We start from the raw sequence: 114,157 nt of genomic DNA on the forward strand, positions 1-114,157 counted from the left end.
CCGTGCGCGAGGCGATCCACACCGTTTTCCTCTACCACGCCATCAAGGCCGGCATGACCATGGGCATCGTCAATGCCGGCATGCTCGGCATCTACGACGATCTGGAGCCGGAACTGCGGCAGAAGGTCGAGGACGTGGTGCTCAACCGCAACCCGAACGCTGGTGAAGCGCTCGTCGACTTCGCCCAGACGGTGAAAGAAGGCAAGGCCAAGGACACCGGCCCCGACCTTTCATGGCGCGAGCAATCGGTCGAAAAGCGCCTTGAACACGCCTTGATCAAGGGCATCACCGAGTTCGTCGTGGCCGATACCGAAGAGGTGCGCGCCCAGCTCGAAGCCGCCGGCAAGCCGCCGCTCGCCGTCATCGAAGGCCCGCTGATGGCCGGCATGAACCACGTCGGCGACCTGTTCGGCGCCGGCAAGATGTTCCTGCCGCAAGTCGTCAAATCGGCCCGCGTCATGAAACAGGCGGTCGCCCATCTGCTGCCCTACATCGAAGCGGAAAAGACCCGCACCGGACTGGGCAGCAAGGGCAAGATCCTGATGGCCACGGTCAAGGGCGACGTGCACGATATCGGCAAGAACATTGTCGGCGTCGTGCTTGGCTGCAATGGCTACGATGTCGTCGACCTCGGCGTCATGGTCTCCTGCGACAACATCCTGAAAGCCGCGCTCGAACATCGCGTCGACATCATCGGCCTGTCCGGCCTGATCACGCCTTCGCTCGAAGAAATGGCCCACGTCGCCAGCGAAATGCAGCGCCTGAACATGAAGCAGCCGCTGTTGATCGGCGGCGCGACGACCAGCCGCGCCCACACGGCGATCAAGATCGCCCCGAATACCGATGGCGCCGTGGTTTACGTGCCGGACGCCTCGCGCGCCGTCGGCGTCGCCACCAAGCTGCTCTCGGTCGATCAGCGCGACGGCTACATGGCCGAGATCGTCGCCGAATACAAGGCCGTGCGCAGCGAACATGCCGGCCGCAAGGGCGCCACCATGGTCACGCTGGAAGAAGCCCGGGCCAACCGTTTCACCTGGAACCAGCCGTTCACGCCGACCATTCCGAAACAGCTCGGGCTGCAAACGCTCAACCCGAGTCTGGCCGATCTGGCGCTGCTCATCGACTGGACGCCGTTCTTCCAGAGCTGGGATCTGGCCGGCCGCTATCCGGCCATCCTCGAGAATGAGACGGTCGGCGAAACGGCCCGTCAGTTGTTCGCCGACGCCAAGGCCATGCTGGCCAAAATCGTCAGTGAAAACTGGCTGTCGGCCCGCGCCGTCTTCGGCCTCTACCCGGCCAGCGCCGAGAATGAAGACATCATCATCTACGCCGACGAGTCACGAACCACCGAACTGACCCGCTGGGTCGGCCTGCGCCAGCAACACAAGCAGCCGCCCGGCCGCTTCAATCTGGCCCTCGCTGACTATGTCGGCCAGCGCGACTACGTCGGCGCCTTTGCCGTCACCGCCGGCCACCGCATCGAAGAGCGCGTCGCCGCTTTCGAAGCCGCCAACGACGACTACTCGGCGATCATGCTCAAGTCGCTGGCCGACCGTCTGGCCGAAGCGGCCGCCGAGTGGCTGCATCTGCAAATCCGCACCCAATATTGGGGCTACGCCAACGACGAATCGCTCACCAACAACGAGCTGATCAACGAGCAATACACAGGCATCCGCCCCGCCCCCGGCTACCCGGCCTGCCCGGACCACACCGCCAAGCGCGAACTGTTCGCCCTGCTCGACGCCCCCGCCAACGCCGGCATGGAACTGACCGAGTCCTGCGCCATGACCCCGGCAGCGGCGGTGTCCGGGTTCTACATCGGGCATCCGGCGGCGGCGTACTTTGCCATTCCGAAGATCGGGCGCGATCAGCTGGAGGACTGGGCCAGGCGCAAGAATATGTCGATCAAGGATGCCGAATACTGGCTGGCCCCACTGCTCTGATCCTGCACCGGCGGACGGCGCCTATTGCGCGGCGTCGTCTGCCTTGAAGCTGTATGCCTCAGCCGCGTAGAACTGCCACCGCGTATCGCCAACCAGTTCCAGCACCTGCTTGTGGTATTTGAGGATGGCCGGACGGTGGGCAACGCTGACCAGCGTCGTCTTCATCTGCAGCAGTTGCTGGTAAAGCGCCGTCTCGTTGGCGCTGTCCAGAGCGCTGGTCGCTTCGTCGAGAATGGCGAAGCGGGGTTTGCTGAGCAGGATGCGGGCAAAGGCCAGGCGCTGCTGCTCGCCAACCGAGAGCACTTTTTGCCAGTCCATCTCGGTATCCAGTCCGCCAAAACGATTGGCCAGATCGGGCAGGTTCACCTTTTCCAGCACCTTGAGCAGCTCGGCGTCGGGAAACGAGCGTCCCTTGTACGGGTAGAGCAACTGGCTGCGCAGGGTGCCGAGCAGCATGTAGGGCTGCTGGGGCAGAAACAGGATGTCGTTGGGCTGCGGCCGGAAGATGGTGCCGCTGCCGGCGTACCAGAGGCCGGCGATGGCGCGCAGCAGCGAGCTTTTGCCGCTGCCGCTCTGGCCGACGATCATCAGGTTTTCACCGGGACGGATATCCAGCGAGAGGTTCTCGATCAGCGTTCGCTCGTAGTTCGGCGTTTGCAGGGTGACGTTTTCGAGGCTCAGGTGCGGGGCGTCGACTGACAGAATGGTGCTCGCATTGCACGCATTTCCGGCCGGATGACCCGGGAGAAAACGGGCCAGGGCATCGAGCCGGTCGACGCCGGCTGCGAAGCGGCTCAGGGTTTCGAAATTTTCAACAATCAGCGAGAAGGCAGCGAGCACGGCAGCAAAGGCGCCGGCTGCCTGAATCGCCCGGCCGACTTCAAGCTCACCCGAGAGCACCCGTGAAGCAATGATGGCGCTGGGCAGAACGATGGTCAGCAAACCGTAGGCATGCTGGAAGAAATTGAGCCCGAGCTGGCTGCGAATCAGGCGCTTGAAATTCTTGAAGGCGGCGGCGAAGCGTTGCCTGACCTGTTGCAGCTCCTGCGCCTCGCCGCGATACAGGGCAATCGATTCGGCGTTCTCGCGAATGCGCACCAGGCTGAAACGGAAATCGGCTTCGCGGCGTAGCTGGTAAAAGTTGAGGCTCATCAGCCGGTTGCCGAAGACAAAAATGGTGATCAGCGTCCCGGCCGTGGCGTAGAAGACCAGAAAATAGACCAGCTCCCGCGAAATCGACCAGAGCACGGTGCTGAAAGCGACCAGTTGCAGCACCGAGCCGATGAAAATGAGCAGGAAATAAAGCGAGCGCTGGGTGAAGGTGTTGATGTCTTCGGCGACCCGCTGATCGGGATTGTCGATGCCGGCGTTGGCATTCAGCTCGTAGAAATGCCGGTGGCTGAAATAGCTGTCGAGAAAACGATGGGTCAGCCAGCGCCGCCAGTGGATGCCGAGCGTGTCGCGGACAAAATAATACAGGGCGTAGATCGGTACGGCCGCGATCAGCAGCCCGAGGCAAAACTTGATCGACGCCCAGAAGCGCTCTTCATCACGGGCCGCCAGGGCCGAGGTGAACTCCCCGGTCTGCTCATTGAACAGCACGGCAAAGCGGGTCTGACCAAGCAGCAGCAGAACGAGCAGGGTGAGCAATCCCCAGGCCTTGAGCTTCTCGTCCTGACGCCAGTAAGGCGAGGCTATGGCCCAGAATCGTTGCCAGAGATGCCGGTCAGGAGGCTTCATCATTTGATCGCCGCAGTCTGTCCAGGCGGGCCGGAAATCGGTCCCCATCTGTTGATCCAGTTTTACTCTCAGGATCATGCCCAGGTCAAGCCGCCAGGCAAACGCCAAACAAGGCCCGAAATCGACGAAAATCCCGCCTATGAATTCCGCTCACAACGTCGACCTGGCTCCCTTCAACACCCTGGCCCTGCCCGGCAAGGCGGCCGCCTATCAAAAAATCACCGCCCCCGATCAGTTGGCGGCGCCGGAATTGGTCGGCCAGCGCCGCTTCATTCTCGGCGGTGGCAGCAATCTGGTCCTGACCGGCGATTTTGCGGGCCTCGTCCTGCACATGGCGATTCCCGGCAAGCGCTTGCTGAAGGAGGACGCCGAGGCTTTCTACATCGAAGCCGGGGCTGGCGAGAACTGGCATGATTTCGTGCAATGGACCTTGCAGCAGGGTTGGCCGGGGCTGGAAAATCTGAGCCTGATTCCCGGCACGGTGGGCGCCGCGCCGATCCAGAATATCGGCGCCTACGGGCTGGAAGTCGGCGAATGCTTCCATTCGCTGACGGCCTGGGACTTTGAAAAACAGGCTTTTTTTCCGGTTGACCGTGGCAACTGCCGGTTCGGCTACCGGGACAGCATTTTCAAGCAGGAAGGCTGGCATTTGAGCGGACGGATGGCGATCACCTCGGTCGTTTTCCGGCTGCCCAAGGCGTGGACGCCCAACCTGCGTTACGCCGACGTGAATCAGGAATTGGCGGCACAAAAGATCGCGACGCCAACACCGCAGGATGTCGCCAAGGCGATCATCGCCGTTCGTCAGCGCAAGTTGCCTAACCCGGCGATCATTCCGAACACCGGCAGCTTCTTCCACAACCCGGTCGTCGAAGCGGCACAGGCCGAGGCGCTGGCCGCCGATTTCCCGAACCTGCCGCGCTATGCGCAGCCGGATGGCCGGGTCAAGCTGGCCGCTGGCTGGCTGATCGAGCAGGCCGGCTGGAAGGGGAAGAACCTCGGCCCGGTCGGCATGTATGAAAAGCAGGCGCTGGTCCTGGTCAATCGCGGCGGGGCGACGGGTGACGACGTCAAGCGCACGATGGCGGCGGTGCAGGCTGACATCAGGGCACGCTTCGGTGTCGAACTGAGCCCCGAACCGATTTTTCTTTGAACGCCTTACTCGGCTGACGCCACCTTCGGCCTGACAAACAGGCAGGCGGCGATGCCGGTGGCCAGCGCATCGGCCATCCGGGCCTGGCGCTCGGGATCGGCCAGCTCCAGTTCCTCGTCGCGATGCTTGATGACGCCGGCCTCAAAGAGCACGGCGGGCAGGGTCGTCCGGTAAAGCACGACGAGGTTGTCGTAATACCAGACCCCGTTTTCGGCGTCGGCCGCCAGATGCTTTCGCCCGTGCCAGGTCGACGGGGCGAAACCGGCCCGGCGCATCATGGCGCCGATGCTGGAGGCACAGCGCAAGCTGGTTTCCGGATCCGGATTCTGCGCCGAAACAAAGATTCCGTAGCCGCGCTTGACCTCGGTGTAGGTCTGCTCGGCGCCCTCCCAGATCCAGGGCTTCAGCCATGATTCACCGATCGAGTCATGGTGGATGGAGATGAAAAAGTCGCTGCCCGCCGCCTGCACGGGCCGCGCGATCAGGCTGCCGATGTCGCCGGCAAAATTGATTTCGCGCACCGCCTGGCCACGCTCGCGCAGGACACCGGCGAGAATCCCGGCGAATTCCTGGTTGAAGGCGAACTCCGGACGCCCGCGCGCGCTCGTCGCCCCGCCATCGAGGCCGCCATGCCCGACATCGACGGCTATCAGCGGCGGCGCGGCGATTGCCACGGTCAACCGGAAAAACAGGGCGAAAATGAAAACATTCTTGAAAGTCATCGGCCAATTATCGCGCCAAGTCGCCAATCCGTGCGGGAAAGCCACGGTGACCATGGAACGCCCGGCAAGTTTTGCGCTATAGTTTCTGGCCAGCCAGGGAGCAAAACAATGAGTAAAGAGACCATCCATCCGCGCGGCACCAGCGCCCACACACCTGACCTTAACTGGAGTCAGGTTCGCGAGACCGTGCTGATGCTCGAACTCTCTGCCGTGCAGATCGAAACCGCCATGAAGGACAGCAACGCTTCAGTCGACGTGCTGACCAATTCCTTCACCAGCATGGCCAGCTACATGCGGATGATTTCCGACACCGTGCAGACCCTCCCCGACCAGGGCGAAGTCGGCGTCGCCAAGCAAAATTTGAGCGGTATCTCCGACCACGTTTCGGGCATGGTCCATCAGGCCATCATCGCCTTTCAGTTCTACGACAAGCTGGTCCAGCGGCTGGCGCACGTCGGCATCAGCCTGGGCGATCTCAGCGACCTGGTGGCCGATGGGCAACGCCTCTACAACCCCAGCGAATGGGTTTCCCTCCAGGAAAAAATCCGGGCCAAATACACGACGCGCGACGAAATCGCCATGTTCGAAGCCGTCATGCACGGCATGCCGGTGCACGAAGCCGTCGACAAGTTCATGGCCGAAATGAAAGAGAAGAACGACGACATCGAGCTTTTTTAAGCCAGGCCATTCGCGCCGCTCATTGAAGCCAAGCGCCAATGACGGTAACATCAAGGCCTCATAGCGATGATGCCGGGATACCCGAAATGAATGCTCTGGAAGCCACCAGCCGTTACCTGAGAGCACGTCCGTGAACGCCGGGGACGGACTACCCGACCTGCCCGGCATCGACAAGGCCGATGGCCTCAAGCGCATGCTCAACAAGCCGGCGCTCTATGAAAAAATCCTGCGCGACTTTCACGCCCGCCTGATCGATGCGCCTCAGGTCATTCGCGCCACCCTGGCCAGTGGCGACTTCGTCAGCGCCGAACGCCATGCCCACAGTGCCAAGGGGCTGGCCGGAACGATCGGCGCGCTGGACCTGCAAAATGCCGCCATGGCACTCGAAAAGGCCCTGCGCGAGGGGGAATTGCCATCCGAACCGGTCTTCGGCCAGTTCGAGCTGGCGTTGCGCACCGTTATCGACGGAATCGCTGTCGGCTTCGGTATCGAATCGGCCGACTGAGCACCCGCTCAGAAATCGGCCGACGCTTCCCAGACGATGTTGGCTTTCGGCCCGCCCTTGCTGGTCCGCTCCAGCATGTCGATCAACGGCCAGGCACGCTGGCTCATGGCGACGACCGGCTCCTTTTTTTTCCCCGTCTCGTCCCGTTCGTCCTCATCCGGCGGTGGCGGCGGCGCCTCGGCACGTTTCACCGCATCGCGCAAGGTCTGTGCGGCCGGCGCCATCTCGGCCAGCGTAAAGGTTCCTCGCGCCGTCGTTGCCTTGCCGAGGACCTGCAACAGCGGCCGGGCCGCCTCTGCGAACATCAGCAATTCCCCCGTTTCACTGGAATAAAAGCGGACTAACATTGTTTTTCCTTTCCCTGCATGGATTCCCGGTTGTCACACTGCCCCGCCTTGGGCACAATGAGCCGGAGGGAGGCAATGAGCATGACAGCAAATATTAACGCCAATCCGCTAGAGACAGGGGCTGACGAGCTTGAGCGCTATGCGCTCGAGGAGTGCGTCAAACGTCATCGTTTCGATAACCGCGTTTCGGTGCTGATCCTTCCCGACAAACGGTGCGAAATGTCGATCAAGTTCGCCCGCCTCGGTGCCCAGGTGGTCGTTGCCGACCATCCCGATCTGCAACAGGAAATCGAGGGGCGAATACTCGCCGCCGCCCTGCGCGACGAAATCCTGTTTGCTCCCTGCGCCATGCCCGAACTGCCCGAAGACCCCCAGGGCGAGCCATTCGACATCATCATCGTCCGGCGCGGCCTGTGCGCCATGCCCTACGAAGAGGCCCGCCGCATTGTCCGGCAACTGCTGCTCAAGCTGAAGATCGGCGGCAAGTTGTATATCTCCGTCCTCGGCCTGCATTCTGAATTGAGCGAAGGATATGCCGCCAGTGAATCGAGCGTTGACCAACGTTTTGCCGCACTTTCGCCGGCACTCGCCGAAAAATACGGGATTCACGAGCAGGTCTGCCTGTACACCGAACGCAACCTCTTCATGCTGCTGCTCGAGGCCGGCGCCAGCGTCCTGCGCACGCTGACGACCACCTACGGCAACGTCAAGGGCGTCGCCGTTCGCGTCTGATGCGCCTCGGGGTCGACCTCGGCGGGACCAAGACCGAGATCATCGCATTGGCCGACGACGGCCGAGAATTGCTGCGCCAGCGTATTCCGACACCACAAGGCGACTACATGGCGACGCTGAAAGCCATTGCCAGGCTGGTCGAAAGCGTCGAAAACAGCCTCGGACAACGGGGCACGGTCGGCATCGGCATCCCCGGTGCCGAATCGCTGGCCACCAGCCTGATCAAGAACGCCAATTCCACCTGCCTGATCGGCAAGCCACTGAAGCGCGACCTGCAGGCCCTGCTCCAGCGTGAAATCCGCTTGGCCAACGACGCCAACTGCTTTGCACTGTCCGAAGCGGTCGATGGCAGCGGGCAGGATGCCGGGATCGTTTTCGGCATCATTCTCGGGACCGGCGTCGGTGGCGGCATCGTCATCAACCGGCAGGTGCTGACCGGCGCCAATGCCATCGCCGGCGAATGGGGCCACAATCCGCTGCCCCTGCCGAGCGGCGACGACCTGCCCTTGCCGCCCTGCTACTGCGGCCGCGCCGGCTGCACCGAGGCCTATCTTTCCGGCCCGGCGCTGGCTGCCGACCATTGCCGCCACACCGGACAAACACTGAGCGCGAGCGAAATCGACCGCCTTGCAGCCGACGGAGACCTCGCCTGCGAAGCTTCGCTGCGCCGCTACGAAGATCGCCTCGGCCGCGCCCTGGCCGGCGTCATCAACCTTCTCGATCCGCAGGTCATCGTCATCGGTGGCGGCCTGTCGAAAATGCAGCGGCTTTACCGTCATTTGCCGGAATGCTGCGGTCGACACGTTTTTTCGGACGTTTTTAACACAAAGTTTCTGCCACCGATGCATGGGGATTCCTCGGGGGTACGCGGCGCAGCGTGGTTATGGGATTGATGGCAAAATCCGGCGACCATGGCACACGTATCCCTCTTCATCGGCGGCATTCGGCCGCTCCCTGAGTCCGGTCGCCCGACTGGCATGTACAAGCAGCCGGCGGTCGGCCGGCTCGAACTCGGCCCCGAAGGCTTCATCGGCGACGAGCAGGCTGACCGCCGCGTGCACGGCGGCCCGGAAAAAGCCGTCCACCTCTACCCGGCGCGCCATTATGCCAAGCTGGCCGAGCGCTTCCCGGAGGCCGCGCCGCAGCTCGTCATCGGCAGCCTCGGCGAAAACATGTCGACCGCCGAACTCGACGAAAACGACATCCGGATCGGCGACATCTGGCGCCTGGGCAGCGCCGAGCTGCAGGTTTGCCAGCCGCGCAATCCATGCTGGAAAATTGATGAACGCTTCGCCAGCGACGGCATGGCAGCCTTCATCGCCGAACATCGACTGACCGGCTGGTACTGGCGGGTTGTCAAACCCGGCCAAGTGGCGCCGGGCGATACGCTGGAGCTGCTGCAGGCGGCCGAAGGCAGCTTCACGCTGGCTGAAGCAATGCTGTGCTGGCAGGCTCACCGCCCCACCCTCGCCGATCTGGAAAAACTCGCCGCCAGCCCCGGAATCGCCAAAAATTGGCAACAAAAGATCGTTTCGCGTGTCGAATGGCTCCGAAAAAATCCAGAAAAAATATCGCCTACACCGGCGACGTTCCACGCAAAACCTGAAAACCAATGAACGATACCGACGCTCGCCGCCTGTGGATCAGGCTATTCCTGCCTTTTGCCGCCGGCTATTTCCTGTCCTATCTTTACCGAACGGCCAATGCCGTCATCGGGCCGGTTCTCGCCCGCGAACTCAATCTCGGCGACAACGCGCTCGGCCTGCTGACCAGCACCTATTTTCTTGCCTTCGGAGCCGCCCAGTTGCCGCTCGGCATGCTGCTCGACCGCTTCGGCCCGCGTCGCGTCGAGGCCGGCCTGCTGCTCATCGCCGCCGCTGGTGCTGCCGTTTTTGCCTTGTCCGATGCCCTCGGCGGCCTGGCCATTGGCCGCGCCATGATCGGGCTTGGCGTTTCGGCCTGCCTGATGGCTTCGTTCAAGGCCTTTGCCCAGTGGTTCCCGCCCGAACGGCAAGCCTCGCTGACCGGCTGGGTCATGGCCTCGGGCGGCCTCGGCGCGCTGGCCGCCTCGAAGCCGCTGGAAATGGCGCTCGGCTTTGCCACCTGGCAGGAAATAGCTTTCGGCCTGGCCGCCGCTACGCTGGCCGTCGCCGCGACACTTTGGTTCGTCGCGCCCGACAAGCCGGGCGAGGAAGGCGGCACGGGCTTCGCCGCCCAGATGGCCGGGGTAAAAAGCATTTTTTCCAGCCCGCACTTCTGGCGCTATGCACCGATGGGCTTCTGGTTTACCGGCGGTTTCATGGCCGTGCAGGGCCTGTGGGTAGCACGCTGGATGACGGTCATGGAAGGGCTCGAAGGCGCGGCGATTGCCGCTCGCCTGACCTGGATGAGCGGCGCCATGCTGGCCGGCTTCCTGTTCATGGGCTTCTTCGCCACCGGACTGGTGCGGCGCGGAATCAAGCTCGATACCATCTATCGCGCTGCGATGTTCCTCGCCATCGGCCTGCTCGCCCTGATTACCTGCCTGCCCACCTTCGCCGGCAACCTGCTGTGGCCTGTCCTCGGCGCCTGTTTTTCGCTCTCCAATGTTTCCTATTCGCTGGTCGCCCAGGCCTTCCCGTCGGCGCTCTCGGGACGGGCGAACACCGCGCTCAATCTACTGGTATTTGCCGGCGCCTTCGGCCTGCAATGGGGCATCGGCATACTCGTCGATGCCCTGCAGGCCCAAGGCTGGGCTGGCGATGCGGCTTTCCGCACCGCCTTCTTCACGCTCTTAGGCGGCCAGTTTCTGGCCCTGCTCTGGATGCTCAGACCCCGCCGGCAAGTCTGAGACAACGAGGTCGACCTGCTGCATGTGGCCGACCTCCCCCGCCTCGGAAAGGTAAAGCCCGGCCGCCCGAATCTGCCCGAGCAGTTCGTTGGATTTCGTTTTTAGCGAAAATTCCGCGTTGACCGTGGAAGTGAAGAGGGCCCCGACGCCCTGCTGCTTGAGCGAGCCGAAACCGTCGCCCGACCAGACGCCGAGCTGGCTGAAAGCGGCGTCGGCCTCATCGATCCAGCCGTTGTGGTCGTCGTCGAGTTTGGCCAGATCGGCGAAACCATTGCCGCTGGCCACGCCGAACAACTCACTGCCATCGTCGGCCTTGCCATTGCCGTTTCGGTCGAGAACCAGATAGCCACTACCCTTGCCGATGCCGGGAATCTGCTCGGCAGTGCCATCGGCGTTCAGATCGAAGCTGATGCAATCTTCGGTCAACTCGCAGGCCCTACCGTTGAAACTGAGCATCAACGGATCGCTCAGCTTGACCGTGCCGCTCTCTTCTTCGACCTTCGCGCTGGCGTAATTGCGCTCCATGGCCAGCGCGTAGTCGAACTTGATCACCTTGCCATCGCAAGTCGTTACCGAACCGTTGCCGCAAACTGTCGTCTTTTCTGACTCAGTGACGCTTTCCCGGATCGTACGCTGCCAGTCGATTTCCAGGCCACGTCTCGGCGCAGCCGACTCGGCCGACTTAGCCGGCATCGCGTCGCCGGCGGCAAACTTTTCCTCAACTTTTTTGCCATCCATTGCCGCCATGATGGCGTCGATCAGCGATTGTAAAAGCTTCTGGAAATTCTGCCGTTCTGTAGTCCGCGCCTCATCCGGGCTCAGCGCAAGATGACTGAAAATGCCGCGAAACTCTCGCTCCGTGGTTATCTCCAGCGAATGGCTGCGGCTGGCTTCATGCGTGGCCGACAGTTGAACGTTCGATTCCTGAATTTTCATGATGAACTCCTTGCACGGTTTGGAATGACTCCACTGCAAGGGACGTGCCGCAATCGTCGAAATCAATCAACTCAAAACTCGAGCGGATCAACCTCGATGTGCCAGCGCAGTTTCGACGGCGCCTTGATGCCTTCGATCGCCTCCCGCCAGCGCGGCAGGAAATTCTGCAAGGCCGGGCGCGAACAGGATTCGGCGAGCAACTGGCCACGCTCCAGATTGGCCAGCCGGGCCAGCTTCATCGGCACCGGGTCATAGATCATGACGTTTTCGTGCTCGCTGATCATCGGCAAAGCGGCAGCCGTGTTCAGGAAGGCAATGGAATCGGCCATTTCCGGCGCCTCGGCGCGCAACACGGCCTGGAAGGCGTAGGGCGGGAAGCCGGCCTGCTCGCGTTCCTTGAGCTGCTGGGCGGCGAATCCGGGGAAGTCGTGATCGGCCAACGCGGCAAACAGCGGGTGATCCGGATACTCGGTCTGAATCAGCACTTCGCCCTTCAGTTCAGCTCGCCCGGCCCGCCCGGCGACCTGCATAAGCTGGGCAAAGAGGCGTTCCGGTGCTCGCCAGTCAGCGGCGTAGAGGGCGGCATCGGCGCCGAGCGCACCGACCAGCGTCAGCTTGGGAAAATCGTGGCCCTTGGCCAGCATCTGGGTGCCGACCAGAATGTCGGCCTGACCGCCATGGATGAGCTCCAGCATGGCCTCCCACTGCTTGCGACTCTTCACCGAATCACGGTCGACGCGCAGGACGCGCGCTTCGGGAAACTGCTCCTGCAGCCACGCCTCAAGACGCTGCGTACCGCGCCCAAACGGGTGAATGTCCTGATTGCCGCAAGTCGGGCAGGCTTTCGGAACACGGTGCTCGCAACCGCAGTGATGGCAGCGCAGACGGCGGTCGGCGAGGTGCAAGACCATGTTGGCCGCACAGCGCGTACACCGCGAAATCCAGCCGCAAGCCGGGCAAGCCAGCACCGGCGCATAACCACGACGGTTGAGGAAGACAAGGCTCTGTTCGCCACGCGCCAGACGCTCCGTGATGGCGGCAATCAACGGCTCGCTGACCCCCTCCTTCAAAACCATTTTGCGCGTATTGATGATGTGCACTGCCGGCAGCGTTGCTTCCGGATTGGCTCGCTGATTCAGGGTCAGCAGGCCATAGCGCCCGCCCTGCGCATTCGCCCACGACTCGAGCGATGGCGTCGCCGAGCCAAGCAGAATGGGAATGCCCAGCTGATGCGCCCGGAAAACGCCAACATCGCGCGCCGAATAACGCATGCCGTCCTGCTGCTTGAATGATGGATCGTGCTCTTCGTCGATAACAATCAAACCAAGCCGGGGCATGGGCGTGAAGATCGACAGCCGGGTACCGAGAATGATGCTCGCCTCGCCGGCAAAAGCTGCCCGCCAGTTGCGCTCGCGCGCTGCCTCGGCTAGTTCGCTATGCAGGGAGACGACGCCGGCCTCAGGAAAGCGTGCGCGAACCCGGCCCTCCAGCTGTGGCGTCAGGTTGATTTCCGGGACCAGCAACAAGGCTTGCCGCCCAGCGGCCAAGGCTTGCTCGACAAGGCGTAGATAGACCTCTGTTTTGCCGCTGCCGGTCACGCCATGCAACAGATGGACGGAAAAACCGGCGGCCGGGTCGATGGCAGCCAAAGCCGTGGCTTGTTCTTCGGTCAGGGCTGGTGGCTGAATTGCCTCCGGCTTTCGCGTGGCGCGTCCGCTGCGGCGATCCGGTGGATCGAGACGCTTGAGCCCGACCGGCAAGGCCTGCAGAACGACCTCGCCATATGCGGCCTGATAGTAAGTACTTGCGAATTCGCAGAGCCGAAAGAAATCGGCCGGCAGTGGCGGCAAGTCGCGCAGAATTTCGACTGCCCGCTTCAGCTGATCCAGTGGCCAGTCGCTTTCGCCAACCACGTCAACGATAACGCCCAGTTTCTCGCCACGCCCGAATGGGACGCGAACCCGGTAGCCGATATCTGCGGTCGACGCCGTTTCAGCCAGATAATCAAAAAGGCGATGTAACGGCAAATCGAGGGCGACGCGTAAAACGGGCATGGATTTACCGGCCAAAGCCGTTATTTCTCCAAAAATTCGGATTTATTGCGACCCCAAACCGGGGTTTTTGAGTTGTCCACAAAAACTGTGGATAACTTTGTGGATTTCTTTTTGACTTTGGCGCCAGGTAACGGTTTGGTAAGGATTACGTCACTTTGCCGAAATATTGAGCAACATCATTATTCGTTTAAATTCAATAATTTAAATAAACAATGCTGAGTCAAGGGGTTTTTGGATTTTATTTTTGGCGAGAGGCAAAACTCTGTGCATAAGTCAAGCCTTGCCCCTCACTTATAGCTATTACTTACGTAATACTCGGCTGTATGAATGGACCGTCTCGACGAGTGCGGTAACGCTATCCGGCGGAGTGAATTGGGAAATGCCGTGCCCAAGGTTGAAAACGTGGCCGGTATTGGCCGGGCCGAAGCTGTCGAGCACTTTTTTCGCTTCGGCTGCGACGATTTCCGGCTGCGCAAACAGTACATTCGGATCGAGATTGCCCTGGAGCGCTACCTTGTCACCAACGCGACGGCGGGCATCGCCGATGTCGATGGTCCAATCGAGGCCGACCGCATCGCAGCCGATATCAGCTATTTTTTCGAGCCACAGGCCGCCATTCTTGGTGAACACGATGCTCGGAATGCGCTGACCGTCTTTTTCCTTTTTCAGGCCGGCAACGATGCGACGCATGTATTGCAGCGAGAATTCCTCGTAGGCCGCGTTGGACAACGAACCGCCCCAGGTGTCGAAGATCATCACGGCCTGGGCGCCGCAGTCGATCTGGGCATTCAGGTAGGCAATCACGGAATCAGCCGTCACTGACAGGATGCGGTGCAGCAGGTCCGGGCGGTTGTAGAGCATGCCCTTGATGTTACGGAAATCGCTTGAGCCCTCGCCTTCGACCATGTAGCAGGCCAGTGTATAGGGGCTGCCAGAGAAACCGATGAGGGGCACCGAGTTATCCAGGGCGCGGCGGATTTCCGAGACGGCGTCCATCACGTAGCCGAGATGCTCGTAGGGATCTGGCGCGGTCAGGTTATTGATGGCCCATTCTTCGCGCAGCGGGCGCTCGAACTTCGGCCCCTCGCCTTCGGCGAAGTAGAGGCCGAGGCCCATGGCGTCGGGCACGGTCAGGATGTCGGAGAACAGGATGGCGGCATCGAGATCATAGCGGGCCAGCGGTTGCAGCGTGACCTCGCAGGCCATGGCTGGCGACTTGCACAGGTTCAGGAAGTTACCGGCTCGTTTGCGGGTTTCGCAATATTCGGGAAGGTAACGGCCAGCCTGGCGCATCAGCCAGAGAGGCGTATATTCGGTCGGCTCTTTGAGAAGGGCGCGCAGGAAAGTATCGTTCTTGGGTCGGCTCACGTCGGACTCCGCCAGAAATTCGGAAAGGCGGAATTATCCGCCTTTCCGGGCGCCGGGTCACTTCCGCCAGAAGGCGGGGGTCAGAACAACGAGCAGGGTGAATATTTCAAGCCGGCCGAGCAGCATGGCGAAGATGCAAATCCAGGTCTGGAAGTCTTCAAGAACGGCATAGGTTGTCGACGGGCCAACTACGCCGAGGCCCGGTCCGGTGTTGTTGACGCTGGCGACGATGGCCGTGAAGGCCGATACGATATCGAGTCCGGTAAAGGCCATGAGCAAGGTCAGAGAAACGATACTGACCATGTACATGAAGGCGAATGAGAGAACCGCAAACAGGATAGGCTGCGCCGCCGTCTGGCCACCAATTCTGATGTTGTATACGGCATTCGGGTGCATCGCCCGCACCAGTTCGCGATAGACCTGCTTGTAAAGCAGGATCGCCCGCATCATCTTGATGCCGCCCCCGGTCGACCCCGCGCTGGTGGCAAAACTGGACAGGAACAGCATCCACAATGGCGCGAAGATCGGCCACAACGCAAAATCAACGCTGGCGTAACCAGTCGTTGTCGCAATCGAAATGACATTGAAGGCTGAATGACGAAACGCCGTGTCAAGATCAGCGTAGGCACCGTCTTTCCAGATATAGAGCGCGACAACGAGGATACTGGCAGCACAGACTCCGATGAACCAAGCGGCTTCCGGATCACGTAGATAGGGACGCAAGGAGCGTCCGCTAACGGCCAGAAACAGCGTCCCGAAATTCATGCCGGCAAAAAGCATGAAAACGATCGACACTAACTCGATAACTGGCGAGTTGAAATACCCGAAACTGGCGTCGTGCGTCGAGAAGCCGCCCAGCCCCATGGTTGAAAAACCGTGGCAAACGGCGTCGAACCAAGTCATGCCTGCCCACCGGTAGCCCAGAATGCAAGCCATCGAGACACCGAAGTAAACCAGCCACAATCCCTTGGCTGTCTCGGCAATGCGCGGCGTCATTTTTGAGTCCTTCATCGGACCCGGTGTTTCCGCCTTGAACATTTGCCGACCACCGATACCGAGCAAAGGCAGAATGGCGATGGCCAGCACGATCAGACCCATGCCACCAATCCAGACCAACTGGTGGCGCCACAGGTTGATCGACATGGGCAGCGTATCCAGATTGGACAATACCGTTGCCCCCGTGGTGGTCAACCCGGAGACCGTCTCGAAATAGGCGTCGGTATGGCTGATGCCAAGCTGCAGCATGAGCGGAATAGCCGCAAAAGCCGGCAAGACTGACCAGACCAGAACAACCATCAGGAAGCCGTCGCGGATGTTCAACTCCCGCTTGCAGCGACGGTAGCGATACCAGAGAAAGGCGCCACACAACATGGTCAGCGCGAAGGCTTCGTCGTAGGCCGTCTGCGCACCGTCGTTGGTGACATAGGACAGTATCAGCGGTGCCAGCATGGTCAGGCCGAAGAGCATGATGATCATGCCCAGTGCCCGATAAACAGGGGCAAAACGTGTCACGGTCTACCCCTTAAAAGAAGTGAAAACTGACCTGGAACAGCTTTTCGACCTTCTTGACGAGCTTCTTGCGGGTGCAGAAAACGATCACATGATCCTCCGCTTCAATCACCGTGTCGTGGTGCGCGATGACGACCTCGCCGTGACGGGTAATCGAAGTCCAGTCATCGGTCTGGCCAACGATCACAGCCCTGTCAAAATGCCGCACCAGCGCGGCAACCGTGACGCCATGCGGCCAGTCGATCTGGTCGATACGCTTGCCAATGATCTGCGAGGTTTTCGCATCGCCATGGGCAACCAGTTCCAAAGCTTCAGCCGCACCGCGTCGCAGCGAATGAACCTCGGCCACGTCGCCTTGCCGGACATGCGCCAACAGAGCACCAATCGAAACCTGGGCCGGCGAAATACCGATGTCGATCGGCCCGCCTTCTATCATCTCGGCATAGGCACGACGGTTGATCAGGGCAACCACGCGTTTGCTGCCCAGACGCTTGGCCAGGCTACCGGACATGATGTTGTCTTCATCGTCGTTGGTCACAGCAAGAAAGAGGTCCATCTCGGCGATGTTCTCCCGCTCCAGCAGCTCCTCGTCAGTCGCGTCGCCAAGCAGGACAAGGGTGTTGTCCAGTTCATTGGCGATCAATTCGGCGCGTTCCTTGCGGCCTTCAATCAGCTTGATTTCGTAGCGTTTCTCCAGCGACTTGGCCAGACGCAAGCCAATGTTGCCACCGCCGGCGATCATGATCCGCTCGACCGGCTTCATCATCCGCCTGAGCTGGCGGAGAACCGGCCGGATGTGCTCGGCGGCAGCCAGCAGAAAGACCTCGTCGCCGGCCTCAACAACCGTTTCGCCTTCGGGAAAAACAGCCTGGTCACGGCGAAAAATGGCGGCAATCCGGGCATCCATGTCGGGCGGCAGAAACTCGCGCATCTGCTTGATCTGCTTGCCGACCAGCAAGCCACCCTCGTAAGCGCGCACAGCCACCAGGCTGACCCGCCCCTTGGCAAAATTGAGCACCTGCAGTGCTTCGGGAAACTCGATCAGGCGACGAATATACTCGGTAATCACCTGTTCCGGGCAGAGCGCGAAATCCACCGCAAAATTTTCCGGCGACAGCAGGCTCTCGTCCTCGAGAAAGTCGCGCGAACGCAGACGGGCAATCCGCGTCGGCACATTGAAGACGCTGTGCGCCAGCTTGCACGCCACCAGATTGGACTGGTCACTTTGAGTCACCGCAATGACCATGTCGGCGTCTTCCGCCCCGGCTTCGCGCAGCGTCGACGGCGTCGCCGCGTTGCCGACCACCGTGCGCAGATCGAGCCGGTCCTGCAACTGGGCGAGCCGTGCAGCATCGTAGTCTACGATCGTAATGTCGTTTTCTTCTGAAACCAGACCTTCAGCGACACTGGCGCCAACCTGCCCGGCACCGAGAATGATGACTTTCATGTCTCCCCCCTTGTATCCGGGTAATTATTCTTCGCTGCGTTTGCCGAGCTTGACGTCCAGTTGTTTGAGTTTTCGGTACAAATGCGTGCGCTCAAGCCCGGAGCGATCAGCCAGCTTGGTCATGTTGCCACCTTCAAGACGCAGATGATGCTCGAAGTACATTTTTTCAAAAGCATCGCGTGCCTCGCGCAAGGGTTGATCGAAGAGCGGCAGCAACGAAAGCATCTCAGGGTTGCCACCAGCGTCTACCGGCATGACACGGGCAACGTCGTCGGCGCTGATTTCTTCTTCGAGGGAAGTGATCGCCAGATTGCGCACCAGCGCATAAAGGTCGTTCCAGCTTGATTCCGGGTTGGTTTTCCAGGACAAGGTGCGCAGTGCATTGAGCGCTCCGCTCGACAAACGACGCGCTTGCACCTCGCCGCGCTCGACGAAATTGGTCAGCAGAAGGCTGGCGATTTCCGGCAGCTCATCACCATGCCCGGCCAGCGACGGCATGGCTACCCAGATTTCGCCAAGACGGGCCAGCAGCTTGCTGTCCCAGCCCGCTTCGCTGAGTGCGCTGGCACTGCTCAGCGTGGCGGCGATCATTTGCAAATTGAGCTTTTCCAGCCGGTCGACCGCAAAAGCCATATTCATTTGCTGCATTTTGCCAAGCCCGGCCATATCCGGCACGAACAGGATGCCTCCGGACACTTTTTCGAGCATTTCCTGCGTCAGGGCACTGCTCACACCTGACAAATCAAGCCATGGTGCACGCGGCGGCTGCAGGGTCCGGGCGCAAATTTCGGCCATGCCGCCATTGGCCCCCTTGATCAGCAAAATGGGGGACTTTGCCGCCGCCTGCTCAAGGCGGCGCTTGAACTCCTTGACGAAGGAAAGACGACTGAACGCCTCCAATGTCAGCGCCGGGCGGGCCGGGGACTTGTCGTGCTTGAGGGCTTTCTGGACGGTAGAAAGCAGTTTTTGCAGGGCGATTGGCTTTTCGAGGAAATCGAAGGCGCCGAAGCGCGTCGCCTCAACCGCCGTATCGATCGTGCCGTGTCCGGACATCATCACCACCGGCATATTGAGATGCCCGGCCGCGTGCCACTCCTTGAGCAGCGTGATGCCATCGGTGTCGGGCATCCAGATGTCGAGCAGCACGAGGTCTGGACGCAATTCGCTGCGGATCAGGCGGGCAGCCGTGGCATTTTCGGCGACACGCACGTCGTAGCCTTCGTCGATCAGGATTTCCGACAATAGTTCGCGAATACCGACTTCGTCGTCAACGACCAGAATGATTGCCATTTTTGACTTCCTCCGCTTTCACCAGGGGCAGGCGAATATCGATCCGCGCGCCGCCCTCGGGTGCATTGCTTATTTCGATGGTACCCAGGTGTTCTTCGACAATTTTTTTGACAATGGGCAAGCCGAGGCCTGTGCCACGGGCCTTGGTGGTGACATAAGGTTCGAAGATGCGCGGCAACAGTTCGACCGGAAAACCGGGTCCGTTGTCGGCAATGGTCAGGCTGGCTTGACGGCCGACGGCTTCGGTCTGGATCAGGATGCGCGTCTCGTCACGGCCTTCCAGCGCGTCTTCGGCGTTGCGCAGCAGATTGTGGATGATCTGCCGCAATTGCGTGGCATCGCCGAGAATGGGTGGCAAATCGGCGGCCAGTCGCGTTTCGATGGTCGCCGATGAACTTTCGTAGAGTCCCAGCACTTCGCCGATCAGTTCGTTGAGGTCGAGCTCCGCCACTTCCGGTGCCGGCATCCGGGCGTAATCGCGGAAATCGTCGACCATGCGCTTCATGGCCTGGACCTGGTTGATGATTGTCTGCGTGCCGCGCGCCAGCATGTCGGCATCGCCGTTGGAAAGCTTGTCGGCCAGCTTGAATTGCAGGCGCTCGGCCGAAAGCTGGATCGGCGTCAGCGGATTCTTGATTTCATGTGCCAGACGACGCGCCACTTCGCCCCAGGCAGCGCTGCGCTGGGCCGCAATCAGGCGCGTGACGTCGTCAAAGACCACAACATCGCCACCACCGCTGGCTTCCGGCAGACGGGAACCGCGCAACAACAACACCTGCGGCATTCCGTTCGGCCGTTCCATTTCGAGCTGGGCTTGCCATTCGGCTTCTTCCGTACCTGAAAAATGTTCCCGGATAAAAGCACCAAGGGCCTGTTGACGCGGCCAATGATCAGCCGGCGACCCAACCAGGCCCATGAAATCGTCGTTCAGAATGGTCAGGGCCCCCTCGTTGACCGTGCGCAGGACGAAATGGCGGTCAAAAACCAGCACCCCGGTGGACAGATTGGCCAGGATCGATTCGAGATAGCCACGCGCCGATTCAAGTTCCGCCCGATGGCGCTCGGTTTCGCGTCGGGCATCATCAAGCTGGCGGGTCATCCGGTTGAAGGACTGGGTCAAAACACCCAGTTCGTCGCCGCTGTAGATGGCCTGGCGCGGCGAAAAGTCGCCTTGCGCCACAGCCTGCGTGCCTTCGGCCAGAATATAGAGCGGCGCGGCCAGCCGACGGGCCATCACATAAGCCAGCGCGAAGGCGCCGAAGAGGGCAACGAGCACGGTCAGCGTCAGCGTCAGGGCATAAATGCGGGTCAGACCTTCGCGGGCCAGATGCAATTCCTGATAATCGCGATAAACGCCCTGCACGGCATCGGCGTCATGGGCCAGTCCCGGCGGCACCGGTTGGGTCATTTGCAGGATGCGCGGCTCCTCGAACATACCGCGGGAGCTGACCGGCACGAGCACGCGCAGGTAAAGTTTGCCACCATCGCCTTCGATGGTACTCACCATCTGCGTGCTGCGCGCCTGTTTGAGCTGGGCCTGGCTGGGCAAATCGGGGAGCAGGCTGGACAGTTCGGTGGTGGCGCTCGACAGTAATTGGCCGCCGACTGAAAACAGCGCTACCGACTGAACGCCCTTCTCTTCGCGCAGGCGCAACAGGGCCGAGCGGCGCGACGATTCTTGAATGTCGGACAATTCTGCAGCGACACTGCGCGCCTTTTCGCCGAGATCGAGCAACAGCGAATCAAGTGCCGAGCGGCCGAGTTGCAGGCCGGATTCGAGGGCCTTCTCGACGCGCACATCGAACCAGCTTTCGATCGACCGGGTAACGAACTGCACCGACACGCCATAGACCAGCGCCCCGGGCAATACGGCGATGACGCCGAACATCAGCATCAGGCGCAGCTTGAGGCGGGCGCCGAAAACCTGGGCCTGATAATCACGCCACAGCGTGCGCAACTGCCAGCCGACCAGGCCGAGCATACCAAGCGCCAGCACGACATTAAGCGCGATGAGCAGCGGATAGTTGCGGGAGAAAAGCACGGTATCCGCTGCCGTGGACATCAACAGCAGGAACCACAGGATGCCGCCAACGGCTGCCGCAAATGCCCCGCCCGCTGCGACGATACGCTTCACTTGGCCTCCGCCGCGGGCAAGTTGGCCGGCCAGGTTTTCCAGTCGGACCCGAGGCTCCAGTCCTTGTTGCCAAGAGCGCTGATCTGGAAGGGACGCGGCAATTGGGTAACGTCGAGCCGCATGCGCAACGATGCTTCGTAAGGTTCGCCAGGACGGACCAGTTTTTCGTTCTTGTCGATGACCGTCCAGCTGCGCAGCCGGGCCAGCACCTGCATGGCCTCGGACAGGGTCTGGAACGACTGATGCAGACCACCAGTGGTCAGCCGGTATTGCCGGGTCAACGCGTGGTAGGACAGGCGATAGGTCTGGCTGCGGCTGACCAGTTTTTCATCGAGCCAATACCAGCGGGCTTTGCTCAACTCGAAATCGGCGACGAAATAGAGCACGACGCCCTTGGTCACCGCTTCTTCGAGGCGCGGATTCAATTCGAACTTGAAATCGGCAGAAAGAACATAGCCATCTTCGCTGGCTGAAAGCTGCGGATTGCTGATGTCGATTTCTGCGGTCCACGCCAAAACAGGCACCAATAGCAGCAACAGCAGCCATCGGCGCAGAGGATCAAGCACGCTTTTCGAGCAAGCAGTAGAAAAAGCCATCGTGTTCAGCACTCGGCAAGAGCTGTTCTTCATGACAACAGTGAGCCTGCGGCTGGCGCGCCAGGAAGCGCGAAATCTGCCCGCCATTTTCGGCCGGAAAAACCGAGCAGGTCACGTAGAGCAGTTTACCGCCCGGCCGCACGACCTGCCACAAGGCGTCGAGAATTCGCGCCTGTGTTGTGGCAAAACTGGCGATGTCGGCCTCGCGACGCAACCACTTGGCGTCCGGATTGCGACGCACGACGCCGCTGGCTGTGCATGGGACGTCAGCCAGTACCGCGTCGAAAAGGCGACCATCCCACCAGCTCGTCAATTTGGCGCAGTCGGCATCCTGAATCTCGGCGCTCAGGCCAAGGCGCGACAGCGTTTCGGCGACGCGCCGGCAGCGCGAAGGCTTCAGATCAAGCGCCAGCAGGTCGATTTCGCCGCGCTCGAGCAGGTGCGCCGTCTTGCCGCCCGGTGCGGCGCAGGCGTCGAGCACGCGACTGCCCGGCGCCGGATCGAGCAGCGTGGCAGCCATTTGTGCCCCGGGATCCTGCACCGATACGAGGCCATCGGCGAAACCGGGCAATGCGTCGACCGGCACCGGCTTGTCGAGGGCCAGTCCGCATTCGCCGACGGGTTTGGCGGGAATACCTTCGGCCGCCAGCTTCATGATGTAATCGTCGCGCGAAACGCGGCGGGTGTTGACGCGCAGACCCATCGGCGGTGGCGAATTGCCGGCGGCGACGATGGCCGGCCAGTCCTGCGGATAAGCAGCCTGCAACTGGGCCAGCCACCAGTCCGGGTGCATGGTCGAAGCAACGGGATCGGCGGCAAATTCGGCGGTCAGTGCCGCTTGCTGGCGCAAGAAATTGCGCAACACACCATTGACCAGCGCCTTGAAATTCCCGCCCGCTACCTCGGCGGCCGCCGAAACGGCCTGATCGACAACCGTATGCGCGGCATCCGGACGGGTTTCGAGGCGATAAATGGCGACCAGCAACAGGGCGCGCACTTCGTCGCTGGCCAGCGGTTTTTGCAGCAGCTTGGATAGATAGAAATCGCCGCGCCCGTAGGCGCGCAGGCTGCCATAGACGAGATCCTGCACGGCCGGACGGGCCTCCGGCTCGACCCGGCCCAGCAGGCCGTCGGCCAGACTCTGTCCGCCGAAAACGGCGGTATCGATACGGGACGCCTGCAACAGGGCGTAAGCGAGTGAATTGAGCGGCAAACTGGACATAGGCGGGCATTATCGCACGCGGCATAATGGCGGAATGCGGCAAATCCTCCTCGCCCTGCTTTTCTTTGCCGTAGCCGCTCCGGCCTGTGCCTGGAATGGGGCCGGCCACCGTCTGACCGCGGTCATTGCGTGGCAGCAACTATCGCCCGCGACGCAGACGGCGCTCAGCGAAGCACTGTCCCGACATCCCGACTACGAACGCTGGATGGAAAAGTCGCGCTCCATTGCTGGCATCGATATCTTCGCCGAAGCCTCGACCTGGCCAGACGACATTCGTAACGACCCGCGCTTTTACGACGAAGACCGCGACCCCGCCACACCCGCTCTCACCGGGCTTTCCGACACGGCACGTCACAAACGCTGGCACTACGTGGACCTCAATGCCGCCGGCCATACCAAATCCGGCGAACTGGACGCTCAAATCGAGCGCCTGAGCCGAGTTCTACGGTCAACCGGAAAAAAGGCCGAAATTTCAAATGTCCTGCCCTGGCTCATCCACCTCGTAGGCGACATCCACCAACCGCTGCACGTCGGCCGCCATGGCGACGAGGGTGGCAACGAGGTTGAGATCGAAAATCCGTTCAACAAACGCCTGCCGTTCAGCAGCCTGCATGTTTACTGGGACGATCTGCCCGGCCCGCCCTGGCTGCGCGGCAAGCGCCTGCAACAAAACGCAGCGCGCCTGCTGGAAAACCATCCGCCACCAGCGCAAGGCAATGTCGGGCTGTGGCGCAACGAAAGCCATCGCCTGTTGACCGAGGCGTACCCGGAGGCCAGCGGCAGCCTGCTACCGATCGTCACCGAGGATTTCCGCCGGCGCAGCCGGGAAATCGCTGACCGCCGCATCGTCGAAGCCGGCTACCGGCTGGGCGGACTGCTCGAAGCCATTTTCGGCCAGCGCATTTCACGTGAAACGCCATAAAATTGTCATATGAACGGCCTGCACCTGATCGCTGACCTCCACGACTGCCACTGCGCCCCCAGCTTTCTGCTCGACGCACCGGGGCTCGAAGCGTTCTGCGTCGACGCCTGCCAACGCCACGGCTTGACCGTCGTCGGCCGGCTGTTCCATACCTTCCACGACGCCGGTGGCCAATCGGCCGGCGTCACCGGCACCGTCGTCCTCGCCGAATCCCACCTTGCCGTGCACACCTGGCCCGAGATCGCCAGCGTCACGCTCGATGTTTACGTCTGCAACTTTAGCGGCGACAACAGTTCCAAGGCTAGTGCCCTGTTTGACGAAGTCATCGACCGATTTGCGCCGGAGGTCCGACAGTGCACGAGCGTCGGACGCGGCCGTCTGGCACCGGCAAAGTAGCAGCCGGCTGCTACCCGCCCGCCGGAAAATCCTCCGACAATGTTTTTGCCCGCCGACCATCTTGCCGGCGGCATGACAAAGGAGACAAACATGGCTGCCAAAAAAATTCTCATGCTGACCGGTGACTACACCGAAGATTACGAAACGATGGTGCCCTTTCAGGCACTGCTCATGGTCGGCCACACCGTCCATGCTGCCTGTCCGGGCAAAAAGGCCGGCGACTTCGTGCGCACTGCCATCCACGACTTCGAAGGCGACCAGACCTACAGCGAAAAGCCCGGCCACAACTTCACGCTGAACGCCAGCTTCGCCGACATCCGCGCTGAGGACTACGATGCACTGGTCGTTCCCGGCGGTCGCGCCCCCGAATACCTGCGCCTGAACCCCGAGGTCCTGGCCTTGGTTCGCCACTTTGCCGACACCGGAAAGCCGATTGCAGCGATCTGCCACGGCGCACAACTGCTGGCGGCAGCGGGGGTTCTGAATGGTCGTTCGTGCAGCGCCTATCCGGCCTGCGGCCCCGAAGTCCGCTTGGCCGGCGGGCAATATGCCGACATTCCGGTCGATCAGGCCCACGTCGATGGCAATCTGGTCACCGCCCCGGCCTGGCCCGCGCACCCGGCCTGGCTGGCCAAATTCCTGCCGTTGCTCGGCACCCGGATCACGCTTTGACCGATGGACCGGGCGACATCACCTTGGTGTTGCCCGATCCGACCAGGAGGCAACATGTGTGAAATCTACGTCAAGGCCGACCCGATGCTCTATGAGTCGCGGGCCCGCTCGCTGCGCATTCATGGCTTCGTCACCAAGATCAGGCTGGAAAACCTGTTCTGGGACATCCTGGCCGAACTGGCCGGCAACGAGGGAATGACGACCAACCAGTTGATCGCCAAGCTCTATGATGAAATCGAGGCCTACCGCGGCGAAGTCGAAAACTTCGCCTCCTTCCTGCGCGTCACCTGCCTGCGTTATCTGACACTGCGCCACCAGAAACCGGGCGAAAGGCCGAGTCTGGCCGTCGTCGGAACCCTGCCCCCAACCATTCGTGAACAGCCGATCCGCGTTGCAGCTGGCTGAAGCTGTTCAGCGGAAATCAGGCGGGAATATCGAAGCGGTCGCCAACCTTCAACGGATGCCCGGCCAGGAATTGCTGCACCGGCAAACGCTTGCCACCGGCCTTCTGCAATTCAGTAACGGCCAGCGCGCCTTCGCCACAGGCGATAACGACACTGCTACGGTCAACTGCCAAAATCGTGCCAATTTCACCCTCACCGGCCACCGGCGTCGCCAGCCACAATTTCACCGTTTGGCCGCCAAAGAGGGCTTGGGCCCCGGGGAAGGGGTTGAAGGCGCGGATATGGCGATCCAGTTCCGCCGCACTCTTCGACCAATCGATCAGCGCCTCGGCCTTCTCGATCTTGTGCGCGTAAGTCACCCCCGCAGCCGGTTGTGGCTCGGCCGGCAGCGGCAACTTGCCCAGCGCCTCGACGACCAGCTTCGCGCCCAGTTCGGCTAATCGGTCATGCAACGTAGCCGTGGTATCACTCGCCTCGATGGGGAACGCCCCACGCAGCAGTACCGGCCCGGTATCCAGACCGGCCTCCATCTGCATGATACAAACACCCGTCTCGGCATCGCCGGCCAACAGGGCCCGCTGGATCGGCGCCGCACCGCGCCAGCGCGGCAGCAGCGAGCCATGAATATTGATACAGCCGAAACGCGGCATGTCGAGGACGACCTGCGGCAGGATCAGACCGTAGGCCGCGACCACCATGACCTCGGCGCCAATCGCCGCAATCTTCGCCTGCGCCTCGGCGTCCCTCAATGTCAGCGGCTGGAAGACTTCGATGCCATGCTCCAGCGCCACCTTCTTGACCGCCGACGGCTGCAAACTCATGCCACGCCCGGCCGGCCGATCCGGTTGAGTCAGTACCAGCGCCACATCGTGCCCCGCCGCAACAATGGCCCGCAAAGCCTGCGCGGCAAATTCCGGCGTCCCGGCAAAAATCAGCTTCATGCCGTGACGCGCGCCTGTTTGGCCATCTTGTTCTTGATCCGAGTCTGTTTAAGTAGCGACAGGTGATCGACGAAGACCGTCCCGTTGAGATGGTCGATTTCGTGCTGGATGCACACCGCCAGCAGGCCCTCAGCCTCCAGCGTGTGCTGCTTGCCGTCGAGATCGAGATAGGTCACCGACACCCGTTCGGCACGCTCGACCTTGTCGTAGATGCCGGGCACCGACAGGCAACCCTCCTCGCCAATCTGCGAACCCTCGCACCGGCCAAGCGTCGGATTGATGAAAACCTGCAGTTCGCTCTTGTCTTCAGAAACATCGATCACGACGATACGCTTATGCACATCGACCTGAGTCGCCGCCAAGCCGATTCCCGGAGCCTCGTACATGGTTTCTGCCATGTCGGCGACCAGTTTTCGGGTGCTGTCATCGACCTTGGTAACAAGGGCTGCGACCTTTTTCAGACGCGGGTCGGGGAAACGCAAAATGGGTAAGAGGGCCATATGAAAATAGGAATAAAAGCTTGCTCGATTAGGTTATTACGTGCAGAATCTAAAGCAATTCCCGAGATATGGAACGCAAATTGATCGCCGCTGTATTGAGACTGCGACGACGGTAATGCGTTCCGCCGGCACATGAGGTTACGACTATGGTTCGCATTATATCCGCGCTCATCCTGGCCGTGACGGCCGCCTGCGCATCGGCCGCCGAGCCGCTAACGCTCGTCGATAACCCGCCCGACCGGCACATCGTCGTCAAAGGTGACACCCTGTGGGGCATTTCGGGCAAATTCCTCAAGCAACCTTGGCGCTGGCCGGAAATCTGGCAGATGAACAAGGAAGAAATCAAGAACCCGCACTGGATTTATCCCGGCGACATCATCCTGCTCGATACATCGAGCGGATCACCTCGCCTCAAAATGGCCAAACGCGTCACCGGCCAGGACGGCAAGGTCCAGCCAATGGTCTATAGCACCCCGGGCGAATTGGTCATCCCCAGCATTCCGTCGAACATCATTGAGCCATTCATTTCCCAGCCGTTGATTGTCGAATCAAGCGGCAGCAACAGCGAAGCAGTCATTGTTGCAGCCCAGGAAGACCGCATGCTGCTCGGCACCGGCGACTCCTTCTACGCCAAGGGCATCGCCGATGGCAGCATCGAAAAATGGCAACTTTTCCGCAAGGGCAAACCGCTGAAGGATCCGAAAACCGGAGAGGTCCTCGCTTACGAAGCCTTTTACCTCGGCAATGCCCGTCTGATCAAGCCAGGCGAACCCGCTACGCTGCGCGTCACGCTGGCCAAAGAAGAAATTGCGCGCGGCGACGAACTGATTCCGGCTCAGCCACCGGAAATCATCTCCTATGTTCCGCATCGTCCGGATCAGGCAATTGAAGCCAGCATCATGTCGATCTACGGCGGCGTTCAGGAAGGCGGAACAACATCCGTCGTATCTCTGACCCGCGGCAAAAACGACGGTCTGGAAGTCGGCCACGTCGTTGCGCTATTCCGCAATCGTGTTTCAACGAATATCGACGATAACGGCATTCGAACCGATACTCCAGTCCCCGAAGAACGCTACGGATTGGCCTTCGTCTTCCGAGTCTTCGACCGGGTAGCCTACGCTCTGGTCGTCAGCTCATCCAAATCCGTCATCGTCGGGGATTCGGCAAGAAATCCGTGATCATCTCCGAAGGCTTGGCCGCCTGGTTGCGGCTGACGCTTATCCCCGGTATCGGCGGCGAGTCGCAAAGAAAGCTACTCGCCGCTTTCGGTTTACCCGAGGCTGTTTTCTCAGCCGGGCGGCTCGCTGCACGTAGCGTTATCGGCGACCGCGCCGACCTGCTTTTTGATTTTGATCCGGCAGCAGAGGTTGACCGCAGCATCGAGTGGGCCAGTCAGCCGGGACAGCATATCCTGACCCTGGCCGACGACGCCTACCCGAAAGCGCTGCTCGAAATCGCCGATCCGCCCAGCCTGCTTTACGTTCGCGGCAATCCCACCATACTCAAGATGCGCTGCCTTGCAATGGTCGGCAGCCGAAATGCGACACCTCAAGGCCTGCAAACCGCTGAAAACTTTGCCAAGACGCTGGCGGCAAAAGGCCTCTGCATCGTCAGCGGCCTGGCCCTGGGGATTGACGCTGCCGCCCACCGCGGCGCGCTATCAGCCGGCGGCGACACGATTGCCGTCATCGGTACCGGCGCCGATCGCATCTACCCCGCCCGCAACAAGGAACTGGCGCTGGCCATTGTCGAACATGGCGCCATCATTTCCGAATTTCCGCTCGGCACCCCGTCCATTGCCGCCAATTTCCCGCGGCGCAACCGCATCATTTCCGGCCTGTCGTGCGGGGTGCTGGTCGTTGAGGCGGCGCCCGAAAGCGGTTCGCTGATCACGGCACGCCTGGCCGGCGAACAGGGACGAGAAGTTTTCGCCATCCCCGGCTCCATTCACTCACCCGTCGCCCGCGGCTGTCACAAACTGATCAAGCAAGGCGCCAAATTGGTCGAAACCGCGAACGATGTTCTCGAAGAGCTGGGTAACCTCACCTCTCCTGAAGAACCAGAACAAAGCACGTCTACTGACGACGAACACCCTGTTCTCGCCGCCCTCGGCCACAATCCATGTGGCCTGGACGACCTGGTCGAATACACCGGACAGAGCGCTGACCAATTGCTTCCCGAACTCCTGATGCTCGAACTCTCGGGCAAAATCGCCCCCCTGCCCGGCAACCGCTACCAGCGCCTGAGCTAGGTCCCCCATATATAGAGACGGCTTGCCAAGCCGCGCACCGGGCACTTATCATGCCCCGGACTCCACAGGCCCCAACATGACCAAAAAGCTGATAATTGCCGAGAAACCTTCCGTCGCTGCCGACATCGCCAAGGCGTTGGGGGGCTTTACCAAGCACGACGACTATTTCGAAAGTGACACCCACGTCATTTCCTCGGCTGTCGGTCACCTGCTGGAACTCGCCTGCCCCGAGGAATTCGAGGTCAAGCGCGGCAAATGGTCGTTTGCTCACCTGCCCGTCATCCCACCGCACTTTGCGCTGAAGCCGATCGAGAAGACCGAATCCCGACTCAAGGTGCTGGCCAAGCTGATCAAGCGCAAGGATGTCAGCGCCCTGATCAATGCCTGTGACGCGGGGCGCGAAGGTGAATTGATCTTCAACTACATCGCCCAGCACACCAAGTCCGGCAAACCGGTACAACGGCTGTGGCTGCAATCGATGACGCAAGGCGCCATCCGCGACGGTTTCTCGCGCCTGCGCAATGGCAACGAAATGCAGGGCCTCGGCGACGCCGCCGTCTGCCGCTCCGAATCCGACTGGCTGGTCGGCATCAATGGCACACGGGCGATGACCGCCTTCAATTCGAAGACCGGCGGCTTCCACCTAACCACCGTCGGCCGCGTTCAGACCCCGACGCTGGCCATCGTCGTCGAGCGCGAAAAACGCATCCGCGAGTTCAAGCCGCGCGACTATTGGGAAGTCGAAGCTGAATTCACCGCCAAAGCCGGCAGTTACAAAGGCAAGTGGTTCGACGAAGGCTTCAAGGGCAAGAACGAAGACGAACATGCCCGCGCAGATCGCCTGTGGGAACAAAACAAGGCCGACGCCATCCGCGCCGCCACCCTGGGCAAGCCGGGCGACGTAACCGAGGAAGCCAAGCCGGAAACCCGTTTGTCGCCGGCGCTCTTCGATTTGACCACCCTGCAGCGCGAAGCCAACAGCCGTTTCGGCTTCTCCGCAAAGACCACGCTGTCACTGGCCCAGGCGCTGTACGAAAAGCACAAGGTCCTGACCTACCCACGGACCGACTCGCGCTGCCTGCCGGAAGACTATCTACCCACCGTCAAGGAGACCCTCGCCGTGCTGACCGGCGAAGGTGCCGGCAAGGGTCACGACGAGGTGCTGCTCGCCCGCTATTCGCCGTTTGCCCACCAGATTTTGGCCCGCAACTGGGTGTTGCCGAACAAGCGCATCTTCAACAACGCCAAGATCAGCGATCACTTCGCCATCATTCCGACGCCGCAGGCCCCGAAAAGCCTCAACGAACTGGAACAGAAGCTCTACGACTTCGTCGTTCGCCGCTTTCTGTCCATCTTCTTCCCGGCCGCCGAATACATGGTGACCACCCGCATCACCCGCGTCGAAGGCCACCCCTTCAAGACCGAGGGCAAGGTGCTGGTCAATCCGGGCTGGCTTGCCGTGCATGGCAAGGAAGGTCAGGACGGCGATGAAGGCAATCTCGTTGCGGTCGACGCCAAGGAAAAGGTCAAAGCCGACGAAGTCACGGTCAAAGCCAACGCCACCAAGCCGCCGCCGCGCTACTCTGAAGCCACCCTGCTCTCCGCCATGGAAGGCGCCGGCAAGATGGTCGACGACGAGGAACTCAAGGCGGCCATGGCCGGCCGCGGCCTCGGCACGCCAGCGACACGCGCCCAGATCATCGAAAACCTCATCGGCGAGCAATACATGCACCGCGAAGGCCGCGAACTGATCCCGACGGCCAAGGCTTTCTCGCTGATGACGCTGCTCAACGGCCTCGGCATCAACGAACTGACCCAGCCGGAACTGACTGGCGACTGGGAATGGAAGCTCGGACGGATCGAAAAAGGCGAATTCACACGCGAGGAATTCATGCGCGAAATCGCCGAAATGACCCGCCACATGGTCGAACGCGCCAAGCACTACGAAGCCGATACGATTCCCGGCGATTTCGGCGTGTTGACCGCGAAATGCCCACGCTGCGGTGGCGAGATTCGTGAAACCTACAAGAAATTCCAGTGCGGTGGCTGCGACTATTCGCTATGGAAAATTGTCGCCGGCCGCCAGTTCGAACCGGCTGAAATCGACACCCTGATCAACGAAGGCACGATTGGCCCGCTAACCGGCTTCCGCAACAAGATGGGCCGCACTTTTGCTGCCGCCATCAAGCTCAATGACGACAAATTGCCGGAATTCGATTTCGGCCAGGACAAGGCCGACGCGGCCGATGCCGAGCCGGTCGACTTTTCGGCGCAGGAAAGCATCGGCAAATGCCCGAAATGCGCCAGCAACGTCTTCGATCACGGCAATTCCTACGTCTGCGAAAAATCGGTCGGGCCGGACAAGACCTGCGATTTCCGCTCCGGCAAGATCATTCTTCAGCAACCGATCGACCTCGGCCAGATGAAGAAATTACTGGCCGAAGGCAAGACTGACCTGCTCAAGGAGTTCGTCTCCAACCGAACCCGCCGCAAGTTCTCGGCCTATCTGGTGGCCAAGGACGGCAAGGTCGGCTTCGAGTTTGAGAAGAAAGTCGCCAAGCCCAAGGCGCCAGCCAAGAAGAAAACCGACGCGGCGACCTGATTCACCGCCAGCCACACAGCAAAAAGCCCTCCGCGAACGCCGAGGGCTTTTTTTCGCACTGCGAAATGAGCGCTATCAGACTTGCCGTTCCACGTGAAACCTCAACGAACTGCCAAAGCTCCCGGTAGCTGGCAGGAGAGCAGTGCGGCGCGCACGGCGTCGATGGCTTGCGGGCGCGGGAAGGTGATGCGCCAGACTAGGCCGACGGTGCGTTTGGGCTGGGTTCCGGCAAAGGGCAGCACCCTGACCATCGGTTCCTTGGTGATCAGCGGATCGGCAGCCGTGCTCGGCATCACCGCGACGCCGGCGCCGCTGGCCACCATGTAGCGGATGGTTTCGAGCGAGCTGCCTTCGAGCGAATGTTCGAGCGCATCCGGTGCGCTGAGGCGGGGGCAGGACTCGAGGACCTGATCGCGGAAGCAGTTGCCCTGGCCGAGCAGAAGCAGGTTCTGGCCATCCAGCTCATTGCCATTGACGTCCGAACGGGAAGCCCACGGATGGCTGGCCGGGACGACGACGCGGAAAGGCTCGTCGTACACCGGCTGGGCGACCAGACCGGGTTCGGCAAAGGGTAGCGCGATGACGATGACGTCGAGTTCGCCAGCCTTGAGCGCGGGAATCAGATTGGCCGTGAAATCTTCCTTGAGGAAGAGCGGCATATTTGGCGCCTGCTTGCTCAGCGCGGGAATCAACTGGGGCAGCAGGTAGGGCGCAATGGTGTAGATGATGCCGACGCGGAGTTGGCCGCTCAGCGGTTCGCCAGTCGCTTCGGCGATCTCTTCGAGCTTGACGGCTTCTTCGAGAACACGGGTGGCCTGGGCGACGATACGCTCACCGAGCGGCGTGATGCGGACGTCGCTGGCCCCGCGTTCAAAGAGCGGCGAGCCGAGCTGGCCTTCGACCTTCTTGAGTGCCACCGACAGGGTCGGCTGGCTGACGTGGCAGGCATCGGCTGCCTTGCCGAAATGCCGCTCGCGGGCCAGAGCCACGATGTAGCGCATTTCGGTCAGGGTCATTTGGAATATCCGAGTTTTTGCAGGTCGACCGCAGAAAGCCAACGCCACTCGCCGGGCTTGAGGTCTGGCGGTAACGTCAGTTCGCCAACAGCTTCGCGGTGCAGCGCCTCGACGCGATTGCTGACGGCAGCGACCATACGTTTGACCTGATGGTATTTGCCTTCGGTCAGGGTCAGACGCAGCAGCTTTTCGCCGACAATTTCGGCGGCGGCAGCGGCAATCGTTTCGTACTCGTCGGCGAGCAGGACACCGGCCAGTAGCTGATCGATCTGCGCCTGATCGAGCGGGTGTTTGGTCGTTGCCAGATAGACTTTCGGCACCTTGCGTTTGGCCGAGGATAGCTGGTGGTTCAACTGGCCGTCGTCGGTGATCAGCAGCAGTCCGGTAGTGTCTTCGTCGAGCCGGCCAATCGGCTGCACATCGCGTTCACGCAAGGGCACCGGCAGCAGTTCGAGGACGCTGGCGTGGTGTTTCGGTTTGCGTGAGCATTCGTAGCCGGCCGGCTTGTTGAGCATCAACGTGGCGAATTCGGCATAGGGCCAATCGACGCCATCGACGGTAAAAACCAGACCTTCGATGTCGAGTTCGACGAAAGGATCGTCGCAAACCTGGCCATTGATCGCGACACGTCCGCGGCGGATGAGGCCCCGGCATTCCCGACGGGAGCCAAAACCGTGTTTTTGGAGGATACGTTCTAGTTGCATGGCCGAGATGTTAACATCCGCCCCATGAATTTCGAACATCTCATACAAATCAACGACCCGGAAAATCCGCTGGTCGAAACCATGACCCGTGATCAGCTCTGGCAGGGCCTGCTCCATCGCGTTGAAAACGCCGTTCCTTTCCTGCCCGGACTGGAATCCTGCACCATTCTCGAGCGGCAGGCCGACACCCTGCTCCGCGAACTCGATTTCGGCCCGGCCGTGATTCATGACCGGGTGACGCTGCTCGCCATGGAATGGGTGCGTTTCGATATCCAGCCCTCCGAGGTCCATCCCGGCGGCAGCCTGATGATCACCATCGAGGAGCCGGAACCCGGTTTCCTGTTCCTGCGCTTCGCTTACCAGACAACGTTGGCAACCGATCCGAACTCCGAGGAACGAGCCTACATCGAGTACGTAAAATCGGCCTACAACCAGTCCGACATCGATTGTGTGCGGATCATCCGCACCCTGGCAGCCGGCGGCAAGATTCAATAAAAAAGGCCGAAAACGCGTTGCGTTTCGGCCTTCTGCGATCAAACCGGGCTTGCCACGGTCAACCGGAAAAATGGCTAAAAATCAAGTTTCGTTGAAAGCCTGAACGGCTCTCAACAAAGGTTTTACTCGACGCCCTGCGAAGCCAGGTAGTCTTCATAGCCGCCAAGGTAATCGATGATCCGGCCATCGCTCTTCACTTCCAGCACACGGGTGGACAGCGAGGAAACGAATTCGCGGTCGTGCGAGACGAAGACCAGCGTACCGGGGAATTTTTCCAGGCCGCTGTTGAGCGCTTCGATCGATTCCATGTCGAGGTGGTTGGTCGGTTCGTCCATGAGCAGCACGTTATGCTTCGACAGCATGAGCTTGCCGAACAGCATGCGGCCCTGTTCGCCACCGGAAATGACATTGACCGACTTCTTCACTTCGTCGCCGGAGAACAGCAAACGACCGAGCGTGCCGCGGATCAGCGTTTCGAGGTCGCCGCCCTCGTCGATGGTGGCGCGGGCGTAACCGGCAATCCATTCGGTCAGGCTCTCGGTGCCGGCGAACTGGGCGCTGTGGTCCTGCGCGTAATAGCCGGGATAGGCCTTTTCGGCCCATTTGATGGTGCCGAATTGCGGCGTAACTTCACCCATCAGCAGCTTCAGCAGCGTGGTTTTACCAACGCCGTTTTCACCGATGACGGCAATTTTCTCGCCGGCGTTGATGGTCAGCGTCAGGTTGTTGAAGATCTTGCGCTCGCCGCCTTCGTAGGTGAAGGAAACATTCTCGATCTCGACCGCCTGACGGTGCAATTTCTGCTTCTCGTCGTAATCAAAGCGAATCCACGGGTACTGGCGGGACGACGGCTTCATGTCTTCCGGCTTGAGTTTTTCGATCAGCTTGACGCGGCTGGTCGCCTGCTTGGCCTTGGAGGCGTTGGCCGAGAAGCGGCGGACGAAGGTCTGCAGTTCGGCGATGCGCTCCTTGGCCTTGGCATTGGCATTCTGCAGGCGCTCGCGGGCCTGCTGGGCGGCTTCCATGAAGTCGTCGTAGTTGCCGGCGTAGGTCGTGATCTTGCCGTAGTCGAGGTCGGCCATGTGGGTACAGACCTGATTCAGGAAGTGACGATCGTGGGAGATGATGATCATCGTCGAGTCGCGGGCATTCAGCGTGTCTTCAAGCCAGCGAATGGTGTTGATGTCGAGGTTGTTGGTCGGTTCGTCGAGCAACAGGATGTCCGGGTTGGCGAACAGCGCCTGGCAAAGCAGCACACGCAGCTTCCAGCCGGGCGCCACCTGACTCATCGGGCCGTTGTGCTGTTCGGTCGGAATGCCAACACCGAGCAGCAGTTCGCCGGCGCGGGACTCGGCCGTGTAGCCGTCGAACTCGCCAAATTGATGCTCGAGATCGGCAGCCTTCATGTAGTCGTCTTCGGTCGCTTCGGGATTGGCGTAGATGGCGTCGCGCTCGCTCATGCAGGCCCACATTTCCTCGTGGCCCATGAGCACGACGTCGAGGACGCGCATGTCTTCGTAAGCGAACTGGTCCTGCTTGAGGTAGGCCATGCGCTCGTGCTTGTCCTTCGAGACATTGCCGGCCGAAGGTTCGAGCGCGCCGCACAGGATCTTCATGAAAGTCGACTTGCCGGCGCCGTTGGCGCCGATCAGGCCGTAGCGATAGCCCTCGCCGAATTTGACATTGACGTTCTCGAACAAGGGTTTGACCCCGAACTGCATGGTGATGTTGGCGGCGACAAGCACTACGATTCCAATCTGAAATAACGGTAAAACGAAGGGCTGAATTTTACCTGTTTTCAGGGAGTTAACGGCAGCAAGGCAGCACTTTTGCTGCACTGCGGTGTAAGATTTGCAGCCAAAATAAAAACCCCTGGATTGAGACACAGCACATGGTTCCACACCTCACTACCGCCCTCACCGGCCCCCTGCTCGAGCTCGAGCGTCGCTTCCTCGCCGCCAGCCCGCAGATCGAACACTGGCTGCGCGGCCAATGGCTCGAGCACACGCCGCCGTTTTACTCGTCGTGCGACCTGCGCAATTCCGGCTTCAAGCTGGCGCCGGTCGACACCAACCTCTTCCCTGGCGGCTTCAACAATCTGAACCCCGCCTTCCTGCCGCTCTGCGTGCAGGCGGCGATGAGCGCCATCGAAAAATTCTGTCCGGAAGCGCGCAGCCTGCTGCTCATTCCCGAGAACCACACGCGCAACCAGTTCTACCTGCAGAACGTCGCGCAGATCGCCGCCATCCTCAAGCAGACGGGACTGAACGTGCGCCTCGGTTCGCTGAACCCGGACATCACCCAGCCGACGCCGGTCGACCTGCCGAACGGCCAGCAACTGCTCCTCGAACCGCTCGTGCGCACCCAGCACCGCCTCGGCCTGGATGGCTTCGATCCCTGCGCCATCCTGCTCAACAACGACCTGTCGGCCGGCATTCCTGCCATCCTGCAAGGTCTCAACGAGCAGGTCGTGCTGCCGCCGGTGCATGCCGGCTGGGCCGTGCGCCGCAAGTCCAACCACTTCGCCGCCTACGACCAGGTCGCCAACGATTTCGCCAAGGCCATCGGTATCGATCCGTGGCGCATCAACCCGGCCTTCTCGGTCTGCCGCAGCGTCAATTTCCATGAGCGGCAGGGTGAAGAGTGCCTGGCCGCCAACGTTTCGGCCGTGCTCGATATCGTCAAGGAAAAGTACCGCGAATACGACATCGAAGAGACACCCTACGTCGTCGTCAAGGCCGATGCCGGCACCTACGGCATGGGCATCATGACGGTGCGCAACGTCGATGAAGTCATCGCCCTGAACCGCAAGCAGCGCAACAAGATGAGCGTCGTCAAGGAAGGCCTTGAAGTCTCCGAAGTGCTCATCCAGGAAGGCGTCCATTCGTTCGAAACGCTCAACGAGGCGGTAGCCGAGCCGGTCATTTACATGATCGACCGTTATGTCGTCGGCGGCTTCTACCGCGTACACACCGGCCGCGGCAAGGACGAGAACCTCAACGCGCCGGGCATGCATTTCGAGCCACTGGCCTTCGAGACAGGCTGCAACATGCCTGACTACGGCTGCAACAACCCGGACGCCGCGCCGAACCGCTTCTACGCCTACGGCGTCGTTGGCCGGCTGGCCTGTCTGGCGGCTGCCATCGAACTCGAGCGCACGGCGCCAGAAAACGACTGAGCGCCGTGGCTCAGCAACTTCATTTCGAAAAACACCTGCTCGGCGGTAGCGCCCAGTCGTTGAAACTGGCCTTCATCGTCGATCCGCTCGAGCATCTCAAGGCGTGGAAGGATTCTTCCATCGCCATGATGCGCGCCGCCGAAAACCACGGCCACGATGTTTATGCCATCGACGCCGCGACGCTCGGCTGGCGCAAGCCGGAGGCCGGTCACCCCGGCGGCGTGGTCGGCGAGGCGACGCACCTGCTGCTGCGCCCGGACGACCACGACTGGTACCGCGAAACCGGCCGCGAATGGCTGCCGCTGACCGCCTTCGACGGGGTGATCATGCGCAAGGATCCGCCTTTCGATTTCGAATACCTGACGGCGACCTGGCTGCTCGAACGAGCCGAGGCCGATGGCGTCAAGGTTTTCAACCGGCCGCGGGCCCTGCGCGATCACTCGGAAAAGCTGGCGCTCATGGAGTTCGCCCACTTTGCCCCGACCACCGCGATCAGCCGCGACATGGCGCAGATCCATCATTTCATCGACGAGCAGCGCGACGTTATCCTCAAACCGCTCGATGGCATGGGCGGCAGCCAGATTTTCCGCGTCCATCGCAACGACCCGAACCGCAACGTCATCGTCGAAACGCTGACCCACGAAGGCGCCCGGACGATCATGGCGCAGCGCTACGTGCCCGAGATCAGCCACGGCGACAAGCGCATCCTGATCATCGCCGGCAAACCGGTGCCCTTTTGCCTGGCACGCATCCCCAAAGCCGGCGAAACGCGCGGCAACCTTGCCGTCGGCGGCACCGGCGTCGCCCAGGAACTGTCGGCCCGCGACCGCGAAATCGCCGAAACGCTCGGCCCCATCCTCTTCAAGCGCGGGCTGATGCTCGTCGGCATCGACGTCATCGGCGACCATCTCACCGAAATCAACGTGACCAGCCCGACCTGCATGGTCGAGATCCGCCAGCAATCCGGCTTCGATGCGGCCGGCGCTTTCATCACCGCCATCGAACACGCATGCGGCCTCAGCTGACACCTATCCTGAAGCTTTTCCTGACGGCCCTGACTGTCGTCTCCGCCCTGCTCCTCACCGCCTGCGGCCGTACGCCATTGCAGGAACAACAGGCCTACGTCTTCGGCACCCGGGTCGAAGTGCTGGTCGTCAGCGAAGACCCGGAACAGGGGCGCAAGGCCATCGCCGCCGTGCTGCGCGAGTTCGACCGCCTGCACCGGGCCTATCACGCCTGGCAGGACTCCGAACTGACGACTTTGAATTCGGCCATTTTTTCCGGTCGACCGTGGAAAGTCAGCCTGGAACTGGCCGAATTCATCCAGGAAGCCCAGTCGCTGTCAAAACAGGGCGACTACCTGTTCGATCCCGGCATTGGCCAGCTCATCAAGCTGTGGGGCTTTCAGGCCGATGAATTCAAGGCCGAACTACCCCCGCCGGCCGACATCAAGGCCTGGCTGGAGAACAAACCGTCAATCGCCGATATCAGCCTCGACGGCACCACCGTGCGCAGCCGCAACCGCAACGTCGCCCTCGATTTCGGCGGCTACCTCAAAGGCGTCGCCCTCGACCGCGCCGCCGCCATCCTGCGCACCCAGGGCATCAACAACGCGCTGATCAACATCGGTGGCAACGTCATGGCGCTCGGCAGCAAGCAAGGCAAGCCGTGGCGCGTCGGCATCCAGCATCCGCGCCAGCCCGGCCCGCTGGCCACCGTCACCCTGGCCGACGGCGAAGCCATCGGCACTTCGGGCGACTACCAGCGCTTCTTCGAAGTCGACGGCGAGCGCTACGCCCATCTGCTCGACCCGCGCACCGGCTATCCGGCCAACCACACGCAGGCCGTCACCGTGCTCATTCCAGCCGGGCCGCGCTCCGGCACCTTGTCGGATGCCACTTCCAAGCCGATCTTCATTGCCGGCCCGGACGGCTGGCGCGACATGGCGCGCCAGATGGAAATCGGCCTCGTTTTGCGCGTTGACCGCGACAACCGGATTTTCGTCACCGAAGCCCTGCGCCAGCGCCTCGAATTCATCGGGCAGACGCCTGAACTGACGGTGCTTCCCTGAGATAAATTCATTCTCCTGACATGTATACGCGCGATAGTGATTTCTCGTAACATTGCTGCTGAAACAAAAACAATAATTCATCGACAGGGGAACGTAGGCATTCACGAACAGGGGACAGAATGCTGCGGGGTGGTTTCTTCAACAAGCCGGGGTTTGCCAACAGTCTGGTACTGCGTATCGGCCTGCTTATCCTGCTTTCGCTCGCCGTCTTCGCTTTCGCCCTGTATCAGCTGATCGGCCGGCCCACCGTTGACCGATTGGCCGAATCGCAGATGCGGCTCGCCGCAGAACAACTCGAAGCCCGCGTCACCCACCTTTTCAAGACCGTCGAAGTAACCTTGCGCAGCAGCCATGGCTGGGGCGTCAACAACGATCTCGACCAAGCCGAGCTGCTGCGTTTCAACGAGTATTTCTTCCCCATCATCGCCAATCATGGCGAGATCACCTCAGTCATCTTCGCCCACGAATCGGGCCGTGAAATCCTGCTCCTGATGACCGACGACGGTCGGTGGACCAACCGCATCAGCAATCCGGCCGAATGGGGCAACCAGACCTACTGGATCACTTGGGACAAGAATCGCCGGATCGAAAATATCGACATGCGCGAGCGCAACTACGACGCCCGGGAACGTCCGTGGTTCAAGGGCGCCATGGCGCTGACCGACGCCCAGGCGGTGCACTGGACCGAACCGTACATCTTCTTCACCACCAAGGACCCCGGCATCACGGCCGCCATGCGGTGGACGGCCAGCGACGGCTCGACCTACGTCATTGCCCACGACGTCCGGCTCATCGACATCGCCGAATTCACCACCCGGATGACTTTCGGCTCGCAGGGCAAGGCGGCGCTTTTCCTCAAGGAAGGCAAGCTCATCGCGCCGCCCCGTGACGCCCGTTTCAACGACCGCCAGGCGATCAACCAAGCCTTGCTGAAAACATCCGAAGAGCTCGAATTGCCCGAGTTCTCAGAGGCTTTCCGCCGCTGGCAGGCGATGCCGGCGACCGTTCATGGCGTCCAGAAATACGATCGCCCCGACGGGCGCTGGGTCAGCCTGTTCCGCCCGCTCGAAGGCAACGCCAGCGGCATCCTGCTCAGCGTCATCGCCCCGGAAAACGACTTTGTCCCGATTTCCCGCGAAGATCTTCTGCTGCTCGCCCTCATCACCCTTTCCGCCTTGGCCCTGGGCATGGCCGTTGCCATCCACATCGCCCGCCGCTTTGGCGAGCCGCTGCATGCCCTGGCCGAGGACAGCGCGCGCATCGGCCGGCTCGAACTCGACCAGCCGGTGGCCACCAAGGCGCCGTGGCGCGAAGTCACCCAGCTCGCCGCCGCCCTCGAAGGCATGCGCCAGCACCTGCGCGGCGCCCGCCGGGAGCAGGAAGACGCCCAGATCGAGCTGGAACTCAAGGTGGCCAAACGTACCCAGGCCCTGCGCCAGAGCCAGGACATCCTGCAAAAGCGCGAAGCCTTCTTCCGGGCCATTTTCGACAACGCCGCGGTCGGCATTGTCAGCCTCAGCCCGGACCGCAAGCCGACGCTGGTCAACCCGGCCTTTGCCCGTTTTGTCGGCCAGCCAATCGATACCTTGCTGGCCCATCCGGAAAAGATCGTTTTTCCGGCCGAAATTCAGGCCCGGATGAACGAAGTCCTGCCCCAGATCGCCTCCGGGCAGAGCAAAAGCGTTCGCCAGGAATTCGAGTTCCTCGACTCGCATGGCAAGACCAGCTGGGGCGACGTCCAGATCGCCGCGATCCGCGACGAGGATGGCAAGCTCGACTCGCTGCTTGTCACCGTCCTTGACATCTCCGAGCGCCGCGAAATAGAAATCGAGCTGATTCGCCAGTTTGCCTTCCTGCAGGCCTTGCTCGACACCATTCCCAACGCCATTTTCTACAAGGGTGCCCACACCCGTTTCCTCGGTTGCAACCACGCCTACGAAGAGTTTTTCGGCGTCGATCGCCACCACTTCATCGGCAAGCGCGTGCTCGATCTCGACTATCTGCCGGAAGACGCCCGCCAGGCCTATCAGGCAGAAGACGAAAAGGTTATCGCCGAATGCAGCAGGGTTACCCGCGAAGTGCAGATGGCCGATGCCACCGGCAGGCTACGCGACACGCTGTACTCGATCAGCGGCTTCCGTTCGCCCGACGGCACGCCGGGCGGCCTGATCGGCATCATCGTCGACATCTCGCCGCTCAAGGAAGCCAAGCGCGAGGCGGAAAGGGCGCAGGCGGCTGCCGAATCGGCCGCGGCGGCGAAGGCCGACTTCCTGGCCAACATGAGCCACGAAATCCGGACGCCGATGAATGCCATCATCGGCATGACCCACCTTGCCCTGCAAACCGAACTGACGCCCCGCCAGAAAAATTACCTGAGCAAGGTCGACAACGCTGCCAAGGGCTTGCTCGGCATCATAAACGACATTCTCGACCTGTCGAAGATCGAGGCCGGCATGATGCATTTCGAGCAGGCGCCCTTCAGCCTCGACGCCAGCCTGCGCCACCTCGGCGACCTGTGTGCCCAGAAGGCCCGCGAACGTGGCCTCGAACTGCTCTACGACGTTGCAGCCGACGTTCCCGACCACCTGATCGGTGATTCGCTGCGCCTTGGTCAGGTCCTGCTCAATCTGGTTGGCAACGCCATCAAATTTACCGAAGCCGGCGAAATCACGGTGGTCGTGCACCGGCTGGCCAGCCACGACGAGAAGGTCGAACTGAGCTTCGAAGTGCGCGATACCGGAATCGGCATGAGCCCCGAGCAGCAGGCACAACTGTTCTCGGCCTTCACCCAGGCTGATACCTCGACGACCCGAAAATACGGCGGCACCGGCCTTGGCCTGTCGATCTGCAAGCGCATCGTCGACCTGCAGGGCGGCAGCATCAGCGTCACCAGCCGGCTTGGCGCCGGCAGTTGTTTCAGCTTCCAGCTTGGCTTCGGGATGGTCATCGGCGATGACGCCATGCCGCGACGCATCGGGCTGCCAAATGACCTGCGCGCCCTGGTTGTCGATGACAGCCCGGGCGCCTGCGAAATCTTCACGCAGATGCTGATGGCGCTGGGCATCGCCAGCCATGCCGTAGCCAGCGGCAGCGCGGCGCTGGACGAACTTGCCGCCGCCAGCCAGGCTGGACAATCCTACGGACTGCTCATTATCGACTGGAAGATGCCGGGCATGGATGGCGTCGAGCTGGTCAGGCGAATCGGCCAGTCGGCAGCGGCAGGCAAGGCAGCCATCGTGATGGCCACCGCCTTCGATCACGAAGAGCTGCAGGCGGCGCTCGGCAGCCTGACAGTGGGTGCCATCCTGAGCAAGCCGGCGACGCCGTCGTCGTTGTTCGACAGCATCATGGTCGCGCTGCATCGTGAAACGGCCCTGGCCGCCCTGCCGCTGGTGAGGCCGGACAATCTGATGCGCCAGCTCGCGGGCCGGCGCGTCCTGCTCGTTGAAGACAACGAGGTCAATCGCGAACTGGCCGAGGAGATGTTGCGCAACATCGGGCTGAGTGTCGACACGGCTGAAAATGGCCGGCAGGCCGTCGACGCCGTGCAGCAAAACGCTTACGAGCTGGTCCTGATGGATTGCCAGATGCCGGTGATGGATGGTTATGTCGCGACCGCCATGATCCGCGACGAGTTGCAGCTAGGTCAGTTGCCGATCGTCGCGATGACCGCCAATGCACTGGCCAGCGACCGTGAGCGCTGCCTGGCGGCCGGCATGAACGACCATATTCCCAAGCCGATCGACGTTGCCGTCCTCCACGCCACGCTGGCCCACTGGCTGAAGCCACGCGATGGCGACAGCTCGCCTCGCTCCGCTGTCGCCATCCCGGCAAGCCCGACTGATACAGCCGACATCGACACCGCCGCCGCCCTGGCGCGGATGGGTGGCAATCGCAGCATGTACGACCGTCTGGTCATCCGCTTCCGCGAGAATCAGGCTGATGTGATCGAGCGGCTTCGGTCTGACCGGCAACTGGGCGACAGCGCCGCCATGATCCTGCGCGCCCACACCTTGCGTGGCCTGGCCGGCAACCTCGGCGCCGTCGCCCTCGCCCGTCTGGCCGGCGAACTGGAAGAGAAGCTGAGAAAAGGAACACCGGCCGACGACGAGGCCATCGACACGCTGCTGGCCGAACTAAGCACCGCGCTGCCGACCGCCCTGAGCATTCCGGCGACCCTGCCGGCGGCTGCGCCACCGATCGCCTCAGGCAACGCTTCCGAAATGCCGGCCAATGCGCTGGCCACGCTGCGCCAGCTGCTGGACGACGACGATGCCGCCGCCGTCCAGCATTTTGAAGAAATATCCGCTTCGCTTCGTCAGCATTGCGACCCGCATCTGGTCGAACAGCTTGCCCGGCAGATTGGGCAATATGACTTTGAGGAAGCATCAGCAACCCTGCAGCAGCTCGCCCCGATTCACGGCAAACCCTGAGCCAACCTGACGAGAACCATAAATCATGTCCCCCTTGCTCCCCAAACAATGCATCCTGGTCGTCGACGACAGCCCGGAAAACATCGATCTGCTCAGCGAATTGCTGCGTGACGACTATCGAATCCGCATCGCCACCTCGGGCGAGAAGGCGCTCAAGATCGTCTATTCCGACGAGCCGCCCGACCTCATCCTGCTCGACATCATGATGCCCGGCCTGAGCGGCCTGGAAATCTGCCGACGCCTCAAATCGAATCCCGACCGCCGACGCATTCCGATCATTTTCGTCACCGCCATGACCAGCGTCGAAGACGAACAGCGCGGCCTGGAAACTGGTGCCGTCGATTACATCACCAAGCCGATCAGCCCGCCCATCGTCAAAGCCCGCGTACGCACCCATCTGGCGCTCTACGACCAGTCGCGCGAACTCGAACGGATGGTCCGCCAGCGCACCCACGAGCTGCTCACGACGCGCCAGCAAATCATCCGCCGTCTTGGCCGGGCCGCCGAGTTCAAGGACAACGAAACCGGCAACCACGTCCTGCGCATGAGCCATTACGCCCGCATCATCGCCGTCGCCCACGGCCTCGGCGAAGAGGCGGCAAACATCATCTTCAACACGGCGCCGATGCACGACATCGGCAAGATCGGCATCCCCGATGCCATCCTGCTCAAGCCGGGAAAGCTCGATAGCGGAGAATGGGACGTCATGCACCAGCACCCGATCATGGGCGCCGAAATCATCGGCAAGCACGACAACGAGCTGCTCGAAACCTCCCGCATCATCGCCCTGACCCACCACGAAAAGTGGGATGGCAGCGGCTACCCGCAGCAGTTGGCGGGCGAGAACATCCCGCTCGAAGGCCGGATTGTGGCCATCGCCGACGTCTTCGATGCGCTGGTTTCAGTGCGCCCGTACAAGAAGGCAGTGCCGGTCGAGGAAGCCCTGCACTACCTCTACGAGCAATCCGGAAAGCATTTCGACCCGCAACTGATCGATGCTTTCCGGCAAGCGATACCGGAAATCCTCCGCATCAAGGAAATCTACGCCGACGAACACGGCGCCCTCACCGATCTGGAATTCCAGATCAACGAGATCTTTCACCACAAGGACGATCCGGCGGGCTACCCGGGCGTGCTGTCCAGCACCGAGGGCGGCCTTGACTGAGCGGCGATGATTTCAAATTTGGGCCTTTTTTCCGGTTGACCGTGGAATTGGGTGGAGAAACCGTGCCTGACCGACAATTGGCCCTAAACCTCGCCCGGGCGGCCGAATGGCTGCGTCGAGCCGACGGCCTGCTGGTCACCGCCGGCGCCGGCATGGGCATCGACTCGGGGCTGCCCGACTTTCGCGGGCCGGGTGGCTTCTGGTCGGTCTATCCAGCGCTCGGCCGGGCCAGAATCGCCTTCGAATCGATCGCCAACCCGGCCGCCTTCGAAACCGACCCGCGCCTGGCCTGGGGCTTCTACGGCCATCGCCTCGCCCTCTACCGGCACACCACGCCGCACGCCGGCTTCGCCCTGCTCCGCGATCTGGCGAAAGACATGCGGCACGGCATCCGCGCCTTCACCAGCAACGTCGATGGCCAGTTCCAGAAAGCCGGTTTCGCTTCCGATCAGGTCTGCGAAATCCATGGCTCCATCCATCACCTGCAATGCGCGGCCGGCTGTGGCGAACAAATCTGGCCGGCCGACGATTTTCATCCCGAAATCGACGCCACCAACTGCCGTCTGCTCGACGAATTACCCCATTGCCCGCACTGCGGCGCCCTGGCCCGGCCCAACATCCTGATGTTCGGCGACTGGGGCTGGGTGGAGCGGCGCACGACGCTGCAATACCAGCGTCTGCAACAATGGCTGGCGATGACCGAGCGTCTCGTTTGCATCGAAATCGGCGCCGGGAAGAACATCCCCACCGTCCGCCATTTTTCCGAAGACAGCGGCGGCAAGCTCATCCGCATCAACCCTGGGGAGCCGGAAGTGCCCGACACGGCAAACGGCATCGGGCTAGCCGTCGGCGGCCTCGACGGCATCAGCCGCCTCCACCAAGCCTGCACCAAAGACTGAAGCTGCCTACTCCGGCGTCTTCGAATCGATCGTCAGCGTGACCGGCCCGTCGTTGATCAGGCTGACCTCCATGTCCGCCCCGAAAACCCCGGTCGGCACCGGCTTGCCGAGCTCAGTCGACAGCCGGGCGACAAACTGCTCGAACAGCGGCTGCGAAACATCGCCACGCGCCGCTCGGCTCCACGACGGCCGGTTGCCTTTCTTCACCGAGGCATAGAGCGTGAATTGCGAAACGGCCAGAATCTCCCCGCCAGCCTCGACAATGCTGCGATTCATCACCCCGCTCTCATCGCCAAACAGCCGCAGGCGAACGATCTTGCCGGCCATCCAGGCCAGATCGGCTTCGCCGTCAGACTCTTCAAACCCGGCCAGCACCAGCAAGCCCGATTCTATTTTTCCGCAAATTTTCCGGTTGACCGTGACACTGGCTTCCCTGACCCGCTGAATGACTACCCGCATACCGAATTCCTTGTCAAAATGGACCAAACACCCCGCCAACTCCCGCCAAAGCCGCAATGAACGACGTCCTCAGCACCGCGCTCACCCGCCCCATCGTGACCAACGCCATTCGCATCGCGCTCGTCGTCGGCAGCGTGCTGAACCTGATAAATCAGGGCGAAGCGCTCATTTCATGGTCCGGAATTTCCTGGCCCCACGTCGCGCTCAATTTCATCGTGCCCTATTGCGTCGCCAGCTACAGCGCTGCCAAAAACCAGTTGAATATTGCCCGGAAATAAACGGTGCTCAAGCAGTCGGAATAAAAAGAAAGGCCCCAAATCGGGGCCTTTCTATCCTCAGAATAGCGAGCGTATTTCCGAAAATTTTTATATTAAATATCGACCCGCGCGCTCAAGGCATTGGTTTCGATGAAGGCCCGACGTGGCTCGACGTCCTCGCCCATCAGGGTCGTGAAGATCTCATCGGCGGCAATCGCGTCGTCGATCTGTACGCGTAGCAGGCGGCGGACCTTCGGGTCCATCGTCGTTTCCCACAATTGCGACGGGTTCATCTCACCCAGACCTTTGTAGCGCTGCTTGCTGATCCCGCGCTCGACTTCGTTGAGCAGCCACTTCATGGCGTCACCGAAGTTGGTCACGACCTGTTTCTTCTCGCCCCGCGCCATCACGGCACCGGCGCCGAACATGTCGGCCAGCGTCTCGGCCGTCCGGCGTAGCTGCATGAAGTCGCCGGACAAAAGCAGATCTTCGTCGATCAGGCCAACCTTGAGGTTGCCGTGGTGCATGCGTTCGACGCGCAGCGTCCAGCGTTCCTGGATGTCGTCGTACTTCGGCACCATGCGCGTGCCAGCCGGGATGTAGGAGGCGATCAGTTCGGCACTGGCCCGCGTTTTATCTTCGCTGGACAGGTCCACCGCAAGGTTATGGCGAACGATGGACTGCAGCACTTCGGGGTTGATCAGGTGCGACAGGCGATCGATGACGGCTTCGGTGGCCAGCCAGGAGCGGGCCAGACCTTCGAGCGCCGGACCGGTAACCGGCTCGACACCGGTGCGCGGCGTCAGGGCGGCTTCATCGAGCGCCATGTTGAGCAGGAACTGGTTGTATTCGAGGTCGTCCTTGAGGTAGCGCTCGGTCTTGCCGTGCTTGACCTTGTAGAGCGGCGGCTGGGCGATATAGACGTAGCCGCGGTCGATCAGCTCGGGCATCTGGCGATAGAGCAGCGTCAGCAGCAGGGTACGGATGTGCGCACCGTCGACGTCCGCGTCGGTCATGATGATGATGCGGTGGTAACGCAGCTTTTCGACGTTGAAGTCGTCCTTGCCGATGCCGGTACCGAGTGCGGTGATCAGCGTGACGATCTGTTCGGACGATATCAGCTTGTCGAAACGCGCCTTCTCGACGTTGAGCACCTTGCCGCGCAACGGCAGGATGGCCTGGAACTTCCGGTCGCGACCCTGCTTGGCAGAGCCGCCGGCGGAGTCGCCCTCGACGATGTAGATTTCGCACAGCGCCGGATCTTTTTCCTGACAGTCAGCCAGCTTGCCGGGCAAGCCAACGCCGTCGAGAACGCCCTTGCGGCGCGTCATTTCACGGGCGCGACGAGCAGCTTCACGAGCCCGGGAGGCTTCAACGATCTTGCCGCAGATCATCTTGGCATCGACCGGACGCTCGAGCAGGAAATCGGCGAGCTTCTGAGCGACGACTTCTTCAACGGCTGCACGGGCTTCGGATGAAACCAGCTTCATCTTGGTCTGCGAGGCGAACTTCGGGTCGGGCATCTTGACCGACAGCACACAGGCCAGGCCTTCGCGCATGTCATCGCCGGCGATATCGACCTTGGCCTTCTTGGCAATCTCGTTTTCGTCGATGTACTTGTTGATGACGCGGGTCATCGCAGCGCGCAGGCCGGTCAGGTGGGTGCCCCCGTCCGACTGCGGAATGTTGTTGGTGAAGCAGAGCACCTGTTCCTGGTAGGAGTCGTTCCACTGCATCGCCACTTCGACACCGATGGTAATGGCGGAATCGGCCGCGCCCTGGCCCACCTTGGCGTCGCCGGCCGAATAGAAGATGTTCGGATGGAGGACCGACTTGGTGCGGTTGATGTACTCAACGAAGCTCTGCACGCCACCGGCAAAGGCAAACAGCTCTTCCTTGCCGGCGCGCTGGTCGACCAATTTGATGGATACGCCGTTGTTCAGGAAAGACAGTTCGCGCAGACGCTTGGCGAGGATTTCGTAATGGAATTCGACATGACCGAAGATTTCGTCATCGGCCAGGAAGTGCACTTCGGTACCGCGTTTTTCAGTATCACCCAGCACCTTGAGCGGCGAGACTTCAAAGCCGTCGCGGATCTCGATGCTGCGGTCAACCGGCACACCACGGCAAAATTCCATGAAATGCTTCTTACCGTCGCGGCGAATGGTCAGGCGCAGGAACTTGGACAGCGCATTGACGCAGGAAACGCCAACGCCGTGCAGGCCGCCGGACACCTTGTAGGAGTTCTGGTTGAACTTGCCGCCAGCGTGCAGTTCGGTCAGCGCGATTTCGGCTGCCGAGCGCTTCGGCTCGTGCTTGTCATCCATCTTGACGCCGGTCGGGATGCCCCGGCCGTTGTCGATGACGGAAATCGAGTTGTCGGTGTGAATGGTGACGATGATGTCGTCGCAATGCCCGGCCAGCGCTTCGTCAATCGAGTTATCGACGACTTCGAAGACCAGATGATGCAGACCGGTACCGTCGGAGGTATCGCCGATGTACATGCCAGGGCGCTTGCGGACAGCCTCCAGGCCTTCGAGGATCTGGATGCTGGCTTCGCCATAGGCGGGTGACTCGGCTTGCGGTTGCGGGACGTTCTCTTCACTCATTGTTTTGGTTCCACGTGAAACTGCAAAAGGCCTGCCCGGCTGGGCAGGCCTTCTTGGGTTGTTGCCTGGTCGGTCAGATGCGCATCGGCATCACGACATACTTGAAGCGGTCGTTGCCGGGGACAGTAATCAGCGCGCTGGAATTGGCGTCGTTGAAACTCCACTGAATTTCTTCGGTGTGTATGTTGTTGAGCACGTCGAGCAGATAACCGACGTTGAAGCCGACATCGATGACGTCGCCGGTGTAATCAACTTCGATTTCTTCGACGGCCTCTTCCTGCTCGGCGTTGGCGGCGATCAGCTTCAGGCTGTTTTCACCGAGAACAACACGAACGCCACGGAATTTTTCGTTGGTCAGGATGGCGGCGCGCTGCATGGCCTGCATCAGGGTCTGACGGCCAACCTTCATGTGGTTCTTCAGAGTTGCCGGAACAACGCGTTCGTAATCCGGGAACTTGCCATCGATCAGCTTGGAAACCAGCACCACGGAACCGAAAGCAAAGCGCACCTGATTCGGCGTTAACGTGATGTTCAGCGCATCATCGTTATCGAGCAGCAGACGGTTCAATTCGAGCACGGTCTTGCGTGGCAGGATCATTTCCTGACGCGGCAGATCGGTGTCGATCTCGACGCTGGCGTAAGCCAGGCGGTGACCATCGGTCGCCACGGCACGCAGTTCCTTGCCTTCGACCAGCAGCAGCAGACCGTTCAGGTAGTAACGCACGTCCTGTGCCGCCATCGAATACTGGGTCTTGCTGATCAGCTGGCGGAAAGCCTTTTGCGACATCGAAAACTGTTTGGTTTCGCCTTCGTTGACCGTCATGCGCGGGAAATCATCGGCCGGCAGGGTCTGCAGGCTGAACCGGCTCTTGCCGCCGCGCACGAGCAGACGCTTGTCTTCGAGAACCAGACTGACTTCGGTGGTATCCGGCAGGGAACGCAGGATTTCCTGCAGCTTGCGGGCACCGACCGTTACGGCGCCATCGCCATCACCGCCAGCACCTTCGGTACTCGTGGTGATCTGAATTTCGATGTCGGTGGCCAGCAAGGTCAGGCGATCACCCTTCTTTTCCAGCAAGACGTTGGACAGGATAGGCAGCGTATGACGACGCTCGACAATTCCCGATACCGACTGCAGCGGGGCCAGAAGCGTGTCTCTTTGGGTTTTGATAAGAACCATAAATTAAATTCCTAAGTAGACTATATCGGGAACAATTCTGTGAATAACTGAAAAATATTGTTTAATTTCAGATGTTTGAATCAAATTTTACGGTCTGCGAAAACAACTGGATTGCCTGTGGGTGAAATCCGGACAATTTTCCCACAAAGTGGGTAATTCCATATGATCCACAATTCATACACAGCTTTTCCACAGACTTATCGACAACCTCATCCTTTCAATACCTGCAGCAACACATGCAGGTCGTGGTTGAGTTCATTTTCCTTGATGCGCAAAGCATCGATGGTCTTGACGGCATGAATGACCGTGGTGTGATCGCGGCCACCGAAGGCATCGCCGATTTCCGGGAAACTGTGTGAAGTCACTTCCCGGCACAGCCACATAGCAACCTGACGCGGCCGGGCAATGGCGCGAGTGCGCTTTTTCGAAAACAGCTCGGCAACCTTCATCTTGTAATAATCGGCTACGGTCTTCTGGATGTTGTCGATGCCGACATTGCGGGCCGAACCAATGACGTCCTTGAGCGCTTCCTTGGTCAGGTCGAGCGCAATGGCCCGACCATGGAAGGACGAATAGGCCAGCACCTTCTTCAATGCGCCTTCAAGTTCGCGCACGTTGGAACGCAAATGCTTGGCAATGAAGAACGGAACCTCATCGTCGAGATGAATGCCTTCCGCTTCCGCCTTCTTCTTCAGGATGGCGACGCGCATTTCCAGTTCCGGTGGCTCGATCTGGACAGTCAGGCCCCAGTCGAAGCGCGTGACCAGCCGATCATCGAGTCCGTTGATATCCTTCGGATAGGTGTCGCAGGTAATGATGATTTGCTTGCGAGCCTCGATCAGCGCATTGAACAGGAAGAAGAACTCCTCCTGCGAACGATTCTTGCCATTGAAAAACTGGACATCGTCGAGCAACAACACATCGAGCGAACGATAGGTGCGCTTGAAAGTGTCGAAGGATTTTTGCTGGTAGGCCCGCACCACATCCGAGTAGTAATCCTCGGCATGAACGTAGCGGACGATCTTTTCCGGGTTTTCGGCGACGATGGCGTTGCCGATGGCGTGAATCAGGTGGGTCTTGCCGAGGCCGGCACCACCATAGATAAACAACGGGTTGTAGGCGCCACCAGGGTTGTTGGCGACCTGAACAGCAGCAGCACGTGCTAGGTCATTCGCTTTGCCGACAACCAGATTGTCGAAGGTAAAGGACTGAAACAGCCGCGACTTTTCGTAATTGCCACTCTTGGCGCGTGGTTTCTCGGGCGCCGATGCTTTCTTTTCGCTGCCTGAAACCGGTTTGGCAGGTAATTTTTCGCCCGTATCGCCGCCGGTTTCAACCCGGCTGGCTGTTTTTCCACTGCCAATAACCAGCGCGATACTGACCGGGCCGGAGAAAAAGCTCCGGCTGTATTCTTCAATGCGGGTCAGATAGCGGTCACGTACCCACTTCAAAATGAAAGTGTTCGGCGCGATAAGACGCAAGCCGTCGTCCAGAGCCGTGGTTTCGCCTTCGAGCCGCAATGGCCTGATCCAGGTGTTGAATTGCTGCGCGGGCAATTCCTGCTCGAAGCGCTGCAAACAGGATTCCCAGAAACCGGCCATTGACGAAAACACTCCTCCCCGCGCATTCGATTTTGACTTCGATGGCGGTTATTAGATACTTGATTTAAAAACCGTTTTTTGAATAGGCTGATGACCGGACGGAGACCAGCGAAGCCAAGATTCTACCCGCCATCCGGGAAGTTATCCACAGCTTTGAAAAATAATTGATCTTGACAAAGCACCTTCAAACAAGGTGTAATCACGCGTTTTTCTTCGCACATCAAGGGACAACAACATGAAACGCACGTATCAACCGTCGGTCGTGCGCCGCAAGCGCACCCATGGCTTCCTGGTCCGTATGCGCACCAAGGGTGGCCGTGCAGTCATTGCTGCTCGCCGCGCCAAGGGTCGCACGCGTCTGGCCGTATAAACCGGACGTTCGGCGAGGTGGAACAAACCTTCGCCCGACGCTATCGCCTGACAAAAACGGATGAGTTCTCATCCGTTTTTGGTTTCAGGAGGGCAATTCGAGGCAAGCTGCTGATGTTGCATTATCAGCCACGCCCCGAAGGAAATACCGAAGCACGTCTGGGTCTTGTCGTCGCCAAAAAACTGCTCAAACGGGCGGTTGATCGGAACAAGGTCAAGCGCGTGGTTCGCGAGCAGTTCCGTCTGCGACTGGTAGGCTTGCCACCAGTCGATCTGGTGATCCGGCTGGCAGCAAAACCGGCACCGCTCGACGGCAAGTTGCTGGCTGAAGATTTCCTTGCCCTGCTGAATAAACTGCAACGGCCACGGCCGAAGCGGGAAGAATGATGAAGCACCTGTTGATTGGTCTGATTCGCGTCTATCAATACGCAATCAGTCCGTTTCTCGGGCGCAGCTGCCGACATGAGCCGAGTTGCTCGGCGTATATGGTGGAAGCTGTACAGAAATATGGCGCCTTCCGGGGTGGCTGGCTAGGCTTGAAAAGAGTCGGCCGTTGCCACCCATGGCATCCTGGTGGGTATGATCCTGTACCCTGATTCAAGAATTCTTTTGTAGGTTGTTCATGGATACTCGACGCCTGATACTGGTTATGATCTTCACTTTCTCGAGCTTCATGCTCTGGGAAAACTGGCAGAAATACAACCAGCCGAAGCCGACCGCCGATGCGGTAGCAACAACCCCTGCTGGCAGCGCTGCCCCAACACCGTCTGCTTCGCTGCAGGCCAAGGCATCTCCCATCACCCCTGCAGTTTCAGCACCGGTTTCTTCCGCCGAGACTTTTACGGTGACCACCGATCTGCTGAAGGCAACCATTTCCGCCCAAGGCGGCGATCTGGTCGGTCTTGAGCTCCTGAAATACAAGGAACATGACAACAAGGACAAGACCTTTGTCCTGTTCGACCCGGCACACCAGTATCTGGCGCAGGCCGGCCTGATTGGCGAAGGTTTGCCGACCCATCGTTCGGTTTTCAAGCGTGTCGAAGGCGCCACGACATTGGCTGACGGTGCTAACGAGCTGATACTGCGTCTGGAATCGACGGACCAGAACGGTATCAAGGTTGCCAAGATCCTGACCTTCAAGCGTGGCTCCTATCAGGTTGATATTGCCTGGGAAATTGCCAATGGCAGCGACAAGGCCATCGCTCCGCATGCCTACTACCAGTTGCAGCGTGACGATGTGGCGCCGGCGGGCGAAACCAAGATGGTCTCGACCTTTACCGGTCCGGCGGTTTATACCGACGCGGAGAAGTATCAGAAGATCGATTTTGGCAATATTGCTGACAACAAGGCCAAATTTGCCAAGACAGCCGACAACGGCTGGCTGGCCATGGTCCAGCACTACTTCGTAGCCGCCTGGGTACCGAAGGAAAAGACCCAGCGCGAGTTCTACATGCGCAAGGTTGAAGGTAGCAACGTCTTCCAGACTGGCGTCATTGTGCCGGTTGCCGAGATCGCACCGGGGGCCAAGGGCGAAACTTCGGTCAGCCTGTATGCCGGTCCGCAGGAACAGTCTGCCCTCAAGGAAGTAGCTACCGGACTTGATCTGGTTGTCGACTACGGCTGGCTGACTGTTGTTGCTGCACCCATTTTCTGGGCGCTCGAAGCGATCCACAAGCTGGTTGGCAACTGGGGCTGGGCGATTGTCATTCTGACCATCATCATCAAGGCCATTTTCTTCCCGCTGTCGGCCGCTTCCTACAAGTCGATGGCCAAGATGAAAGTTCTGACGCCGCGCCTGATGCAGTTGAAAGAGCGTTTTGGCGACGACAAGCAGCGCCTGAACCAGGAAATGATGAAGATGTACCAGACGGAGAAGGTCAATCCGCTTGGTGGCTGTCTGCCTATTCTGGTCCAGATTCCGGTCTTCATTTCTCTTTACTGGGTGCTGCTCGGTGCAGTCGAAATGCGCGATGCTCCGTGGATCCTTTGGATCAAGGATCTGGCTTCGGCTGACCCGTACTACATTCTGCCGGTCATCATGATGGTCTCGATGTTCGTCCAAACCAAGCTTAACCCGACGCCGCCGGATCCGATCCAGGCCAAGGTCATGATGGCCATGCCGCTGATCTTCGGTTTCATGTTCTTCTGGTTCCCGGCCGGTCTGGTCCTCTACTGGGTCGTTAACAACGTGCTCTCCATTGCCCAGCAGTGGCAGATTACGCGGGTTATCGACGCTGGCGGCAAGGCTGCCAACGACGCGAAAGCCTAAGGTGTGAGTGGTGTAAAGCCCGCAGACACCATCGCCGCCATCGCTACGGCCCCAGGCCGTGGTGGTGTCGGCGTCATTCGCGTATCGGGCAGCAAATTGCTGCCCTTTGCTTTTGCGCTGACCGGAAAAATACCCAAACCGCGCTACGCGACGTTGGCTGAATTCAAGGCAGCCGATGGTTCCACGGTCGACAGCGGAATACTGCTGTTTTTCCCGAATCCCCAATCGTTTACCGGCGAAGACGTGCTCGAGTTGCAGGGCCACGGTGGCCCGGTCGTCATGCAGATGCTGCTCGCCCGCTGTCTCGATCTCGGGGCAAGGCTGGCCGAACCCGGTGAATTCAGCCGTCGTGCTTTCCTGAACGGCAAAATGGATCTGGCCCAGGCCGAAGCCGTCGCCGATCTTATTGATGCCGCCACAAGCAGCGCAGCCCGTTCTGCGGTCCGTTCGCTGCAGGGCGAGTTCTCGCGGGCTATCGGCCAACTGAACGACGAGTTGATCAACCTGCGCATGCTGGTCGAGGCGACACTCGATTTCCCGGAAGAGGACATTGATTTTCTCAAAGCGGCCAACGCCTTTGGTCGTCTCGAAACCTTGCAGCTCAAGCTGGCCGAGATCTTCGACCGCGCTGGCCAGGGAAAACTACTGCAATCCGGCCTGCATGTCGTACTGGCCGGGCAACCCAACGTCGGCAAGTCCTCGCTGCTCAACCGGCTTACTGGCGACGATCTGGCCATTGTCACGCCGATTGCCGGCACCACTCGCGATGCGCTGCGATCGACCATTCAGATAGAAGGTATTCCGCTACACATTATCGATACTGCCGGTCTTCGCGAGACCGAAGACGAGGTTGAAAAAATAGGCATTGCCCGCAGCTGGCAGGAAATAGAACGTGCCGATGCCGTTCTCTTGCTGGTTGATGCGAGAACTGGCGTCACCGCTGCCGACAAGGAAATACTTTCCCGTCTGCCAGAGCGCCTGAAACGGGTCACCATTTACAACAAGATCGATCTCTCCGGTGCCCAGGCCGAACGACACGATGAGCCGGATACCACGGCAATCTCACTGTCAGCGCGTTCCGGAGATGGAATAGATCTGCTGCGTCAGGAGTTGCTGCGCATTGCCGGATGGCATCAGGCGGAAGACGTTTTCATTGCCCGTGAACGCCATCTTCGCGCCTTGTCGGATGCGCAGGAACATATCGCCGCCGCTCGAAATGTCGTCGAAGGCACTTTTCCTGCACTCGAACTTTTTGCCGAAGAGCTCCGTCTGACTCAACAATCCCTCGGCCAGATTACCGGCGAGTTCACCGCCGACGACCTGTTGGGCGTTATTTTCAGCCGGTTTTGCATCGGAAAATAGACAACAATCACTTCATGACTTGCAAATGAATACTCGAAACGTACTCAACCATTGGAAAATAATTCACGCGAAAGCGCCGGAAAATGGTCAGTACCTTGCGTGCATTGAAGGTGAAGTAGCCAGTTCAAACCCCCGCTTCCCGCAAGCATCGATTATCCGGACTTCGTACCTGACAGCGTATGAGATCGAAGCGGGGTCGTTTGTCGTAATCACTGCCCGTCGATCCGAATACGTCCTGGGTCCCCGCGATCCTTTGGAGTTTCTTACCGAGGATTTTCTGAAAAGCATCCTGCCGGAAAGAAAACAGGTCCAGTCACCATCCACCTTTGATGGTGCTGGCAGTCAGATCATTGCCTACAACGAGATTGATCGCCTGAATGACTCATCTTCGGAGACAGACAAACGTTGAATAGGGTAGCGCGGTAGTTCAAAAATCGCTGCCACGAGTCGTTTTCCAGAATTACCATGTTAAAAAACCACCCGGCCCCGTGCCGGGTTTTTGCTTTTCTGGAGCAAGGAATTGTTCAGAGTTCTGCCTGGATTGCCTGTTTGAAGCCTGTAGATAAGCCTGTGTACAAGCTGTCCAGCGATTGTGAGCAAGTCGGCTATTTTCGAAAATCGAAAAACTATCCGGAATCCATCCACAGGCAAGCCAGTAGGTTACCAAGCGAGAAAAGCCATATTCAAGTATATGAAAATAAAACATAATTTTAATTTATCCACAGACTTGTTGCTAAGTTATTCTCAGTAGTTGGTTTACATATAGTTATTATCAAAAACCCTATACACCGCACTACCTTGAAATCTGGACTCATAACTTGGACTTCATCACACCGGAAATAGCGGTTTTGTTGTTTGCTGCGCTGATGGCTGGTGCCATTGATGCGGTCGTCGGTGGTGGTGGATTGATTCAAATACCTGCCCTGTTTGCCATCCATCCAGGAGAATTGGCAGCGACACTTTTCGGCACGAACAAAGTCGCCAGTGTTTTTGGAACTGCCAACGCAACCTGGCGCTATGCCCGGCAGGTTGTAATGCCGTGGCGAACCATCCTGCCGGCAGCCTTTGCGGCTTTTTCCTTTTCCTATATCGGTGCGGCAGTTGTTGCCTGGTTGCCAAAGGACGTGGTTCGGCCGCTCATTCTGCTGTTATTGATCATTGCTGCGGTCTACACGCTAAAACGCAAGAATTTCGGCCTGATTCACAAACCAACCCATGCTGGCCATCGCGAACTTGTTTTAGCAATTTTCCTCGGCGCAATCATTGGCTTTTATGATGGTTTTTTCGGACCGGGAACTGGCAGCTTCCTGATATTTCTGTTTGTCCGCTTCTTTGGCTTTGATTTCCTGCATGCCTCGGCTGGCGCCAAGGTAGTCAATGTGGCAACCAATCTCGCAGCGCTTGGCTATTTCCTGCCACACGGCCATGTTTTACCGCTGCTGGCTGCGGCAATGGCCGTGGCCAATGTCACGGGGTCGGCAATCGGTACACGGCTGGCCTTGAAGCATGGCAGTGGTTTCATTCGACAGTTGTTTCTCGTTACCGTCGCTGTCTTGATCGTGAAATTTACCTGGGATACGTTCAGGCTTTTGTAATACTTTTTCCGGAACTGAAGTGCGTCAGCATTTTCTAATAAAATTTAGCCACTTCGTTTGAGGAAAACCAATGCGTATCACGCTTGTTCACCCAGCTGGCTTCAATTTTGTCCCTGGCCAACCCGATTTTTCGGTACTGGCCAATCGGATGCCGCCGATCGGCATCATGCAACTGGCCAGCTGGCTGGAAAAATTTGGTCATAGCGTGCAACTGCACGATTGCCTAGGCCCTTACGCACCACCGACCACCGCTGAAAATGCCGAAATTGTGCTGGCGACCGATCCGGAAATGGTTGGTTTTTCGGCAACGACTTCGGGCTTCATGGATGCGTTCGAGATTGCCGCCTATATCCGCGAGCGTCGGCCGGAAATCAAGATCGTTTTTGGCAACGTCCATGTTTCTTCACTGGGCGCGCCCATCCTCGAAAAATTCCCGGAAATCGATTATCTGGTCATCGGCGAAGGCGAAGGCGCCATGCTCGAACTGGCCGATGGCAAGCCGCTGGCGACGATTGGTAACCTGATCTGGCGCAACGACGCCGGGGGAATCGTCGCCAATCCGCGCCGTGACCGCATCACCAGTCTCGATGAATTGCCCTTCCCGGCTTATGAAAAGCTGGCGGGTTTTCCGCACGCCTATCATTTGCCGCTTTTTGCCTATGAAATGCGCTACGGCGCGACGATGATCACCTCGCGCGGTTGTCCCTACACCTGCTCGTTCTGCGACCGGACGGTTTTCGAGCGGGCCTACAAGACCAATTCGCCGCAATATATCTACGATCACATGAAGTATTTGCGGGACAACTTCGGTGTCTGGCACATCAACATGTACGACGACTTGTTCACGGCCAAGAAACAGCGTGTCCTCGATCTCTGCGACCTGTTGATCGAAAACCCGCTCGGCATGCAGTTCAACTGCGCGATCCGCGCCGGCCATACCTCGGATGAAATGCTGGCCAAACTCAAGAAGGCCGGAGCGCTCATGGTGTCGATCGGCATCGAATCGGCTGATCCGGAAATGATGGAACGGCACAAGGCCGGCGTGACCTTGGAAGCGGTGCGCGAAACCGTCCGTTCGATCCACGCTGCTGGCTTACGCGCCAAGGGCCTGTTCATTTTCGGCATGCCGGGCGAGACGCCGGAAACGGTGCGGACGACCAGCGATTTCATCCTCTCGCTTGAACTCGATGAAATGAACATGACCAAGTTCAGCCCGCTGCACGGGGCGCCGATCTGGGACGAGTGCATCAACGATCCGACTGGTGATTTTGTCGAAGACTGGCGCCTCATGAATTGCCTGAACTTTGTGTATCTGCCCGAAGGTTTCAAGTCGCGCGAAGAAATGGATGCGCTGTACAACTGGCACGTCAAACGCTTCTATGACAGCAAGGGCTATCGGCGCCGATTCGCCAAGCGTTTGTGGCAGCATCGCTGGAGCCTGTGGCACGTGCTCAAGCACTTGCCGGAAACCATTGCTGCAGCGCGTTACTTCAGTTCCAACAAGGAGCAACTGGAAAAAGCCGCGCGCGAATTCAAACTGCATCCGCGCCAGCCGCTTGGCCTCAAGCCGCAGTTATCGACCGAGCTGCTAATCGACAACATCGTCTCGCTGTCGCCGGTCAAGCTGACGCGGCGCGATGCGGCCAAGCAGATCATTCCGGTCGTCTATGAAGCTTCGGCATGCTGTACGCCGCCAGCCGTACAGGCAGCGGTATAATCGCCCCTCTTTCGTCATGGGCATTGGGGAGCGCTGACATGAAGGAACATTTCATTTTTGGCCGTTTTTTCCGGTTGACCGTGGCAGCCTGCGTCGTCGTTGCGCTGGGCGCCTGCAAGGGCAACGAAACCAGGCCGGAAGACGGCACGCCGACGGCCGAGGTGAAAAAGGATAACGCGGTGCGTACTGGTTACGCCTGCTGCAACCTGCACTATTCGGGCGACTGGATCAGCGATTCGAATCTGGCCCAATTGCCATTCATTCCGGTCGGCACGCCGATCAAGGTTCTGAAGATTGACGGCTATCGCGCCAACATCGAAGTCGAAGGCAAGCCGTATCGCCTCGGCCATGATTACGGTCGGGCCGAAGAAACGACCGAACAATGGGTCAGCAAGATGGTGGTGCTCGCCGACCCGAAAGTGAAGATGGCGAAATTTTCGCCAGCCGTGCGCAATGCGATCACCAAGGGCCAGCTCATGAAAGGCATGACCAAGGAACAGGTCATCATGGCGGTCGGCCATCCGCAAACCAATGAAAATCCGCGCCTGGATGGTCCCTACTGGCGCTACTGGTGGTCGAGTTTCGGCCCCTATTACGTGTATTGGGCCAAGGGAAGCGTCAGCAAGATCGACGGCCATTCCGAAACAGTGGGCTACATGACCTACAAAGGCAAATAACTCATCGCCGCCACAGAGAACAAAACAAGGGTTTCAATGATGGAACAAGTGCAGGGAGTGGAGCGAAAACAGTGCGATGTGCTGGTCATCGGTGGCGGGCCGGCCGGATGTACCGTAGCGCCGATGCTGGCCGAAAAAGGCTACAAGGTGGTGGTTCTGGAAAAGGCGCACCACCCGCGTTTTCATATCGGCGAATCGTTGCTGCCAGCCAATCTGCCGCTCTTCGAGCGGATGGGTATCGCCGAGGAAGTGAAGGCCATTGGCATGCACAAGCCAGGTGCCGAATTCGTTTCGCCGAACCATGAAATGTCGTCGGTCTTTGTCTTCGCCGAAGCCTGGGATAAGTCCATGCCCCACGCCTATCAGGTCAAGCGCGACCAATTCGACACCATCCTGATCCGCAACGCCGCGAAGAAAGGCGTCGAGGTTCACGAAGGCTGCAAAGCAAAATCGGTTGATTTCCTGCCGGACAACACGGCCACCGTCCGAGCCATGCATGACGACGGTCGTGAAAGCGAGTGGCAGGCCCGCTTTGTCGTCGATGCTTCCGGCCGCGACACCTTCCTGGCCAACCGTTTCCAGATCAAGCACCGCAACCCCAAGCACAACAGTTCGGCGATCTATGGTCACTTCACCGGCTGCAAACGTCACGAAGGCGTGGCCGAGGGCAACATCACCATTTTCTGGTTCGAGCACGGCTGGTTCTGGTTCATCCCGATGCAAAACGATATAACCAGCATCGGCATGGTGACCTGGCCGTACTACATGAAAACCAAGGGCGAGCGCAGCCTTGAGCAATTCCTGCGTGACGGCTTTGCCCAATGCCCGAAGCTGACTGAGCGCCTCAAGGACACCAAGCTGATCAACGAGATCGAGGCCACCGGCAATTTTTCCTACGTTTCCGAGCGCAATCACGGCAACAACTACGTCATGCTCGGCGACGCCTATGCCTTCATCGACCCGGTGTTCTCGTCCGGCGTGCTGCTCGCCATGAACAGCGGCGTCATCGCCGCCGAGGCCATCGATACCTGCTTGAAGACGCCGGCCAAGGCGCCGGCTGCACTCAAGAAATTCGATGCGCTGATGAAGCACGGGCCGAAGGAATTCTCGTGGTTCATCTATCGTGTGACCAACCCGATCATGCGTGAATTCTTCATGGGACCGCGTAATTTCTTCCGCGCCAAGGAGGCTGTTCTGTCGATGCTGGCCGGCGACATCTTCGGCAAGACCCCGATCTGGTCGTCAATCTTTGCTTTCAAGATGCTCTATTACATCGCCAACATCACTCAGCCGAGGCTCGCCTTCAAGGGCTGGAAACAGCGCCGCTTCAACATCCGCAAGGTCGACGACGCGGTCGTTTACAACGCATAGTGGCACTCCAGTTCGTTTCCTCGCCGTCTGCTGTTTCACGTGAAACCGGCAGCGAACTCGGTGGTGCCCTGGTTGGCGAGCCGCCCAGCGGTGCCGTCCCGGTCTGGCCGGTGCAACGGGTTTTTGCCCCGTTGCTCGGGGCGACTTCAGCGGCCATTCATGAAACCTGGCTGAGTGATCAGCCGGTCATTGCTGGTCACTGTGAGGGCATCATCTGGCGGCGCACGGATGGTCTGCTTTTTGGCGTGATTGAACTCGATGAAGCAGATTTTGCAGCATCGCCTGGTTGTTCGCCCTTGCAGGCGGCCAGCAAGGAGGCCTATCGCCGTATTTTCAGGTTGCTTGATATTGAAGAAATGCCGCACCTGTGGCGGGTCTGGAACTATCTGTCAGCGATCAATCTGGAAACCGATGGTCTGGAACGTTACCGCCAGTTCAACATCGGCCGTCAGGATGCCTTCCTTGACTGCCATCGCGGCGCCACCGGCAACGTGCCGGCTGCCTGCGCCATCGGTCTGGCCGGCAGCCCGCTGAGCATTGCCTTCATGGCCGGCGCCTCGCCGGCGGTTCCGCTCGAAAATCCGCGTCAGGTCAGCGCCTACAACTACCCGGCCGATTACGGTCCACGCAGCCCGACTTTCTCGCGCGGCGCACTGGTTTACCCACCGGCTCAGGAAATCCTGTTCATTTCCGGCACGGCCAGTATCGTCGGTCATCAGACCGTGGCCTCGGGCGATGTGGCCGGACAATGCCGCGAATCGATGGCCAATATCGCCGCCGTCGTCGCCGAGGCCAATCGGTCATGCCGCACCGCGCCATACGCGCTGACTGATCTTTCCTACCGCGTTTATATCCGTCAGGCTGCCGATTTCCGGGTCATCCGCGAAACGCTGGCGCCATTGATTGGTCAGGCCGAAATTGTCTACATGCAGGCAGATATCTGCCGACATGATCTATTGCTGGAAATCGAGGCGATGGCCTCACACTCGCTGGAGGAAGCTTGATGGCCATGTCGAAAAAATTGAGCAAGGGAGCGCTGGCGGCGCTGGGGCTGGTCGCCATGGCAAGCGGTGCGCAGGCTGCCGGTGACCAGCCGTTGTGGGAGCTCGGAGCCGGCATGGCCGCCTTCAGTTTCCCGTCGTATCGCGGCTCGGACCAGACCGACAATTTCCTCATGCCGGTGCCGCATTTCACCTATCACGGCGATTTTCTGAAGGCCGACCGCCAGGGTATCCGCGGCAGTTTCTTCGACTCCGACCGGCTCGACCTGACGGTCAGCCTGGCCCTTGCCCCGCCGGTGAGCAGCGACGACATCACGGCGCGCGCCGGCATGCCTGATCTTGAGGGAACCTTCGAGATCGGGCCGCAAATGGACGTCACCTTCTGGCGTTCCGAGAATCGGGCTCGTTTTGTCAAACTGCTGCTGCCCCTGCGCGCCGCCATCACGGTCCAAGGCTCACCCAAGGACATCGGCTGGGTCTTCCATCCCAAGCTCAACATGGACATCACCGACATCCCCGGCATGGGTGGCTGGAATCTCGGCATGCTGGCCGGCCCGCTGTTCGGGGACAAGCGTCAGCACGCCTACTACTACTCGGTCGCCCCGCAGTATGCGACGGCCGACCGTCCGGCCTACGAGGCCAAGGCGGGCTACGCCGGCATGCAGTATCTCGTCGCGCTGTCCAAGCGCTTCCCCAAATACTGGGTCGGCGGCTTCGTCCGTTACGACAACCTGAGCGGCGCTACCTTCGAAAACAGCCCGCTGGTTCGCCAGAAGGACTATTTCGCCGCCGGCATAGCCTTCACCTGGGTTTTCGGGGAGTCCTCGACCCGCGTCAAGGTCGATGACTGATCGTCCGCGCGCAGGCAATCCCCTGTGGATGGCCTACGAGTACCTGGCCATGGTTGTCGGCCTGGGTGCGCTGGCCGTGCTTTGCCTGATCTGGCTGCCCTGCGCGCTGGTCCTTGATTTTCTGCTACCCCGCAAGCTCGGGCAAACAGTTGGCCGTGCCGTCATTTCATGGGGTTTCCGGTTTTATCTGGGCATTCTGAGTGCTTTCTGCGCCTGCCGTTTCGAACTCGACGAGATCGACCGCCTGTGCGACCAGGGGCCGCTCATCGTTGCCGCCAACCACCCTTCCCTGCTTGATGCGGTGATGATCGTCTCCCGGCTGCCCAACGCCGTTTGCGTCATGAAGGCGGCGCTCATGGACAACCTGTTGTTCGGGGCCGCCGCCCGACTGGCCCGCTACATCCGCAACGATGCGGCACTCGACGTGATACTCGGGGCGCGCGACGAGCTGCAGCAAGGCGCCCATCTGGTTATTTTTCCCGAAGGCTCGCGGACGCTCGATTTCCCCTTTGGCGCCAGCTCGCCGAGCGTCGGGCTAATTGCCAACCGCAGCAAGGTCGACGTTCAGACCCTGCTCATCGAATTTTCCACCCCGTATCTCGGCAAGGCCTGGCCACTCTTTCGTCGTCCCGAACTGCCGCTCAGCTGCCGGGTCCGCCTCGGCCGCCGCTTTCCGCCGCCTGCCAACATCCAGACATTTACTGCCGAGCTCGACGCCTATTTTAATTTCGAATTTGGCCAAAATTTCCGGTCGACCGTGGCAATCGCTGCCTGAACCTCTGTCCGCACCCTTTTCACCATGCCCGTCGCTTCAAAAACCCATCTCGTCCTGATCCCCAGCTACAACCCCGGTCCCAAGGTGCTGGCCACCGTGCAGGCGGCCCGGGCGCAATGGACGCCGGTGTGGGTCGTGGTCGATGGCAGCACCGACGGCAGCGCCGAAAAGCTGCAGGCGATGGCCGCCAGCGATGAAGGCCTGAAAGTAATCGTCCTGCCCGAAAATCGCGGCAAGGGCTCGGCCGTACTCGAAGGCATCACGCTGGCCGCCGCCGCCGGCTTCACCCACGCCCTGACCATGGATTCGGATGGCCAACACCCGGCTGACCTGATCCCCGCCTTCATGGCCGCCTCGCAAGCTGAGCCGGACAAAATGGTACTCGGCAAGCCGGTCTTCGCCGCCGACGCACCGGCGCTGCGGGTCAATGGCCGCAAGGTCTCCAACGGCTGGGCCAATCTTGAAACGCTGTGGATGGGCATCGGCGATTCGCTCTACGGTTTCCGCGTCTATCCGATCCAGCCGCTCATCAAAATCATGCGCGCCAACCGTTTCATGCGCCGTTTCGATTTTGATCCGGAAGCCGTCGTCCGCCTGTGCTGGGCGGGCGTGAAGCCGCTCAACATCGACGCCCCGGTGCGTTATTTCCGGGCCGAAGAGGGCGGCGTTTCGCACTTCAAATACCTGCGCGACAACACGCTGCTGACGTGGATGCACACCCGCCTCTTCATCGGCTTCGTGCTACGCCTGCCCTGGCTGATCCTGCGTCGCCTGAGATGAACACGACCGAAGTCTTCCTGATCGCCATGGCGATCATCTTTACCCTGCCCTACCTGATCTGGCGACTGGGCAACACCGACTATTACGCGCCACTCGTCGTCGTCCAGATCATCACCGGCATCCTGCTCGGGCCGGGCGTTCTCGGCCGGGCCTTTCCCGAGTACTACCAGTTCGTCTTCAATCCGGCCGTCATTCAGTCGCTGAACGGCATCGCCTGGTGGGCGGTCATGCTTTTCGTGATGATTGCCGGTGTCGAGCTCGATCTCCGGAAAGTCTGGGCCTATCGGCGCGAGAGCGGCATCACGGCGGGGCTTGCGCTCGGCACGCCGCTCGCCTTCGGTTGCGCTGCGGCGCTGCTGATGCTCGGTTTCGACGGCTGGATCGGCGAGAAGGCGATGACCTGGCAATTCGTCGTCGGCGTTGGCATGGCCTGTGCGGTGACCGCCCTGCCCATCCTGATCCTGTTCATGGAAAAACTTGAAATCCTGCGTCAGCCGATCGGCCAGCGCATCCTGCGCTACGCCAGTCTCGACGACATCGCGATCTGGGGTGTTCTGGCACTGATTCTCATGGATTGGGAGCGTATCGGTCGGCAGGTCACCTTCCTGCTCGTTTTTGCCATCGCTGCCTGGTTGTTCCACAAATTGATGGTGCGCATTCCGGCCCGTGACCGCTGGTATGTCGCGCTGATCTGGCTGGCCGTGGTCGCTTTTGGCGCCGACTGGGCCGGGCTGCACTTCATGGTCGGCGCCTTCCTGGCCGGAGCGAGCATGGAAGCCGAGTGGTTCGACCAGGAAAAAATGGACCTCCTGCGCCACCACGTGCTGCTCGTCTTCATGCCGGTCTTCTTCCTGTCCACCGGCCTGCGCACCAATTGGGATGTCGGCGGTGCCGCCGTTTTCATTGCTGCCGCCCTGCTCCTGGTGGCCTCGGTCGCCGGCAAGCTGATTGGCGTCCGGATCGCCGGTCGCATCCTCAAATGGGCGCCGGGCGAGGCCAGCATCATCGGCTGGCTGCTGCAGACCAAGGCGTTGATCATGATCATTTTTGCCAACATCCTGCTCGACAAGCGGATCATCACCAGTGAGACCTTCACGGCCTTGTTGTTGATGGCTGTTGCCAGCACCATGCTGACGGTGCCGCTGGTCGCCCCGAAGCTGGCCCGACTGAAATCGCTGATTCTGCGTTCTGCCTGAGGAGACAAGCATGAACTATGTGGCCAAATACCAAGAAGCCGCACCGGACCGGGCTGAAATCGATGCCCTGCCCGGCGCCCTTTTGATCGAATTTGGTGTCGACTGGTGCCCGCACTGTCAGGGTGCCCAGCCCTTCATTGAAACGGCCCTTGGCGCCCAGCCCGATCTTCGCCACATCAAGGTCGAAGATGGTGCCGGTCGGCGGCTGGGCCGCACGTTTCGCGTCAAGTTATGGCCGACGCTGATCCTCATGCGCGACGGTCAGGAAATCGGCCGCGTTGTTCGGCCCACAAGCACTCAGGAAATCAGCGAACTGCTCGCCGGCTGATTGGTTCAGGCCGGCTGGCGGCGCCGTTGTTGCCAGGCATCCAGTTCGGCGCGCTCGATGAAGGTTTCCAGCCGGTTGATATTGCCCGGCAATTGCCGCCCTTCCCATTGTTCGGTGGCCCAGCGCTTCACATTGGCGTGTAGCTCGCCATGCTCGATGGCGTGGGCCAGGGCGACTTCAATATCGTGCTGGCCGTCCGGCCCGGTGCCCAGGGTTAGCGCCGCGTCGTGCAGGCTCAGGCAGCTGTCATTTGGGGGATTCATGAACACCTCCTTCAAGGTTTCGGCAGCTTTATTCTAGCCCTGCACCACAGCGGTCAGGCGCGTTTCGCGACCTTTTTCGGCGTCCGGTGGCTGGCCTTGATTTGCTCGATGGCCTCGAGCTGGAAGCGCAGCTTGGTGATGGCATCGCGCTCGGCCGGGGCCAGTTCGTCCAGCTTGACGTGCTTGATGAGCACCGCCAGCGCATCGCCTATGCAACCGAGCTGCTTGCCGTAGCTGCCGACTTCATCGAGCACTTCCTGCTCGACTTCCGGGTTGGCGCTGCGCCCGAGGTTGATATTGACCAGCCCGAGCTGGCTGGTCGCTGAGCCAAAGGTCCATGACCACGGATTGATCGCCTGCGTGACGTCGCCGGACAGTGGCATCTGGAACGATTGCCAAGCCGACAAAGGGTTCTGGAAAAAATCTAGGGGAGCCTTGGCTTTGGCCTCAGGCAAGGTTTTCGGGGTGAGACGAGGGTAGAAATCAGGCATGGTGGATTCTCCTTGGCGACGGGTCGAATCCGATCATCCGGCATCGGAACGGCGCATGCAAGGTGAATTATTTGCCGGGCCCGAAGGCTGGCTTCAGATCATCGCGCCGTTGATCGAGATGACCTGCCCGGAAATATAGGCGGCTTTTTCCGAGGCGAGGAAAGCGACAAGATCGGCCACCTCTTCCGGTTTGCCGGCGCGCTTCATCGGCACCAGATTCTTGATCGCCTCGGCGTCGAAGGTGCCGTCGATCATGTCGGTGGCGATGATGCCCGGCGCCACGGCATTGACCGTGATGCCGCGGCTGGCCAGTTCGAGCGCCAGCGATTTACTGGCGGCGTGCAAGGCGCCCTTGGCGGCCGAGTAATTGACCTGGCCGCGGTTGCCGGTGATGCCGGCAATCGACGAAATATTGATGATGCGGCCCCAGCGCGTCCGGATCATCGGCATGGTCAGCGGCTGGGTGACGTTGAAAAAGCCGTTGAGCGAGACGTCGAGAACCGAATGCCACTGCTCGGCGCTCATGCCCGGGAAGACGGCGTCGGCGTGGATGCCGGCGTTGTTGACCAGAATCTGGATCGGCCCCGGCTCGAGCAGTTTTTCCAGCGCGGCAGCCGTTGCGGCGCGCTCGGTAACGTCGAAGGCGACGGCTTCGGCGCTGCCGCCGGCAGCGATGACCTCGGCGACGACAGCTTCGGCCTTCTCGCGGCTGCGGTTGGCATGAACGATGACGTGATGGCCGTCAGCTGCAAGGCGCTTGCAGATCGCAGCACCGATACCGCCGCTGCCGCCGGTGACGAGAGCACGTTTCATGGGTTTTCCTTTTTGGCCATTATTTCCGGTTGACCGTGGGATTCTCAGCCCAGCGCTGCAGCGTCGAGCACCACGGCGGCGCGGCCTTCGAGCAGGCAGCGGCCGGCGTGGCTGAGCGAGAACTGGTAGAGGATGTTGTTGCTGTCGCCCGACAGGCGCTCGGCGCACACATCGAGTTCGCCCGGCAGGTCGTCGAGACGCGCGACATGCAGGCTGACGCTACGCACGCTGGTCAGGTAGCCCTGGCGTGGTGCGGCATCGTCACCGGCAATCAGCGCGCCGTGAACGGCCATGGCCTGCGCGGCGTATTCGATGCCGTTGGCGGCGCCCAGACGACCTTCGGCGCGCAGCGGATTGGCCGGGTCGGTATGGCTGCTGGCGCGGCAGGTGATCGCCGAGTCGGACCACTCCTTGACCGCATCAAGCAGGCACATGCTGCCTTGATGCGGGATGTGGGCGGCGATCCAGCTTTGGTCTAGCACGGCCCGATGTCGACCTGCAGTTGCATGGGTGGCAGGTAGTCGAGCCAGACCTGACCGGCTTCGCCGCGCGCCAGTTTCTGCAGCAGCGGCAAGGCGCGCAGGGCCGGGATGGAGACGCGCAGGGCTTCCAGCGCGGCGTCGGCCAGCGGCTCGGCGACAGCGCTGGAGGGTGTCACGGTGATCGATGCGAGCGAGCGCTCACTGCGTTCCGGTGTAAGTAAAAGCGAGACGCCGGCAACGTCCGGCACCGGCCGCTTGGCAAACAGCGGCTCGGGATATTCGCTGTCGTAGGCGATCAAAAGTGTGGGCTGGCGGTCGAGAACAACCTGCCCGAGCGCATCGATCAGGCCGGCGCCGAAGCTCGCGTCGTAGGCGCAGATGACCTGGCAGGGTGCCATCGCCCCGGTGGCGATGCCCCAGTAACCGGCGGCGGCGTTGTGCACCGAATTGTGGAATCGGGTCGGCGAAATCTGGCGGTCGTCGGTGGCCAGTTGCTCGCACAGGGCGTGGCAATTGTGGCCGTCGGCGCCCGAGGCGGAGAAGACGGTGGCCAGCGTCGCAACATCGGCACCGGCATGGGCGGCGGCTTCGAGGCCGACGGCCAGCGTCAGCTTGACGACGCGGCTGGCCCGACGGCGCTCGGCCGGCGGCAGGATGCTCGGCGCCGGCAAAACGGAAGGGGCTGCGGTCAACGGCATTTCGCCGCGCAAAACGCCGCGGGCGGTCGGCCAGTCGGGCAGACCCGGGGCCAGGAAGCCGATGCCTTCAATCCAGGCGGTCAGCGGGCGGCTCACGGCGCGACTCCGAGAATCAGGCTGCAATTACTGCCACCGAAGCCGAAGGAGTTGGTCAGGGCGCGACTGACTTTGCCCACCCGGGTTTTCAGCAGGTAGTCGACCGGAATCGCCGGATCGACGTTTTCGGTGCCCGGGCTGCCGGGCAGGAAGCCGTCGGTCAGCGTCAGGGCGCAGATGATTGCTTCAACCGCGCCGGCTGCGCCCAGCGTGTGGCCGGTGGCGCCCTTGGTCGAACTGCACGGGACGCGCTGGTCGAACAGCGCGGCGACAGCCTTGCCCTCGGCGGCATCGTTGGCTGGCGTCGAGGTGCCGTGCAGGTTGATGTAGTCGATGTCAGCGGCAGTTAGTCCGGAGGAGCGCAGTGCGGCTTCCATGGCCATCCGGGCACCCAGCCCTTCCGGGTGGGGCGAAGACATGTGATAAGCATCGCTCGATTCACCGGTGCCGAGCAGCAGCACCGAGCCCGGCGTCGGTTGTTCGCAGCGTTCGAGCAAGGCAAACGCCGCACCCTCGCCGACCGATATGCCGTTGCGTGCTGCGTCGTAGGGACGGCACGGCTGGGTGGAGGTCAATTGCAGCGAGGCGAAGCCGTAGAGCGTGGTCAGGCACAGCGTATCGACGCCACCGACGATGGCCGCGTCGATGCTGCCGAGTTGAAGCTGGCGGGCAGCGGCGGCAAAGACCTTGGCGCTCGACGAACAGGCGGTCGAAATGGCCATGGCCATGCCTTCCAGCCCGAAATAATCGCGGGTGAATTCGGCCAGCGAGAAGGAGTTGTGCGTCGTGCGGTAGTGGAAATCGTCCGGCAGCGCACCGGTTTCGGGATCGCGCCGACGATAGGCTAGCTCGGTCTGCAAAATGCCGGCCGTGCTGGTGCCGAGGAAAACGCCGACTCGTGACTTGCCGTAGCGAGCGATGGCTTCGCGCACGCGGTCGCCGAAGCCATCGGTTTCGAGGCCCATTTGCGTCAGACGGTTGTTGCGGCAATCGTAGATGGCCAGCGATGCCGGCAGCTTTTCGGCGTCGACCGCAGCCACTTCGCCCATCCAGGTATCGAGTTGCACCGTTTCGAACGCGCATGGCACCAACCCGCTCCGCCCATTGCGCAAAGCCTCGCGCATGGCATCAAGCCCGCGCCCGAGGCAGGTTGTGGCGGTGTAGGCGGAAAGCAGCAGCGGGGTCACGGTGGCGCTCGAAATGGGGTGAGGTGGATTTTAGCAGAGGGGGCGCTTGTAAATGGATGGCATGATTGCCTATCTGTGGCGCAGCCAGCCTGTTTCGGTCTTGTACACTATCGGGCAATTCCGTCAGGCTCACCGGGGCATGGACTTGTTATGATTTTTTCGCGGGAAGATGGGCCATGAAGATGCATCTCTTACTGAAAAACTGGCGGGGCCTGGTCTTGTGGTTTTTCGTTACTCTGGCTTTCGGCCAGACCGGGGCCACGGTCGTCGACATCCCAACCCGCCCCGGCGTCACGCAGCGCCTGCTGGTGCTCGCTCCGCCGACACCCAAGGCGGCGGTCATTCTCTTCGTCGGCGGGCATGGCGGTTTGCAGATTGCGCCGGATGGTTCATTTGGCTGGGGCAAGGGGAATTTCCTGATTCGCAGCCGACAGCTGTTTGTCGATCAGGGCTTGCTGACAGTGGTCATCGACGCGCCGTCGGATCGCCAATCGCCACCCTTTCTGGCCGGCTACCGCCAGGGGCCTGAGCATGCGGCGGATGTCCAGGCGGTGATCGCCTGGGTGCGCCAGCAAGCGGGCTTGCCGGTGTGGCTGGTCGGGACCAGCCGGGGAACGCAGTCGATTGCCGCGGTGGCGACACGCCTGAGTCGGGCCGACGGGCCGGATGGCCTGGTCCTGACCTCAACCATTCTGACCGACCCGAAGGCGCCCGCGGTGCCGGCCATGGCGCTCGACAAGCTGAGCATTCCGACGCTTGTCGCCCATCATGAGCTGGACGGTTGCAGCCATTGCGCCTTCAGCGACATGCCGAAGCTCATGCAGAGGCTGGAAGGGCTGCCGCGCCAGCAGTTGCTGTCCTTCCGCGACGGCATGAGCCGGGGCGATCCGTGCGAGGCGATGGCCTATCACGGCTTCAATGGCATCGAGCGCGAGGTGGTCGGGCAGATCGCCGGCTGGATGCTGGGTCGCTGATCGCCAATTTCATTTTTGGCCGTTTTTCCCGGTTGACCGTGGCAAGCGCTGCTTTGCCTGATGCAGGTCAACTGCCGTCCAGATTTACCTTGTCTGCAGCCTGTTGTCGCCCATCCCCCTGTGGCATAGTGACCTGAAATTGCTGCGCTGCAGCATATAAGGGTTTGCTTAAGGGGAACACCATGTTTGATTTCTGGATTCAGTTTGCCTTGGTTCTGACGGCTATCCTGATCGGTATCCGTCGTGGCGGGGTGGCGCTTGGCCTGATTGGCGGGCTGGGCGTGGCGGTGCTCAGTTTCGGTTTCCGCGTTGCACCATCCGAGCCGCCGATTACCGTCATGCTCATCATCCTCGCCGTGGTCACCGCTTCGGCAACCTTGCAGGTAGCCGGCGGGCTCGACTGGCTGGTCCAGCAGGCCGAGCGCCTGATGCGCCGGCATCCGCAGCAGATCACGATTCTGGCGCCGCTCTCCACCTTCCTGCTGACCGTCTGCGTCGGCACCGGCCACGCCGTTTATTCATTGCTGCCGGTGATCGCCGACGTGGCACTCAAAACCAAGATCCGCCCGGAACGGCCGATGGCGATTTCCAGCGTCGCGTCGCAGATGGGCATCACGGCCAGCCCGGTGGCGGCGGCCGTGACGACTTTCCTGGCGATGACGGCGAAGACCGATGCCCCGGTGACGCTGGCCCAGATTCTCATGGTGACCTTGCCGGCCGGCCTGATCGGCGTGCTGGCAGCGGCCTTCTGGAGCATGAAGCGCGGCCTCGATCTCGACAAGGATCCGGAATTTCAGGCGCGCATGAAAGACCCGGAATTCCGCGCCACGGTCGAAATGTCGGTGACGACGCTCGACAAGACCCTGCCCAAGTCGGCCCGCCTGTCGGTCGTGCTCTTTTTCACCGGCATCCTGACCATCGTCGCCCTCGCCCTCTACCCGAGCGTGCTGCCGCTGGCCAAGGGCAAGCCGATTCCGATGACGACGGTGGTGCAGCTCGTCATGCTCGCCTTCGGCGCCTTCATCCTCTTCGCCGCCGACGTCAAGGCGGCGGCCATCGCCAAGTCGGAAGTGTTCACGGCCGGTATGATCGCCGTCGTCTCGATCTTCGGGATCGCCTGGATGAGCGACACCTTCGTCAAGGCCAACGAGGCTTTCCTCGTTGAAAACATCAAAACCATGGTCGAGTACGCGCCCTGGACCTTCGCCTTGGCCATGTTCGCCGTCTCCGCCTTCGTCAAGAGCCAGGCGGCGACGCTGACCATCATGCTGCCCTTCGGCCTGGCGCTCGGTCTCAGCCCGCAACTGCTGCTCGGTCTCATGCCCTCCTGCTACGCCTACTTCTTCTTCGCCTTCTACCCGAGCGATCTGGCGGCGATCAACATGGACCGCAGCGGCACGACGCGCATCGGCAAATACCTGCTCAACCACAGCTTCATGATTCCCGGCTGGATCGGCGTCATAACCTCAACCATCGTCGCCTACGGGCTGGCACAGCTGTATTTCTGATTTCGATTTTGGCCGATATTTCCGGTTGACCGTGGCAGCGGCTTACTTGCCGCTGCTCCGGCCCAGGCAGGTCCGGTAGCGCCCCTCGACCTTGCGGGCGAACCATTCTGTCGTCAGCTTGCGGCTGATTTTCGGGCTTTTCAGGTCGATTTGCGGCAGGGCTTGGCGGCGCATCGGCTTGGCCCCTTTTTCTGCCAGTTCGAAGACGCGGTTGAAGAGCGGGCTGCGGCCAAAGGCCGGGGATTTTTCGAGGAGCAGGTCACGGCGAATCTGCGGGCGGCTCATGTCGAGTTGTTTGGCGATACCGATGGCGGCTTCCTCGACACTGCTCGGTACGGTTGCCGGCTGGCCGTTTTCATAGCGCATCAGGTCGCCATCCGGGGCCAGCGGCCTGCCCGTGAGCTTGCCGAGCGCCAGCTGAAAAGCGGCGTTGCGGCTGCTGTAGCGGCCGGCGTTGAAGTCGGCGAAACGATAGACGATGGTGTCGTAGGGCACTTCGTAATCGAGCAGGATAGCGCTGCCGAAATAGACGCCGCCGCGCCGCGTGAACACCTCGTCGCGCACCTTTTTCGCCATCGGGTAGGGGTAATTGCGCTCCCTGACCTGCTGCGTCGCGAAATCGATGCTGACCTGCATTGGCCCGCCGGTGCGCACGGGATTGAAGTCGGCGAACAACTGGCGGCCGAAAGGCAGTTCGCCGGTCATGTCCTCGAACAGCGCATTGACCTGTTTTTCGGTTTTCAGCGCGTCGATGCGCTCGTTGTAGCTCTTGCCGTCCGGCGACTTCTTGCTCAGCGCGGTATTGACGAGCAGCGACGGCACGCCGTAGCGGCCGGCCCGGCTCTCGAGTTCGCGGCGGACGATGTTGGGCAGGCCGGGCACGCTGGGGTCGGCCTGAAAGCTCGATTCCTGCTCGATGATGGCGATGGCGGCGCAATAGGTTTGCGTCGCGTGCGGCACTTCCAGGGCCTTGAAGGCGCTGTGCAGGTCGTCAGCCCAGCCTTGGCGGTCCCTGGCGTAGCCCGGGATCAGACGGACGATGCGCTTTTTGACATCGGCTTCGGTCAGCGATGTTGGCCAGGCCGTGGCCGTTTTGCCATCGGCGCGGCGTGCCATGTCGGACGGCAGCGCCCCGCCCTCCTCCTCGCCTTCCTCGAACAGCGAGCAGCCGGCCAGGGTGGCCAGCAGGACAGCGGAGAGGATGGCCAGGCGCATCGAATCAGGCCGGCGAATTGGCCGGAACGCGGCAGACCAGCATGACGTTGGCGAAGGGCTTGATGTCGTTCATCGGATCGGTTTCGACCATGAAGCCGAGGCTTTCGAGCAGGGCGATCCACTCGGCCAGCGGCCGGCAATAGAGGCGTGGCAGGCGGTGGCCACGGACGAAGGTGACGGCGTGGTCGACCCAGTTGCACAGGTGATAAGGCAGGCCGGCCGAGGCATCGCCGACCCGGGTCAGGAACAGCCCCCCCGGCGGCAGCGCGGCGCGGATGCGCTTGATGACGTCCTTCTGGTGGGCGTGATCAAAATAATGTAGGGCGTCGAGGATGGTGATGACGTCGGCCTGGCCGAAATCGGCCTTGGTCATATCGCCCTGCTCGATGCGCAGGACCGGATGGTCGGCGCCGAAGGCACGGGCGGCGCGGTCGACGTCCTTCTGCATGAGTTCTATGCCGCGCAGGCTCAGGGCCTTGGGCGCGGCCGGCCAGTCTTTCGGCCAGTTTCCGGCTTCGTACAGTTTGCGGGCGGCGAGCAGCCAGGAAAACAGGCTGCCCTGGCCGCAGCCGAGGTCGAGGTAACGGCCTTCGGCCGGGAACAAGCCGCGCTTGAGGATCTCGCGGAAGATGCTGTCGGAGGACAGCTTGCCGCGCGAGTAGTGGTAGGCGAAATGGCCGCCGCCGATGAAGGGGCGGCTGGCTTCGTCGAGCAGGGTGCGCAGGAAACGCTTGGTCATGATGTGGCGTCGGGCAAGGTGACGGGGTTGAGTGAATGTTGGCGCAGCGCGGTGATCAGGCGTGGCAGCACGGCGAGGATGACCGGCTGGCCATCCGCCGTGCGGGCGGCGTGGCCGTCGTGCAGGAGCAGGATGTCGCCGGGGCCGAGGTCACGGCTGAGGCGTCGAAAGATGATCTCCGGGTCGCCGCAGCGCGTGTCGTAGGAGCGGCGCGTCCAGCTGGCCAGCTTGAGGCCGAGGCTGTGCAGGACGGCGTCGAGGAAAGGATTGCGCAGGCCGGCCGTGGCGCGGAAGTAGCGTGGCAGCTGGCCGGTGATTTCGGCGAAGGTGGCTTGCGCCGCGGCGATATCGGCCTTCATGCGGCCGGGGCCGAAGAAGGCGAAGGCCTTGGAATGGCTGTCACCATGGTTCTCGACGCGATGGCCGCGGGCGATGATTTCGCGGCACAACGCCGGGTTTTCGCGGGCGCGCCAGCCGATGCAGAAGAAGGTGGCCTTGGCGTTGGCGGCGTCGAGCAGGTCGAGGACGCGCGGCGTGACTTCCGGGTCGGGGCCGTCGTCGATGGTGATGGCGACTTCGCGGCGAGCGACCGCGTCATCCGGCAGGCGATTGAGGTTGGGGCCGAGCAGCGTCGTGCGCGGCAGCAGGCCGGCCGTCGTGATGATGGCGTGGTTGATGACCAGCGCGCCGACGGCCCACGGCCAGAAGGCCGGTGCCAGCAGGCAGCCGACGGCCGCTGCGGCATGTAGCGCGAGCGTGGCTTTGATGGCGAGGGTCGGCTTCCAGGGCGTCGGCATGTCAGGCGGCGAAGTGGCCAAGGTTCAGGAAATGTTCCCACAAATCGCGCCACACCGGCCAGTCGTGGTCGCCCGGCAAGGCGCAGCGGGCGGCGGGCGGGAAACGTGCGGCGATGGCCTGCATGCCCTCGGCGAAACGATCCTCGGTGCCGTAGCCGACGAAAACCGGGAAGCTGGCCGGCGGCGCCTTGAGCCATCGCCAGGCGCGGCACTCGGGGTCGGTCAGATCAACGGCCGTCGGCTCCCAGACATCGAGGCCGCCGGCGCGCTTGATGGCGTTGGTGGTCAGCCGGCTGCCGGGGTAAGGGGCGATCAGGCAAAGTCCGTCGACGAGGCCGGGATGGTCGGCGTTGAGGCAGAGCGCGAGCAACCCGCCGAGCGAAATGCCACCGAGCCAGACTTGGCGATATTGGGCGCGGGCCGGGATCAGGATCTGTTCGATGACGGCCGGCAGCGCTTCGCCGCTCGACACGGCGTCAAGGCCGAGATCGACGGCAACGATGTCGAGCCTGAGATGGCGCACGCTGGCATCGGCAAAAAAGCCGTTTTCGGCGAAGTGTTCGGGCGTCATGTAGGCGCCGGGGAGCAGTACCAGCAGGCTGTCGCCGCCACCGTCATGGCGCAGGGTGCGGAGCGCGGCGTTCATGCGGCGGTTTCACGTGAAACGTGGGATTCCATTTTTGGCCCATTTTTGCGGTTGACCGTGGAAAGCGGGCTATGCACGGTCTTTCCCGGAAAAACAAGCCGCCAACAGCAGCGCCAGCACGGCGCCGGGGCCGACCGTGATGCCGACGGCGTGCAGGACCGGCACGCTGGACAGGGCGAGCGTGCCGAAGCCGATGGCGGTGGTCAGGTTGGCGACGGCCATTGAGGCCAGCGTCGGCGCATCGAGCCGGTTTTCCTTGCCGGCTCGGTCGAAGAACAGTGCGTAATTTGAGCCGACGGCGACGATCAGCAACATGCCGATCAGGTGCATGAGGTGCAGCTGTTCACCCCCCAGATGGACGCCGGCTATGACCAGGATGACGGCAAGCAGCAGCGGCAGCAGGACGGCGCCGAGCCGGCGGGCGGAGCGCAGTGTGACGGCGAGTAGCGCGACGATGGCGGCGAAACCGGCCAGCGAGAGCAACGTCGCTTCGTCGAGGTAATCGTTGTAGAGCCGGTCGAATTCGAACTTCATGTCGATGAGCAGCGCATCGCTGGCAGCCAGGGCGGCGCGCACCGGTTCGATCCTGATCTCGACATTCTTGTCGCCGGCTGGCGGGCGTAGCGGCAGCAGCACGCTCCAGCTATCCGGCCGTTGCATGAGCAGCGAATCGACGGCCAGCGACAGACTGGTACCGTTGAGCGTTTCGCGGGTGATGCTGCCCTGCTCTTTCGCCCTGGCGACTTCGTCGAGGAAGGCGCCAAGCTTGTTGGCGGCGAGCGGCGAATCAGCCTGCGCCAATTGCAGGCGCGCCGCCAATTCGTCACCGGCCGGTAGGCTGGCCCGGCGGGCAGCCTGCATGGCCTGGCTGGGCAGGAAGCGGGCCGGGCTGTCGTAGCCGCCGATGATGCCCTGGGCGACCAGCGCATCGAGCTGTCGCCCGGCCCGCTCTGCTGCCTGCAGCGCGGCTTCGCGGTCGGGTGCGGTAATCACTGCCATGTAGCGCGAATCCGGGGCGCCAATGTCGGCACGCAATGCCATGTCGGTTGCCGTGTCTTCGGCGCTGACCGTGCTCAGGGCCGACAGGTTCGGATGCCAAAGTTCATGGCGGTCGATGACGAGGACGGTGGTTGCCGCTACCGTGAGCAAAATGACCGGCCAGCGCAGGCTCTGCATGGCCCGGATGCCTGCGTTGAGCGGTGATGCGAGGTGGCTAAGGTCGCGCACCGGATGATCGTTGCCAGCCAGCGCCGGCAGGATGAAGCGGGTGACCAGTGCGGCAGTCAGTACGCCGCTCAGCGAATAGAGGCCGAGCTGGGCCAGGCCGGGGAAACCGGAAAAAAGCAGCGCGGTGAAGCCGCAAACGGAGGTCAGCACGCCGAGGCGGATGGTCGGCCAGAAGCGCGTCCGCCATTCAGCCGCACCAAGCCGGCCGGACTGGACGAAATAATAGATCGAGTAATCCACTGCCTCGCCGATCAGTGCGGCGCCAAAGCCGACGGTAATGCCGAAGACCGTCCCGTAGACAAGGCTGACGGCGACGATGCCGGCCAGCGCCCCGCTCACCACGGGCAGCAGGCCGAGGCTGAGCAGGCGGGCCGAGCGATAGACGAAGAGCAGTACGCCGATGATGGCCAGCGTGCTGATCGCTGACAGCTTGCTGACCTCGTCCTTGATCGTTTCACGCGATTTGACGGCAAAGACGCCGGGCCCGGAAATCACCATGCGGGCGTCGCTGATGCCAGCCTCACGGGCGCTCTCGGCAAACTCGCTGCGGATGGTGGCGATGGCCTGTTCCTGGGCATCGGTGTCGGAGCCGAGGGCGGCGCTCTGGATCAGCAGCATGGCCCGTTGGCCGTCGCGTGAGGCCCAGACGCCCTCCTGCACATAGGGCTGGGCGCCGGCGTTGAGGCCGGAGAGCAGTTCGATCATTTCGCCGGTCGGGTCGCGCGGCAGCAAGGGCTTGATCATCATGCCGGCCGGTGAGGCGAGCAGATCGACGCTGTTGGCGATGCTCTCGCGCAGGCCGTCGACGGTGAAGCGTTCGGGCTTGACGGCCGGGCTGAGCAGATAGCGGTAGCGGAACAGGAAGTCGCGGTCGGCATTGAGGTTGCCGGCCTGACCGTTCTGGACGCTGACGAATTCGGGCAATTTTTCCAGTCGACCGTCCAATTGGCGCGAAACGGCCGCCCGTTGCGCCGCATCGCCGCCTTCGATGGCGACCATGAGCAGCCGGGTGACGACGCCTTCTTTCAACTGGTCGACCAGCACCTGTTGCGCGGCGCTCGGCCGGGCCGGCAGGAAAAACGACATATCGGCCGAAAAGTGGCTGTTCCAGACCACGGCTGCCCCGGCCATGCTGGCCAGCAGCCAGATCAGGAAGGCCCGGGCCGCCGCGCTCATTTGGTTTCGATCGGCTCCATGTTGAGCACCGAACGGTCACCGTCGGCCTGCAGGTACTCGATGCTGCGGATCAGGCTCTTGCTGCCGCTGACCGTGATGCGCAGGACCAGCGCCGATATTTTCTGGTCGCTGGGCAGTAGTGTGAGCACCCACTTGTCGGCATTTCCCGATAAATGCAGGGCATAGTTTTTCTCGAGCGCCGCCCGGTTGCCCGACAACGTGCCGCGAATGCTGTCGACGAAGGCCAGCGCTTCCGGCTGGTTGGCCAGATTGATGCTGAGTTTCTGCTTCTCGCGCTCGATGGACAGCATGTCCTTGTCGAGCAGCAGGGTTTCGACCTTGGGCACCAGCGTCCGTTTTTCGAGGCGGTCGGGCGCCGTGTAGCTCATTTCGCCCGATGAGACGACGGGCTTGTCGAGCAGCGAAATGTACTTCTTCTCGGTGAACTTGGCCTTGCCACCCTTGTTTTTGGCGAGATCGGTCATCAGCTGGCCGACATCGAAGGCAGCAGTGGCCGGCAGGGCGAGAGCCAACAGAAAAAGACAGCCGAAGAGACGTTTGATCATTTTTTCTGCCAGAAATCGAAGAAATTGAACCAGTTGTACGGTGCCAGATGGCAATAGTGCGTCAGACGGTCGGCGTAGTGTTGCATGGCGGCATGGATCGCCGTGTCGCGTTCTTCGCGCGTCGTCTGCGAAAAATCGGCGAGCGGCTCGAAATGCAGCTGGTAGCGGTTGCCGCCGAGATAGAGGCCGGTCATGAAGAAAACCGGGCGGCGCAGCATGGCGGCCATGCGGAAGGGGCCGAGCGGGAACGGGGCCGGTTTGCCGAGAAAATCGCAGTCGACCGTAGCATCGTCGCCCAGCCCGCGGTCGGCCAGCATGCCGACGAGGTAGCCTTCGTCGAGCTTGTCGCGGGCCTGCAGCATCGAATCCATGCGGCCCAGCGGGATGATGTCCTGACTGGCCGCCGGGTTGATCGCCTCAAGCGTCGAATTGATTTTGCGGGCGTTTTCCTCGTACATCATCATCGCTACCTTGAGCCCTTGCTGCCCTCGCCCGACGGCGCGCAGGACTTCGAAGCTGCCGAGGTGGGCGCCGATGAGCAAGGCGCCGGGGTGCTCGGCGGCCACTTTCTGGACGGCTTCGTTGCCGATGATCTCGATGTCGAAGAGGTCGAAACGGTCGTTGAGCAGGTAGATCCGATCGTGGATCGTGCTCGCGAAGCTGAAGACGTGGCGGAAGCCGTCCGACCATTCAGCCCAGCGGTTGAGCGCCAGATGCAGGTAGTCGCGGCTGAAGCGACGGGCGCGCGGGGCGAACAGGACAAAATAGGCGGCGATACCGTAGAGGACGAGGCGACCGACCCGGCGACCGAAAGTCAGCGAAATCCAGACCATCAGCTTGAGGATGGCCAGATTGCTGCGTTCCTGCTGACGCATCCAGTCGGCGTCGGGAGGCTCTTTCCGGCTCATGGCGCGGCGGGGGTCAGGCTGCCGGAGGCGACGTCGCGCTCGGTGGCACGAACGGTGAAGGCAATGGCCCCGCTTGGCTTGGTCATCAGCGAGAAAGTAAGCGCTTCCTCAGGTCCGACCGGGCTGAAAAACTTGGCGTTGCCGACCTGCCAGTTGAGGCCTGGCTTACCGAGCATTTCTTCGGCGAACAGGATGGCACGGTCGAGCAGGACGACGCCCGGCACGATGGGCCGGCCGGGGAAATGGCCGGCGAAGGCCGGGTGGTCGGCCGGGACCAGCCAGCGATATTCAGCGTCCGCCATGGCTGACTTTCGCGGTGTACAGCGCCTGCAGTTCGGCCCTCGGCAGCTTGCCGGTGCTGTTGCGTGGCAGCTCGTCGACGAGGACGAGCGGCCGGGGCAGGAAGATGGCGTCGATGCGCTGGCGCAGCTCGACGCTGATTTGCCTAGCGCTCAGGCCGGGGGCGACGACGAAGGCGGTGAGGCGCGTGATGCCGTCCGGACCCTCTTCGTCGGGCAGGAAGAAGGCGCCATCAACGACGCCGGGTACGGCGCCGAGCTGGTGATTGAGATAGGCCAGCGAGGTGCGCTTGCCGGCGATGTTGATGAGGTCGGCGTGGCGGCCATGGAGCAGGAACTGTTGAAGGGCTTGCGTGGGCTGGTCGGGCAGCAGTTCGATGAGGTCGGACAGGGCGACGCGGCCTTCGACGTGGCCGTCACAGGCGACGGTGTCGTCACCGTCCTGTTCGAGGCGGACGCCGGGCAGTAGCGTCCACGCGGCGCCGTCGGTGGTGCGCCGGGTGGCCAGCTGGCCGGACTCGGTCGAGCCGTAGATTTCGCGCATCGGGGCGCCGGTACGGGCTTCGGCTTGAGCGGCCAGCGTCGTCGACAGCGGCGCGGTGGCGGAGAGCAGCAGGTCGACGGGCGGCAGCTCGATTTCGGCCGAGAGCAGCGCCGAGAGGTGGAAAGGCGTGGTGACGAGCAGGCGCGGCTGCGGCACGGCGGCCAGGGCGCCGGCGATGTCCTGCGGGTAGAACGGCTTGCCGGCCCAGAAGGCGCAGCCGCCATGCAGGGCGAGCAGGAAGGTCGATTCGAAGCCGTAGCTGTGCTGGACCGGAACGGTGCCGACGATGGCGTGCGGCTGGCGGTCAAGGCCGAGGGCGATGGCTTCCGAGCGGCCGTTGGCGACCAGCTTGCCCCAGGTTTTGCGCTGGGCCTGCGGCAGGCCGGTCGAGCCGGAGGTGAACAGGATGGCGGCAAGATGGTCGGCGGGAAATTCGGGGATGGCCGATTTCGTTTTTGCCTCTTTTTTCCGGTTGACCGTGGAAGTGGCTGAAAAATCGCTTGGGAAGTCGAGGCGCGGCAGGTCGAGCGTATCGGCGGCGCCGTCGCACAGGCAAACCAGCCCGGCGTACTCGGCCTGCAGGCGGCGGAAGGTTTCCGGTGACTGCGACGACGGTTGCAGGCTGGTCATGCCGCGCAGCAGGCCGGCGGCGAAGCCGACGGCAAAGCGGTAACGGTCGTGGCAGAGGTTGAGCAGATAGCCGGTGGCCGGCAATTGTTCGGCCAGCTGGCGGGCGTCGGCAAGGTAGTCGCCGACGCTGATCGGGCCTTCCGGTGTCCAGGCAAACACGGCGTCGAGGTCGCCGTGGGCGAGCAGTGGTACGGTATTCATGACGGATTGGCGGGGGGCTGCGGCGTTTCGAGATCGGCCGCCGGCGCTTTCTGCTGGTTGCGCATGCGGTAGGCGCGGGCGACCTGGGCGATGCTCGGCCGCTCTTCGGGCGGCAGGGCTTTGACCCGCCAGATGTGTTCGCCAATGAACATGGCGGCAAGCAGCGGGGCCGATAGCAGATTGGCAAAAATCGACCAGATGGTGTGCGGGGCGAGCCGCCAGAGAATGGCTGAAATCAGTGCATTGCCGAGGAAAAACAGCGTCCACGCCAGCGTCGCGCGCCGGGTGTAAAGGCGCTTGCGCTCGGATAGTTCGCCCTGATGCACGGCACGGGCGAGCTGGGTGATCAGCGCTTCGCCGTCGCCGAGCAGGCTGCGCCCAAACAGGGTGCCGAGCGCCAGATTGGTGCCGAGATGCTGGATGAAGAAAAGCAGCGCGATGTTTTCGCGCAGGGTTGGCCAATACCAGGCCAGCGCGCCGAGCATGGCGAGAATGCCGGTGCCGGTCAGCGCCGGGTGGCTGCTGCGCCAGAGCAACAGGCCAAGGGCGGCGACAATAGGGGAGATGCCGAGCAGTACGGAGAGATCGCCGGAGCCTTCGCCGGCGCTGCCGGTGTGGGCCAGGAAAGCCCAGACGGCGAGAAAGACGACGACGGCCAGGCCGCGCAGCAACTGGCCCGGGGACAGGCTCATTTGGTCCGTTGGGTGGCGATGTGGGCCGACAGGGCGCGCAGCGACGAGAAGATGCGCAGGTTGTCCTCATTGTCCGACTTGAGCTGGAAGCCGTATTTCTTCGAAATGACCAGGGCGATTTCGAGCACGTCGATCGAGTCGAGGCCGAGACCTTCGCCGAACAGCGGGGCATCCGGCTCGATTTCGGCTGGCGGCATGTCGAGATTGAGCGCCGTGACGATCAGCTCGGCGACTTCCGGCAGCAGGGCTTCGATGATTTCCGGGGAAATGGCTTCAGACATGGCGGTACATCCGTGGGGTTACAGGTCGACGGCGCGGAACGCGAGGACCGCGTTGCTGCCGCCGAAAGCGAAGGAATTGGAGAGCGCGGCGCGCAGCGGCTGACCGTGGCGGGCCGTGGTGACGTGGTCGACGCCGATACAGGCCGGATCGAGTTGGCCGAGATGGGCGGTGGGCGGGATCGACCCGTCACGCAATGCGAGGACGGTGACGATGGCTTCGATGGCCGCCGAGCCGCCGAGCATGTGGCCGTGCATCGACTTGGTGGCGCTGACCGGCAACGATGCAGCGTGCTCGCCAAAAACGGACTTCAGCGCAGCGACTTCAACCGGATCGCCTTCGGCCGTTGCGGTGCCGTGGGCGTTGACATAATCGATGTCGGCGGCGTTCAACCCGGCGTCGGCCAGCGTGAGCCGGATGGCGCGGATCTGCCCTTCGGCCTCCGGGCGGACGAGATGGCTGTGGTCGCAAGTCGTGCCGTAGCCGACGATCTCGCCGTGAATACGGGCGCCACGGGCGACTGCATGCTCCCAGTCTTCGAGAACCAGCGCCGCCCCGCCCTCGCCCAGCACCAGGCCGTGGCGATCGGCCGAAAATGGCCGGCAGGCGGTGGCCGAGGTATCGGCATCGCCCGGCGCCATGACGCGCAGGGCTTCCCAGGCGCGGGCTACGCCGTAGGCTTGCGGTACGTCGGAGCCACCGGTCAGCATCACCGTCGCTTCGCCACTGCGCACGCGGCGGAAAGCTTCGCCGATGGCGATGGCCGACGAGGCGCAGGCCACCGTGTGGCTCATGCTGACGCCGCCCAGCCCGAGCTGGATCGAAATGTGGGCGTTGGCCGAACTGTTCATGCCGAGCAAAACGGTCAGCGGCGACAGCCGTTCACGGCCCTTCTGCCACAGCTCGCGGTAGCCTTTTTCGTAGGCCATCGTGCCGCCGAGGGCGGTGCCCCAGGCCACGCCCCAGTCGTCGCGGTCTTCACCTTCGCCCTTGCGGGGCAGGCCGGCGTCGTCCCAGGCGCTGAAGGCGGCAGCCATGGCAAACTGGGCGAAGCGGTCCATCATGCTGGCCAATGGTTTGCCGAGCGCGACATCGGGATCGAAAGCGGGACAACTGACGAAGGGCATCGATAGCGGCCGTGGTACATCGTCGGTCTGCAGGAAGCCGACGGCCGACTGGCCGGCGCACAGGCGCGTGAAGAAATCAGCGAGGTCGCCACCGTAAGGACTGACCAATCCGAGGCCAGTAATCGCCACCCGCCGCTGGCTCATCGCTCAGCTCTTTGACTTGGCAATCAGCCCGTCCATCAGCGAAACCATCTCGCCAACCGTCCGGGGGGTTTTTATGTCGCGGGAAAGCTTGATGCCGAAGCGGTCCTCGAACTCGAACATCAGTTCGAGCATCATCAGCGAGTCGACGCCAAGTTCAGCCAGCAGGGCGCCGGGAACGACATTTTCCGGCTCGACACCGAGGCGGTCCTTGAGAAAATCGCGAATCAGGCCAATAGATTCCATAACCTGTGAATTTTAGCCGAAAGGCCATGTTTTCCAAAGGCTTGCCGGGCTGTTGTCGGTCGGTCGCCTGACTATCCGTTCGGGAAATCTAGCCGGCAACGCCAAGTTGTTGCAGGCTTTTCTGGAATTGCCGGGCATCCTGAAAACCGACGATGCGGACGGCTCTGATTTCCTGCCCTTTGCTATCGTAAAAAATAATGCCCGGCGGGCCAAACAGTTTGAATTTGGCCAATAAAGCCTTGTCGTCATCCGAATTGGCCGTGACATCGGCCTGCAACAGCGTGAAACCAGCCAGTTTGGCCTGAACAGCGGGTTCGGAGAAGGTGAAACGTTCCATTTCCTTGCACGAGACGCACCAGTCGGCGTAAAAGTCGAGCATGACCGGCTTGCCGGCGGTTTTGATTCGGGCTTCCAGGTCGGTCACCGAGGTGACGCGTTCGAAAGGCAACCTTTTCTCTTCGGCGGCGACCGCCTGTCCGCGTAATCCGGCCAACGGTTGCAGCGGATCGCGGCCCCCGGCCAGCGCACCGATGAGCAGCGCGGCGCCGGTCAGCAACATGACGATGCCGATGCCCTTCCAGAAACGGTGCCAGCCCTTGGCGTGCGGCGGCAACGGGTCAAGGGCGTGGAGGTAGATGGCCGGAATGATGAGCAGCGCCGCCCAGGCCAGCATCGATGCCACCGGCGGGACGACCGGCGAAACGAGCCAGACGGCGGTAGCCAGCAGCAGCACGCCGAACGCCTTCTTGACGCCTTCCATCCACGGCCCGGTTTTCGGCAGCAGCGAACCGCCGGCGATGCCAACGGCGATCAGCGGCGCGCCCATGCCGAGGGCCATGACGAACAATGCAGCGCCACCGAAAACGGCGTCGCCGGTCTGCCCGATGTAAAGCAGCGCACCGGCCAGCGGGGCGGCAACACAGGGTCCGACGATGAGCGCCGACAGCGCGCCCATGAGGAAAACGCCAATGCCGCGTCCGCCCTGCAGGTGGCCGGATTCTTCCGACAACTTGCTTTGCAGCGCGGTCGGCAATTGCAGTTCGTAGAAGCCGAACATCGAAAACGAGAGCACGACGAAAACCAGAGCGAAGCTGCCGAGCACCCACGGGTTTTGCAGCGCCGCGGAAATCAGCGTGCCGCTCAGGCCGGCGGCGACGCCGGCCGCGGCGTAGGTGACGGCCATGCCGAGGACGTAGGCCATGGACAGCGCGAAACCGCGGGCGTGGGAATTCTTGTGCCCCTGACCGGCAATGATCCCGGACAGGATGGGGATCATCGGGAAGACGCAGGGGGTCAGCGACAGGCCGAGGCCGGCGATGAAGAAGAAGGCGAGGCTGGTCCAGAAGCCGGCGTTCTTGAGCGTGTCGGCGATCCGGCCGCTTTCGTCGCCGTCGGCCGGGGCGGCCGAGGCCGGCGGTGCGCTGGCCGGGTCGGGCAGCTCGACGCTGAGCTGCTGGGTTTGCGGCGGGTAGCAGACGCCGGCATCGGCGCAGCCTTGCGAGGTGACGTTGAGTTTCAGCGCCAGCGGGCCGGAGGACATGCGCTCGACCGGGACGCGGATGGCGACGGTCTTGTAATAGACCTCGACCTTGCCGAAATTTTCGTCGTCGTGCTCCTTGCCTTTGGGGAGGGTCGGTGTACCGAGGGGGGCCGTTTCGCCGTCGACGGTGAAGCGGAACTTGTCGCGGTAGAGGTAGTAGCCCTTGGCGATTTCGTAGCTGATTTCGAGCGTCTGGCCGTCGAGCGCCTTGACCGAGGGCTTGAAGGCGACGGCCGGATCGAGGAATTCCTCGGCGTGGGCAAGCGAGAGGAAAAAGGCGAAAACGAGGAACAGTAGGCGCATGGTCATGGGGTCGTTTCTGCCGCTACCCAGTTCAGGTAGGCGGGCAAGCCGTGGCTGAGCGGCAGGGCGATGATTTCGGGCAACTCGTAGGGATGGAGTTGGCGGATTCTGGCTTCGAGTGCCGGGTAGTTGGCTGCGGTCGACTTGAAAAAGAGAGGGATTTCGGAAGCCGATTCGACCTTGCCCTGCCAGCGATAGACCGACTGGACGCGCGGCAGGATGTTGACGCAGGCAGCCAGTTTTTCTTCAACCGCGGCGAGCGCGATGGCGTTGGCGGTTTCTTCATCCGGGCAGTTGGTGATGACGAGCAGGGTTTCCATTAGCGAATTCTACTGTGTCTACTTGAGCAGGCGGCGGCGAGTCAGGTGGAGGGCGATGGTGAAGGCTACGGCCGCTGTGCCGAGCAACGCCATGACATGGATCAGGGCGTCGGCCGGGATCTGGCCGGCGAGCAGCGGGCGAACCAACGCCACGCCCTGGGCCAGTGGCAGCCAGCCACCGATCAGCGCCAGCCAGCCGGGGAGCTGGTCGGTAGGGAAGAAGACGCCGGAAATCAGCGTCATCGGCGTGATGAACAGCGTGAAGTAGTACATGAAGAAATCGTAGGACGGCGCCAGCGCGTTCCAGATCAGGCCGAGGGCGGCGAAGGCCAGCCCGGTGAGGACGATGGCCGGCAGTGCCCAGAGCATGAGCGGGCCGTTGGTCAGGCCCATGCCGGTGATGACGACGAGAATCGCGGCGCCCGAGAACAGCGATTTAGTGGCGGCCCAGAACAGTTCGCCGGCGACGACATCGCCCAGGCCGAGCGGCGTGTTGAGGATGGCTTCCCAGGTTTTCTGCACATGCATGCGCGAAAAGGCCGAGTACAGCGCCTCGAAAGTGGCGGCATTCATGGTCGAGGCGCAGACCGTGCCGGCGGCGAGGAAGGCGACGTAGGGCTGGCCTTCGATGCTGGGCAGCATGGCGCCCAGCCCGTAGCCGAGGCCGAGCATGTAGATCAGCGGATCGGCCAGGTTGCCGAGGATGGATGGCAGGGCCAGCTTGCGCCAGACCAGGAAATTGCGTTGCCAGACGGGAAGCCAGCCGAGCAGGGAGGGTTGAGGCAGCATGGGGCGGAGCTAACGAATTGGAAGACGCATTTTAGCCTCTGTCCAAGACGCTAGCGTTTAAGTTCTGTGCGCTGTGGATTTTGATTTTTGCCCTTTTTTTCGGTTGACCGTGGGATCACTTCAGATGGCCTCGGCGAAGCTGTCAAAATGGCGAAATGACGCCCGCCATCATCCTGAGCACGCTCAACGCTAAATACATCCACGCCTCGCTCGGCCTGCGCTACTTGCTGGCCAACATGGAGCGGCATGGCGGCGCCGGGCTGCGCGAACGGACGGCGTTGCGCGAATTCACCATCGCCCGGCCGGTGCCGGAGATCGTCGACGCGCTGCTCGCCGAGGAGCCGCAGGTCATCGGTTTCGGTGTCTATATCTGGAACGTCGAGCAAACGACCGAGGTCGTCCGCCGGCTCAAACAGGCCCGGCCGGCGCTGAAAATCGTCCTCGGCGGGCCGGAAGTCAGTTACGAATGGGAGGGGCAGGAAATCGTCCGGCTCGCCGACCACCTGATCACCGGCTGGGGCGACGTCAGTTTTCCGAAACTGTGCCGCGCCCTGCTCGACGGGCCGCCTCCGCTGATGAAAGTGATCCCCGGCGAGCAGCCGGCGCTGGACGACATCGCCCTGCCCTACGCCGAGTTCAGCGCCGACGATCTGGTCCATCGCCTGCTCTACGTGGAGGCCTCGCGTGGCTGCCCGTTCAAGTGCGAGTTCTGCCTCAGTTCGCTCGACAAGACCGCCTGGGCCATTTCGGCGGAACGCTTTCTTGCCGCGCTGGAAAGGCTCTACGAGCGCGGGGCGCGCAATTTCAAGTTCGTCGACCGGACCTTCAATCTAAAAATCGACAGCTCGCTGACCATCCTGCAATTCTTCCTCGACCGCCTGACGCCGGATCTATTCCTGCATTTCGAAGTGATCCCCGATCACCTGCCGGAACGCCTGAAAGACATGATCGCCCGCTTCCCGCCCGGCGTGCTGCAGTTCGAAGTCGGCATCCAGACCTTCAATCCGGAGGTTCAGCAGGCCATCTCGCGCCGGCAGGACAACGCCAAAACTTGCGAAAACCTGGCCTGGCTGGTCAATCACAGCCACGCCCACCTGCACACTGATCTGATCTTCGGCCTGCCCGGTGAAACGCTGGCCAGCTTCGCTGAAGGTTTCGACCGCCTGTACGCCCTGCGCCCGCACGAAATCCAGCTCGGCCTCCTCAAACGCCTGCGCGGCACGCCGATCGCCCGCCATAGCGTCGTCCACGGCATGACCTACGACGCCGAACCGCCCTACACCGTCCGCCAAACCGCCGTGGTCGACGCGCCGACCGTCGAGCGCTTCACCCGCCTCGCCCGCTACTGGGATCTGCTCGCCAACTCGGGCCGCTTCCCGCAAACCCTGCCTCTCCTGCTCGCCGGCCCTTCGCCCTTCAATGCCTTCCTCGCCTTCGCCGACTGGCTGTGGCAAAGCACCGGCCAGACTAGCCGTCTGACGCCGGAAAAACTGCTCGACAGCCTGTTTGATTATCTGACCGGCGTGATCGGAATGGAAAAGGAAAGCGTCCGCCAGACATTGCTCGCCGATTATCAGGCTAGCGGCGCCCGCGCCAATCCGGCCTGCCTGCAAGGCTTGTTGAAGGACCGGGAAAAGCCGGTGCCGCGGTTGGCCAGGGCCCTTGCCCAGCGTCAGGACCGGCACGGCGCCAACTCCGGTTAACAATCACGGCGCGCTGGCAATTGCTTGGCCGCGTTGCTTGACCAGATCAGCCAGCGCATCTTTAAGCCGGGCGATGACCGGCCCCCAGGTGCCAGTGGCGTCCTGCCGGAACAGCCGCATGACCCCGGGGTACCACGGCGAATCGCTGCGCTCGGCGAGCCATCGCCAGTCCGTCTTGTAATCGGGCAGCAGGACCCAGCAGGGGCGACCGAGAGCGCCGGCCAGATGCGCGGCGGCGGTATCGACGGCGATGACCAGATCGAGATTCATCATGATCGCCGCGGTATCCGAAAAATCGGCGATGTCGGCGCCAAGCGGGGTGATGGCAAACGGCGCGACGGCGCTGGCCGTTTCGTCCTCGCCAGCGCCTTTCTGCAGGCTGAAATAGCGGATGCCCGCGACGTCGCCGAGCGGCGCCAGATCACGCAGCGAGCGCAGTGAACGATAGGCGTCGTTCTCGAAACGCGGGTTGCCCTTCCAGACCAGTCCGACGCGCAGCGCGTCGCCGCTGTCGCCCATGACGGCCCGCCAATCGGCGACCTTGTGCGGCGCTACGCGCAGGTAGGGCAGTTCGGCCGGGATGGTGTCGAGGCGCGTGCCCAGGTAATACGGTTGGCTCAAGGGCGGCGTCCAGAAATCCCATGCAATGCCCGGATCGGGATCGCCGACGGCAATCGCCTCGTCAATGCCGGCCAGATGCTGGAACAGGCTTTTGAGCGGCGGATGGCAAAGAACGGAGACGCGGCGGGCGCCGAGTTCCTTGAGTTGTTTGCCAAAGCGGCAAAACTGGATCATGTCGCCGTGGCCGGCCTCGAGACCGATCAGGAGCGATTTCCCGGTCAAGGATTCGCCTCGCCAGCGCGGCATGCCCAGGTGTTTCTCGATCTGCGCGTACCAGTCGCGCGATTCCATGTGGCGCCAGCCTTCTTCGTAGCGTCCCTGGCGCAGCAGCAGGTGTGCAAGGCTGAACGCCGCTTTTTGATAGTCGGGGGCCAGTTCAAGTGCGTTGCGGAAACAGCGTTCGGCTTCCATTTCCCGCTTCATGCAGGTCAGCAACACGCCGAGATTGGACCAGGCGGCGGGCGATTCGGGGTCGATGGCCAAAGCACTCTGGTAAGCCACCTCGGCTTCGCCAAAGCGCTGCTGCGATTCGAGCAGGGCACCTAGATTGATGTAGGTCTGCACCTGCATCGGGGCCAGTGCCAGCGCCTGACGGTAACTTTCCTCGGCTTCCTGATGGCGGCCCTGACTGTCGAGCAGATAACCAAGATTGGCGCGGGCTTCGGACAGCGTCGGCGCCAACTGTAAGGCTTGGCGAAAACCGTTTTCTGCGGCTGCCAGATCGCCCTGCTCCATGACCCGCAGGGCTTCATAAAAATGCTTTTCGGCGGCGGCGGAAGGCGTTGTCATCCGGTTATTTTAGCCCGGCGAGCCAATGACAAAACTTTAGTCAAAAACGATAATCGAACCCCTGTTAAAACTCCTCGGAGGTGGCGGAGATGGCACCGACAATTTCACCGAAAGCGGTATTGATCGATCTGGCCGGCGTGCTGCACACCGGGGATGACGCCTTGCCGGGGGCGGTGCGGGCGCTTGATCGGCTGCGGGCGTCGGGCCTGCCCTTGCGTTTCCTGACCAATACGACGCGGACGCCGAGCACCATCCTGTTCGCCAAGTTGCAGCGCATGGGTTTCACGCTGGCCGCCAGCGAGATCCAGACGGCAGCGTTGGCCGCGCGAACGCTGGTCCGTAGCCGGGGTTTGCGCCCGCTGTGGCTGATTCACCCGGATATCGCCGCCGAAATGGGGGAAAGTGACCCCGAGCCCAACATCGTCGTACTCGGCGACATGGGGACGCATTTCACCTACCCGATTCTGAACCATGCTTTCCGGCTGCTCATGGACGGTCTGCCGCTCATGGCAATGGCGCGCAATCGCTATTTCATGGAGCCGGACGGGCTGTCGCTGGACATGGGCGCCTTTGTTGCCGGGCTGGAGTATTCGGCCGGGATCACGGCCGAAATCACCGGCAAGCCAGCACCGGCTTTCTTCAATGCGGCGCTGGCTGAGCTGGGGATCGCGCCGGCTCAGGCGGTGTTGATCGGTGACGATCTGAGCGACGACATCGGCGGCGCGCAGGCGGCGGGTATTCGGGGGATTCTGGTGCGGACGGGGAAATTCCGGGCCGGCGACGACGCGCATCCGGACATTCGTCCGGCGGCGGTTTACGATGATTTTTCTGCTGCGGTCGACGCCCTGCTGGGCTGAAAAACGAGGCTCAGCCGAATTTGCGCTGATGCGCTGCAACGGCTTTCAGGCGGGCTTCCTTGAGGCGAAGCAGGACTGAATCGGGAAGGGCCTCGTCGGTATCCGGCACCTGGCTCAGGGCGTGGGCTTCGACTGCCTTGAGTCGCGCCACCATCAGGCGGAGCCGAATGTGGCCGGGCACTTCATCCTGGTCGGCGTCGTCGCTGGCCGACTCATCGACGACCTTGGGGCGATTGAACGAACGGTGCAGGTCGAGTTCATCGAGACCGCCCTGATAATTGTCGTTCGGGTCGTAGGTGAATACCTGCGGCTCGCCGGCGTGCGTGCTGGCGCTCAGCAGCGCTACCTGGCGGCGCTCGGTGCGGCTCAGCATGAGCACGGTCGCTGCTTTTTTCTTGGCGAGGCGCGCTTCGATGCGTGCCTTTTTGGCAGCGCGCAAGCGGTCGGACTCTTCGAGCGTCAGTTCCTTGATGGCGCGCGGCGGCATCGGAATGGCCGAGATGGTGACGCCCTGGGCGGCTACGGACATGTCGACGACGGACGCTGCCTCGTCGGAACCTTGTTCCGAGGCACCGACTTCCACTGCCGAGAATGCGAGCACTGCCGCGACCATCAACCAACGCATTGCGATTTCCAAACTGAGTCAATGTTCCATTCTAGCAGATTTTGGAAAATGTCCAGGAGAAACATGAGCTTGGCATCTCGGGTAGCGAATGCCAAGGGCCTGGATTGGTGCCGTTTCCGGGCTGGTTTGCTGGCTGACCGGCTTTTTTGCGCCGGATTCAGTCGCGCAGTTCGCGGCCGGTCAGCTTGATGAAAACGTCTTCGAGGTTGGAGGCGCGGTGCACGTAGCGCAGGCCGTCGGCATCGGCTAATTTGGCCAGCAGTTCGCGCGGGTCGCGGCAGTAGAAGAAGGCGGTTTCGCCGCTGGTTTCGACGCGCTCGGCGAGGTGCTTTTGATTTTTGACGAAAATTTCCAGTTGACCGTGGGATTCGTCAAAAACCTCGACGACCTGCGGTTCGATCTGCTCGGCGATCAGTTGGCGCGGGCTGCCTTCGGCGATCTTGCGGCCGTGGTCGATGACGATCAGCGTGTCGCACAGGCGTTCGGCTTCGTCCATGAAATGGGTGGTCAGGATCAGCGTCTTGCCGGCCGACTTGAGCTGCTTGAGGCGTTCCCAGATCAGGTGGCGGGCTTGTGGGTCGAGGCCGGTGGTCGGCTCATCGAGGAAGATGATGTCGGGGTCGTTGACCATGGCCCGGGCCAGCGTCAGCCGGCGTTTCATGCCGCCGGACAGCGTCGCCAAGCGGGCGCCGGCCTTGCTCGACAGGCCGGCAAATTCAAGCAATTGCGGGATCTTGACGCGGATGTCGGCATCCTTGAGCCCGAAATAGCGGCCGAATACGAGCAGGTTTTCGGCGCAGGTGAAGTCGGGGTCGAGGTTGTCGAATTGGGGCACGACGCCAATGCGCGCCCGCGCCGCCTGGGCGTCGTCGGGAATGACGTGGCCGTTGAGGACGATGTCGCCGCTGTCCGGCCCGGTCAGCCCGAGGCAGAGGCGTAGCGTCGTCGTCTTGCCGGCGCCGTTCGGGCCGAGCAGGCCGAAGCAGGTGCCGGGTTCGACGGCGAACGACAGACCGGCGACGACTTCGCTGTCGCCGTAGGTCTTGCGCAGATTGCTGGCTGTCAGTGCCGCCATGCGCGCGTCACGATGTCGCGGATGAGGTGCAGGCGACGGTGGAAGAAATGATCGGCGCCGGGCACGACGACGACCGGCAGGTCGAGCGGTTGCGCCCAGTCGAGGACATTGGCGAGCGGCACGGTTTCGTCGGCCGAGCCGTGGATGACGATGGTGTCGTGCGGCACGGCTTCGGTGTCGTACTGGCGGGTACCTTCGATGAAGCCGGCGGCGGTGCCGACCAGAACGAGGCGCTGGGCCGGGTGGCTGGCTTCGCTCAGGCGCTTGGCGACGCGGGTCTGGCAGTAGGCGCCAAACGAGAAGCCGGCCAGGGCGACGGGCAGGTTGCCGCAGCGGCATTTGGCGTCTTCGAGCACGGCGAGCAGGTCGTCGGTCTCGCCGACGCCTTCGTCATGAACGCCTTCGGTGCCGCCGACGCCACGGAAATTCGGGCGGAAGGCAGCGTAGCCGAGCGCGACGAAGGTACGGGCCAGCGTGTAGGCGACCTTGTTGGTATTGGCGCCGCCGCCGATCGGGTGCGGGTGGGCGATCAGCGCGATACCTTTCGGCGCATCCGGACGTTCCATGATGACCTCGATCTTGCCGACCGGGCCATCGACGAGAATCTTCTCTTCGACGACGCGCATGGGGTCAGATCTTCAGACGGTCGACGACCTTGCCGCCGATCAGGTGGGACTGGATGATTTCCTCGACGTCTTCCTTGTCGATGAAGGAATACCAGGTTTCTTCCGGGTAGACGACCATGACCGGGCCGACCTCGCAGCGGCCCAGACAGCCGGCCTTGTTGATGCGCACGGCGCCGACGCCGTTCTGCTTGAGGGCGCCGATGCGCTCCTTGGCGTAGGCGAACATGTCGGAACCGCCGACGTTGTTGCAGCATTGCTCGCCAGCCTCGCGCTGGTTGGTGCAGACGAAAACGTGATGTTTGAAGTAGCTCATGCGGGGTCTCCTGTGCAGACCCGCATTATAGGCGAGGCGGTTTCACGTGGAACGTGGCGGGGAATTTCAAATTTGGCTGTTTTTTCCGGTTGACCGTGGAAGCCTGCCGTGCCCGCCAATGGGCGAGCCACGACGGCCGCGCCGGATCGGTGCTTTCGCGTCGCGGCGGACCTACGGGGTAGTATCCGATTCATCCAGTTCACTTAAAGGAGCGGGGCACACGGTGTCCGACATATGGGTAATAGTTTGATGCTGGTCATGCTGGCGCTGGTCCTCGTTGTTTTGAACGGCTTTTTTGTTGCCGCCGAGTTCAGTCTGGTCAAACTGCGTCAAAGTCGGGTCAAGGCGATTGCCAAGACGCGCGGCTGGCGCGGTCGCATTCTGGCCAAGGTTCATCAGGATCTGGAAGCCTACCTGTCGGCCTGCCAGCTCGGCATCACCCTCGCCTCGCTCGGCCTCGGCTGGATCGGCGAGCCGGCCTTTGCCGATCTGCTGCGCCCGCTGCTCAACGCGCTCGGCGTTGTCGGCGAGGAACTGGTGCATGGCATCGCCTTTGCCGTCGCCTTTTTCATCATTTCCTACCTGCACATCGTGGTCGGCGAACTGGCCCCCAAATCAATGGCCATCCGCGTCACGGAGAAGGTCGGGCTGTGGACGGCGCCCGGGTTGTACGCCTTCTACTGGGCGATGTATCCGGCCATCTGGGTGTTGAACCACAGCGCCAACTGGGTACTGCGCAAGGTCAATCTGGACATCAATACCGGGCACGACACCCACTACTCGGCTGAAGAGCTCAAGGTCATTCTCCGCTCGTCACGGGCCAATGCCGATTTCACCGGCGACGAGTGGCGGGTCCTGGCCCAGGCGCTCGATTTCCGCGACCTCGAGGTGGCCGACCTGATGCGGCCGTTCAGCGAAGCCGTGCCGCTGTCGGAAACAGACGACATCGAGGTCAGCCTCGAGCGGATCGTGCAGCATCGTTTCAGCCGCTATCCCTATCTGGCCGAGGATGGTCACGCCAAGGGCGTCGTCCACCTGAAAGACATCTTCATCGCCCTGCGCAAGGATCCGGACCTCAACACGCTGGACAAACTGGTGCGGCCGGTCGTCGTCGTTTCGCCGAGTCTTTCGGCAACCGAGCTGTTTCGCCGCTTTCGCCAGGGGGCGCCGCATTTTGCCGTGGTCGCCTACAGCGACGGTCATCCGATCGGTTTCATCACGCTCGATAACCTGCTTGGCGCCTTGGTCGGCGAGATTCGCGACGAATTCCGCCAGACCCACAACGAGTGGTCGAGGCTCGACGATGGCTCGCTGATCGGCAAGGGCAGCCTGCCCATCTTCACGCTCGAACGCACCCTGGGCATCGACATCGATGAAGCCGGCGTCGACTCGGTTGGCGGTCTGATCCTGCAGCAATTGGGTGCCCTGCCGGAAGAAGGACAGCGCATCTCCTTCCCGCAATTTGACGCCGTGGTCAAGAAAATGACCGGTCCGCGCATCGTGCTGATACGGATCATTCCAAAGACGGACAATCCGTCCTGAACGGATTCCGGTGGGTGGCCGATTCCGATTTTGGCCGATTTTTCCGGTTGACCGTGGAAGTCGGCTGCTGTTGCTCAATAAGGCTTCCTGGGCATAAGTAAACACAAAAGAACGGCCTCTGCGCCGTCGGCTCAATAAACGCAAGAACGGAAAGCAAGGGGGTGCAGTGAAACAGCAAACTGCCCCGCTTCAGCTTTTTTCCGTCCTGATCCGAGACAGCCACTTCTCGATGCCGATGAGCAACGAACACAGCAAGGCGACAGCGACTATTTCCGCCCATTCGACCAGCCCGATCGGTGCCGTCTGGAATAGCCGATTCATCACCGGCAGGTAGGTCAGCGCCAGTTGCAGGGCCAGCATGCTGCCGAGGCCGGCCCAGATCCACGGGTTGGAAAACAGCCCCAGCTTCCAGAAGCCATGAGTCAGCGAGCGGCAGTTGAAAAGGTAGGCCATTTCGACCATGACGAAGACGTTGACCGCGACGGTGCGCGCTTCGGCCAGCGTGTGACCCTGCTTCAGTTCGAGCAGGAAGAGGCCGAAGGCACCGGCCAGCATGAGCACCGAGACGAGGATGATGCGACGGATCAGGCTGCCGTCGAGGACCGGCATGTCGAGCCGGCGCGGCGGCCGGCGCATGATGCCGCGCTCGATCGGTTCGAAGGCGAGCGGCAGGCCGATCAGGACGGCCGTCGTCATGTTGATCCATAAAATCTGCAGCGGGGTGATCGGCAGCGTGCTGCCGAACAGGATGGCGGCGACGATGACCAGGCCTTCGCCGAAATTGGTCGGCAGCGTCCAGGTGATGAACTTGACGAGGTTGTCCCAGACGCCGCGACCCTCCTCGACCGCCGCCTCGATGCTGGCGAAATTGTCGTCGGTGAGGACCATGGCCGCCGCCTCCTTGGCCACTTCGGTGCCGGCCAGTCCCATGGCGATGCCGATGTCGGCCTGCTTCAAGGCTGGTGCGTCGTTGACCCCGTCGCCGGTCATCGCGACGACTTCGCCTCGCGCCTGCAGGGCGCGGACGAGGCGCAGCTTTTGTTCCGGTTCGACGCGGGCGAAGACGTCGACGCTGTGGGCGGCTTCGTCCAGCGCGGCGGCGTCGAGCAAGGCCAGCTCACGGCCGGTCAGCGCTTTTTCGGCATTGAGTCCGATCTGACGGGCGATGGCGAGCGCCGTGACGGCGTGGTCGCCGGTGATCATCTTGACCCGGATGCCGGCCGAATGGCAGCTGCGGATGGCGCCAATGGCGGCTTTGCGCGGCGGGTCGATCATGCCGACGAGGCCGATCAGCGTGAGCTGGTCGACGCCTTCCACGGTCAACCGGAAATTTTGGCCAAAATTGAAATTGCGCCGGGCCAGCAACAGGACGCGCATGCCCTGCTCGGCGTAGGCACAGGCAATTTTTTCGATGGCCGCGCGGTCGACGGGCAGCGGCTGGCCGTTGGCCGACAGCTGATCGACGCACAGCGGCAGCAGGCGTTCGAGGGCGCCTTTGACATACACCACGCCCTCCCCGTCGCCATCGTGGGCGGTAGCCATGAACTGCCGGCAGGCGTCGAAAGGCAGCACGTCGCGGCGGGGGAAGAGCGCGCCCAGCGTGTGCTCGTCCAGCCCGCCCTTGCGCGCCGCGACGAGCAGCGCAGCTTCAGTCGGGTCGCCGGTAATCTTCCATTGGCCGTGATCGTGGCGCAGCGAGGCGTCGTTGCACAGCGCGCCGGCGATCAGGCCTTCGCGCAGCGCGCCGTCGATTCCGGCCGGCATCTCGTCGTGGGAGATGGCGCCTTCCGGGTTGTAGCCGTGGCCGCCGATGGCATAGCCTTCGCCGGCGCACCACAGGACGCGCACGGTCATCGCGTTTTCGGTCAGCGTGCCGGTCTTGTCCGAGCAAATGACCGTCGTGCTGCCCAGCGTTTCAACGGCCGGCAGGTGACGGATGATGGCCCGCCGTTTGGCCATGCGGGCGACGCCGATGGCCAGCGTGACGGTAACGGCGGCCGGCAGGCCTTCCGGAATGGCGCCGACGGCGAGCGCCACGGCGGCGATGAACATGTCGAAAGCCGTTTCGCCGCGGGTCAGACCGACGCCGACGGTGAGCAGCGCCAGCCCGCCGATGGCCCACAGCAGCCAATTGGAAAAACGCGCCATCTTGCGCGTCAGCGGCGTCACCAGATCGGGTGCGGCGGCGATCAACCCGGCGATGCGCCCGGTTTCGGTGGCGTCGCCGGTGGCAATGACCAGCCCGGTGCCCTGCCCGGCCACCACCGTGGTGCCGGCGTAGGCCATGTTGAGGCGGTCGGCGAGCACGGTATCGGGGTGCAGCGTGGCGATGTCCTTGGTGACGGGCTGCGATTCGCCGGTCAGCATCGAGTCGTCGGTGTGCAGCTCGTGTTGCTGGATCAGCCGGAGGTCGGCCGGAATGCGGTCGCCGGCGGCGAGCATGACGATGTCGCCGGGAACCAGTTGCGTCGCGTCGAGTTGCTGGCGATGGCCACCACGGCGCACGGTAACCGGGGTGGTGACGCTGCGCGCCAGAGCGGCCAGCGCTCCTTCGGCCTTGGCCTCCTGCCAGTAGCCAATGAGGGCATTGACCAGCACGACACCGAATATCACGCTGGCGTCCACGAATTCGCCGAGGGCGGCGGTGATTGCCCCGGCCGCGATAAGCACCAGCACGAGCGGTTGCATGACCTGCTCGGCGAAGCGGCGCCAGGCTGGTTTGCCGGGGCGTTCGGTCAGGCGATTGGGGCCGTGGCGGGTGAGTCGGGAGGCTGCTTCTTCATCATCCAGACCCGCCGCGCGATCGACCCCGAGCCGTCGGGCGGCCGCTTCAGCAGTGTCGGCATGCCAGGCTAGGTCCGGCGCGTCGTCAGGAACAGGAAAGGCAGGGTCAGGAAGGGCCATAGGGTAGCGAGCAGGCGCGTCAGGCCATTGAAATTGAGAAAGTGTCCCTGCCGCCAGACAGCCAGCGCCGCTTCCGAATACGGGTTGGGCGGTGCCATGTTGACCAGTACCGTACCGGCCATCAGCGCCAGCGCGGCGATCATCAGGCGCGGCGTTGCCGGCAGGGCGAGCGCGACGGAGAGGATGCCGCAACCAACCGCCAGCCCGAGCTTGGCGCCCGGCGTCAGCCAGGCCAGCGAATCGGCCGGGCTGACCAGAACGGCGGCAGAGACCGTGCTGATGACCAGGCAGAGGAGCAGGAAGAGCGGCACGATGAGGTAGGCGAAGAGTAGCCGCGCACACAGCATGCGGACGATCAGGCCGACGGCGACGACATTGAAGGCGGTGATGCTGGCCTCGATCATCACAAAGCTCTCGGCGGCGAAGGGAACGGCACCGGTCAACCCGAAAATCTGCCGCACATCGCCGGCCCCGAAGAGCAGTGTTTCGGGCGACAGCGGCACGAGCAGCCACAGGCCGAGCAAGGTCAGGCCCAGTTCGGCGTGCGGGATGGGGGCGATCAGCCGGTGTTCGAGCGCCGCGATGCGGGCGAAGACGCGTGGTCCGACGTGCTGTGCCCACAGTGCGCCAAGCAGCCCGCCCAGCGTATTGCAGGCGAGGTCGAGATTGGACGGGACGCGTGAGGGCAGCCAGGTCTGTACTGTTTCGAGACCGAAGCTGACGCTGCCAGAGAGGAGTACGGCGAGGATCAGGGCGGTGAAACGCCAAGGCAGGCTGCTCAGCGCGAGGGTCAGAAAGAAGCCCAAAGGCAGGTAGACCGCGACATTGGCCGCCAGATCGAAGACCGTCCAATAGCGCGGCCAGCCGCCTTCAAGGAAGGCAAGTGGCGAGACGCCGGTATCACGCCAGCCGGTAAACGGGTGCAGGCTGCCGTACACGACCAGCCCGCACCAGGCGAGCGCCAGGTAGCGGGAAAGCAGGATGGGGCCACGACCATGATGTGCCATGACCTGATTTTAGGGGCGATTGGCCGGCCCGTCAGCCCTTATGTGTCGTAACAATGATGGCGGCGTAGCGGATTTTCGGGTGACGGTTGGTCACACTGTCAGGCAAATCCTGAGGGTCCCGAAGTTTCGTACCGGCTTAGTGGTGGTGCGGATGTTCGGTGGCGTGATGGGTTTCGGCTGCCGCCCGGTGGTGCAGGGCTTCATGGATGTCTTCATGCGGCAGGCGATGGCCGACCCATTGTGGCAACAGCGACCCGGCGATCATGCCGACGATGCTGACGGCCAGTCCGATCAACTGCGGCGGCACGGCCTGGCCGATGCCGACCAGCGCGTAGGCGTAGTCGGGCGCGCCGGAAGGCTGGCCGCTGACGCTGACCAGTACTTCGATCAGAATCCATGCCGACAGGCCGCCAAAGATGGCGGCCAGCGCGCCCTGCGTCGTTGCCCGTTTCCAGAAGGCACCGAAGAACAGGGGCACGAAGGCGCCGGCCAGCGTGATCTTGTAGGCGTTTTCGACCATCTTGAAAATGCTGGCGTTGGAGTACAGCGCGAAGCCAAGGACGATGCCGGCAAAAACCACGATCGAGCCGCGCATCACTTTCAAAAACTGATGGTCTCCCATGTGTGGGTAAAAGCCGCGCACGATGTTTTCCGAGAAGGCGACCGAGGGGGCGAGCAAGGTGGCCGACGAGCAGCTCATGATGGCCGACAGGACGGCACCGAAGAAGATGGCCTGGGCGAAGACCGGGGTGTGATTGAGGACCAGGGTGGGCAGGACGAGTTGCGAGTCGGTCTGCATCAGGCCGTTGAACAGTTCGGGGTCGATCAGTGTTGCCGAATAGGCGATGAACATCGGCACGAAGGTGAAGCAGAAGTAGATCGAGGCGCCGAGGATCGAGCCCCACAGCGCAATGCGCTGACTCTTGGCCGAGGTGATGCGCTGGAAGACGTCCTGCTGCGGGATTGAGCCGAGCATCATGGTGATCCAGGCGCCGAGGAAGGTCAGCCACAGCCATGGGTCGGGTGGTGGGAAGAAATCGAGCTTGCCGGCGGCCGAGGCATGGTTGATGACCAGTTCGACGCCACCGGTCAGCCCGGAGACGACATAGCCGATGTACAGCATGCCGCCCATGATGACGCCCATCTGGACGAAGTCGAGGATGGCTACCGAGAGCATGCCGCCGAAGGTGGTGTAGGTCAGCACGATGGCCGCACCAAGGATCATGCCGGCGGTCTGGCTGACGTAACCGGCGGTGACGACGTTGAAGACCAGCCCGAGCGCCTTGATCTGGGCCGATACCCAGCCGAGGTAGCTGGCGACGATGCACAGCGTGGTCAGCACCTCGACCGTGCGGTTGTAGCGCAGGCGGAAATAGTCGCCGAGCGTCAGGATGTTGAGCTTGTAGAGCTTCCGCGAGAAAAAGACGCCGGCGATGATCAGGCACATCGACGAGCCGAAGGGGTCGGCGACAACGCCGGTCAGGCCATCCTTGACGAAGGTGGCGGAGACGCCGAACACCGCTTCGGCGCCGAACCAGGTGGCGAACACAGTGGCGGTGACGACCGGCAGCGGCAGATGGCGGCCGGCGACGGCAAAATCCTTGGCGCTATGGACGCGGGTCGCGGCAAACAGGCCGATGCCGATGGAAACCATCAGGTAGAGGACGACGAACCAGATCAGCATGATCGTACGGTCAACCGGGAAAAAGGTTCAAAACGCGAAAATTATACGGTCGTTGGGCGGTTTAGCAGCGTCAAAACGGGGCGTCGGAATGAAATTGAATGGCTGCTGCGGTCAACGGGTGAAACAGGCCCAAATCCATGGCGTGCAAGAGCAGTCGATCAGCCAGTGCCGTCGCTTCGCCACCATAGAGATCGTCACCGAGAATCGGATGGCCGAGCGAGGCCATATGGACGCGTAGCTGGTGCGAGCGGCCAGTCACCGGCTCGAGTTCGACGCGCGTCGTGTTGGCCTCCGGATCGCGACTGACGACGCGAAAACGGGTCAACGACGGCTTGCCGATCTCGAAATCGACCTTTTGTCGCGGCCGGTTCGGCCAGTCGCAGATCAACGGCAACTCAACCTCGCCGCTATCCTCCACCATTTGCCCGTGAACGATGGCGACATAACGTTTGTCGATCTGGCGTTCGCGGAAAAATCGCGAAAGTTGCCGGTGCATTTCCGCGCCACGCGCCAGAACGAGCAGGCCGGAGGTCGACATGTCGAGGCGATGGGCAATCAGTGCATCGGGATAACGGGCCTGGACGCGCGACGCCAGGCAATCGTCCATGCCCTCCCCGCGCCCCGGGACGGAGAGCAGCCCGGCCGGTTTGTCGACAACGATGATTTCGTTATCGACGTGGATGACGGTCAGACCGCTATCGGGTGGAGGAAAATAGGCCGTCAAAATGCTTTCACCCGGACACTGCAGCCGCTGTCCCTGAACGCCGTGCTCTCGCGAAACCAGCCGGTTCCAGGTGAAGTCTGCGCGCAGACCCGGTGGTCGGTCGTCTTGCTCGCCCACCAGTACCACGGCGCTGGTTTGGCGAAACTCTGCGGCGCATTGACGGCCAGCCAAATGCAGAGCAGCAGCTTGCCGAGCCTTGATTTGAATGCAGAATTTTCTTGCCAAGCGATCATGGTAAATGTACTGTATTTATACACAGTATTTAAGTAATGGCGGAGCGGGCTGGGAATATACCTCGTCTGCTCCGTGTAATCAGTGAAATTGACGGCTGCCGATGGCATATCCGGAACAATCAGCCTGTCGATCAAACGCAGCAATTTCTATTCCATCTTTGGCCCCTGTGCCATAATCCGCTCAAATTTCCGAGGTAACTCCATGGACGACAACAAGGCAAAGGCGCTCGCCGCAGCGCTGCAACAGATCGAAAAGCAATTCGGCAAAGGCTCCATCATGAAGATGGGCGACGCCGAAATCGACGAAGGCATTCAGGTCGTGTCTACCGGCTCGCTCGGTTTGGACATCGCGCTGGGCGTCGGTGGCCTGCCGCGCGGTCGCGTCGTTGAAATCTACGGTCCGGAATCTTCCGGCAAGACCACGCTCTGTCTGCAAGTCGTGGCCGAAATGCAGAAGCTCGGCGGTGTTGCTGCCTTCATCGACGCCGAACACGCGCTCGATCCGCAATACGCCCAGAAGCTTGGCGTCAATGTCGGCGACCTGCTGATCTCGCAGCCGGATACCGGCGAACAAGCCCTTGAAATTGCCGACATGCTGGTTCGCTCCGGTTCGGTTGACATCATCGTCATCGACTCGGTCGCCGCCCTCACCCCGCGCGCTGAAATCGAAGGCGAAATGGGCGACCAGATGGTCGGCCTGCACGCCCGCCTGATGAGCCAGGCCCTGCGCAAGCTGACTGCCAACATCAAGAAGACCAACACGCTGGTCATTTTCATCAACCAGATCCGCATGAAGATCGGCGTCATGTTCGGTTCGCCGGAAACGACGACCGGCGGCAACGCGCTCAAGTTCTACGCTTCGGTTCGCCTCGACATCCGCCGCATCGGCGCGATCAAGAAGGGCGACGAAGTCATCGGCAGCGAAACCAAGGTCAAGGTCGTCAAGAACAAGGTCGCTCCGCCCTTCCGCGAAGCCATCTTCGACATCCTCTACGGTGAAGGCATTTCCCGTCAGGGCGAAGTGGTCGAAATGGGCGTCTCCCACAAGCTGGTCGAAAAATCCGGCGCCTGGTACTCCTACAAGGGCGAAAAGATCGGCCAGGGCAAGGACAATTCCCGCGAATTCCTGAAGTCGCACCCGGAAATCGCCCAGGAAATCGAGGCGAAGATCCGCGAAGCGGCCAGCACCACCGTCATCAAGCCGACCAAGGCGGCTGCGGCGGATGCCTGACTTGCGCGTCCGCGCCCTGCAATTGCTGACCCGGCGTGACTACAGCCGGGCCGGCTTGCAGGCCAAGCTCGCTCCGCATGCCGAATCGGCGGAAGAGCTGTCGGCAGTGCTCGATACCTTGCAGGCCGAACGCCTGCTCTCCGATTGCCGCTACGCTACTCAACGGGTTGCAGTGCGGGGAAGACGTTACGGCGATGCGCGACTGCGCCAGGAGTTGCGCCAGCAAGGCGTCAGCGATGCCGACATCGCCAAGGCCCTGCCCGAAGCCGGTGATGAAACCGAACGCTGCCGGGTAATTTGGACCAAAAAGTTCGGTCGACCGCCGGAAACCGCCGAGGAGCGTGGCAAACAGATGCGTTTCCTGCAATATCGTGGCTTTTCCAACGACGCCATTCGGCGGGCCATGCAGGGAGTGGATGAATGAACATGCCGGCAGCCAAACTCTCGGCCCACAATCTCAAGAAGCGTTACAAGGCGCGGACAGTCGTCGAAGACGTCTCTTTCGAGGTCAAGTCCGGTGAAGTCGTCGGTCTGCTTGGTCCGAACGGTGCCGGCAAGACCACCTGTTTTTACATGATCGTCGGGCTGGTCGCGGCTGACGGCGGCGAAGTCTATATCGACGACAATCGCCTGACTCACCTGCCGATGCACAGCCGGGCGAGGCTTGGCCTGTCCTATCTGCCGCAGGAAGCCTCGGTTTTCCGCAAGCTCAATGTCGAGGAAAACATCCGTGCCATCCTCGAGCTGCTCAAATTGCCGCAAGCCGAGTTGAACGATCGCCTTGAGGGGTTGCTGGCCGAACTGCATATCAGCCACGTCCGCCACGTCAATGCCTCGGCACTGTCCGGTGGCGAGCGGCGTCGCGTTGAAATTGCCCGCGCCCTGGCGACCAATCCACGGTTTATCCTGCTTGACGAGCCGTTTGCCGGCGTCGATCCGATCGCCGTGCTCGAAATTCAGAAAATTATCCGCTTCCTCAAGGAGCGCGGAATCGGCGTCCTGATTACCGACCACAATGTCCGCGAGACGCTGGGTATTTGCGACCACGCGTACATTATCAACGCCGGAAACGTTCTGGCGGCTGGACGGCCGGACGAAATCGTTGATAATGAAAGCGTACGAAAGGTTTATCTCGGCGAGCACTTCAAGCTCTGACCGGAAGATAGAAACCGACCCCAACCAATGAAGCCGGCACTCCAGCTAAAACTCTCCCAACATCTGGCGCTGACTCCTCAGCTGCAGCAGTCAATCAAACTGCTGCAGTTGTCGACGATCGAAATGCAGCAGGAAATCGAGCGATATTTGCTCGAGAATCCGATGCTCGAGCGCGAGGACGAACAGGGCGGCGAGGCTTTTTCCGGCGCTCAGCAATTTGATTCTCCGCAGACCACCGAAGGCGAACGCGAACAAAGGGTCGAGCGCGAAGAGCGTGATGCACGTGACGACCGCGAGCAGGACGTACCTTCCGCTCCCTCTGATGTCGACGATGACCGCTGGGCCGCTGACGCCGGCACCTTTACCGGCGCCGGGCGGGATGAGGACGACGACAGCGATTCACAGGATACGCACGGCACGACGATCAGCCTGCGCGATCACCTCGGCTGGCAATTGGGCATGACCCAGGTTTCGGAGCGTGACCGCAGTCTGGTGCGCTTCCTGATTGAGGCGCTCGACGACGACGGCTATCTGTCGGCTACGCTGGAGGAGCTCTGGGAAACGCTGCCGCCGGAGTACGAAATTGAAATCGAAGAGCTCGAAATCGCGCTGCATCACATCCAGAATTTCGATCCGGTCGGGATTGGTGCCCGAAATTTGCAGGAATGTCTGGCCCTGCAACTAAAAGCCTTGCCGCGCGGCGATGAGGTCCGGGATCTGGCTTTGACTATCGTCCAGAAGCATCTGGAACTCCTGGCCGCCCGTGATTTCACCAAGATTCGCCGTCTGACTGGTTGCGACGACGAGTCGCTGAAGGCTGCACAGGCTGTGATTACCAGCCTCAACCCGCGGCCAGCCGCCCGTTTTTCCCAGATTGAAGCGCGCTATATCACGCCGGACGTGATTGTGAAGAAGCTCAAGGGAAAGTGGACGGCGTACATCAATCCTGACGCTTACCCACGCCTGCGTATCAACCGTCTTTATGCCGAAATTCTTGCCAAGCAGCGACGTGGTAACGGCAACCTGTCGACACAGCTGCAGGAGGCTCGCTGGCTGATCAAGAACGTACAGCAGCGTTTTGAGACAATTCATCGTGTTACGCAGGCCATTGTTGACCGTCAGCGTCAATTCTTTGAACACGGAGAAGTCGCCATGCGCCCGCTCGTTTTGCGCGAAATCGCTGACATTCTCGGTTTGCACGAGTCGACCGTATCGCGTGTCACCAGCCAGAAATACATGGCGACGCCGCGCGGCATCTTCGAACTCAAATACTTCTTCGGCAGTCATGTCTCCACCGATACCGGTGGTGCCTGTTCTGCTACGGCCATCCGGGCGCTGATCAAGCAATTGATCTCGGCCGAGGATGGCAAGAAGCCCTTGTCGGATAGTCAATTATCCGAAATACTAGGCCAGCAGGGAATCGTAGTTGCCCGACGGACGGTTGCAAAATACCGCGAGTCGCTCAACATCCCACCGGTCAATTTACGCAAGACCCTGTAGAGAGAGGAGAATAAAGTGAATCTGCAGATTAGTGGTCACCACATTGAAGTTACCCCGGCACTTCGCGAATACGTCGAGAACAAGCTGGATCCCGTGATCCGCCATTTCGACAAGGTAACCGGCGTCAGCGTCGTGTTGTCGGTTGAGAAACTCAAGCAGAAAGGTGAAGTCACGCTTCACGTGCCTGGCAAGGACATCCACGTTGAAGAGTCCGGTGACGATCTCTACGCCGCTATCGATGCCTTGTTCGACAAGCTGGACCGTCAGGTTCAGAAGTACAAGCAAAAAGTCCAGGACCACCATCGCGGTGACAAGCCGGGGCTGCACTCCGTCGCTGAATAAGCGTTGAACGGGCCGCACCGTAACAGGCTGCGGCCTTTGTTTTTCCAACCTTCCCTATGAACCCCCTAACCAACCTTCTATCAACCGATCAGGTTCTGCTCGATCTTGAGGCCAGCAGCAAGAAGCGGGTCTTCGAACAGGCAGGCATGCTTTTCGAAAATCGCCTTGGTCTTGCCCGATCGATCATTTTCGATAGCTTGTTCGCCCGCGAAAAGCTCGGTTCCACCGGCTTGGGTCAGGGTGTAGCAATTCCCCATGGTCGAATCAAGGGGCTGAAACAAGCCGTTGGCGCCTTTCTGCGTCTGGCAACACCGGTTCCTTTTGATTCGCCGGACGGGCGACCCGTCGATCTGCTCTTCGTGCTATTGGTTCCCGAGCAAGCGACCGAGCAGCACCTGCAGATACTTTCCGAGTTGGCCCAGAACTTTTCCGATCGGGCATTCCGCGAAAAATTGCACGCCGCGGCTGATCCAGCCGCCGTAGTCGCCCTTTTTCAGGGCTGAGTTTAGTTCGTGCGTCACGTAAGTCTGGTTCAGCTTTACGAGGACAACCGCGAAAAGTTGCTGTTGAGCTGGAATATCGTCCCCCATGCTGACCGCCGCATCGAGATCAAGGGCTCCAATAATTACGGTGCCGATCTGGTTGGCCACATCAATATTATTCATCCGGAGCGTCTGCAGGTCCTTGGTCTGGCGGAATATGAGTGGGCCATGCGCATTGGCGAGCGTCGCTTCGCACAGATGCTCAGTGATCTGCTCGGGGCCCAACCGCCAGCCGTCATCGTCGCGGATGGCCTGACGCCACCACCATTGGTGGTCGAGACCTGCACCCAATTGACGACACCGCTGATTTTTTCACCCAAGCCGTGTTCGGCAATCATCGATCTGCTGCGCATTTACCTGTCAGCACGCCTGGCCGATACGGTCAGCCTCCACGGCGTCTTCATGGATGTTCTCGGGATGGGCGTCCTGATTACCGGCGACTCCGGAGTAGGCAAGTCTGAGTTGGCTCTGGAGCTTATTTCGCGGGGCCATGGGCTGGTTGCCGATGATGTTGTCGAAATGGCCCGAATAGCGCCGACCACTATTGAAGGCCGCTGCCCCGGAATGCTGCGCGATTTTCTTGAGGTGCGCGGGCTTGGCTTGCTCAATATCCGGACAATCTTTGGCGAAACGGCTTCGCGCCGGAAAATGAAACTCAAGCTGATCGTTCACCTGCAAAGAACGTCGACGGCAGCCGATGCGCCACGTTTACCGCTCGATGCCCAAACCCATGAAGTGCTCGGCGTTCCGATTCGCAAGGTTGTCATTCCCGTGGCAGCTGGCCGCAATCTGGCAGTCTTGCTCGAAGCGGCAGTGCGCAACACGATTCTTCAGTTGCGGGGGATCGACAGCATGCAGGATTTCATGGATCGCCAGCAACGTACGATGCTTGACGATGACGCATGAATGGCCGATAGTACATCGGCGTTTCAAACCTTATAGAGGGGACTCCCAATGAAGAAATTGATTGCTCTGTTGATTGTCGCATTTGCTGCTACCACTGCTTTTGCCGCTGATGATTGTGCTGCCCAGGCCGCCGAGAAAAAGCTGGCTGGTGCCGCGAAAAACAGCTTCATGAAGAAGTGCACCCGAGACGCCGGTGCTGCTCCGGAAAACGAAGCTTGTGCCACCGCCGCCAAGGAAAAGAAACTGGCTGGTGCCGCCAAGAACAGCTTTATGAAGAAGTGCGCGGCCGACGCTGCAGCCAAGTAATCAACCCGTACGGGGAATAGTCGGCCATCTGCGGATGGCCGATTTTTTTACAAGTGCTCGAATTCGGCAATATCGGCCAGCGGATCGCTACCGGAATTGCCAAAACTGATCTGGCCACGACTTTCGAGTTGAATTTCATGGCGCCGGACCATAACTTCCTGACGCCCTGACAGAGTGACGAAGCAGCCATTTGTGCTGGTATCGATCAGATAGAAGCCATCGTTGCGCCGTTCGACCCGAGCATGCTGGCGCGAGGCCTTGCGGTCATCGATGATCAGCTTGCAGCCAAGATCGCGGCCAATAGTCAGCACCGGGGTTTTATCGTCAAGCAGGAAGGCTTTGCCGCGATGGCGAACGCATAGTCGGTCGGGGGGGGCTGTGCTGCTTGGGCCAAAAGCAGAATGTGCCGAATTGGCGGTCGCACCTTGATAGTTTGGCCAGTTGATCTGGAAAAGCGCTAATGCTTCGCCGTCTTCCGGAACGCTACCAAGTTCTGGTACGGGGTCGGCAGAAATGAAGCAGGGTTCGGACAGTGCCTCAACCAGAAGCGAGCTACACAAAATCTGATCTCGCCGAGCAATACCGGCGATACGCGCGGCCGTCGAGATGGCCGAGCCGGTGAGTTTTTTGCCGTCGTCAGACACTTCTCCGCAATGCAAACCGATGCGAATAGTGAGTTTCAGGCCGGAAACAGGGGGCAGATCGGCGATCCGCTGTTGCATGTCGATCGCAGCCTGACATGCATCTTCAGCTGTTTCAAAGGCACCCAGCAACTCGTCTCCGACGACCTGTATGGTCTTGCCCTTGTAGCCATCGATGGATCGCTTCATGCGCTTGAGGCAACGTTCAACTGCGTGCATTGCCTCTTTGTCGCCAAGACGCTCGAAAAGCGCGGTGCTGCCGGAGACATCGGCGAACATCACAATCAGTTTTCGTTGCGTGGCACTCATTGTCTACCTGGAGTCCATGAATTAACGACTGCTCATTATATGTTGATCGTGCCGCTTCTGCATTATGCCGAAAGGCTTATCGGGATGGTCCCGCTGATCGGCATTTCCGGGAGGTCGAATGCAATATCGCCCTCTTCGACAGGAGTGTCCAGAGTGAGCCCACGGAAATCGAACAAATCGCCATCTGCCAGGTGGGAGGGAACGACATTTTGCATGGCGGTAAAAACGGATTCGGTACGGCCGGGATAGCGTTTGTCCCAGTCCTGCATCATTTCGCGGATTTTCTGGCGTTGCAGGTTGTCCTGAGAGCCGCACAGGTTGCAGGGGATGATCGGAAATTCCATGCCGCGCGCGAATTTTGCGATATCGGCCTCGGCGCAATAGGCGAGTGGCCGGATGACGATATGGGCCTTGTCGTCGGTGACGAGCTTGGGCGGCATGGCCTTGAGCTTGCCGCCGAAAAGCATGTTGAGAAATAGCGTATGGACCATGTCATCACGGTGATGGCCGAGGGCTATCTTGTTGGCGCCGAGTTCCTTGGCTGTACGGTAGATGACGCCACGCCGCAGTCGCGAACAGAGCGAACAGGTGGTCTTTCCTTCAGGGATCTTTTCCTTGACGACCGAATAGGTGTCGGCTTCGACAATCCGGTGTTCTATGCCAATAGACTCGAAGTAGCGGGGCAGAACGTCAGCTGGAAAACCGGGTTGCTTCTGGTCGAGATTCATGGCGATCAGACTGAATTTGACTGGCGCACGCTTTTGTAGTGCCATGAGCATGGCGAGCAGCGTGTAGGAATCTTTTCCCCCGGACACGCAGACGAGCACGGTGTCACCCTCCTCGATCATGTTGTAGTCGATGATCGCCTTGCCGGTACGGCCTTCCAGATATTTGCGCAGCTTTAACAGGTTGTTCGATTGAGTCATGGGGCAAGGAATAAGGACGGGGTGCGGACCATGCAGCGTGTTAGCCACGGTCAACCGGATTTATTGCCTGAAATTGAAAAACGACCAGTTTACCTTGTGTCACCGGGCCGGAGAATAAAATCTGCGTTGAATCAGTGGTTTCCGCCAATCGACTGCAGTTTTTCCTGCAGCTCCTTGACTCTGATTGGTTTCGACAGATAGTCATCCATCCCTGCCGCCAGGCAGGCATCGCGGTCGTCTTGCATGGCTGCAGCGGTCATCGCGATGATCGGCGTGTGCTTAAGTTGATGCTCAGTCTCGCGGGCGCGAATACGCTGCGTTGCTTCGATGCCACCCATGACCGGCATTTGCATGTCCATCAGGATCACGTCGAAGGACCGGGTGGCCAAAATGTCGAGCGCCTCCTGGCCGTTTCGGGCCAGCGTTGCTATGTGCCCCCATTTGCCGAGCAGGCCGAGGGCCAGTTTCTGGTTGGTCGGATGATCTTCGACGAGCAGGACTACCAGTGCGCGCCGGGCTTCGCGCAGTGAATGGCGGGTGACCAGTGGCGCCCCTGTCACCTTATTGGTGATGGGCGCGTTGTCGAACAGTCGCCCCAGAGCGGCATGCAACTCGTCCAGCGAAATGGGCTTGGAGAAAAATCCGGCGATCCCGGCTTCCTGGCATCGTTGGGCATCGCCCCGCAGGGCGCCGGAGGAGAGCATCAACATGGGCGGCAGATATTTGTAGGTGGCGTGCAGGAGGCGCGCCAGTTCGTATCCATCCATTTCAGGCATTTGCGCATCGAGCAGGATGCAATCGAAATCAGTGCTGCCCTCTTCCATTAACGCTAGCGCCGCATGAGCGGAATCGACTGCGCGGGGAATGGTTTTCAGCAAGCTCAGCATGCTGCACAGGATGCGGCGGTTGGTGGCATTGTCGTCGACCACAAGGATGCGGCGGCCGACCAAATTGACCTGACTACCCTGGGCGGATGTTGCCTGCTCGGATAGCTCGAGTTGTACCGAAAAGTGGAAGGTGCTGCCCTCGCCCATCTGGCTGTGCAGCCAGATTCGGCCACCCATCAGTTCAACCAGGCGGCGGCAAATTGATAGCCCGAGACCGGTGCCACCATACTTTCGCGTTGTCGAGGTGTCTTCCTGCGAGAAGGCGTCGAAAATCAGATCCTGCTTGTCGGGAGCGATACCGATGCCGGTATCGCACACCGCAAAATGGACGATCGCGTGGCCGTCCTGCAACTGCAGCAGTTCGGTGCGCAAGGCGATTTCGCCACTGTTGGTGAACTTGATGGCGTTGCCGACCAGATTGACCAGCACTTGCCGTATGCGGCTGGGGTCACCTCGAACGTAGCGAGGGACATCGTGCAGCACCTCGCTGAGCAGTTCGATCCCCTTTTCGTGGGCGCGCAGGGCCAAGGGTTTCAGGACTTCGGCGACAAGGCGGTACAGATCGAAGGAAATTTCCTCGACGAGCAGCTTGCCGGCTTCGATCTTCGAAAAATCGAGGATGTCGTTGATGATGGTGAGTAGCGACTCGGCGGATGACTTTGCGATGGTCAGGTATTCCCGCTGTTCTGCGGTCAACGCCGTTTCCAGGGCCAAATCGGTCATGCCGATGACGCCGTTCATCGGCGTACGAATCTCGTGACTCATGTTGGCCAGGAAATCGCTTTTTGCTCGGCTGGCCGCTTCCGCTGCCTCCTTGGCGCGCAGGACTTCGATCTCGGCCCTCTTCCGCTCGGTGATATCGACGATGACGCCGAGCAAGCCGGAAACGCTTCCGTCGCGTCGCGTCAGGACCGCTTTGCGATAGACCGTATCGTGAATCAGCCCGTCCCTGCTATGCACCGAGGCCTCGTACGACTGCATCCCCTTGTTGGCAAACAGCTCGGCGTCTTTTTCAGTGTGCAGGCTGGCATCTTCCGGTGGCAGGAGATCGTTCAGCGTGTGACCGAGTAGTTCTTCGCGACTGATCTGGAAAAACAGCTCGAAGGCCTTGTTCAGGCGAACATAGCGTCCTGCGCTATCTTTCAGATAAACCGGCAGCGGGATGGCTTCGATCAGCTCTTCAACCAGATGGAGTTGTTCCGAGAGTTGTGCCTCGATGCGCTTGCGGTCGGTGATGTCGGTACGGATGGCGATGTGCCGTTCCGGCTCTCCGGTGGCGTTAAGCAACGGGACAATCGTCGCATTCACCCAGTACAGGTCTCCGTTTCGCGCCCGGTTGCAGACTTCGCCACGCCAGACCTTCCCAAGCGAGATGGTCTGCCACATGTCGCGGAACATTTCTGTTGGATGGGTGCCGGAATTGATGATGCGATGGTTGCGACCGAGGAGCTCTTCACGGGCATAACCGCTGATGTCGCAAAAACGGTCGTTGGCATAAAGGATTGTGCCGGCAGTGTCGGTAATACTGACGATGGCATGCTGGTCGAGGGCGAATTTCTGCGTCGCCAGCTCACGGCGACCATGCTCACTTTCAGCGACCATCGAAGCGATTCGCTTGGATAGCTCGGCGACATCTTCATCGGCAAACGTATCGGCGAGACCGCCTGAATCGGCGTCTGGCAACAAATCCCGAACAGTCTTTCGCAACGAACGCAGTGCATTTTCGCGATCAGCCAGCGACAGACGCAGTTTCTCGTTGCTGTCCGAAAGCTCGGACGAGGAAATTTCGAGGCTGCGGGTGCGCAAATCCAGATCGCGCTCGTATTGTTCGTAGCTGCTATCAACGCGCTTCAGAAATTCGCCGAAACCATCCAGCGCGGTTCGCAAGGCGGGGTCTGCCGTCGTTGCTGCCAGACTCATCGAGTTCAGAAGCGCAGCCAGTTCGGCTTCGCTGGCAATCCCGAGGCTGCGTTTCAACTGACGGAGAAGCGCTTTTTGCATGGGGTTTAGGTCAGGCCTCGCTCAGGCAAGTGATGGTCATTGTCTGATTGTGCAGTTTGCACGACGCGCCAGGGGCGAAGGGACTGATTTCGCCATAAGAGTAGAAGCCGGTCAGCACGCCGGCCTGGCCAAATACCTCGCCGACAGCCTCGACCTCTTCATCGACACGGTCGCCCATGACCAGTTTTCGTCCAACGCAGCTGACCAGAATGGCGACGCTTTCGCCGTTGCCCTGCAACATTGCCGCCGCTGCTTCTGCCGCCGATTCGGCCCCGCTAACCAGCTTGTCGGTACTGGCGTGCATCAGGCGCAAATAGCCATCGGGATCTATTTCACCAGCCAGAATCAGGCTGCCGCTTGCTTCGTCTATGCCGAGAATGGTGCGGATCAAGCCGACTGCGCTATGGTCTTCACCAAGCATGGCGAAGGGAAAAAGCAGACCTGATGCCGGCAGCCCCTTGGCGTGTTCGCCCAGATAGCGCCGGTAAATTTCGAGTGCTGGTTCACCGTCCAGTTCATGCAGGATATTGCCGTCGCAGCTGGTTACCTTGCGAGCCGGGCCGAAAGGTTCCCAGCCACCGAATGAGCCATGGCCGAAGCGTAGTCCGTCGCCACTCAGGCCAACGGCAACGATGTTGTCGTTGGCCACGCCGTCCGGGCCAATGGTAAATGTCTCCTTGAACGCACCGCCATCCCCAGCCAGGCCACCGGTAATCGGAATAGCGCTGCCAATGACGCTGGTGATGCCATTGACCAGGGCGCTACCGTTGATTTGTACGCCGGGCCCGAAAACGAGGACGGCTTTGAGGCCGGCGCCGGCAATCTGTCGCCCCAGTCTTTCACCTGCGGCGAAGGAGTCCTCCATGCCAGCCAGACGTGTACTACCCTGATGGAGGCTGGCGTGGTCGAATTTGATGGCTGTGACGGTGCATGTTTGATCATCGACACCGTCGGCGGTAATTTCGCCGGCGGTCGAACAGCCAAGCAGCAAGGCGCCAGGAAAAGCGTTGCTAAGCGACTCGTGCAAGCCGGGGAACGTCAAGTGTTCGACGCTGCCGAAAATCAGCAGGAGGTCCGCCGTTTCATCTCCGATACGACTCAGTGCTGAGGCCAGTTCCGCCGGCTTGCGATTGATTATTTGTTTGATGCGCAAGGTGTGTTTCCTCCTTTGATGCAGAATGCAAAAATAGCATAGGCGGCGGTGAAATTCTCGTTGCGGCCTTAAAATTGACACTTTTTGAACTTGCCATGAATAACCTGCCGATCCCCGCGCCGGAAGCGCTTGCTCACAGCCAGCGCTTGCAACAAACACTTGTCGACGAGGTTGCTGCCGCGGGTGGCTGGTATTCCTTTGCCCGTTTCATGGAGCAGGTTCTCTATGCCCCTGGCCTTGGTTACTATGCCGCGGGAGCGCGCAAGTTCGGCGCCGCCGGTGATTTCGTCACGGCGCCCGAAATGACTGGATTATTCGGCAAGGCGCTCTCCCGGCAGGTAGCTCAGGTCATGGCTGCATCGTGCCCGGTGGTGCTTGAAGTGGGGGCCGGTTCCGGGCGTTTGGC

110 protein-coding genes (2 of these 110 only partly in view) are annotated in these 114,157 nt (G+C 61.3%); 53 read left to right on the forward strand and 57 right to left on the reverse strand.

Annotation, left to right across the window (positions count from 1 at the left end; all coding sequences use genetic code 11):
- On the forward strand, positions 1–1,943 hold the 3' portion of the coding sequence (metH, locus tag AC07TV_RS00265; RefSeq protein ID WP_494646390.1) for a methionine synthase. It extends 1,723 nt beyond the left edge of the window; 1,943 of the gene's 3,666 nt are visible here — the last part of the coding sequence; the start codon falls outside the window, past its left edge; it ends in the stop codon at positions 1,941–1,943.
- Between the two features lie 21 nt (positions 1,944–1,964).
- Here the strand turns inward: metH and AC07TV_RS00270 are convergent, their stop codons facing one another.
- The gene (locus tag AC07TV_RS00270; protein WP_494646391.1) at positions 1,965–3,686 is read right to left on the reverse strand and encodes an ABC transporter ATP-binding protein/permease; all 1,722 of its coding nucleotides are present in this window, start codon (positions 3,684–3,686) and stop codon (positions 1,965–1,967) included.
- 136 nt (positions 3,687–3,822) lie between these two features.
- Between AC07TV_RS00270 and murB the strand changes: the two genes are divergently transcribed.
- A complete protein-coding gene (gene murB, locus AC07TV_RS00275; RefSeq protein WP_494646392.1) occupies positions 3,823–4,836 on the forward strand; it encodes a UDP-N-acetylmuramate dehydrogenase in 1,014 nt (337 codons plus the stop codon).
- Between the two features lie 5 nt (positions 4,837–4,841).
- Here murB and AC07TV_RS00280 read toward each other — a convergent pair whose 3' ends face one another.
- Positions 4,842–5,558 carry an N-acetylmuramoyl-L-alanine amidase family protein gene (locus AC07TV_RS00280; protein WP_494646393.1) on the reverse strand — a complete coding sequence of 239 codons (717 nt, stop codon included), beginning with the start codon at positions 5,556–5,558 and terminating at the stop codon, positions 4,842–4,844.
- 108 nt (positions 5,559–5,666) lie between these two features.
- Between AC07TV_RS00280 and AC07TV_RS00285 the strand changes: the two genes are divergently transcribed.
- Entirely contained in the window at positions 5,667–6,236 is a 570-nt protein-coding gene (locus tag AC07TV_RS00285) for a hypothetical protein (RefSeq protein WP_494646394.1), read from the forward strand.
- 130 nt (positions 6,237–6,366) lie between these two features.
- The gene (locus AC07TV_RS00290) at positions 6,367–6,741 is read left to right on the forward strand and encodes an Hpt domain-containing protein (RefSeq protein WP_494646395.1); all 375 of its coding nucleotides are present in this window, start codon (positions 6,367–6,369) and stop codon (positions 6,739–6,741) included.
- A gap of 8 nt (positions 6,742–6,749) precedes the next feature.
- Here the strand turns inward: AC07TV_RS00290 and AC07TV_RS00295 are convergent, their stop codons facing one another.
- Complete coding sequence (locus AC07TV_RS00295; protein ID WP_494646396.1) at positions 6,750–7,088, reverse strand: DUF1840 family protein; 339 nt, start codon at positions 7,086–7,088, stop codon at positions 6,750–6,752.
- An 81-nt stretch (positions 7,089–7,169) separates the two neighbouring features.
- On the opposite strand from AC07TV_RS00295, the gene AC07TV_RS00300 reads away from it, so the two are divergent.
- Genes AC07TV_RS00300 through AC07TV_RS00315 form a run of 4 tightly spaced genes read left to right on the forward strand, consistent with a single transcriptional unit; the run spans position 7,170 to position 10,650 of the window.
- Complete coding sequence (locus AC07TV_RS00300; protein ID WP_494646397.1) at positions 7,170–7,820, forward strand: class I SAM-dependent methyltransferase; 651 nt, start codon at positions 7,170–7,172, stop codon at positions 7,818–7,820.
- Complete coding sequence (locus AC07TV_RS00305; protein WP_494646398.1) at positions 7,820–8,713, forward strand: ROK family protein; 894 nt, start codon at positions 7,820–7,822, stop codon at positions 8,711–8,713. Before AC07TV_RS00300 ends, AC07TV_RS00305 begins: the two co-directional genes overlap by 1 nt.
- An 18-nt stretch (positions 8,714–8,731) precedes the next feature.
- Positions 8,732–9,436, forward strand: coding sequence for an MOSC domain-containing protein (locus AC07TV_RS00310; RefSeq protein ID WP_494646399.1), 705 nt, complete (start codon positions 8,732–8,734; stop codon positions 9,434–9,436).
- A complete protein-coding gene (locus AC07TV_RS00315; RefSeq protein ID WP_494646400.1) occupies positions 9,433–10,650 on the forward strand; it encodes an MFS transporter in 1,218 nt (405 codons plus the stop codon). The genes AC07TV_RS00310 and AC07TV_RS00315 overlap by 4 nt, the downstream gene beginning before the upstream one ends.
- Here AC07TV_RS00315 and AC07TV_RS00320 read toward each other — a convergent pair.
- From AC07TV_RS00320 to rsmB, 9 genes are all read right to left on the reverse strand, one after another.
- Complete coding sequence (locus AC07TV_RS00320; protein WP_494646401.1) at positions 10,594–11,586, reverse strand: SPM autocatalytic domain-containing protein; 993 nt, start codon at positions 11,584–11,586, stop codon at positions 10,594–10,596. The two genes, AC07TV_RS00315 and AC07TV_RS00320, sit on opposite strands and share 57 nt — an antisense overlap.
- Before the next feature lie 71 nt (positions 11,587–11,657).
- Positions 11,658–13,640 (reverse strand): primosomal protein N', encoded by a 1,983-nt coding sequence (locus AC07TV_RS00325; RefSeq protein WP_494646402.1) that lies wholly within the window; start codon positions 13,638–13,640, stop codon positions 11,658–11,660.
- Between the two features lie 300 nt (positions 13,641–13,940).
- Positions 13,941–15,008: a uroporphyrinogen decarboxylase gene (hemE, locus tag AC07TV_RS00330; RefSeq protein WP_494646403.1), complete on the reverse strand. Its 1,068-nt coding sequence runs from the start codon at positions 15,006–15,008 to the stop codon at positions 13,941–13,943.
- Positions 15,009–15,065: 57 nt separating this feature from the next.
- Entirely contained in the window at positions 15,066–16,520 is a 1,455-nt protein-coding gene (locus AC07TV_RS00335; protein WP_494646404.1) for a TrkH family potassium uptake protein, read from the reverse strand.
- 10 nt (positions 16,521–16,530) lie between these two features.
- The gene (gene trkA, locus AC07TV_RS00340; protein ID WP_494646405.1) at positions 16,531–17,964 is read right to left on the reverse strand and encodes a Trk system potassium transporter TrkA; all 1,434 of its coding nucleotides are present in this window, start codon (positions 17,962–17,964) and stop codon (positions 16,531–16,533) included.
- Positions 17,965–17,988: 24 nt separating this feature from the next.
- Entirely contained in the window at positions 17,989–19,254 is a 1,266-nt protein-coding gene (locus AC07TV_RS00345; RefSeq protein WP_494646406.1) for a sigma-54-dependent transcriptional regulator, read from the reverse strand.
- Positions 19,232–21,388, reverse strand: a complete 2,157-nt coding sequence (locus tag AC07TV_RS00350; protein WP_494646407.1) for a sensor histidine kinase — start codon at positions 21,386–21,388, stop codon at positions 19,232–19,234. The genes AC07TV_RS00345 and AC07TV_RS00350 overlap by 23 nt, the downstream gene beginning before the upstream one ends.
- Positions 21,385–21,912, reverse strand: coding sequence for a DUF4390 domain-containing protein (locus AC07TV_RS00355; protein ID WP_494647366.1), 528 nt, complete (start codon positions 21,910–21,912; stop codon positions 21,385–21,387). Before AC07TV_RS00355 ends, AC07TV_RS00350 begins: the two co-directional genes overlap by 4 nt.
- A 34-nt stretch (positions 21,913–21,946) precedes the next feature.
- Complete coding sequence (rsmB, locus tag AC07TV_RS00360) at positions 21,947–23,206, reverse strand: 16S rRNA (cytosine(967)-C(5))-methyltransferase RsmB (RefSeq protein ID WP_494646408.1); 1,260 nt, start codon at positions 23,204–23,206, stop codon at positions 21,947–21,949.
- Positions 23,207–23,240: 34 nt separating this feature from the next.
- On the opposite strand from rsmB, the gene AC07TV_RS00365 reads away from it, so the two are divergent.
- The 4 genes from AC07TV_RS00365 to AC07TV_RS00380 all read left to right on the forward strand — a co-directional run bounded on the left by AC07TV_RS00365 (position 23,241) and on the right by AC07TV_RS00380 (position 25,601).
- Positions 23,241–24,128 carry a S1/P1 nuclease gene (locus tag AC07TV_RS00365; protein ID WP_494646409.1) on the forward strand — a complete coding sequence of 296 codons (888 nt, stop codon included), beginning with the start codon at positions 23,241–23,243 and terminating at the stop codon, positions 24,126–24,128.
- A 9-nt stretch (positions 24,129–24,137) separates the two neighbouring features.
- Positions 24,138–24,524, forward strand: coding sequence for an S-adenosylmethionine decarboxylase family protein (locus AC07TV_RS00370; RefSeq protein WP_494646410.1), 387 nt, complete (start codon positions 24,138–24,140; stop codon positions 24,522–24,524).
- Positions 24,525–24,614: 90 nt separating this feature from the next.
- On the forward strand, positions 24,615–25,196 hold the full coding sequence (locus AC07TV_RS00375; protein ID WP_494646411.1) for a DJ-1/PfpI family protein: 582 nt from the start codon (positions 24,615–24,617) through the stop codon (positions 25,194–25,196).
- 54 nt (positions 25,197–25,250) lie between these two features.
- Positions 25,251–25,601: a ribbon-helix-helix domain-containing protein gene (locus AC07TV_RS00380; RefSeq protein ID WP_494646412.1), complete on the forward strand. Its 351-nt coding sequence runs from the start codon at positions 25,251–25,253 to the stop codon at positions 25,599–25,601.
- Between the two features lie 16 nt (positions 25,602–25,617).
- Here the strand turns inward: AC07TV_RS00380 and fmt are convergent, their stop codons facing one another.
- Both fmt and def read right to left on the reverse strand, forming a co-directional pair.
- A complete protein-coding gene (gene fmt / locus AC07TV_RS00385; RefSeq protein ID WP_494646413.1) occupies positions 25,618–26,541 on the reverse strand; it encodes a methionyl-tRNA formyltransferase in 924 nt (307 codons plus the stop codon).
- Positions 26,538–27,041: a peptide deformylase gene (def, locus tag AC07TV_RS00390; protein WP_226496704.1), complete on the reverse strand. Its 504-nt coding sequence runs from the start codon at positions 27,039–27,041 to the stop codon at positions 26,538–26,540. Before def ends, fmt begins: the two co-directional genes overlap by 4 nt.
- A gap of 146 nt (positions 27,042–27,187) precedes the next feature.
- On the opposite strand from def, the gene AC07TV_RS00395 reads away from it, so the two are divergent.
- From AC07TV_RS00395 to AC07TV_RS00405, 3 genes are all read left to right on the forward strand, one after another.
- Positions 27,188–28,219, forward strand: a complete 1,032-nt coding sequence (locus AC07TV_RS00395) for a LysM peptidoglycan-binding domain-containing protein (protein WP_494646414.1) — start codon at positions 27,188–27,190, stop codon at positions 28,217–28,219.
- On the forward strand, positions 28,219–29,292 hold the full coding sequence (dprA, locus tag AC07TV_RS00400) for a DNA-processing protein DprA (protein ID WP_494647367.1): 1,074 nt from the start codon (positions 28,219–28,221) through the stop codon (positions 29,290–29,292). The genes AC07TV_RS00395 and dprA overlap by 1 nt, the downstream gene beginning before the upstream one ends.
- 76 nt (positions 29,293–29,368) lie before the next feature.
- A complete protein-coding gene (locus tag AC07TV_RS00405; protein ID WP_494646415.1) occupies positions 29,369–31,894 on the forward strand; it encodes a DNA topoisomerase III in 2,526 nt (841 codons plus the stop codon).
- Between the two features lie 101 nt (positions 31,895–31,995).
- Here the strand turns inward: AC07TV_RS00405 and AC07TV_RS00410 are convergent, their stop codons facing one another.
- Positions 31,996–32,910 (reverse strand): hydrogen peroxide-inducible genes activator, encoded by a 915-nt coding sequence (locus AC07TV_RS00410; protein WP_494646416.1) that lies wholly within the window; start codon positions 32,908–32,910, stop codon positions 31,996–31,998.
- Entirely contained in the window at positions 32,907–33,614 is a 708-nt protein-coding gene (locus AC07TV_RS00415) for a pseudouridine synthase (RefSeq protein ID WP_494646417.1), read from the reverse strand. The genes AC07TV_RS00410 and AC07TV_RS00415 overlap by 4 nt, the downstream gene beginning before the upstream one ends.
- A gap of 24 nt (positions 33,615–33,638) precedes the next feature.
- On the opposite strand from AC07TV_RS00415, the gene AC07TV_RS00420 reads away from it, so the two are divergent.
- The gene (locus tag AC07TV_RS00420; RefSeq protein WP_494646418.1) at positions 33,639–34,109 is read left to right on the forward strand and encodes an SRPBCC family protein; all 471 of its coding nucleotides are present in this window, start codon (positions 33,639–33,641) and stop codon (positions 34,107–34,109) included.
- Positions 34,110–34,231: 122 nt separating this feature from the next.
- Here the strand turns inward: AC07TV_RS00420 and AC07TV_RS00425 are convergent, their stop codons facing one another.
- Positions 34,232–35,854: an ABC-F family ATPase gene (locus AC07TV_RS00425; RefSeq protein ID WP_494646419.1), complete on the reverse strand. Its 1,623-nt coding sequence runs from the start codon at positions 35,852–35,854 to the stop codon at positions 34,232–34,234.
- 146 nt (positions 35,855–36,000) lie between these two features.
- Here AC07TV_RS00425 and gshA point away from each other — a divergent pair, with 146 nt between their 5' ends.
- From gshA to AC07TV_RS00455, 6 genes are all read left to right on the forward strand, one after another.
- A complete protein-coding gene (gene gshA / locus AC07TV_RS00430) occupies positions 36,001–37,287 on the forward strand; it encodes a glutamate--cysteine ligase (RefSeq protein ID WP_494646420.1) in 1,287 nt (428 codons plus the stop codon).
- A gap of 5 nt (positions 37,288–37,292) precedes the next feature.
- Entirely contained in the window at positions 37,293–38,312 is a 1,020-nt protein-coding gene (gshB, locus tag AC07TV_RS00435) for a glutathione synthase (RefSeq protein WP_494646421.1), read from the forward strand.
- Positions 38,297–39,358 (forward strand): FAD:protein FMN transferase, encoded by a 1,062-nt coding sequence (locus AC07TV_RS00440; protein WP_494646422.1) that lies wholly within the window; start codon positions 38,297–38,299, stop codon positions 39,356–39,358. The genes gshB and AC07TV_RS00440 overlap by 16 nt, the downstream gene beginning before the upstream one ends.
- A 119-nt stretch (positions 39,359–39,477) precedes the next feature.
- The gene (locus AC07TV_RS00445; protein WP_494646423.1) at positions 39,478–43,791 is read left to right on the forward strand and encodes a response regulator; all 4,314 of its coding nucleotides are present in this window, start codon (positions 39,478–39,480) and stop codon (positions 43,789–43,791) included.
- Positions 43,792–43,816: 25 nt separating this feature from the next.
- Positions 43,817–44,956: a response regulator gene (locus tag AC07TV_RS00450; RefSeq protein ID WP_494646424.1), complete on the forward strand. Its 1,140-nt coding sequence runs from the start codon at positions 43,817–43,819 to the stop codon at positions 44,954–44,956.
- A 62-nt stretch (positions 44,957–45,018) separates the two neighbouring features.
- Positions 45,019–45,855: an SIR2 family NAD-dependent protein deacylase gene (locus AC07TV_RS00455; RefSeq protein ID WP_494646425.1), complete on the forward strand. Its 837-nt coding sequence runs from the start codon at positions 45,019–45,021 to the stop codon at positions 45,853–45,855.
- Positions 45,856–45,861: 6 nt separating this feature from the next.
- Here AC07TV_RS00455 and dtd read toward each other — a convergent pair whose 3' ends face one another.
- A complete protein-coding gene (gene dtd, locus AC07TV_RS00460; protein WP_494646426.1) occupies positions 45,862–46,314 on the reverse strand; it encodes a D-aminoacyl-tRNA deacylase in 453 nt (150 codons plus the stop codon).
- A gap of 56 nt (positions 46,315–46,370) precedes the next feature.
- Between dtd and nrtS the strand changes: the two genes are divergently transcribed.
- Positions 46,371–46,592 carry a nitrate/nitrite transporter NrtS gene (gene nrtS / locus AC07TV_RS00465; protein WP_494646427.1) on the forward strand — a complete coding sequence of 74 codons (222 nt, stop codon included), beginning with the start codon at positions 46,371–46,373 and terminating at the stop codon, positions 46,590–46,592.
- Between the two features lie 92 nt (positions 46,593–46,684).
- On the opposite strand, the gene gyrB is transcribed toward nrtS, so the two are convergent.
- The 3 genes from gyrB to dnaA all read right to left on the reverse strand — a co-directional run bounded on the left by gyrB (position 46,685) and on the right by dnaA (position 51,961).
- On the reverse strand, positions 46,685–49,180 hold the full coding sequence (gyrB, locus tag AC07TV_RS00470; RefSeq protein ID WP_494646428.1) for a DNA topoisomerase (ATP-hydrolyzing) subunit B: 2,496 nt from the start codon (positions 49,178–49,180) through the stop codon (positions 46,685–46,687).
- 73 nt (positions 49,181–49,253) lie between these two features.
- Complete coding sequence (gene dnaN, locus AC07TV_RS00475; protein ID WP_494646429.1) at positions 49,254–50,360, reverse strand: DNA polymerase III subunit beta; 1,107 nt, start codon at positions 50,358–50,360, stop codon at positions 49,254–49,256.
- Between the two features lie 209 nt (positions 50,361–50,569).
- Positions 50,570–51,961, reverse strand: a complete 1,392-nt coding sequence (gene dnaA, locus AC07TV_RS00480) for a chromosomal replication initiator protein DnaA (protein ID WP_494646430.1) — start codon at positions 51,959–51,961, stop codon at positions 50,570–50,572.
- A gap of 235 nt (positions 51,962–52,196) precedes the next feature.
- On the opposite strand from dnaA, the gene rpmH reads away from it, so the two are divergent.
- The 16 genes from rpmH (at position 52,197) to AC07TV_RS00560 (ending at position 66,252) form a co-directional block, all read left to right on the forward strand.
- Positions 52,197–52,331 (forward strand): 50S ribosomal protein L34, encoded by a 135-nt coding sequence (gene rpmH, locus AC07TV_RS00485; RefSeq protein WP_011289924.1) that lies wholly within the window; start codon positions 52,197–52,199, stop codon positions 52,329–52,331.
- Between the two features lie 17 nt (positions 52,332–52,348).
- Positions 52,349–52,717 carry a ribonuclease P protein component gene (rnpA, locus tag AC07TV_RS00490; RefSeq protein WP_494646431.1) on the forward strand — a complete coding sequence of 123 codons (369 nt, stop codon included), beginning with the start codon at positions 52,349–52,351 and terminating at the stop codon, positions 52,715–52,717.
- Entirely contained in the window at positions 52,717–52,926 is a 210-nt protein-coding gene (gene yidD / locus AC07TV_RS00495; RefSeq protein WP_494647368.1) for a membrane protein insertion efficiency factor YidD, read from the forward strand. Before rnpA ends, yidD begins: the two co-directional genes overlap by 1 nt.
- Before the next feature lie 26 nt (positions 52,927–52,952).
- Positions 52,953–54,599 (forward strand): membrane protein insertase YidC, encoded by a 1,647-nt coding sequence (yidC, locus tag AC07TV_RS00500; protein ID WP_494646432.1) that lies wholly within the window; start codon positions 52,953–52,955, stop codon positions 54,597–54,599.
- A gap of 3 nt (positions 54,600–54,602) precedes the next feature.
- Positions 54,603–55,961, forward strand: a complete 1,359-nt coding sequence (mnmE, locus tag AC07TV_RS00505; protein WP_494646433.1) for a tRNA uridine-5-carboxymethylaminomethyl(34) synthesis GTPase MnmE — start codon at positions 54,603–54,605, stop codon at positions 55,959–55,961.
- Positions 55,962–55,986: 25 nt separating this feature from the next.
- Positions 55,987–56,370, forward strand: a complete 384-nt coding sequence (locus tag AC07TV_RS00510; RefSeq protein WP_494646434.1) for a hypothetical protein — start codon at positions 55,987–55,989, stop codon at positions 56,368–56,370.
- Between the two features lie 409 nt (positions 56,371–56,779).
- On the forward strand, positions 56,780–57,556 hold the full coding sequence (locus AC07TV_RS00515) for a sulfite exporter TauE/SafE family protein (RefSeq protein ID WP_494646435.1): 777 nt from the start codon (positions 56,780–56,782) through the stop codon (positions 57,554–57,556).
- 70 nt (positions 57,557–57,626) lie between these two features.
- Positions 57,627–59,273 (forward strand): B12-binding domain-containing radical SAM protein, encoded by a 1,647-nt coding sequence (locus AC07TV_RS00520; protein WP_494646436.1) that lies wholly within the window; start codon positions 57,627–57,629, stop codon positions 59,271–59,273.
- 38 nt (positions 59,274–59,311) lie between these two features.
- Positions 59,312–59,950 (forward strand): hypothetical protein, encoded by a 639-nt coding sequence (locus AC07TV_RS00525; protein WP_494646437.1) that lies wholly within the window; start codon positions 59,312–59,314, stop codon positions 59,948–59,950.
- Positions 59,951–59,986: 36 nt separating this feature from the next.
- Complete coding sequence (locus AC07TV_RS00530; protein ID WP_494646438.1) at positions 59,987–61,321, forward strand: NAD(P)/FAD-dependent oxidoreductase; 1,335 nt, start codon at positions 59,987–59,989, stop codon at positions 61,319–61,321.
- Positions 61,321–62,325, forward strand: a complete 1,005-nt coding sequence (locus AC07TV_RS00535) for a chorismate transformation FkbO/Hyg5 family protein (RefSeq protein ID WP_494646439.1) — start codon at positions 61,321–61,323, stop codon at positions 62,323–62,325. Before AC07TV_RS00530 ends, AC07TV_RS00535 begins: the two co-directional genes overlap by 1 nt.
- Before the next feature lie 5 nt (positions 62,326–62,330).
- Positions 62,331–63,173 (forward strand): MipA/OmpV family protein, encoded by an 843-nt coding sequence (locus AC07TV_RS00540; protein ID WP_494646440.1) that lies wholly within the window; start codon positions 62,331–62,333, stop codon positions 63,171–63,173.
- Positions 63,166–63,948: a lysophospholipid acyltransferase family protein gene (locus tag AC07TV_RS00545; protein WP_494646441.1), complete on the forward strand. Its 783-nt coding sequence runs from the start codon at positions 63,166–63,168 to the stop codon at positions 63,946–63,948. Before AC07TV_RS00540 ends, AC07TV_RS00545 begins: the two co-directional genes overlap by 8 nt.
- Before the next feature lie 24 nt (positions 63,949–63,972).
- Positions 63,973–64,728 (forward strand): glycosyltransferase family 2 protein, encoded by a 756-nt coding sequence (locus AC07TV_RS00550; protein WP_494646442.1) that lies wholly within the window; start codon positions 63,973–63,975, stop codon positions 64,726–64,728.
- Entirely contained in the window at positions 64,725–65,924 is a 1,200-nt protein-coding gene (locus tag AC07TV_RS00555) for a cation:proton antiporter (RefSeq protein ID WP_494646443.1), read from the forward strand. The genes AC07TV_RS00550 and AC07TV_RS00555 overlap by 4 nt, the downstream gene beginning before the upstream one ends.
- A gap of 10 nt (positions 65,925–65,934) precedes the next feature.
- Positions 65,935–66,252, forward strand: a complete 318-nt coding sequence (locus AC07TV_RS00560; RefSeq protein WP_494646444.1) for a thioredoxin family protein — start codon at positions 65,935–65,937, stop codon at positions 66,250–66,252.
- Positions 66,253–66,257: 5 nt separating this feature from the next.
- Here the strand turns inward: AC07TV_RS00560 and AC07TV_RS00565 are convergent, their stop codons facing one another.
- From AC07TV_RS00565 to AC07TV_RS00590, 6 genes are all read right to left on the reverse strand, one after another.
- Positions 66,258–66,515 carry a hypothetical protein gene (locus AC07TV_RS00565; RefSeq protein ID WP_494646445.1) on the reverse strand — a complete coding sequence of 86 codons (258 nt, stop codon included), beginning with the start codon at positions 66,513–66,515 and terminating at the stop codon, positions 66,258–66,260.
- Positions 66,516–66,568: 53 nt separating this feature from the next.
- Positions 66,569–67,006, reverse strand: a complete 438-nt coding sequence (locus tag AC07TV_RS00570; RefSeq protein ID WP_494646446.1) for a hypothetical protein — start codon at positions 67,004–67,006, stop codon at positions 66,569–66,571.
- A gap of 93 nt (positions 67,007–67,099) precedes the next feature.
- Positions 67,100–67,819 (reverse strand): 3-oxoacyl-ACP reductase FabG, encoded by a 720-nt coding sequence (gene fabG, locus AC07TV_RS00575; RefSeq protein WP_494646447.1) that lies wholly within the window; start codon positions 67,817–67,819, stop codon positions 67,100–67,102.
- Between the two features lie 44 nt (positions 67,820–67,863).
- Positions 67,864–68,301 carry a hotdog family protein gene (locus AC07TV_RS00580; protein WP_494646448.1) on the reverse strand — a complete coding sequence of 146 codons (438 nt, stop codon included), beginning with the start codon at positions 68,299–68,301 and terminating at the stop codon, positions 67,864–67,866.
- On the reverse strand, positions 68,295–69,095 hold the full coding sequence (locus tag AC07TV_RS00585) for a beta-ketoacyl synthase chain length factor (RefSeq protein ID WP_494646449.1): 801 nt from the start codon (positions 69,093–69,095) through the stop codon (positions 68,295–68,297). Before AC07TV_RS00585 ends, AC07TV_RS00580 begins: the two co-directional genes overlap by 7 nt.
- Positions 69,092–70,282, reverse strand: a complete 1,191-nt coding sequence (locus tag AC07TV_RS00590; RefSeq protein WP_494646450.1) for a beta-ketoacyl-[acyl-carrier-protein] synthase family protein — start codon at positions 70,280–70,282, stop codon at positions 69,092–69,094. The genes AC07TV_RS00585 and AC07TV_RS00590 overlap by 4 nt, the downstream gene beginning before the upstream one ends.
- A 176-nt stretch (positions 70,283–70,458) precedes the next feature.
- Between AC07TV_RS00590 and AC07TV_RS00595 the strand changes: the two genes are divergently transcribed.
- Positions 70,459–71,256: an alpha/beta hydrolase gene (locus AC07TV_RS00595; RefSeq protein WP_494646451.1), complete on the forward strand. Its 798-nt coding sequence runs from the start codon at positions 70,459–70,461 to the stop codon at positions 71,254–71,256.
- Positions 71,257–71,438: 182 nt separating this feature from the next.
- Positions 71,439–72,764 carry an anaerobic C4-dicarboxylate transporter gene (locus AC07TV_RS00600; protein ID WP_494646452.1) on the forward strand — a complete coding sequence of 442 codons (1,326 nt, stop codon included), beginning with the start codon at positions 71,439–71,441 and terminating at the stop codon, positions 72,762–72,764.
- A 42-nt stretch (positions 72,765–72,806) separates the two neighbouring features.
- Here AC07TV_RS00600 and AC07TV_RS00605 read toward each other — a convergent pair whose 3' ends face one another.
- From AC07TV_RS00605 to AC07TV_RS00680, 16 genes are all read right to left on the reverse strand, one after another.
- Positions 72,807–73,979 carry a DUF1615 domain-containing protein gene (locus tag AC07TV_RS00605; RefSeq protein ID WP_494646453.1) on the reverse strand — a complete coding sequence of 391 codons (1,173 nt, stop codon included), beginning with the start codon at positions 73,977–73,979 and terminating at the stop codon, positions 72,807–72,809.
- 4 nt (positions 73,980–73,983) lie between these two features.
- Positions 73,984–74,718: a class I SAM-dependent methyltransferase gene (locus tag AC07TV_RS00610; protein ID WP_494646454.1), complete on the reverse strand. Its 735-nt coding sequence runs from the start codon at positions 74,716–74,718 to the stop codon at positions 73,984–73,986.
- A complete protein-coding gene (locus tag AC07TV_RS00615) occupies positions 74,715–75,515 on the reverse strand; it encodes a polysaccharide deacetylase family protein (protein ID WP_494646455.1) in 801 nt (266 codons plus the stop codon). Before AC07TV_RS00615 ends, AC07TV_RS00610 begins: the two co-directional genes overlap by 4 nt.
- A 1-nt stretch (position 75,516) precedes the next feature.
- Positions 75,517–76,161 carry an alpha/beta fold hydrolase gene (locus tag AC07TV_RS00620; RefSeq protein WP_494646456.1) on the reverse strand — a complete coding sequence of 215 codons (645 nt, stop codon included), beginning with the start codon at positions 76,159–76,161 and terminating at the stop codon, positions 75,517–75,519.
- Positions 76,162–76,230: 69 nt separating this feature from the next.
- Entirely contained in the window at positions 76,231–78,564 is a 2,334-nt protein-coding gene (locus AC07TV_RS00625; protein ID WP_494646457.1) for an MMPL family transporter, read from the reverse strand.
- Complete coding sequence (locus AC07TV_RS00630) at positions 78,561–79,130, reverse strand: LolA-related protein (protein ID WP_494646458.1); 570 nt, start codon at positions 79,128–79,130, stop codon at positions 78,561–78,563. Before AC07TV_RS00630 ends, AC07TV_RS00625 begins: the two co-directional genes overlap by 4 nt.
- Positions 79,127–80,038: a lysophospholipid acyltransferase family protein gene (locus AC07TV_RS00635; protein WP_494646459.1), complete on the reverse strand. Its 912-nt coding sequence runs from the start codon at positions 80,036–80,038 to the stop codon at positions 79,127–79,129. Before AC07TV_RS00635 ends, AC07TV_RS00630 begins: the two co-directional genes overlap by 4 nt.
- Positions 80,035–80,340, reverse strand: a complete 306-nt coding sequence (locus AC07TV_RS00640; RefSeq protein WP_494646460.1) for an ApeI family dehydratase — start codon at positions 80,338–80,340, stop codon at positions 80,035–80,037. Before AC07TV_RS00640 ends, AC07TV_RS00635 begins: the two co-directional genes overlap by 4 nt.
- Positions 80,327–81,712: an AMP-binding protein gene (locus AC07TV_RS00645; protein WP_494646461.1), complete on the reverse strand. Its 1,386-nt coding sequence runs from the start codon at positions 81,710–81,712 to the stop codon at positions 80,327–80,329. Before AC07TV_RS00645 ends, AC07TV_RS00640 begins: the two co-directional genes overlap by 14 nt.
- On the reverse strand, positions 81,709–82,404 hold the full coding sequence (locus tag AC07TV_RS00650) for a COG4648 family protein (RefSeq protein ID WP_494646462.1): 696 nt from the start codon (positions 82,402–82,404) through the stop codon (positions 81,709–81,711). Before AC07TV_RS00650 ends, AC07TV_RS00645 begins: the two co-directional genes overlap by 4 nt.
- The gene (locus tag AC07TV_RS00655) at positions 82,401–82,685 is read right to left on the reverse strand and encodes a phosphopantetheine-binding protein (RefSeq protein WP_494646463.1); all 285 of its coding nucleotides are present in this window, start codon (positions 82,683–82,685) and stop codon (positions 82,401–82,403) included. The genes AC07TV_RS00650 and AC07TV_RS00655 overlap by 4 nt, the downstream gene beginning before the upstream one ends.
- An 18-nt stretch (positions 82,686–82,703) precedes the next feature.
- Positions 82,704–83,954: a beta-ketoacyl-[acyl-carrier-protein] synthase family protein gene (locus AC07TV_RS00660; RefSeq protein WP_494646464.1), complete on the reverse strand. Its 1,251-nt coding sequence runs from the start codon at positions 83,952–83,954 to the stop codon at positions 82,704–82,706.
- Positions 83,955–83,957: 3 nt separating this feature from the next.
- Positions 83,958–84,197 (reverse strand): acyl carrier protein, encoded by a 240-nt coding sequence (locus AC07TV_RS00665; RefSeq protein ID WP_494646465.1) that lies wholly within the window; start codon positions 84,195–84,197, stop codon positions 83,958–83,960.
- Between the two features lie 88 nt (positions 84,198–84,285).
- Positions 84,286–86,046: a protein-disulfide reductase DsbD gene (locus AC07TV_RS00670; protein WP_494646466.1), complete on the reverse strand. Its 1,761-nt coding sequence runs from the start codon at positions 86,044–86,046 to the stop codon at positions 84,286–84,288.
- A complete protein-coding gene (gene cutA, locus AC07TV_RS00675; RefSeq protein ID WP_494646467.1) occupies positions 86,043–86,360 on the reverse strand; it encodes a divalent-cation tolerance protein CutA in 318 nt (105 codons plus the stop codon). Before cutA ends, AC07TV_RS00670 begins: the two co-directional genes overlap by 4 nt.
- 18 nt (positions 86,361–86,378) lie before the next feature.
- Positions 86,379–87,149, reverse strand: coding sequence for an ABC transporter permease (locus AC07TV_RS00680; RefSeq protein WP_494646468.1), 771 nt, complete (start codon positions 87,147–87,149; stop codon positions 86,379–86,381).
- A gap of 155 nt (positions 87,150–87,304) precedes the next feature.
- Here AC07TV_RS00680 and AC07TV_RS00685 point away from each other — a divergent pair, with 155 nt between their 5' ends.
- Complete coding sequence (locus tag AC07TV_RS00685; protein ID WP_494646469.1) at positions 87,305–88,852, forward strand: B12-binding domain-containing radical SAM protein; 1,548 nt, start codon at positions 87,305–87,307, stop codon at positions 88,850–88,852.
- 3 nt (positions 88,853–88,855) lie between these two features.
- On the opposite strand, the gene AC07TV_RS00690 is transcribed toward AC07TV_RS00685, so the two are convergent.
- Positions 88,856–90,262, reverse strand: coding sequence for a tetratricopeptide repeat protein (locus tag AC07TV_RS00690; RefSeq protein ID WP_494646470.1), 1,407 nt, complete (start codon positions 90,260–90,262; stop codon positions 88,856–88,858).
- Between the two features lie 89 nt (positions 90,263–90,351).
- Here AC07TV_RS00690 and AC07TV_RS00695 point away from each other — a divergent pair, with 89 nt between their 5' ends.
- Positions 90,352–91,119 (forward strand): TIGR01458 family HAD-type hydrolase, encoded by a 768-nt coding sequence (locus AC07TV_RS00695; protein WP_494646471.1) that lies wholly within the window; start codon positions 90,352–90,354, stop codon positions 91,117–91,119.
- A gap of 10 nt (positions 91,120–91,129) precedes the next feature.
- On the opposite strand, the gene AC07TV_RS00700 is transcribed toward AC07TV_RS00695, so the two are convergent.
- The 4 genes from AC07TV_RS00700 to AC07TV_RS00715 all read right to left on the reverse strand — a co-directional run bounded on the left by AC07TV_RS00700 (position 91,130) and on the right by AC07TV_RS00715 (position 93,758).
- Positions 91,130–91,744, reverse strand: a complete 615-nt coding sequence (locus AC07TV_RS00700) for a hypothetical protein (protein WP_494646472.1) — start codon at positions 91,742–91,744, stop codon at positions 91,130–91,132.
- Positions 91,745–91,901: 157 nt separating this feature from the next.
- On the reverse strand, positions 91,902–92,819 hold the full coding sequence (locus AC07TV_RS00705) for an ATP-binding cassette domain-containing protein (RefSeq protein ID WP_494646473.1): 918 nt from the start codon (positions 92,817–92,819) through the stop codon (positions 91,902–91,904).
- The gene (locus AC07TV_RS00710; protein WP_494646474.1) at positions 92,807–93,445 is read right to left on the reverse strand and encodes an alpha/beta hydrolase; all 639 of its coding nucleotides are present in this window, start codon (positions 93,443–93,445) and stop codon (positions 92,807–92,809) included. Before AC07TV_RS00710 ends, AC07TV_RS00705 begins: the two co-directional genes overlap by 13 nt.
- A gap of 4 nt (positions 93,446–93,449) precedes the next feature.
- A complete protein-coding gene (locus AC07TV_RS00715; protein ID WP_494646475.1) occupies positions 93,450–93,758 on the reverse strand; it encodes a (2Fe-2S) ferredoxin domain-containing protein in 309 nt (102 codons plus the stop codon).
- 234 nt (positions 93,759–93,992) lie between these two features.
- Between AC07TV_RS00715 and AC07TV_RS00720 the strand changes: the two genes are divergently transcribed.
- Entirely contained in the window at positions 93,993–95,300 is a 1,308-nt protein-coding gene (locus AC07TV_RS00720) for a hemolysin family protein (protein WP_494646476.1), read from the forward strand.
- 189 nt (positions 95,301–95,489) lie between these two features.
- Here the strand turns inward: AC07TV_RS00720 and AC07TV_RS00725 are convergent, their stop codons facing one another.
- The 5 genes from AC07TV_RS00725 to AC07TV_RS00745 form a co-directional block, all read right to left on the reverse strand.
- Positions 95,490–98,204 (reverse strand): cation-transporting P-type ATPase, encoded by a 2,715-nt coding sequence (locus AC07TV_RS00725; protein WP_494646477.1) that lies wholly within the window; start codon positions 98,202–98,204, stop codon positions 95,490–95,492.
- Complete coding sequence (locus tag AC07TV_RS00730; protein WP_494646478.1) at positions 98,153–99,211, reverse strand: VanZ family protein; 1,059 nt, start codon at positions 99,209–99,211, stop codon at positions 98,153–98,155. Before AC07TV_RS00730 ends, AC07TV_RS00725 begins: the two co-directional genes overlap by 52 nt.
- Before the next feature lie 136 nt (positions 99,212–99,347).
- Positions 99,348–100,895, reverse strand: coding sequence for a high affinity choline transporter 1 (locus AC07TV_RS00735; protein ID WP_494646479.1), 1,548 nt, complete (start codon positions 100,893–100,895; stop codon positions 99,348–99,350).
- A gap of 70 nt (positions 100,896–100,965) precedes the next feature.
- Positions 100,966–101,622 carry a pseudouridine synthase gene (locus AC07TV_RS00740; RefSeq protein WP_494647369.1) on the reverse strand — a complete coding sequence of 219 codons (657 nt, stop codon included), beginning with the start codon at positions 101,620–101,622 and terminating at the stop codon, positions 100,966–100,968.
- Positions 101,616–101,996, reverse strand: coding sequence for a hypothetical protein (locus AC07TV_RS00745; RefSeq protein WP_494646480.1), 381 nt, complete (start codon positions 101,994–101,996; stop codon positions 101,616–101,618). Before AC07TV_RS00745 ends, AC07TV_RS00740 begins: the two co-directional genes overlap by 7 nt.
- Before the next feature lie 58 nt (positions 101,997–102,054).
- Here AC07TV_RS00745 and recA point away from each other — a divergent pair, with 58 nt between their 5' ends.
- The 8 genes from recA to AC07TV_RS00785 are packed head-to-tail and all read left to right on the forward strand — an operon-like array spanning position 102,055 to position 107,834.
- A complete protein-coding gene (gene recA, locus AC07TV_RS00750; RefSeq protein WP_494646481.1) occupies positions 102,055–103,083 on the forward strand; it encodes a recombinase RecA in 1,029 nt (342 codons plus the stop codon).
- Complete coding sequence (recX, locus tag AC07TV_RS00755; protein WP_494646482.1) at positions 103,076–103,507, forward strand: recombination regulator RecX; 432 nt, start codon at positions 103,076–103,078, stop codon at positions 103,505–103,507. Before recA ends, recX begins: the two co-directional genes overlap by 8 nt.
- Entirely contained in the window at positions 103,504–104,238 is a 735-nt protein-coding gene (gene lptB, locus AC07TV_RS00760; protein WP_494646483.1) for an LPS export ABC transporter ATP-binding protein, read from the forward strand. The genes recX and lptB overlap by 4 nt, the downstream gene beginning before the upstream one ends.
- A gap of 27 nt (positions 104,239–104,265) precedes the next feature.
- Positions 104,266–105,738, forward strand: a complete 1,473-nt coding sequence (locus AC07TV_RS00765; protein ID WP_494646484.1) for an RNA polymerase factor sigma-54 — start codon at positions 104,266–104,268, stop codon at positions 105,736–105,738.
- A 15-nt stretch (positions 105,739–105,753) separates the two neighbouring features.
- Positions 105,754–106,080 (forward strand): ribosome hibernation-promoting factor, HPF/YfiA family, encoded by a 327-nt coding sequence (gene hpf, locus AC07TV_RS00770; protein WP_494646485.1) that lies wholly within the window; start codon positions 105,754–105,756, stop codon positions 106,078–106,080.
- Between the two features lie 56 nt (positions 106,081–106,136).
- Entirely contained in the window at positions 106,137–106,583 is a 447-nt protein-coding gene (gene ptsN / locus AC07TV_RS00775) for a PTS IIA-like nitrogen regulatory protein PtsN (protein WP_494646486.1), read from the forward strand.
- Positions 106,584–106,592: 9 nt separating this feature from the next.
- A complete protein-coding gene (hprK, locus tag AC07TV_RS00780; RefSeq protein WP_494646487.1) occupies positions 106,593–107,528 on the forward strand; it encodes an HPr(Ser) kinase/phosphatase in 936 nt (311 codons plus the stop codon).
- Between the two features lie 48 nt (positions 107,529–107,576).
- Positions 107,577–107,834, forward strand: coding sequence for a hypothetical protein (locus AC07TV_RS00785; RefSeq protein WP_494646488.1), 258 nt, complete (start codon positions 107,577–107,579; stop codon positions 107,832–107,834).
- 47 nt (positions 107,835–107,881) lie between these two features.
- Here the strand turns inward: AC07TV_RS00785 and AC07TV_RS00790 are convergent, their stop codons facing one another.
- The 4 genes from AC07TV_RS00790 to AC07TV_RS00805 all read right to left on the reverse strand — a co-directional run bounded on the left by AC07TV_RS00790 (position 107,882) and on the right by AC07TV_RS00805 (position 113,751).
- A complete protein-coding gene (locus AC07TV_RS00790; protein WP_494646489.1) occupies positions 107,882–108,784 on the reverse strand; it encodes an FHA domain-containing protein in 903 nt (300 codons plus the stop codon).
- 62 nt (positions 108,785–108,846) lie between these two features.
- Positions 108,847–109,710, reverse strand: a complete 864-nt coding sequence (gene ttcA / locus AC07TV_RS00795; protein WP_494646490.1) for a tRNA 2-thiocytidine(32) synthetase TtcA — start codon at positions 109,708–109,710, stop codon at positions 108,847–108,849.
- A gap of 131 nt (positions 109,711–109,841) precedes the next feature.
- Positions 109,842–112,598, reverse strand: a complete 2,757-nt coding sequence (locus tag AC07TV_RS00800) for a response regulator (protein WP_494646491.1) — start codon at positions 112,596–112,598, stop codon at positions 109,842–109,844.
- A 10-nt stretch (positions 112,599–112,608) separates the two neighbouring features.
- Positions 112,609–113,751: an FIST signal transduction protein gene (locus AC07TV_RS00805; protein ID WP_494646492.1), complete on the reverse strand. Its 1,143-nt coding sequence runs from the start codon at positions 113,749–113,751 to the stop codon at positions 112,609–112,611.
- 95 nt (positions 113,752–113,846) lie between these two features.
- On the opposite strand from AC07TV_RS00805, the gene AC07TV_RS00810 reads away from it, so the two are divergent.
- Positions 113,847–114,157 carry the start of a class I SAM-dependent methyltransferase gene (locus tag AC07TV_RS00810; RefSeq protein ID WP_494646493.1) on the forward strand. Its footprint extends 850 nt past the window's final position, so only the first 311 of its 1,161 coding nucleotides appear in the window; it begins with the start codon at positions 113,847–113,849; its stop codon lies beyond the right edge, outside the window.

It is taken from the genome of Azonexus sp. GW821-FHT04F04 (assembly GCF_059420025.1).

Coding starts and splice junctions, on each gene's coding strand:
- AC07TV_RS00270 (WP_494646391.1), bottom strand. CDS start 3,686: ATGATGAAGCCTCCTGACCGGCATCTCTGGCAACGATTCTGGGCCATA.
- murB (WP_494646392.1), top strand. CDS start 3,823: ATGAATTCCGCTCACAACGTCGACCTGGCTCCCTTCAACACCCTGGCC.
- AC07TV_RS00280 (WP_494646393.1), bottom strand. CDS start 5,558: ATGACTTTCAAGAATGTTTTCATTTTCGCCCTGTTTTTCCGGTTGACC.
- AC07TV_RS00285 (WP_494646394.1), top strand. CDS start 5,667: ATGAGTAAAGAGACCATCCATCCGCGCGGCACCAGCGCCCACACACCT.
- AC07TV_RS00295 (WP_494646396.1), bottom strand. CDS start 7,088: ATGTTAGTCCGCTTTTATTCCAGTGAAACGGGGGAATTGCTGATGTTC.
- AC07TV_RS00300 (WP_494646397.1), top strand. CDS start 7,170: ATGACAGCAAATATTAACGCCAATCCGCTAGAGACAGGGGCTGACGAG.
- AC07TV_RS00305 (WP_494646398.1), top strand. CDS start 7,820: ATGCGCCTCGGGGTCGACCTCGGCGGGACCAAGACCGAGATCATCGCA.
- AC07TV_RS00310 (WP_494646399.1), top strand. CDS start 8,732: ATGGCACACGTATCCCTCTTCATCGGCGGCATTCGGCCGCTCCCTGAG.
- AC07TV_RS00315 (WP_494646400.1), top strand. CDS start 9,433: ATGAACGATACCGACGCTCGCCGCCTGTGGATCAGGCTATTCCTGCCT.
- AC07TV_RS00320 (WP_494646401.1), bottom strand. CDS start 11,586: ATGAAAATTCAGGAATCGAACGTTCAACTGTCGGCCACGCATGAAGCC.
- AC07TV_RS00325 (WP_494646402.1), bottom strand. CDS start 13,640: ATGCCCGTTTTACGCGTCGCCCTCGATTTGCCGTTACATCGCCTTTTT.
- trkA (WP_494646405.1), bottom strand. CDS start 17,964: ATGAAAGTCATCATTCTCGGTGCCGGGCAGGTTGGCGCCAGTGTCGCT.
- AC07TV_RS00345 (WP_494646406.1), bottom strand. CDS start 19,254: ATGGCAATCATTCTGGTCGTTGACGACGAAGTCGGTATTCGCGAACTA.
- rsmB (WP_494646408.1), bottom strand. CDS start 23,206: ATGTCCAGTTTGCCGCTCAATTCACTCGCTTACGCCCTGTTGCAGGCG.
- AC07TV_RS00365 (WP_494646409.1), top strand. CDS start 23,241: ATGCGGCAAATCCTCCTCGCCCTGCTTTTCTTTGCCGTAGCCGCTCCG.
- AC07TV_RS00370 (WP_494646410.1), top strand. CDS start 24,138: ATGAACGGCCTGCACCTGATCGCTGACCTCCACGACTGCCACTGCGCC.
- AC07TV_RS00375 (WP_494646411.1), top strand. CDS start 24,615: ATGGCTGCCAAAAAAATTCTCATGCTGACCGGTGACTACACCGAAGAT.
- AC07TV_RS00380 (WP_494646412.1), top strand. CDS start 25,251: ATGTGTGAAATCTACGTCAAGGCCGACCCGATGCTCTATGAGTCGCGG.
- fmt (WP_494646413.1), bottom strand. CDS start 26,541: ATGAAGCTGATTTTTGCCGGGACGCCGGAATTTGCCGCGCAGGCTTTG.
- def (WP_226496704.1), bottom strand. CDS start 27,041: ATGGCCCTCTTACCCATTTTGCGTTTCCCCGACCCGCGTCTGAAAAAG.
- AC07TV_RS00395 (WP_494646414.1), top strand. CDS start 27,188: ATGGTTCGCATTATATCCGCGCTCATCCTGGCCGTGACGGCCGCCTGC.
- AC07TV_RS00405 (WP_494646415.1), top strand. CDS start 29,369: ATGACCAAAAAGCTGATAATTGCCGAGAAACCTTCCGTCGCTGCCGAC.
- AC07TV_RS00410 (WP_494646416.1), bottom strand. CDS start 32,910: ATGACCCTGACCGAAATGCGCTACATCGTGGCTCTGGCCCGCGAGCGG.
- AC07TV_RS00415 (WP_494646417.1), bottom strand. CDS start 33,614: ATGCAACTAGAACGTATCCTCCAAAAACACGGTTTTGGCTCCCGTCGG.
- AC07TV_RS00420 (WP_494646418.1), top strand. CDS start 33,639: ATGAATTTCGAACATCTCATACAAATCAACGACCCGGAAAATCCGCTG.
- gshA (WP_494646420.1), top strand. CDS start 36,001: ATGGTTCCACACCTCACTACCGCCCTCACCGGCCCCCTGCTCGAGCTC.
- AC07TV_RS00440 (WP_494646422.1), top strand. CDS start 38,297: ATGCGGCCTCAGCTGACACCTATCCTGAAGCTTTTCCTGACGGCCCTG.
- AC07TV_RS00445 (WP_494646423.1), top strand. CDS start 39,478: ATGCTGCGGGGTGGTTTCTTCAACAAGCCGGGGTTTGCCAACAGTCTG.
- AC07TV_RS00450 (WP_494646424.1), top strand. CDS start 43,817: ATGTCCCCCTTGCTCCCCAAACAATGCATCCTGGTCGTCGACGACAGC.
- dtd (WP_494646426.1), bottom strand. CDS start 46,314: ATGCGGGTAGTCATTCAGCGGGTCAGGGAAGCCAGTGTCACGGTCAAC.
- nrtS (WP_494646427.1), top strand. CDS start 46,371: ATGAACGACGTCCTCAGCACCGCGCTCACCCGCCCCATCGTGACCAAC.
- gyrB (WP_494646428.1), bottom strand. CDS start 49,180: ATGAGTGAAGAGAACGTCCCGCAACCGCAAGCCGAGTCACCCGCCTAT.
- dnaN (WP_494646429.1), bottom strand. CDS start 50,360: ATGGTTCTTATCAAAACCCAAAGAGACACGCTTCTGGCCCCGCTGCAG.
- dnaA (WP_494646430.1), bottom strand. CDS start 51,961: ATGGCCGGTTTCTGGGAATCCTGTTTGCAGCGCTTCGAGCAGGAATTG.
- rpmH (WP_011289924.1), top strand. CDS start 52,197: ATGAAACGCACGTATCAACCGTCGGTCGTGCGCCGCAAGCGCACCCAT.
- yidD (WP_494647368.1), top strand. CDS start 52,717: ATGAAGCACCTGTTGATTGGTCTGATTCGCGTCTATCAATACGCAATC.
- yidC (WP_494646432.1), top strand. CDS start 52,953: ATGGATACTCGACGCCTGATACTGGTTATGATCTTCACTTTCTCGAGC.
- AC07TV_RS00510 (WP_494646434.1), top strand. CDS start 55,987: ATGAATACTCGAAACGTACTCAACCATTGGAAAATAATTCACGCGAAA.
- AC07TV_RS00520 (WP_494646436.1), top strand. CDS start 57,627: ATGCGTATCACGCTTGTTCACCCAGCTGGCTTCAATTTTGTCCCTGGC.
- AC07TV_RS00525 (WP_494646437.1), top strand. CDS start 59,312: ATGAAGGAACATTTCATTTTTGGCCGTTTTTTCCGGTTGACCGTGGCA.
- AC07TV_RS00530 (WP_494646438.1), top strand. CDS start 59,987: ATGATGGAACAAGTGCAGGGAGTGGAGCGAAAACAGTGCGATGTGCTG.
- AC07TV_RS00540 (WP_494646440.1), top strand. CDS start 62,331: ATGTCGAAAAAATTGAGCAAGGGAGCGCTGGCGGCGCTGGGGCTGGTC.
- AC07TV_RS00545 (WP_494646441.1), top strand. CDS start 63,166: ATGACTGATCGTCCGCGCGCAGGCAATCCCCTGTGGATGGCCTACGAG.
- AC07TV_RS00550 (WP_494646442.1), top strand. CDS start 63,973: ATGCCCGTCGCTTCAAAAACCCATCTCGTCCTGATCCCCAGCTACAAC.
- AC07TV_RS00555 (WP_494646443.1), top strand. CDS start 64,725: ATGAACACGACCGAAGTCTTCCTGATCGCCATGGCGATCATCTTTACC.
- AC07TV_RS00560 (WP_494646444.1), top strand. CDS start 65,935: ATGAACTATGTGGCCAAATACCAAGAAGCCGCACCGGACCGGGCTGAA.
- AC07TV_RS00565 (WP_494646445.1), bottom strand. CDS start 66,515: ATGAATCCCCCAAATGACAGCTGCCTGAGCCTGCACGACGCGGCGCTA.
- AC07TV_RS00570 (WP_494646446.1), bottom strand. CDS start 67,006: ATGCCTGATTTCTACCCTCGTCTCACCCCGAAAACCTTGCCTGAGGCC.
- fabG (WP_494646447.1), bottom strand. CDS start 67,819: ATGAAACGTGCTCTCGTCACCGGCGGCAGCGGCGGTATCGGTGCTGCG.
- AC07TV_RS00595 (WP_494646451.1), top strand. CDS start 70,459: ATGAAGATGCATCTCTTACTGAAAAACTGGCGGGGCCTGGTCTTGTGG.
- AC07TV_RS00600 (WP_494646452.1), top strand. CDS start 71,439: ATGTTTGATTTCTGGATTCAGTTTGCCTTGGTTCTGACGGCTATCCTG.
- AC07TV_RS00605 (WP_494646453.1), bottom strand. CDS start 73,979: ATGCGCCTGGCCATCCTCTCCGCTGTCCTGCTGGCCACCCTGGCCGGC.
- AC07TV_RS00610 (WP_494646454.1), bottom strand. CDS start 74,718: ATGACCAAGCGTTTCCTGCGCACCCTGCTCGACGAAGCCAGCCGCCCC.
- AC07TV_RS00615 (WP_494646455.1), bottom strand. CDS start 75,515: ATGCCGACGCCCTGGAAGCCGACCCTCGCCATCAAAGCCACGCTCGCG.
- AC07TV_RS00620 (WP_494646456.1), bottom strand. CDS start 76,161: ATGAACGCCGCGCTCCGCACCCTGCGCCATGACGGTGGCGGCGACAGC.
- AC07TV_RS00625 (WP_494646457.1), bottom strand. CDS start 78,564: ATGAGCGCGGCGGCCCGGGCCTTCCTGATCTGGCTGCTGGCCAGCATG.
- AC07TV_RS00630 (WP_494646458.1), bottom strand. CDS start 79,130: ATGATCAAACGTCTCTTCGGCTGTCTTTTTCTGTTGGCTCTCGCCCTG.
- AC07TV_RS00635 (WP_494646459.1), bottom strand. CDS start 80,038: ATGAGCCGGAAAGAGCCTCCCGACGCCGACTGGATGCGTCAGCAGGAA.
- AC07TV_RS00640 (WP_494646460.1), bottom strand. CDS start 80,340: ATGGCGGACGCTGAATATCGCTGGCTGGTCCCGGCCGACCACCCGGCC.
- AC07TV_RS00645 (WP_494646461.1), bottom strand. CDS start 81,712: ATGAATACCGTACCACTGCTCGCCCACGGCGACCTCGACGCCGTGTTT.
- AC07TV_RS00650 (WP_494646462.1), bottom strand. CDS start 82,404: ATGAGCCTGTCCCCGGGCCAGTTGCTGCGCGGCCTGGCCGTCGTCGTC.
- AC07TV_RS00655 (WP_494646463.1), bottom strand. CDS start 82,685: ATGTCTGAAGCCATTTCCCCGGAAATCATCGAAGCCCTGCTGCCGGAA.
- AC07TV_RS00660 (WP_494646464.1), bottom strand. CDS start 83,954: ATGAGCCAGCGGCGGGTGGCGATTACTGGCCTCGGATTGGTCAGTCCT.
- AC07TV_RS00665 (WP_494646465.1), bottom strand. CDS start 84,197: ATGGAATCTATTGGCCTGATTCGCGATTTTCTCAAGGACCGCCTCGGT.
- AC07TV_RS00670 (WP_494646466.1), bottom strand. CDS start 86,046: ATGACCATGCGCCTACTGTTCCTCGTTTTCGCCTTTTTCCTCTCGCTT.
- cutA (WP_494646467.1), bottom strand. CDS start 86,360: ATGGAAACCCTGCTCGTCATCACCAACTGCCCGGATGAAGAAACCGCC.
- AC07TV_RS00680 (WP_494646468.1), bottom strand. CDS start 87,149: ATGCTGCCTCAACCCTCCCTGCTCGGCTGGCTTCCCGTCTGGCAACGC.
- AC07TV_RS00685 (WP_494646469.1), top strand. CDS start 87,305: ATGACGCCCGCCATCATCCTGAGCACGCTCAACGCTAAATACATCCAC.
- AC07TV_RS00690 (WP_494646470.1), bottom strand. CDS start 90,262: ATGACAACGCCTTCCGCCGCCGCCGAAAAGCATTTTTATGAAGCCCTG.
- AC07TV_RS00695 (WP_494646471.1), top strand. CDS start 90,352: ATGGCACCGACAATTTCACCGAAAGCGGTATTGATCGATCTGGCCGGC.
- AC07TV_RS00700 (WP_494646472.1), bottom strand. CDS start 91,744: ATGCGTTGGTTGATGGTCGCGGCAGTGCTCGCATTCTCGGCAGTGGAA.
- AC07TV_RS00705 (WP_494646473.1), bottom strand. CDS start 92,819: ATGGCGGCACTGACAGCCAGCAATCTGCGCAAGACCTACGGCGACAGC.
- AC07TV_RS00710 (WP_494646474.1), bottom strand. CDS start 93,445: ATGCGCGTCGTCGAAGAGAAGATTCTCGTCGATGGCCCGGTCGGCAAG.
- AC07TV_RS00715 (WP_494646475.1), bottom strand. CDS start 93,758: ATGAGCTACTTCAAACATCACGTTTTCGTCTGCACCAACCAGCGCGAG.
- AC07TV_RS00720 (WP_494646476.1), top strand. CDS start 93,993: ATGGGTAATAGTTTGATGCTGGTCATGCTGGCGCTGGTCCTCGTTGTT.
- AC07TV_RS00725 (WP_494646477.1), bottom strand. CDS start 98,204: ATGGCCCTTCCTGACCCTGCCTTTCCTGTTCCTGACGACGCGCCGGAC.
- AC07TV_RS00730 (WP_494646478.1), bottom strand. CDS start 99,211: ATGGCACATCATGGTCGTGGCCCCATCCTGCTTTCCCGCTACCTGGCG.
- AC07TV_RS00735 (WP_494646479.1), bottom strand. CDS start 100,895: ATGCTGATCTGGTTCGTCGTCCTCTACCTGATGGTTTCCATCGGCATC.
- recA (WP_494646481.1), top strand. CDS start 102,055: ATGGACGACAACAAGGCAAAGGCGCTCGCCGCAGCGCTGCAACAGATC.
- recX (WP_494646482.1), top strand. CDS start 103,076: ATGCCTGACTTGCGCGTCCGCGCCCTGCAATTGCTGACCCGGCGTGAC.
- lptB (WP_494646483.1), top strand. CDS start 103,504: ATGAACATGCCGGCAGCCAAACTCTCGGCCCACAATCTCAAGAAGCGT.
- AC07TV_RS00765 (WP_494646484.1), top strand. CDS start 104,266: ATGAAGCCGGCACTCCAGCTAAAACTCTCCCAACATCTGGCGCTGACT.
- ptsN (WP_494646486.1), top strand. CDS start 106,137: ATGAACCCCCTAACCAACCTTCTATCAACCGATCAGGTTCTGCTCGAT.
- AC07TV_RS00785 (WP_494646488.1), top strand. CDS start 107,577: ATGAAGAAATTGATTGCTCTGTTGATTGTCGCATTTGCTGCTACCACT.
- AC07TV_RS00790 (WP_494646489.1), bottom strand. CDS start 108,784: ATGAGTGCCACGCAACGAAAACTGATTGTGATGTTCGCCGATGTCTCC.
- ttcA (WP_494646490.1), bottom strand. CDS start 109,710: ATGACTCAATCGAACAACCTGTTAAAGCTGCGCAAATATCTGGAAGGC.
- AC07TV_RS00800 (WP_494646491.1), bottom strand. CDS start 112,598: ATGCAAAAAGCGCTTCTCCGTCAGTTGAAACGCAGCCTCGGGATTGCC.